The sequence below is a fragment of the Polaribacter sp. genome (assembly GCF_049276715.1).
GTDB lineage: Bacteria > Bacteroidota > Bacteroidia > Flavobacteriales > Flavobacteriaceae > Polaribacter.
This window is the reverse complement of sequence record NZ_JBASWY010000027.1, coordinates 1-92,456: the sequence shown is the minus strand read 5'-3', so window position 1 is coordinate 92,456 and position 92,456 is coordinate 1. Positions and strand designations below refer to the sequence as shown.

The 92,456-nt window shown below is 29.4% G+C and carries 78 protein-coding genes and 1 other RNA gene; 36 read left to right on the top strand and 43 right to left on the bottom strand.

All coding sequences use genetic code 11. The features are described 5' to 3' along the window. Positions 1-4,680 (top strand): carboxypeptidase-like regulatory domain-containing protein (locus WAO74_RS07985; protein WP_422161035.1); only part of this gene is annotated, 4,680 nt, incomplete at its 5' end. A gap of 102 nt (positions 4,681-4,782) precedes the next feature. Beyond that, positions 4,783-5,226, top strand: coding sequence for a hypothetical protein (locus WAO74_RS07980; RefSeq protein ID WP_422161033.1), 444 nt, complete (start codon positions 4,783-4,785; stop codon positions 5,224-5,226). A 91-nt stretch (positions 5,227-5,317) separates the two neighbouring features. Here WAO74_RS07980 and WAO74_RS07975 read toward each other — a convergent pair whose 3' ends face one another. The 3 genes from WAO74_RS07975 to WAO74_RS07965 are packed head-to-tail and all read right to left on the bottom strand — an operon-like array spanning position 5,318 to position 13,041. Next, entirely contained in the window at positions 5,318-6,952 is a 1,635-nt protein-coding gene (locus tag WAO74_RS07975; protein WP_422161032.1) for a hypothetical protein, read from the bottom strand. A 52-nt stretch (positions 6,953-7,004) separates the two neighbouring features. Further along, a complete protein-coding gene (locus WAO74_RS07970) occupies positions 7,005-7,169 on the bottom strand; it encodes a hypothetical protein (RefSeq protein WP_422161030.1) in 165 nt (54 codons plus the stop codon). Positions 7,170-7,197: 28 nt separating this feature from the next. After that, positions 7,198-13,041, bottom strand: coding sequence for a BspA family leucine-rich repeat surface protein (locus WAO74_RS07965; protein WP_422161028.1), 5,844 nt, complete (start codon positions 13,039-13,041; stop codon positions 7,198-7,200). A gap of 160 nt (positions 13,042-13,201) precedes the next feature. Between WAO74_RS07965 and WAO74_RS07960 the strand changes: the two genes are divergently transcribed. Continuing rightward, positions 13,202-15,034 (top strand): tetratricopeptide repeat-containing sensor histidine kinase, encoded by a 1,833-nt coding sequence (locus WAO74_RS07960; RefSeq protein WP_422161027.1) that lies wholly within the window; start codon positions 13,202-13,204, stop codon positions 15,032-15,034. Between the two features lie 2 nt (positions 15,035-15,036). Further along, positions 15,037-15,711 (top strand): response regulator, encoded by a 675-nt coding sequence (locus tag WAO74_RS07955; protein ID WP_422161026.1) that lies wholly within the window; start codon positions 15,037-15,039, stop codon positions 15,709-15,711. On the opposite strand, the gene WAO74_RS07950 is transcribed toward WAO74_RS07955, so the two are convergent. Together WAO74_RS07950 and WAO74_RS07945 are read right to left on the bottom strand one after the other, a co-directional pair. Next, positions 15,708-16,238, bottom strand: a complete 531-nt coding sequence (locus WAO74_RS07950; RefSeq protein ID WP_422161024.1) for a DUF4136 domain-containing protein — start codon at positions 16,236-16,238, stop codon at positions 15,708-15,710. The genes WAO74_RS07955 and WAO74_RS07950 overlap by 4 nt on opposite strands. A 5-nt stretch (positions 16,239-16,243) precedes the next feature. Then, the gene (locus tag WAO74_RS07945) at positions 16,244-17,254 is read right to left on the bottom strand and encodes a M28 family peptidase (protein ID WP_422161023.1); all 1,011 of its coding nucleotides are present in this window, start codon (positions 17,252-17,254) and stop codon (positions 16,244-16,246) included. A gap of 79 nt (positions 17,255-17,333) precedes the next feature. On the opposite strand from WAO74_RS07945, the gene kdsA reads away from it, so the two are divergent. Together kdsA and WAO74_RS07935 are read left to right on the top strand one after the other, a co-directional pair. Next, complete coding sequence (kdsA, locus tag WAO74_RS07940) at positions 17,334-18,155, top strand: 3-deoxy-8-phosphooctulonate synthase (RefSeq protein ID WP_422161021.1); 822 nt, start codon at positions 17,334-17,336, stop codon at positions 18,153-18,155. A gap of 234 nt (positions 18,156-18,389) precedes the next feature. Then, positions 18,390-19,352 (top strand): transglutaminase domain-containing protein, encoded by a 963-nt coding sequence (locus WAO74_RS07935; protein ID WP_422161020.1) that lies wholly within the window; start codon positions 18,390-18,392, stop codon positions 19,350-19,352. Between the two features lie 99 nt (positions 19,353-19,451). Here the strand turns inward: WAO74_RS07935 and WAO74_RS07930 are convergent, their stop codons facing one another. After that, entirely contained in the window at positions 19,452-19,823 is a 372-nt protein-coding gene (locus WAO74_RS07930; RefSeq protein WP_422161019.1) for a DUF1801 domain-containing protein, read from the bottom strand. A 32-nt stretch (positions 19,824-19,855) separates the two neighbouring features. Between WAO74_RS07930 and WAO74_RS07925 the strand changes: the two genes are divergently transcribed. The 7 genes from WAO74_RS07925 to WAO74_RS07895 all read left to right on the top strand — a co-directional run bounded on the left by WAO74_RS07925 (position 19,856) and on the right by WAO74_RS07895 (position 24,873). Then, positions 19,856-20,413: a hypothetical protein gene (locus WAO74_RS07925; protein ID WP_422161017.1), complete on the top strand. Its 558-nt coding sequence runs from the start codon at positions 19,856-19,858 to the stop codon at positions 20,411-20,413. Between the two features lie 79 nt (positions 20,414-20,492). Further along, the gene (locus WAO74_RS07920) at positions 20,493-21,107 is read left to right on the top strand and encodes a hypothetical protein (protein WP_422161016.1); all 615 of its coding nucleotides are present in this window, start codon (positions 20,493-20,495) and stop codon (positions 21,105-21,107) included. 23 nt (positions 21,108-21,130) lie between these two features. After that, the gene (locus WAO74_RS07915) at positions 21,131-21,427 is read left to right on the top strand and encodes a winged helix-turn-helix domain-containing protein (RefSeq protein ID WP_422161014.1); all 297 of its coding nucleotides are present in this window, start codon (positions 21,131-21,133) and stop codon (positions 21,425-21,427) included. A gap of 96 nt (positions 21,428-21,523) precedes the next feature. Then, positions 21,524-21,970 (top strand): Coq4 family protein, encoded by a 447-nt coding sequence (locus WAO74_RS07910; protein ID WP_422161012.1) that lies wholly within the window; start codon positions 21,524-21,526, stop codon positions 21,968-21,970. Positions 21,971-22,161: 191 nt separating this feature from the next. Further along, positions 22,162-23,397, top strand: a complete 1,236-nt coding sequence (locus WAO74_RS07905) for a DUF4153 domain-containing protein (RefSeq protein ID WP_422161010.1) — start codon at positions 22,162-22,164, stop codon at positions 23,395-23,397. Positions 23,398-23,874: 477 nt separating this feature from the next. Then, positions 23,875-24,258, top strand: a complete 384-nt coding sequence (locus WAO74_RS07900; RefSeq protein ID WP_422161009.1) for a DUF2809 domain-containing protein — start codon at positions 23,875-23,877, stop codon at positions 24,256-24,258. A 201-nt stretch (positions 24,259-24,459) separates the two neighbouring features. Next, on the top strand, positions 24,460-24,873 hold the full coding sequence (locus WAO74_RS07895) for a DUF1361 domain-containing protein (protein WP_422161007.1): 414 nt from the start codon (positions 24,460-24,462) through the stop codon (positions 24,871-24,873). Here WAO74_RS07895 and WAO74_RS07890 read toward each other — a convergent pair. Beyond that, positions 24,870-25,091 carry a DUF3820 family protein gene (locus WAO74_RS07890; protein WP_422161005.1) on the bottom strand — a complete coding sequence of 74 codons (222 nt, stop codon included), beginning with the start codon at positions 25,089-25,091 and terminating at the stop codon, positions 24,870-24,872. The two genes, WAO74_RS07895 and WAO74_RS07890, sit on opposite strands and share 4 nt — an antisense overlap. Then, complete coding sequence (locus tag WAO74_RS07885) at positions 25,091-26,296, bottom strand: NAD(P)-dependent oxidoreductase (RefSeq protein ID WP_422161003.1); 1,206 nt, start codon at positions 26,294-26,296, stop codon at positions 25,091-25,093. Before WAO74_RS07885 ends, WAO74_RS07890 begins: the two co-directional genes overlap by 1 nt. Positions 26,297-26,485: 189 nt before the next feature. Here WAO74_RS07885 and ssrA point away from each other — a divergent pair. Further along, positions 26,486-26,878, top strand: a transfer-messenger RNA (tmRNA) gene (ssrA, locus tag WAO74_RS07880). Positions 26,879-26,908: 30 nt separating this feature from the next. Here ssrA and WAO74_RS07875 read toward each other — a convergent pair. From WAO74_RS07875 to WAO74_RS07860, 4 genes are read right to left on the bottom strand one after another with little or no spacing between them, the layout of a single operon-like run. Continuing rightward, on the bottom strand, positions 26,909-27,724 hold the full coding sequence (locus WAO74_RS07875) for a 2OG-Fe(II) oxygenase (RefSeq protein WP_422161002.1): 816 nt from the start codon (positions 27,722-27,724) through the stop codon (positions 26,909-26,911). Next, complete coding sequence (locus tag WAO74_RS07870; protein ID WP_422161036.1) at positions 27,717-28,439, bottom strand: glycosyltransferase; 723 nt, start codon at positions 28,437-28,439, stop codon at positions 27,717-27,719. Before WAO74_RS07870 ends, WAO74_RS07875 begins: the two co-directional genes overlap by 8 nt. Before the next feature lie 32 nt (positions 28,440-28,471). After that, positions 28,472-29,569: a glycosyltransferase gene (locus WAO74_RS07865; RefSeq protein WP_422161000.1), complete on the bottom strand. Its 1,098-nt coding sequence runs from the start codon at positions 29,567-29,569 to the stop codon at positions 28,472-28,474. A 17-nt stretch (positions 29,570-29,586) separates the two neighbouring features. Then, positions 29,587-30,273 (bottom strand): cell division ATP-binding protein FtsE, encoded by a 687-nt coding sequence (locus WAO74_RS07860; RefSeq protein WP_422160998.1) that lies wholly within the window; start codon positions 30,271-30,273, stop codon positions 29,587-29,589. 161 nt (positions 30,274-30,434) lie between these two features. On the opposite strand from WAO74_RS07860, the gene WAO74_RS07855 reads away from it, so the two are divergent. The 7 genes from WAO74_RS07855 to WAO74_RS07825 all read left to right on the top strand — a co-directional run bounded on the left by WAO74_RS07855 (position 30,435) and on the right by WAO74_RS07825 (position 40,293). After that, positions 30,435-33,461, top strand: a complete 3,027-nt coding sequence (locus tag WAO74_RS07855) for a tetratricopeptide repeat protein (RefSeq protein WP_422160996.1) — start codon at positions 30,435-30,437, stop codon at positions 33,459-33,461. Beyond that, on the top strand, positions 33,461-35,242 hold the full coding sequence (locus WAO74_RS07850; protein ID WP_422160995.1) for a hypothetical protein: 1,782 nt from the start codon (positions 33,461-33,463) through the stop codon (positions 35,240-35,242). Before WAO74_RS07855 ends, WAO74_RS07850 begins: the two co-directional genes overlap by 1 nt. A gap of 36 nt (positions 35,243-35,278) precedes the next feature. After that, entirely contained in the window at positions 35,279-36,001 is a 723-nt protein-coding gene (locus WAO74_RS07845) for a CDC27 family protein (protein WP_422160993.1), read from the top strand. 125 nt (positions 36,002-36,126) lie between these two features. Continuing rightward, entirely contained in the window at positions 36,127-37,560 is a 1,434-nt protein-coding gene (locus WAO74_RS07840) for a M20/M25/M40 family metallo-hydrolase (protein ID WP_422160991.1), read from the top strand. A 129-nt stretch (positions 37,561-37,689) separates the two neighbouring features. Further along, positions 37,690-37,926 (top strand): hypothetical protein, encoded by a 237-nt coding sequence (locus WAO74_RS07835; protein ID WP_422160989.1) that lies wholly within the window; start codon positions 37,690-37,692, stop codon positions 37,924-37,926. Between the two features lie 3 nt (positions 37,927-37,929). Beyond that, on the top strand, positions 37,930-39,543 hold the full coding sequence (locus WAO74_RS07830) for an amidohydrolase (RefSeq protein WP_422160987.1): 1,614 nt from the start codon (positions 37,930-37,932) through the stop codon (positions 39,541-39,543). A 120-nt stretch (positions 39,544-39,663) separates the two neighbouring features. Further along, on the top strand, positions 39,664-40,293 hold the full coding sequence (locus WAO74_RS07825) for a TonB-dependent receptor (RefSeq protein WP_422160986.1): 630 nt from the start codon (positions 39,664-39,666) through the stop codon (positions 40,291-40,293). A 155-nt stretch (positions 40,294-40,448) separates the two neighbouring features. Here the strand turns inward: WAO74_RS07825 and trpA are convergent, their stop codons facing one another. From trpA to WAO74_RS07790, 7 genes are all read right to left on the bottom strand, one after another. Beyond that, positions 40,449-41,216 (bottom strand): tryptophan synthase subunit alpha, encoded by a 768-nt coding sequence (gene trpA / locus WAO74_RS07820; RefSeq protein ID WP_422160984.1) that lies wholly within the window; start codon positions 41,214-41,216, stop codon positions 40,449-40,451. A gap of 3 nt (positions 41,217-41,219) precedes the next feature. Beyond that, complete coding sequence (gene trpB / locus WAO74_RS07815; protein ID WP_422160982.1) at positions 41,220-42,404, bottom strand: tryptophan synthase subunit beta; 1,185 nt, start codon at positions 42,402-42,404, stop codon at positions 41,220-41,222. 74 nt (positions 42,405-42,478) lie between these two features. Further along, positions 42,479-43,165 (bottom strand): phosphoribosylanthranilate isomerase, encoded by a 687-nt coding sequence (locus WAO74_RS07810; RefSeq protein WP_422160981.1) that lies wholly within the window; start codon positions 43,163-43,165, stop codon positions 42,479-42,481. A 149-nt stretch (positions 43,166-43,314) separates the two neighbouring features. Then, positions 43,315-44,103 carry an indole-3-glycerol phosphate synthase TrpC gene (trpC, locus tag WAO74_RS07805; RefSeq protein WP_422160979.1) on the bottom strand — a complete coding sequence of 263 codons (789 nt, stop codon included), beginning with the start codon at positions 44,101-44,103 and terminating at the stop codon, positions 43,315-43,317. A 190-nt stretch (positions 44,104-44,293) separates the two neighbouring features. Continuing rightward, the gene (trpD, locus tag WAO74_RS07800) at positions 44,294-45,286 is read right to left on the bottom strand and encodes an anthranilate phosphoribosyltransferase (RefSeq protein ID WP_422160978.1); all 993 of its coding nucleotides are present in this window, start codon (positions 45,284-45,286) and stop codon (positions 44,294-44,296) included. A gap of 82 nt (positions 45,287-45,368) precedes the next feature. Further along, positions 45,369-45,965, bottom strand: a complete 597-nt coding sequence (locus WAO74_RS07795; RefSeq protein ID WP_422160976.1) for an anthranilate synthase component II — start codon at positions 45,963-45,965, stop codon at positions 45,369-45,371. A 73-nt stretch (positions 45,966-46,038) separates the two neighbouring features. Continuing rightward, positions 46,039-47,430 (bottom strand): anthranilate synthase component I family protein, encoded by a 1,392-nt coding sequence (locus WAO74_RS07790; RefSeq protein ID WP_422160974.1) that lies wholly within the window; start codon positions 47,428-47,430, stop codon positions 46,039-46,041. Between the two features lie 635 nt (positions 47,431-48,065). Here WAO74_RS07790 and WAO74_RS07785 point away from each other — a divergent pair. The 6 genes from WAO74_RS07785 (at position 48,066) to mdh (ending at position 57,513) form a co-directional block, all read left to right on the top strand. Then, positions 48,066-48,317 (top strand): hypothetical protein, encoded by a 252-nt coding sequence (locus WAO74_RS07785; RefSeq protein WP_422160973.1) that lies wholly within the window; start codon positions 48,066-48,068, stop codon positions 48,315-48,317. Between the two features lie 66 nt (positions 48,318-48,383). Then, entirely contained in the window at positions 48,384-49,781 is a 1,398-nt protein-coding gene (locus WAO74_RS07780; RefSeq protein WP_422160971.1) for an amidase family protein, read from the top strand. Continuing rightward, positions 49,781-53,116 carry a bifunctional amidotransferase subunit GatB/aspartate--tRNA ligase AspS gene (gene gatB/aspS / locus WAO74_RS07775; protein WP_422160970.1) on the top strand — a complete coding sequence of 1,112 codons (3,336 nt, stop codon included), beginning with the start codon at positions 49,781-49,783 and terminating at the stop codon, positions 53,114-53,116. Before WAO74_RS07780 ends, gatB/aspS begins: the two co-directional genes overlap by 1 nt. Positions 53,117-53,399: 283 nt before the next feature. Beyond that, positions 53,400-55,337, top strand: coding sequence for a DNA topoisomerase (ATP-hydrolyzing) subunit B (gene gyrB / locus WAO74_RS07770; protein WP_422160968.1), 1,938 nt, complete (start codon positions 53,400-53,402; stop codon positions 55,335-55,337). 112 nt (positions 55,338-55,449) lie between these two features. Further along, positions 55,450-56,457 carry a DUF6588 family protein gene (locus WAO74_RS07765; RefSeq protein ID WP_422160966.1) on the top strand — a complete coding sequence of 336 codons (1,008 nt, stop codon included), beginning with the start codon at positions 55,450-55,452 and terminating at the stop codon, positions 56,455-56,457. A 129-nt stretch (positions 56,458-56,586) separates the two neighbouring features. After that, positions 56,587-57,513, top strand: coding sequence for a malate dehydrogenase (gene mdh / locus WAO74_RS07760; protein WP_422160965.1), 927 nt, complete (start codon positions 56,587-56,589; stop codon positions 57,511-57,513). A gap of 92 nt (positions 57,514-57,605) precedes the next feature. Here the strand turns inward: mdh and WAO74_RS07755 are convergent, their stop codons facing one another. After that, positions 57,606-59,282 carry a formate--tetrahydrofolate ligase gene (locus WAO74_RS07755; protein WP_422160963.1) on the bottom strand — a complete coding sequence of 559 codons (1,677 nt, stop codon included), beginning with the start codon at positions 59,280-59,282 and terminating at the stop codon, positions 57,606-57,608. Positions 59,283-59,484: 202 nt separating this feature from the next. Here WAO74_RS07755 and secDF point away from each other — a divergent pair, with 202 nt between their 5' ends. The 3 genes from secDF to obgE all read left to right on the top strand — a co-directional run bounded on the left by secDF (position 59,485) and on the right by obgE (position 64,777). Further along, a complete protein-coding gene (gene secDF / locus WAO74_RS07750; protein ID WP_422160961.1) occupies positions 59,485-62,475 on the top strand; it encodes a protein translocase subunit SecDF in 2,991 nt (996 codons plus the stop codon). Between the two features lie 103 nt (positions 62,476-62,578). Next, the gene (locus WAO74_RS07745) at positions 62,579-63,697 is read left to right on the top strand and encodes an adenylate kinase (RefSeq protein WP_422160960.1); all 1,119 of its coding nucleotides are present in this window, start codon (positions 62,579-62,581) and stop codon (positions 63,695-63,697) included. A gap of 90 nt (positions 63,698-63,787) precedes the next feature. Next, on the top strand, positions 63,788-64,777 hold the full coding sequence (obgE, locus tag WAO74_RS07740; protein WP_422160958.1) for a GTPase ObgE: 990 nt from the start codon (positions 63,788-63,790) through the stop codon (positions 64,775-64,777). A 33-nt stretch (positions 64,778-64,810) separates the two neighbouring features. On the opposite strand, the gene WAO74_RS07735 is transcribed toward obgE, so the two are convergent. The 11 genes from WAO74_RS07735 to WAO74_RS07685 form a co-directional block, all read right to left on the bottom strand. Next, positions 64,811-65,284: a hypothetical protein gene (locus tag WAO74_RS07735; RefSeq protein ID WP_422160956.1), complete on the bottom strand. Its 474-nt coding sequence runs from the start codon at positions 65,282-65,284 to the stop codon at positions 64,811-64,813. A gap of 60 nt (positions 65,285-65,344) precedes the next feature. Next, on the bottom strand, positions 65,345-66,085 hold the full coding sequence (locus WAO74_RS07730) for a hypothetical protein (RefSeq protein ID WP_422160954.1): 741 nt from the start codon (positions 66,083-66,085) through the stop codon (positions 65,345-65,347). A gap of 32 nt (positions 66,086-66,117) precedes the next feature. Then, a complete protein-coding gene (locus tag WAO74_RS07725; RefSeq protein ID WP_422160952.1) occupies positions 66,118-67,461 on the bottom strand; it encodes a M56 family metallopeptidase in 1,344 nt (447 codons plus the stop codon). Positions 67,462-67,575: 114 nt separating this feature from the next. Then, positions 67,576-67,938: a BlaI/MecI/CopY family transcriptional regulator gene (locus WAO74_RS07720; protein WP_422160950.1), complete on the bottom strand. Its 363-nt coding sequence runs from the start codon at positions 67,936-67,938 to the stop codon at positions 67,576-67,578. 154 nt (positions 67,939-68,092) lie between these two features. Then, complete coding sequence (locus tag WAO74_RS07715; protein WP_422160948.1) at positions 68,093-68,683, bottom strand: PhnA domain-containing protein; 591 nt, start codon at positions 68,681-68,683, stop codon at positions 68,093-68,095. Positions 68,684-68,721: 38 nt separating this feature from the next. Continuing rightward, the gene (locus tag WAO74_RS07710; protein ID WP_422160947.1) at positions 68,722-69,423 is read right to left on the bottom strand and encodes a crotonase/enoyl-CoA hydratase family protein; all 702 of its coding nucleotides are present in this window, start codon (positions 69,421-69,423) and stop codon (positions 68,722-68,724) included. After that, entirely contained in the window at positions 69,423-69,674 is a 252-nt protein-coding gene (locus tag WAO74_RS07705) for a CBU_0592 family membrane protein (RefSeq protein WP_422160945.1), read from the bottom strand. Before WAO74_RS07705 ends, WAO74_RS07710 begins: the two co-directional genes overlap by 1 nt. Positions 69,675-69,683: 9 nt before the next feature. After that, a complete protein-coding gene (crcB, locus tag WAO74_RS07700) occupies positions 69,684-70,055 on the bottom strand; it encodes a fluoride efflux transporter CrcB (protein WP_422160943.1) in 372 nt (123 codons plus the stop codon). Beyond that, positions 70,055-71,020, bottom strand: a complete 966-nt coding sequence (locus WAO74_RS07695; RefSeq protein ID WP_422160941.1) for a DoxX family protein — start codon at positions 71,018-71,020, stop codon at positions 70,055-70,057. The genes crcB and WAO74_RS07695 overlap by 1 nt, the downstream gene beginning before the upstream one ends. 3 nt (positions 71,021-71,023) lie before the next feature. Then, positions 71,024-71,599 (bottom strand): hypothetical protein, encoded by a 576-nt coding sequence (locus WAO74_RS07690; RefSeq protein WP_422160939.1) that lies wholly within the window; start codon positions 71,597-71,599, stop codon positions 71,024-71,026. 50 nt (positions 71,600-71,649) lie between these two features. Continuing rightward, the gene (locus WAO74_RS07685) at positions 71,650-72,183 is read right to left on the bottom strand and encodes a DUF1599 domain-containing protein (RefSeq protein WP_422160937.1); all 534 of its coding nucleotides are present in this window, start codon (positions 72,181-72,183) and stop codon (positions 71,650-71,652) included. A gap of 83 nt (positions 72,184-72,266) precedes the next feature. Here WAO74_RS07685 and WAO74_RS07680 point away from each other — a divergent pair, with 83 nt between their 5' ends. The 4 genes from WAO74_RS07680 to cdaA all read left to right on the top strand — a co-directional run bounded on the left by WAO74_RS07680 (position 72,267) and on the right by cdaA (position 75,399). Beyond that, complete coding sequence (locus tag WAO74_RS07680; RefSeq protein WP_422160935.1) at positions 72,267-72,848, top strand: TIGR00730 family Rossman fold protein; 582 nt, start codon at positions 72,267-72,269, stop codon at positions 72,846-72,848. After that, positions 72,849-73,673, top strand: coding sequence for a dihydropteroate synthase (gene folP / locus WAO74_RS07675; protein WP_422160934.1), 825 nt, complete (start codon positions 72,849-72,851; stop codon positions 73,671-73,673). It abuts the gene before it with no gap. Positions 73,674-73,965: 292 nt separating this feature from the next. Continuing rightward, complete coding sequence (locus WAO74_RS07670) at positions 73,966-74,571, top strand: ExbD/TolR family protein (protein ID WP_422160932.1); 606 nt, start codon at positions 73,966-73,968, stop codon at positions 74,569-74,571. A gap of 51 nt (positions 74,572-74,622) precedes the next feature. Next, on the top strand, positions 74,623-75,399 hold the full coding sequence (cdaA, locus tag WAO74_RS07665) for a diadenylate cyclase CdaA (RefSeq protein WP_422160930.1): 777 nt from the start codon (positions 74,623-74,625) through the stop codon (positions 75,397-75,399). 4 nt (positions 75,400-75,403) lie between these two features. Here the strand turns inward: cdaA and WAO74_RS07660 are convergent, their stop codons facing one another. Continuing rightward, on the bottom strand, positions 75,404-77,170 hold the full coding sequence (locus WAO74_RS07660; protein WP_422160928.1) for an ABC transporter ATP-binding protein: 1,767 nt from the start codon (positions 77,168-77,170) through the stop codon (positions 75,404-75,406). 3 nt (positions 77,171-77,173) lie between these two features. Continuing rightward, positions 77,174-77,899 carry a tRNA pseudouridine(38-40) synthase TruA gene (gene truA, locus WAO74_RS07655; protein WP_422160927.1) on the bottom strand — a complete coding sequence of 242 codons (726 nt, stop codon included), beginning with the start codon at positions 77,897-77,899 and terminating at the stop codon, positions 77,174-77,176. 63 nt (positions 77,900-77,962) lie between these two features. Between truA and WAO74_RS07650 the strand changes: the two genes are divergently transcribed. Continuing rightward, positions 77,963-78,460 carry a metallophosphoesterase family protein gene (locus WAO74_RS07650; RefSeq protein WP_422160926.1) on the top strand — a complete coding sequence of 166 codons (498 nt, stop codon included), beginning with the start codon at positions 77,963-77,965 and terminating at the stop codon, positions 78,458-78,460. Here WAO74_RS07650 and WAO74_RS07645 read toward each other — a convergent pair. The 4 genes from WAO74_RS07645 to WAO74_RS07630 all read right to left on the bottom strand — a co-directional run bounded on the left by WAO74_RS07645 (position 78,435) and on the right by WAO74_RS07630 (position 82,664). After that, complete coding sequence (locus tag WAO74_RS07645; protein ID WP_422160924.1) at positions 78,435-80,102, bottom strand: tetratricopeptide repeat-containing sensor histidine kinase; 1,668 nt, start codon at positions 80,100-80,102, stop codon at positions 78,435-78,437. The genes WAO74_RS07650 and WAO74_RS07645 overlap by 26 nt on opposite strands. A gap of 157 nt (positions 80,103-80,259) precedes the next feature. After that, positions 80,260-80,937 carry a hypothetical protein gene (locus WAO74_RS07640; RefSeq protein ID WP_422160923.1) on the bottom strand — a complete coding sequence of 226 codons (678 nt, stop codon included), beginning with the start codon at positions 80,935-80,937 and terminating at the stop codon, positions 80,260-80,262. 353 nt (positions 80,938-81,290) lie between these two features. Next, the gene (locus WAO74_RS07635) at positions 81,291-81,956 is read right to left on the bottom strand and encodes a response regulator (protein WP_422160922.1); all 666 of its coding nucleotides are present in this window, start codon (positions 81,954-81,956) and stop codon (positions 81,291-81,293) included. A gap of 276 nt (positions 81,957-82,232) precedes the next feature. Further along, the gene (locus tag WAO74_RS07630; RefSeq protein WP_422160920.1) at positions 82,233-82,664 is read right to left on the bottom strand and encodes a DUF4293 domain-containing protein; all 432 of its coding nucleotides are present in this window, start codon (positions 82,662-82,664) and stop codon (positions 82,233-82,235) included. A 194-nt stretch (positions 82,665-82,858) separates the two neighbouring features. Here WAO74_RS07630 and rho point away from each other — a divergent pair, with 194 nt between their 5' ends. Beyond that, positions 82,859-84,502 carry a transcription termination factor Rho gene (gene rho / locus WAO74_RS07625; RefSeq protein WP_422160919.1) on the top strand — a complete coding sequence of 548 codons (1,644 nt, stop codon included), beginning with the start codon at positions 82,859-82,861 and terminating at the stop codon, positions 84,500-84,502. Positions 84,503-84,656: 154 nt separating this feature from the next. Here rho and WAO74_RS07620 read toward each other — a convergent pair whose 3' ends face one another. From WAO74_RS07620 to WAO74_RS07595, 6 genes are all read right to left on the bottom strand, one after another. Further along, positions 84,657-86,747, bottom strand: a complete 2,091-nt coding sequence (locus WAO74_RS07620; RefSeq protein WP_422160917.1) for a peptidylprolyl isomerase — start codon at positions 86,745-86,747, stop codon at positions 84,657-84,659. 121 nt (positions 86,748-86,868) lie between these two features. Beyond that, positions 86,869-88,134 (bottom strand): hemolysin family protein, encoded by a 1,266-nt coding sequence (locus WAO74_RS07615; protein WP_422160915.1) that lies wholly within the window; start codon positions 88,132-88,134, stop codon positions 86,869-86,871. Positions 88,135-88,353: 219 nt separating this feature from the next. Beyond that, positions 88,354-88,917 (bottom strand): LPS export ABC transporter periplasmic protein LptC, encoded by a 564-nt coding sequence (gene lptC, locus WAO74_RS07610; protein ID WP_422160914.1) that lies wholly within the window; start codon positions 88,915-88,917, stop codon positions 88,354-88,356. Between the two features lie 3 nt (positions 88,918-88,920). Next, positions 88,921-90,258 (bottom strand): tetratricopeptide repeat protein, encoded by a 1,338-nt coding sequence (locus tag WAO74_RS07605; protein WP_422160912.1) that lies wholly within the window; start codon positions 90,256-90,258, stop codon positions 88,921-88,923. A 15-nt stretch (positions 90,259-90,273) separates the two neighbouring features. Then, entirely contained in the window at positions 90,274-91,563 is a 1,290-nt protein-coding gene (locus tag WAO74_RS07600) for a hypothetical protein (RefSeq protein ID WP_422160910.1), read from the bottom strand. Continuing rightward, positions 91,560-92,288 carry a type III pantothenate kinase gene (locus tag WAO74_RS07595; protein ID WP_422160909.1) on the bottom strand — a complete coding sequence of 243 codons (729 nt, stop codon included), beginning with the start codon at positions 92,286-92,288 and terminating at the stop codon, positions 91,560-91,562. Before WAO74_RS07595 ends, WAO74_RS07600 begins: the two co-directional genes overlap by 4 nt. Positions 92,289-92,456: the final 168 nt, after the last annotated feature.

Here is a 92,456-nt window from a genome sequence, read left to right as displayed (position 1 = left end):
GGTTTAACAGGTGCGTTTTCTATTGAAATTGATGAAAGCGTTGAACATGATAGCAAATTTTATGAAAATAAAGATTATGAATTCGACTATAATTCTACAGAAATTTCAGTAGAAGAATACAAAAGACCCAAGTTTGAAACCGAATTTAAACCGATTACAGAAAGTTATAAAATTAACGATTCTGTTACCATAAAAGGTTTTGCAAAAGCTTTTTCTGGCGCAAATATTACAGATGCAAAAGTGGTTTATAGAGTTCATAGAAAAGTACAATACCCCAATTGGTATTATTGGCGCAGACTAAATTACAGTTCAGAATCGCAAGAAATTACAGATGGTGAAAACGTTACAAATGAGAAAGGCGAATTTGAAATTACGTTTAAAGCAATGCCAGATGAAAGCGTTTCTAAAGAAAGTTTGCCCATTTTTAATTACGAAATTACTGCAGATGTTACAGACATCAATGGCGAAACTAGAAGTGCTACAACAATTGTAAAAGTTGGCTATCATTCTTTAATTGCGACTATTTCTATGGATGAGAATATTGATAAAAACACCAAAGAAACCATCATTAAAATTGATACAAAAAACCTAAATGATGAGTTTGTTGCTGCAAAAGGAACTCTTACAATTTACAAGTTAAAAGCGCCAAAAAACCCTTTAAGAAAAAGACCTTGGCAAGCTCCAGATTATCAAGATATTTCAGAAAATACATTTCGAACTTTATTTCCAAACGACCCATATTCAAATGATGAAACTGATGCTAAAAATTGGGAAAAAGGCGAACTTGTTTTCACCAAAAAGTTTGATACAGAAACTTGGAAAGAACTCAAATTAGACAACACACAAAAATGGCTTTCAGGAAAATATATTGTTATTTTAGAAAGCGAAGATAAATTTGGGCAAGAAGTTAAAGACGAAAAAAGAATTACATTATTTTCATCAAAAGAGAATAAAGTTGCAGACAATCAGGTATTTACCATTAACACCAACAAAACATTTTACAACATAGGTGATAATGTTGAATTACAAATTGGTTCTGCTTCTAAAAATATAACTGTTGTTGTACAAATTGAAAAGAATTATAAAATAGTTGATACAAAACTCATTAAACTTAACAACCAAACAAAAACTATCAAAATACCGGTTACTAAAAATGATGTTGGTGGTTTTGCTATAAAATATCACTATGTAAATTACAACGATTTTGAAAGTGGAAACTTGCTGATTAACGTGCCACAACAACAAGAAAATAACATCGAAATTGTTACCAATATTTTTAGAGACAAATTACAACCTGGGCAAGATGAAACTTGGAGTTTTACAATTAAAAATGATAAAAACGATGCAATTGCTGCAGAAGTTTTGGCTTCTATGTACGATGCTTCTTTAGATGAATTTAAAGCACACTATTGGCAATTTAATCCTGTTTCACCAAAACAAAACTACTCTTCTTACAACGTTAGTAACGCTTATAAAAGTTTTAAAAATACCAGTTTTAATATTAGAAATAACCAGAGAAACTATTATGGTTTTCCTAGAATTACCAACGATTCTTACAACTGGTTTGGTTTTAGTTTGAATAGTAATAATTGGTTGAATCAACAATATTTAAGAGAAACTAAAAATAAAATTGAAAGCACAAGAACAGATTTTGAAGGAACAGTTACAGGAACAGTTTCTGATGAAAATGGAGAGCCTTTACCAGGAGTAAATGTTCAAATTAAAGGAACAACTTTTGGAACAAAAACCGACTTTGATGGAAATTATACTATCAAAATTAAAAAAGGAGATGTTTTAGTTTTCACATATTTAGGATTTAAAACAAAAGAAATTTTAGTTGATAAACAAACTATGATTGATATTAGTCTAGATGCTGATGAAAATGCTTTAGAGGAAATTGTAGTTATGGGCTATGGAACTTTAACTAAAGAAAAAAATATAGTTTCTGGTCTTTCTGGCAAAGTTGCAGGTATAGAAGTACAAGATGGTGAAATCCCACTAAGTTTAGTAAATTTAAAAGAAGTTAAAATAAGAGGTTATGGAAGTTATTCAGAAGATAATCAACCTTTGTATGTTATTGATGGAAAAATAATTTCTGCTGAAGAAATGAAAAGTTTAAATCCTGATGCTTTTTCTAATTTATCAGTTTTAAAAAATGCAGAAGCAACAGCAATTTATGGTTCGAAAGGTGCAAATGGAGTTGTAATTATAACAACAAAAGCAGGTCAAGAAAAAATAGATAAAGAATTATTAAAAGTAGAAGCTAGAGAAAATTTCAAAGAAACTGCATTCTTTTTTCCTCAATTAAAAACCGATGAAACTGGAAAAATAAGTTTTTCTTTTACAATGCCAGAAGCTCTTACAAGATGGAAATTGCAATTGTTAGCACATACCAAAACTTTAAAATCAGCAACAAAAACATTACAAACTGTTACTCAGAAAGAATTAATGGTCGTTCCAAACGCTCCAAGATTTTTAAGAGAAAAAGACACCATTTCATTCAGCGCAAAAATTACCAACTTAACTAACAATCAATTGAGTGGTTTTGCAAAATTGATTTTAACAGACGCTATTTCTGGAAAAGAAATTACACAAAAATTATTAAGCAAGAGTGGTTCTCTCCCTTTGGGAGAGATTTCAGGCACTGACAGAGTGGGCTTTTCTGTTGCAAAAAATGGAAACACCAACGTTTCTTGGAATTTGGCAATTCCACAAAACTTGCAAGCTGTGCAATATAAAATTGTGGTAAAAGCTGGTGATTTTTCTGATGGAGAGCAAAATGTATTGCCTGTTTTAACCAACAGAATGTTGGTGACAGAAACACTTTCGATGTTTGTGAAATCTAATGAAACTAAAACTTTTACGTTAGATAAATTAAAAAACACAACCTCATCAACATTAAAAAATCATCAATTAACGTTGGAAATGACGTCCAATCCTGTTTGGTATGCAGTGCAAGCTTTGCCATATTTAATGGAATATCCTTATGAATGTGCAGAACAAACTTTCTCTAGATATTATGCAAACACTTTGGCGAGTTTTGTGGCGAATTCTGATCCTAAAATTCAAGAAGTTTTTAATGCTTGGAAAAATTCTGATGCACTTTTATCGAACTTAGAAAAAAATCAAGAATTAAAATCATTGATAATTCAAGAAACGCCTTGGTTAAGAGATGCACAATCTGAAACCGAACAAAAAAAGAGAATTGCGTTGTTGTTCGATTTGAATAAAATGAAAAACGAGCAAGAGAAAACCATCAATAAACTGAAAGATATTCAGATGAGTTCTGGAGGATTTCCTTGGTTTAAAGGTGGTAGATATGAAAGTACTTTTATCACGCAACATATTGCAACAGGTTTTGGGCATTTGCAAAAATTAGGAGTTACCAATTTTGATGAAGAAACAAAAAGTATGATTAAAAAATCTGTATTGTTTTTAGACAAAGAATTTTTAAATCAATATGAAAAATTGCTCGAAAATGCTCGAAAAATTAAAGAAGAATCAAAATCTAAAAAAGAAGGCGAAAAGAAATATGAAGAATATTTATCTAAAAATAATTTAGGCTATTTTACCATTCAGTATTTGTACATGCGAAGTTTTTATGATGCTATTTCTTTGAATGATAAAACAAAATCTGCTGTTGATTATTATCAAAATCAAACTAAAAAATACTGGAACGAATATAATTTATATGCGAAAGGACAAATAGCTTTATCACTTTTTAGAAATGATGAAAAAGCGACTGCAAACAAGATTTTAAAATCATTAAAAGAAAATTCCATTACTTCAGATGAATTAGGCATGTATTGGAAAGAAAATACTGCTGGTTATTTTTATTATCAAGCTCCTGTAGAAACCCAAGCTTTGATGATTGAAGTTTTTTCTGAAATAGAAAATAATGTAAAAACGATAGATAATTTAAAAATATGGTTGTTAAAAAACAAGCAAACCAATAGTTGGAAAACGACTAAAGCAACTACAGAAGCTGTGTATGCTTTGTTATTAAATGGCAGTGATTGGATTTCAATTGATGAAACTGTTGCTGTAAAAGTTGGAAATCAAGAAATAAATCCATCAAAAATGCAAGATATAAAAGTGGAAGCTGGAACTGGTTATTTTAAAACGTCTTGGAATGAAAATGAAATAACTCCAGAAATGGCAACAGTTACCATCAACAAAAAAGAAAACGGAATTGCTTGGGGAGGTTTGTATTGGCAATATTTTGAGGATTTAGACAAAATTACATCTGCAGAAACTCCTTTAAAATTGAATAAAAAATTATTCTTAAAAGTAAATTCGGATACTGGGAAAGAGTTAAAAGAAATCAACAAAAACACCAACTTAAAAGTAGGTGATTTAATGACGGTTAGAATCGAATTACGTTCAGATAGAGATATGGAATTTATCCATTTAAAAGACATGAGAGCTTCTGGATTTGAGCCAATTAATGTTTTATCTACTTACAAATGGCAAGATAATTTAGGTTATTATGAAAGTACAAAAGACGCAGCAACCAACTTCTTTTTTGATAGAATTCCAAAAGGAGTGTACGTTTTTGAATATGATGTTCGTGTAAATAACGCTGGGAATTTTAGCAACGGAATTTCTACCATACAAAGCATGTATGCTCCAGAATTTAGTAGTCATTCAGAAGGTATTCGTTTAAAAATTGAAAAATAAAAATTTGTCATCTGTGCTAATAAACTATTTGAATGAGTTAATTTAAACTAAATAATAGCTATACATTTGTGTCAAATTAAATTAAAATTAAAATTAACAATCATGAAAAAAATACTTTTAACATTCGGTTTAGTATTAGCAGCATTTACTATAAATGCACAAGGAATTTCTAAAAATGCGATCGGTTTGCGTTTTGGAGGTGGAAATGGTTTAGGTGGAGAAATCTCTTATCAAAGAGCTTTAGGTAGCAACAACAGATTAGAAGTAGATTTAGGTTTGGCAAATGAATTTAATAATTTTAAGGCTACAGGTTTGTATCAATGGGTTTGGACTTTAGAACAACAATTTAATTGGTATGCTGGTTTTGGTGGTGGAATTCTTTCTGCTGGTGAAACAGGAATTTATGGAGCTGGAGTTGTAGGTATTGAATATAATTTTGATGCGCCTGTTTTAGTTTCTATAGACTATAGACCAGAAATAGGAATTTCAGGTGGATTGAAAGGTGTAAGTTCTAATGTTGCTTTGGCAGTTAGATATCAGTTTTAGAAAAGCCTGACAAAAAAAAACATTAAGACCTTTTATGTTTTTTTTGAAACCTAAAGGGTCTTGTTTTTTATTTTATTAAAAATAACTAGTTTTATAAATTAATATAATTATCAAATAACTCATCTATTTTCTCATCTGTTGATATATTGTAGAGTCTTTTTAGGTTGTCTCTCCAATCAATAAGAGTTTTTGAGCTTTTTAAAGCATTCTCTATTTGTTCTAAGTTAAAGCCAGTTACTCTATCCATAGGACGAACTCTTCTTGTTAACCAATTGACAGAATTTCTAGGAGAATCATAAACTACTCTTTGATTAATATTATCAATTAAATCTACTACTAAAGGTGTGTACTCACCTTCCAAATGGTTTTTTATCACCTGAAAATCTGCAAAGTAATTCCAATCATAAATATCAGAACCATATTCATAATTTGTAAATACGTAGGCAACACCTAAAGCCCAACTTTCTACAACAATATCATCTGCTAATAGATATGTTGTCCTATTCAAATCCCAATGAGAACAATGAGCCAACTCATGAATAGTAGTGTTATATATTTCTTTTGAATCTAAATTACCACTTGTAGTTGAGCCATCGTTATTAATTAAAAGTTGACTATTGTAGATTATTATTTCAGGAAAATTAACAAATCTGCGTTGTACTTTATGGAAAGCTCTTCCAGACTCATCTTTAACACCTATTTTTACTTTTCTTTTCCAACGCGAATTTTTAGGAGGTGTTTTAACACCATGATTATTATTATACCAATACATATAAGCTGCTCTATGAACATGAGCATAAGTCCAGTTTAATCCGCTTTTTTTTATATATAAGTTCCATTTTTTTTCATCGTAATTGGGTCCATTATAATATGCCTGACCCCAATTACCACTTCTTATATCAAAGTCTTCTCTTTCCCATTTTATACTATAATTTACAGAGCCTTTAAAATCGTGATTAATAAAAAAGTATCCGTTTTCGTCTGTTAAATCAGATTTTACAGTAAACCAACTTCTAGCTCTAGCTTTACAACCCACAACAGGAATCCAATCTAAAAAATCATCATAAACTTTTATAGTACCATTTGGTTTCCATGTTGTTTTGCTAGCATTACTATTTGATTTTAACACAGATTTTTCGTTGTTTTTATAGTTTCCTGTATGTTTTAATGCTTCAATTTCAAGTTCATCTAAAAAAGCCCAAACCTCGGTATTTTTTAAATTTGTTGACTCTTTAATTGATTCAGGTAAAAATAATTCTTCTAATATTTCATACTCTAAATTTGGGAAAATAAAATCTCTTTTTACTGCAGCATATTGCCATGTTATTTCTGTATTAGGCAATTTTGGATCATGATAATAAGTTCCTTCCCCTACAATTATATAATCTAAAGGAAAATCGAACAATTCTAAAGATGCATTGTCTAGTAAAACTTGAAATTCTTCTTGTGTTTTTGGTAAAAAACGAACATATAAATGTGTAGTTTTAATTGTTGATTCTATTATTTGAGATGATTTTATTTGAAATTTTTCCATTATATTTTGATAAGCTTTACGCATATTTTTAACGCTATAAGGATTCTCTAACTTTTCACCTAACCGAATCAAATTTCCTTGGAATTGATTTTCTTGAGTTACAGTAGCTAAATCTGTAATAAAATCTTCTTTTTGACAACTTGTACTTGCAATAATTAATATTGTTAATAATGTAATATTTAAGGTTTTCATATTAAAAAATTTATATTTTTTTAAAAAAATTCTTTATAACTATTTAAAAGTATTAAAAACCACTACCTGGAGCTTCAGGTGAAGCAGCTTGTGATTGTTGGGGGTTTAAAATTAAATAAGTTCCTAATGCTGATAAAGCTGCATATTTACCATAGTTTTTTATTTTTTTGATAGCTTGTTTACGAGTAATATTCTGTATTTTATTTTGATCTTTCATAATGTGTTATGTTTTTAAATTCTAGTTATTATTCTAAAATTATTTTTTTATTCAACTTGCCAACTTCGTTTTCTAACTGAACTATATAAACTCCAGTTGCTAATTTAGGTAGAGAAATATCGTGAACACCATTAGAAGTAAACGAAGTAGTTAATACTTGCTTGCCAAGCATATTAAATAGTTTTACAGTTGATTTCTCCTGAGATAAACCAACAATTCTTAAATTAGAGTTATTAGTTTTATAAATACTAATCCCATCCATATTTACATCGCCAACACTTAAAACACTCGATTTAGTATGCAAGTAAAAGCGATCAATTCCATTTAGACTTTCGGATAAAATAACCTTATAATTACTGTTTGACTCATCTAATCTTGTAAATGTATTTGTTTTTTTATCTTCTAAAAACACTTTAATATCTGATGGTAAGCTTGATGCTTCCACTGAAAAATTAATTTCTTTTCCAGAAGTAGCATTTACACCAATTGGAATAATCATATTCTCATAATTATCTTTTGGCAGTGATTGTAACATAAAATCTACACCTTCACTATTACTTACCAAATGTGAATACACACTAAAGTTTGTTGAAGTACCTGTAAAAGTACCAGCATCAAAACCTGGATCTAAACCTGTTGTAGAATTCTCTTCGTATCTAATTTCTGTAGATTGTATGTTAGTTCCATCAGTAACAGAAAGCGTAATTTTTGGTGTACTACTTTTATAAAAAGTAACGCCTGTTTGATGACTTTGTAAACTTTCTGCAATGGTAAAATTATCGGCATTAGAATTCGCTGCATTCACAAAAAAGCCTTGTCCTGGGTGTATATAATAAGATCCTGCAATTGGTTTATATCCTCCAACACCTGCATTTAAAGTAGTGTCCCAAACATATACAAATTCATGTGTGTCTGTTAAATTAGTTGTATTTGCTGCTATTAATTCACTTGCTCTAATATAAGATGGATAAGGGTTACCAACTAAATTCCATCTGTTTTCATCTGCTGTCTCAGGGTTTCCAACAGCAATAGTTAAATTAACATCCGCATTTGGAAATTCTCCACTAAAGCTTACTGTTCCACTTGTTGCTCTTTTTAAGCTATAACCTTGCCCCTGATTAAATTCAACTTCTGAGCTTCCAGTTTGAAAATAATTCCAGTTACTCGTTGCAATTATACTGTTATTATAAACACCTATTCCTCTATTATTACCTACCCCAGAATCTATAAAATTATTATTTAACCAAGTATCATTACTAAATTCTGATTTTACAGGAACAGAGATTAAATGCCATTTATTATCTAGACTAATCATATGATATGTAAAAAGACCATCTACATCTCCAATATTATCTGTTCCTTTTACAATTATTGAGCTTCCTGAAACTAGCACTATATCACCTGCATTTCCATTATCAATATTTCCTTCTACATCAAAAGATGAAAAGCCCCCTATATAAATTGTTGTATTATCTCCAAAAGTTAAATTGTTCACACTAGCTGCAGAATTAACAAGAATAAACCCTGCATCATCTGGAATTGTTGCATTTATAGTTGAATCTGGTACACAAAAATCCCAATTGGTAGCAATATTCCAATTGTCATTTGTTGCTCCAGTCCAAGTTACTTCAGTTATTTTTCCACCATCTGTAATAATCCAACTATTAGATGCAATCATATTTGCTTTTGCATCTACTGCAGCTTGAGAACAATATCTTGAGTCGCCTCCACTAAAAGTAACACTGCTTCTTAAATTTTGCGCATTCCAACCAACTAATAAGGCTTCATAATTTTCTACTGATAAAGTAACCCCATTAAACATTTCATTTGAATTTTGTAGATTTTGAACATTCCAATTCCCTAAGTTTTGATCAAAATTGGTTGCATTTTTAAACATATATACCATCTCTGTTACCAAAGACACATCCCAACTACTAATATTTTGATTAAATGCTGTTGCGCTTTCAAACATAGAAGTTGTATCTGTTACTAAAGACATACTCCAATTACTAATGTTCTGATTAAATGATGTTGCATTTTGAAACATATATCCTGTATTCGTAACTAATAATAAATTCCAATTACCAATATCTTGATTAAATGATAATGCTCCTGAAAACATATGTCCCATATTTGTAACAGAAGAGACATCCCAGTTATTAATATTTTGATTAAATGATGATGCCCCTGAAAACATACTGTTCATATTTGTTACATTAGATACATCCCAACTGCCAATATTTTGATTAAATGATGATGCCCCTGAGAACATACTATTCATATTTGTTACTGAAGAAACATCCCAAGTTCCAATATTTTGATTAAATGATGATGCATTATTAAACATACCTAGCATATTTGTTACTTTACTTACATTCCAATTGCTAATACTTTGATTAAATGCACTTGCAGCGTCAAAAGTGACTAGCATATTAATTACTGAAGAAACATCCCAACTTCCTATATTTTGATTAAAACTTGTTGCACCTTGAAACATCGATTCTATAGTTTCTACAGAAGAAACATTCCAGCTACCTATATTTTGATTAAAATTTTCTGCGTTTATAAACATAGCACCCATGTTTGTAACTTTTGCCACATCCCAATTATTAATGTTTTGATTGAATGTTGATGCTTCACTAAACATACCATACATTGATGTTACGCTGGATACATTCCAACTACCAATATTTTGATTGAATAAAGTAGCTCCATTAAACATACTATCCATATTAACTGCACTTGAAACATCCCAGCTTCCAATATCTTTATTAAAATTTTCTGCAAGATCAAACATATGACTCATACCTGTTACTTTAGAAACATTCCAATTTCCAATATCTTGATTGAAAGAAGATGCTCCACTAAACATTGCTATCATGTTTGTTACATTGGATACATCCCAACCACCAATATTTTGATTAAAATTAGAAGCTCCACTAAACATAGAATACATAGAAGTAACAGAGGAAACATCCCAATTATTAATGTTCACATTAAAATTGGAAGCACCTTCAAACAAGTATTCCATATCTGAAATGGTTGAAGTATTCCAAGAATTCCAATCTGTACCTGTTGCTAAACCAACATTATTACAGAATTGAAACATTTTGTGCATGCTTGTTGCTTTAGATAAATTTGGTACATCTGTTGCATTAACTGCTAAATTAGAACAACCAGTAAATGCGCTTTCCATAGAAGTCCAATAGTTAGAACCCCATTGTTCAATAGAAAGTATCTTATTTTTGTCTCCCTCGTTATTAAAATATATTCTTGGAAAAGCTCCTCTTATTGCAACTGTATAAGTACCTACAGCTCCATAATCGTGGGTAATGTTTCCTGTAACTCCTAAATCATCAAACGTACCATCGTTATTCCAATCTACATCATAATTATAACCATTACCTGTTGTAGGAATTGTAATTGATATATTAGAAGAAGTCCCTGTATTATCGGTTTTCCATGTAGTTATAAAATAATCTGTAGATGAACAACCTACTCCACCATCTGAAATCGTCCAATTATTAGATGCAATCATATTTGCTCTTGCATCTGTTGCTGCTTGAGAACAATAATTGGCATTCCCTCCATGAAAAGAAACATTATTTTGTAAACTGAGTGCATTCCAAGCAATTAATACAGCTTCATAATTTGCAGTCGATAAAGAAGTATCAACAAAAAGATTAAACATACTAGTTACTAAAGACACATCCCAATCACTTAAATTTTGATTAAAAGCAGAGGCATTTTCAAACATTGAGTACATATTAGTAACTTTAGTTACATCCCAATTACCTATTTTTTGATTAAAAGAAGAGGCTCCAAAAAACATCCCAGCCATATTCGTTACTTCAGAAGTAACCCAACCTGAAATATCTTGGTTAAAAGCAGATGCAGTATTAAACGTATTGTTCATATCTTCTACTTTTGAGACATTCCAATTACTAATATTTCCGTTAAAAGAGGTAGCATTTTCAAAAGTTCTAAATAATGATGTAACTTTAGATACATCCCAACTGTCTAAATTTTTATTAAATGAAGAAGCTCCAAAAAAAGTTTGTGCTAAACTTGTTATTGTACTAGTATCCCATGAGTTCCAGTTTGTAGCTGAACCATTTCCTAAATTGGTACAATCTTTAAACATACTTGTTAAATTGGTTACACCCGATAAATCTGGTATATCTGTTGCGTTGTTTACTAAATTAGAACATCCATCAAAAGCATTAGACATATTTGTCCAAGCTATTGAAGTTCCCCAATTTTCAATTGATAAAATTTTATCTTTATCTGCATTATTATTAAAGTAAATTCTTGGAAAATCGCCTTTTATACTTATGGTGTATGTCCCTACAGCTCCGAAATTGTGAGTTATATCTCCTGTCACTCCTAAATCGTCAAACGTACCATCATTATCCCAATCTACATCATAATTATAACCAGTGCCACTAGTAGGTATTGTTATAGTGGTATTTGAAGAAGAAGCATTTTCATTAGTTTTCCAAGTAGTTGTAAAATAATTAGAAGAACAATCTACACCTCCATCAATAAATGTCCAACCTTTTGTTGATATTATATTTGCTCTTGCATCTACAGCAGCTTGAGAACAATAGTTTGCAAGATTTGAATTAAAAGTTAAACCATTTTGTAAATTTAGGGCACTCCAATTTATTAATAAAGCGTCGTAATTTTCTTGAGATATTGGTGCATTTAAAAATAAATTTGTCATATCTGTAACAGCAGAAACATCCCAACTACTGATATCTTGATTAAATCTTAAAGAATCATTAAACATTGAGTTCATATTAGTTACAGCAGATACATCCCAATTACCAATTGGTTGATTAAAAAACTCACTAAAAGAAAACATTTCACTCATATTGGTTACTGTAGAAACATTCCAATTACTTAAAGGTTGATTAAAACTATTAGTCCATTTAAACATGGCATTCATATTTTCTACAGAAGATACATTCCAATTATTAATATCTTGGTTAAAAGTTAATGATCCACTAAACATAGAACTCATATCTACTACAGAAGAAACATCCCAATTTTCTAAAGGTTGATTAAAATCATCATTAATAAAAAACATTTCACTCATATTAGTTACAGAGGAGACGTCCCATTTTCCAATAGGTTGGTTAAATTTATAGGCATAAGAAAACATAGCACTCATATTTTCTACGGAAGAAACATCCCAATTACTTATGTTTTGATTGAAAAATGTAGCAGACTCAAACATAGAACTCATATTTGTTACAGAGGAAACATTCCAATTCCCAATAGTAAACTCAAATCCAGAATTTTCTCTAAACATAGAACTCATATCTATAATTGTTGAGGTATCCCAAGCACTAAATTGAGTATTTTGTGCTTCAAATGTTCCAAAATCTACTTGAGATTCATTACCAATATTATAACATTCACGAAACATATTTTTAGTACTTGTCACTCCATATAAATTAGGTGTATCAATTAAAGGTAAATCTCTTAAAGAAGTACAACCATAAAAAGCACCTTCCATAGAAGTCCAATTTATAGAAGATCCCCATTCTAAAATTGACTTTATTTTAGCTTTATCACCACTATTATTAAAATAAATTCTAGGAAATATTCCAGAAATGGTTACTGTGTAGTCCCCAGCTACTGTAAAAGTATGGGTTGCATTTCCAGTCTGTCCTGTATCAGAATTTCCATCACCCCAATCTACTGTATAATTGTATCCTGAGCCAATTGTTGGTATTGTTATAGATTCATTTGGTGAAGTTGTACGCCAAACAGATCTAAAGTTTTGTGCTATACAATTGGTTATTACAAATAAAGCAACTAACAATAATGTCTTCCTTACAATTTTGTGAATTTCTGTTTTCATCAGCTTTCTTTTTTAGTTTTTTATACATTCAAAAATAGAAGGTGTTTTTAAATTGAGACATAGCAACATTCGTATGTTTTTATTAATCAATAGATTGTAACTTTACAATTGATTCTATAACTAGAAAAAAAAGATTATTTTAGTTGAAAAATTCTACCAAATGAAAAAGACAATTACTTTCTTATTGTTTTACATTACAATAATTACAGTCTCTCAAACTAAAAACATTGATACAGATTCTTTAGAAATTGAAAACTTAATTAGCAAATCTGTTGCTTTAAGAGGCCAGTTTAAATTAGATTCTAGTCTCATTTATTCATCAAAAGCAATAACTATTGCTAGAGATAAAAAAAATACTGCTTTGTTAGGTAGAGCTTTAATGAGAGAAGGAATTACCTATTACAAAAAAACAGATTATACAGCTGCTTTTGGAAAATACAATGAAGCTATTGAGTGTTTTGAAAAAGTAAAAGACACCTCTAGCATTGCTTCTACTTATGCTAATTTGGGTTCTTTACACTCACAACAAAACAAACACAAAGAAGCTTTGACTTATTTTTTTAAGGCCATTGATTTGTATAAAGTTTTAGATGCTCCTAAAAGAGAAATTATTTCTTTATTTAATATTTCTTTAATTACTTTTCGTCAGAAATTATATGATAAAAGTGCAGAGTATTGTTTTAAAATTCAAGCTATTATCAAACAAAATAATTTAGGAGATTATTTAAACACAAACATAGAAAATCAGCTTGGAAATATTTATTATACCAAAGGCGATTTAGAAAAGGCTTCTTATCATTTTGATAGAACTTTAAAATTTTCAAAAGAAAAAAAGGATATTAGAAGACAAGTACTTTCTTTGGTGAATTTAGGTGCAATTTATTTGGATACAAATCAATTAAAAAAAGCAGAAAAATCTTACCAAGAAGCATTAATTATTATGAATTCTATTGATGCTGTTTTAGCAGAAAAAGCAGTAGTTTATATTGGCTTGGGTGATACGTATTACAAACAAAAACAATTTACCAAAGCTATTTTGTATGCTAATAAAGGTTTAGCACAAGCCACAGAGCAAAAACAAACAGAGTTTGAAAGAGATGCTCACAAAGTGTTATCAAAAATTTATGCTGCTTCTAATAATTATAAAAATGCATTTTCTCATCAATCAGATTTTAAAATTTTAGCTGATAGTTTATCAAATTTAACCTCATTAGAATTGGTAAAAGACATAGAAACTAAATATGAAACAGAACAGAAAGAAAATAAAATATTACTTTTAGAAAATGAAAGTCAGCAAAAAGAAATTGAACTCCAAAAATCAAGTTTTAATACCAAATTAAGTTTAATTGGTTTGCTATTAGTTGTACTTTTTGGAGCATTTTTTATGCACAGAAGAAAAAAGCAACAAGAGTTAAAATTATTGACCACAGAAATAAAAAGTACAGAAAACGAAAAAAGGAGAATTGGTAGAGAATTGCATGATGGCATTGCTAGCAACTTGATAAAATTGGCTCATAATACTGAAAGTAAAAACATGGAATTATCGCATCAATTGTTAGATTCTTATAATGAAATCAGAAATTTATCTCATCAACTAAACAACACTTCTACAGAAGGTGAAATGTTTATGAACAGGTTACTTGATATTTTTCCTGAAGAAACTGAAACTAAAAAATATAAGCAAACAATATCACCTATAAGTTTATCTTTAAAAGAACCATACAGCACACATGTTTTTAGAATAGTTCAAGAGTTAATTACCAACAATCTAAAGCATTCAAAAGCCACTGAAACTAGCTTAAATATTGAATTAGAAAACACTAATTTAGTGGTAAATTATTCTGATAATGGTATAGGATCTAATCACAAAACTACTGGAAATGGGCTTAAAAATATTGCTGATAGAATTCTTTTAATGAATGGAAATTTTGAGGTTGATACAGCAGAAAACAATGGCTATTCCATCAACATAAACATACCCTATACCTCTTAATTATGAATATTTTAATTATTGATGATCATACAATTATTGAAGAGGGTTTAAAACACCGAATTTTAAAAGTAGTACCAGATGCTACATTTTACTTTACAAATAATTTAAGAAATACACTATCCATTGTCAACAGTAAAAGCATGGATTTAATTTTTTGTGATTTAGAATTTAAAGATGAAACATTTGATGGTTTTGACATCTGTTTAGAAATACTAAAACTAAAACCTACTTCTAAACTTATTGCGCATACAAATTACAACTCATACAGAGTAATGAAAAAAGTGCAAGAAAGTGGTTTTATGAGTTTTTTGTATAAAGGTAGTAGCTATCAAGATTTTTTTGATACTATTTACAACGTTGTAAACCATGGTAAATATGAATCTGAATCCATGAAAAACTTATTAAAAAAAAGAAACTCTTATTTACGAAATATTTTTACAGATTCTTTATATGGTATATCAGATTTAAGTAAACGTGAGTTAGAGTTAACTATTTTATTAAAAGACACTACTGACAGAAATATATTGGCAAAAAAAATGGGAAATACACCATCTACTATAGATTCATATTTGCAACATGTTGTTACAAAATTGAATTTAAAAAACAGACAGGATGTGGCTCTTTTTAGTTTAGAATTTCAAGATGAGTTGCTAAAATATCAGCATGAAAACAGTTAATTGTTACTATTTATTTCTGGTGGATATTTTGCCAATATTTTAGGAATAATATTTTTAAAATGTAGTACTTTTTCCTCAGGACTTCTTTTTTCTTTAATAGTTGAATTTAAAATACCTTCCCAAATAATAGAATTTGTTTTTGCGTTTACAAACTCGATAATCAATTCTTCATTTAGTTTTTTCCCTCCAATTGGTATGCCTCCAGAAATTCCAAAACCACCATTATTTCCTCCACCACCAATACCAATTCCAATAGTATTATTGTTTTGAACTTCAGAGATATTAGAAATTACATTGATATAAAAATCAGGATTTTCTACTTCTTGCAATCCTTTTAAGTCTAATTCATATTTTATAGATTCTGTTACTCTTTTAACATCTAATTCATTCAAACCTTTTCCAGCATCTTCAAAAAAACTGTAGGTTTTAAAATCATCAAAATTAATTTGAGAGTCGTAATCTGTAATCACTTTAGATGATGAGCAACTCATCAATAAAAACAGAAAGAAATATTTAAAATTCTTCATTCAACTTAGTTTTTCTTCTCTTCTAAAACAACTCTTGTAGGTGTATCTCTTCCGTTAATAATACTTTCTGTCCCTTTTGCAACTGCTTGTATTGTTTGGGTAATAATGGTCATATTTAAAGTTTCTGCTTCATCAGAAACCTGATGATAATCTTTATCTACATCAATTGCTGTTGTGGAAAATGTGTGAGAAGGAACTCCCAAACGTGCCAAAGAAGCATTGTCTGACCTAAAAAATAAATTAAAACTTTTATAAGGATCAGGAAATAATTGATAACCAGAACCTACTAAGTTTTTTTGAACAATCTTCCCAAAATCCGAACGTTCAAAACCCGTTAACCAAGCTGTATTGGGTCCAAAACTTGGCACTTTTCCAATCAATTCTAAATTAATTCCTGCCACAAATTTGCTAGCATCAATATCTTTCCCAAAATGAGTTGAACCTATTAAGCCCATTTCTTCGGCTGTAAATGCTACAAAAACAATGGTTCTTTCATTACCCATTTTTTTAAAATATTCTGCTAATGCCAAAACACCTGTAACTCCAGAAGCATCATCATTGGCACCATTAAAAATTAGGTCTCCTTCTCCACTCTCTTTCATTCCTAAATGATCATAATGTGCAGAAATTATTACATATTCATCTGTCTTGCTTTTCCCTTCCAAAACTCCTATAATATTGGCGCTTGTAATTTCTTCTTGGCTTCTTCTATCTGTAAAATTGAATGTTTGTCTATAAGAGTCTAAACCCTCAAAATAAGTTAAACCTAATTTTTTAAACTCGTTTTCTATATACTGTGCAGCTTTTTCAATACCCTCTGTCCCTGGTTTTCTTCCTTGCATATCATCTGAAGCAAGTGTATATAAATGTTTTTTTACGGTTAAAGAATCAATAAAAAAAGAAGTTTTTACTGATTTCGTTACAGAAGGTTTGGTATCTGTATTCGTAACTTTTTTTGTGCTTTCGCAAGAAATTATAAATACAGATGCTATTAAAATTATAAATATTTTTTTCATTGATTTGATTTTTTATAAAGGCTAAATATAGCACTTTTACCCCTTTATTTTTTTGTATTTTTACCCAAAATTTTTTGAAATGATTTTATCTGAAATTCCGAATATAAAACACCTTAACTCAAACAACTTCTTTTTACTTTGTGGACCATGTGCTATTGAAGGAGAAGAAATGGCATTAAGAATTGCTGAAAAAGTAATTACAATTACTGACAAATTAGAAATTCCGTATATTTTTAAAGGCAGTTTTAAAAAAGCAAACAGAAGTAGAATCGATAGTTTTTCTGGAATTGGAGATGAAAAAGCATTAAAAATTTTACGCAAAGTTTCTGAAACTTTTCATGTGCCAACTGTTACAGACATTCATGAAAGTTCTGATGCTCAAAAAGCAGCAGAATATGTAGATGTTTTGCAAATTCCTGCTTTTTTGGTTCGCCAAACAGATTTGGTAGTTGCTGCTGCAGAAACTGGAAAAGTTGTGAATTTAAAAAAGGGACAATTTATGAGTCCAGCTTCTATGAAACACGCTGTTCAAAAGGTAAAAGATGCAGGGAATCATAAAGCTTGGGTTACAGATAGAGGAACCATGTTTGGGTATCAAGATATGATTGTAGATTTTAGAGGAATTCCAGAAATGCGTGCTTTTGCACCAACAATTTTAGATGTAACACATTCTTTGCAGCAACCAAATCAAGTGGCTGGAGTTACAGGTGGAAGACCAGATATGATTGAAACCATTGCAAGAGCAGGCATTGTAAATAATGTAGATGGCTTGTTTATAGAAACACATTTCGATCCTGCAAATGCAAAATCTGATGGCGCAAATATGTTGCATTTAAACAATTTAGAAAAGTTATTAAGTAATTTGGTTGCCATTCGTAAAACTGTGAATAATTTGCAATAATACTCTCTATTTTTTTAGAAGCTATTTCCTGCTTTCACTACTCGCTTTTTTCGTTCCTCAAAAGAGCTCAGACAAACCGTTCAATCAGGGCTAGCATATTTTGCCAGCTATTTACCATTGTTTAAAAAAGAAGGAATCCATAAAAACTTATTTTAGATTCCTGTTTGCACAGCAATGACAGAAATCGAAATTTTGGAACAATATTTGACTTCTAAAGTTGTTTAACAATCTACAATGAAACAACTTCTTTTTAATCTCTTATTACTTTTATCAATTAGCACTTTTTCACAGAACTTTAAAAATGTGGATGCCAAAGTTCTAGAATACCCAAGGTTTTCTAAAGTTGAAGATTTAGCAACTCAAATTGAAAAAGATTTTACGTCAGATCTTGATAAAGCCAGAGCTGCTTTCTTTTGGTTGACACAAAATATTCGTTATAATTTAAAAGAATTCTACAATCCAAGACAAAGAAGTTATGGATTTAGATATTCTTCTGAAGCCGAAAAAGAACAGAAACTACAAGCTATAAAAGATAAATTAGTTGCGGATACTTTTAGAAATAAAATGGGCGTTTGCGAAGAATATGCGCAATCTTTTAAAAAAGTATGCGATCTCTTAAACATAGAATCTGATGTAATTAAAGGAAATGTAAGAAATGATGCCAGTGAAATAGGCAACATTCCAAATGATTCAAACCACGCTTGGAATGCAGTTAAAATTGAAGATAAATGGATTGTTTTAGATGCAACTTGGGCTGCAGGTTATGAATACAATGGAAAATGGATTCGAGATTTTAATGAGTATTTTTTTAATATACCTTATCATAAAATTTATAAAACACATTTTCCTGAAGAATCGATTTGGGTTTTACGATTTAGGAGATTTACTCTAGAAGAATTCTACAATCAGCCAATTTACACCAATACTTTTTTAGGGCTGGAAGCAGATTTGATTTCTCCTAAAAGTGGAATTATCAATCTTACATTATCAGAAGATATTCATCTAAAATTTAAAAATCTAGATTCTAGTTCCTTAGTTTTCTGCACACTTAAAGGAAACAATTTAGCTCAAAAACCACTAATTACATTAGAAAAAAATATTACAACTTTAACCATAAAAAATCCAAAGAGAAATACAGATTTGGTTTTGTACATCAATAAAAATGATGCTTTGCATTTTAAAATAAAAATAAAATAAATATATATTTATATGTCAGTTCGAATGATTTTGAGGAACTAAAAATTGTATCGAGAACTAAATAAAAAACTATACTTCACTAAAAATGTTTAGAAGTATTTATTTCCTCTTATAAAAACCATTGTCTTTTAATTGATGCGCTTCGTCTAAAACGCTCAGTAAAACTTTAGAATCAATATCTTCTAAATTAAAATATCTTAAAGATTTTACTACTTTTCTGTTTTCTGAAATTAAGAGCTCATTATATTTTGTTAAATGAGCAGAAACCCAAAAAGCTACATCTACATAGCCCTTCTTTTTAGACGGATTTAAGTAACAAAAAGGTTTATCATTCAAATAATAAAAAGGAATTTTCCATTTGAATTGTAAATCGACTTCAGGAAATCTACTTTCAATCAGAATTTGTAAATGCAACAAAATGGACTTAAAAGGTTCTGGTTGTTTTAAAATGTAATCTTCTGCAGGTTTCATTTTTTGTATATTTCGCGAAAGTTATAAAATTAATGAACCAGCAAGATAATTTAAAAGGAAATTTTTCTTTAAAAGGATTTACCAGCATTCAAATTGGTATTTATATTTTAATTGCTGCTTATGCAATTAAATCTATTCTTGACGGTTTTTTGGATAAGCATTTTTCGGATTTTTCTGTCAAAGAAAATAGTGTAATTCTAATAACTGCATTGGTATCTCTTGCTTTTCTATTTTCGTCTTCAGCGCTTTTTTATAATGGAAAAAGAACTGCTAAAAAGCAACAAGTTCAACTTTGGAATGAGGCGTCAAAATCAAATTTGTATAAATACACCTCAAGCTTTCTCATCCTGTTTCTAACGCTCTATTTTTTATCTAAACAAGGACATACAGCTTACCTCACTCCTATATTTTTAGTTATTTATGCGACAATTTTGTTTCTATTCAAACAAAAAGAAGGCAGAGAACTTCTTATAATGTCTGGTGTTTGCATACTTTTTGCCATTATTTGTTTTTTAATTCCTAGCTACTGGTATTCGTCTCTTTTTATTTTAGGTGTTGCTCATATTACTTATGGAGTTGTTGTAAAATAATCACATAAACTTTTTTTAAATTTTTATTGCTGAAGTAAAAAATATTTATTTACTTTGCAATTCAAAGTTCTTTATAAAAATGAGTCAAGAAGATTATTTAAGAGACATATCAGAAATTAAAACATTAATGAATAAATCATCAAGATTTATTTCCTTAAGTGGATTGTCTGGTATTTTAGCAGGTATTTACGCCTTAATTGGTGCTGCCTATGCCTATTGGTTAGTAAACAATAGTGGAAGAGACTATTTAATTTTAGATGGAAAAATATTTCGTTTGATAATTTTAGATTTGGTAATAATCACTTCTTTAAGCATTGGAACTGCTATATTTTTAACCACGAAAAAAGCAAAAAAGAACGATGAGAAAATTTGGGATTCGTTAACCAAAAGATTGTTAACCAGTTTTATTGTGCCTTTATTGGCTGGAGGAATTTACATTATCATTATTTTAAACAACCAAAAATATGGACAAACTGGTGCATTAATGCTGCTTTTTTATGGTTTGGCTTTGTTAAATGCATCAAAATATACATTGGGAGACATTAAATATCTAGGTTACACTCAAATAGTTTTAGGTTTAATTTCAGCTTTGTATCCTGGTTATGGATTTTGGTTTTGGGTGCTAGGTTTTGGAATTATGCACATTATTTATGGTGCTTTAATGTACTTTAAGTATGATAGAAATTCGATGTAAATTCGTAATTTAAAAATAGGTTTTTGAAAAACATTATTCATAACATAAACAAAGCTTTCGATCATAGAATACGACTAGGAATAATGTCGGTTCTAATGGTAAATGAATATGCCGATTTTAATACTCTAAAAGAATTACTGGGAGCAACAGATGGTAATTTAGCAAGCCATACAAAAGCCTTGGAAAAAGTAGATTTTATAAAAGTAGAAAAACAATTTATTGGACGTAAACCAAACACAAAATATTATGTTACAAAACTAGGGAAAATAGAATTTAAAAAACATATTGAAGCGCTCGAAAAATTAATACAAAATAAATAATGCTATTTTTTTATCTATTTACTTTGTTTTTCAAAGTGCTTTAAAAACATCATGAGAAAGAATTTTATATACTGGTTATTTGAACATTCACAAAAAATGTACATCAAATTTAAAAACAAAAAACCTTGGGAAATTAGCTCTAAAGAACTATTCTCTTATTCTAAAGAAAGCTTTGGTTATCATTTGGGTTTACTTCTAAAGACAAATGGGTTTGAACTTTTACCAAAAGTAGAAAGGCACGATTGCTATCATTTATTAACAGGTTATGGTACAAAAGTAGAAGATGAAATTGCTCTGCAATACGTCTGTTTTGGCAATGGAAAAATGAGTATTTATTTATTAGCTGTTCTATTTATTGGAACTTTATTACTTCCTGATTATTACAAATACTATATAAAATCTTACAAATTGGGTAGAAACTGCAACCAGTTTCATCATTTTAAATATGAGAACCTATTGCATTTTTCTTTCCAAGAAATTAGAGAAGGCATATTTACAAAACAACAAATACAACAAATACAACAAATACAACAAATTTTATAACAATGGAAACAAACAATCAACAACTCGGAAAATTTGAAAAAAGAATAAATATCTTAATCATAATTGGAGCAATTTTATTCACTTTACTGTTTTATCAGAAAAATATAGGTATTAATTACTTGCTATTTTCAATAGTTACAACAACTATATTAGTTGTAAATAAACCAAAAATATTCTCTCAAAAAAACAATTTGACAAAAGCTGTTTTTTATGTAATCACTGGAATTACAATTTTCCTATATAGATCTAACTTAGCAATTATAGCAAATATTCTTTCTTTTTTCACTGTAGTTGGCAGTCTTTCAAATCAGAAATCATCTATATATATAAACTGGATTAACGGATTTTATACAACCATTGTAGCTTCTTTTGTATTGCACTTCGAAAAATTAAATACCGAAACTGAGAACATAAAAAAAAGAAATATTAACTATAAATATTGGTTTAAAATTATTGGAATTCCTTTAGTTATTGTAATTGTTTTTATCAATTTGTATAGAAATGGAAATCCGAAATTTGACGAACTAATTAAAAATATAGATTTCAGGTTTATTAATTTTCAATGGTTAATTTTTACAGCTTTTGGTTACTATTTGTTTCGAAATATTACAAATGCTGTAACTGTAGAACCTTTGACTTCCATTGATTTATCTACTAACAATGAGTTACAAAAAGAAAACTTTGAAGTTGATTATTCAAAAAAACTAAGTAATGAATTACAATTAGGAGTAATATTATTGATTTCTTTAAACATTCTTATTCTTGTTTTTTTAGCAACTGATATCTTGTATTTATCAGAAATACATCAAATGACAGCTCCTGAATTATCACAACAAGTGCATACAGGAGTCAATGCAATTATTATTTCAAGCATATTTGCTATTTTAATAATTCTATATTTTTTTAGAGGAAGCATCAACTTTATAAAAGAAAATAGAAATCTTAAAACCTTGACATTTGTTTGGATTTTTTTAAATTTAATAATGATTTTAATTACTGCTGTAAAAAATGTGGAGTACCTGATTTCATTTGGATTGACCTACAAAAGAATTGGAGTTTTGTTCTTTTTATTACTAACAGCTATTGGTTTAATAACTACATTTTTTAAAGTAACAAAAGTGAAAAATTTATGGTATTTGTTCCGAAAAAACTCACAAATTGCTTTTACCATTCTTATCATTTCATCAACCATAAATTGGGATAAATTAGTAACCTTTTACAACATTAATTACGCAGAACAAATAGATTTAGATTACTTGATAAACCTTTCTTACAACAATACCTTTTTACTGAAAGATTATATAGAGAAAAATAATATTAAGGGTGAAAAAGCCATAAAAATAAATTCCAAACACAGAGATTACATTAATTATTTGAACCACAATTCTTGGCAAGAAATGATATTGGATAATTTAAAAATCAAATAATGAATAGCTCAAATAAAACATTTTTCACATTATTGAAAGCTTCCACTTTAGCTTTTTGTCTTTTTTGGATACAAGTTGCATTTGTGGATATTGATACAATATTTGTTATAGGTCCTTATATAATTTTCTCATTTATACTGATTTTCATCATTTGTACTCTTATCATCTCTGTGAGTATTCTAATCATATATTATTCGGCTAGAGATATTTTAAGTGATGAAAAGATTTTTGAAAAATTCTTTCCTTACAGTGCGATTCTTATTTTTTGCTTTTGTGCTGGATTTGTAATAAGTTCTGGGTTTAAAAATTTTGTATGTATTTTTTTTATTACTGTTTTTTTTACCCTAATGCAAAGTTGGGTTTGGATTTGCAGTCCAAGTGATAATGATATTAAAACTTAGTTAGTAGTTAGTTGATTTGAGCAAAACCTCCACCAAATTTATTTTTGAGGTTTTGCTCTTTTGTAAAAAATAAATTATGATGCAATTCAATTTAAAATATTTTGTTCTTTTTCTGATTTTACTGGCAACAGAAATCCTGATAGCAAAATATGCAACAGGTTTTATAAGACATACTTTTGGCGATTATTTGTGTGTAATACTTTTGTATGCTTTTATTAAAAGTTTTGTCAAGTTATCAAACTTAAAAACAGCAATTTTTGTTTTAGGAATTGCTTATTTGGTTGAGTTTTTGCAATTAACAAAACTTCAGAATTTGTGTCCTGAAGACTATGCAAACTCACTAAAATTAATTTTAGGAACATCATTTAGTTTTGGAGATTTAGCTGCTTATACTCTAGGAATTATAACAACCTTAATCATTGAACATCAAATTAAAAAACGCTATGAAAAACCTATTTAAATCAACCAGAAATCATTTGTATTTGTTGATATTTTTTTGTCTGTTTCTATGGATCATAAGAATTATAATCACTAAATCTTTATTTTTTGGTTTTCTTGTTTGGAACTTATTCTTAGCTTTTATTCCTTATTTCATTTCATCAGCATTAAAAAAGAGAGTGCATAGTTTTACAAAAATAAAGTTGATTTTAGTCTTGCTTATTTGGTAACTTTTTTTGCCAAATGCACCTATATAATTACAGATTTCATCCACCTTAATCACACAAAAGTATCTATAATTTGGCTAGATATTTTTATCCTCTTTTCTTTTTCCTTTACAGGATTCTTACTAGCAATCCAATCATTATCTGATATTTACAAAATAATACAATTAAAATGGAATTTAAAATACGCCACCTACTTTTCTATATCAGCTACCTTTTTATGTGGTTTTGGTATTTATCTTGGAAGATTTTTAAGATTCAATTCTTGGGATTTTTTTACATCACCTCTCATCGTTTTAAAGAAAAGCTTTTTAAGTATAAATGACCCTAAAACTTGGTTTATAACCATTAGTTTTGGATCATTTATTTATATTGTTTTTCTACTTGTTAAGAATTTGAAAAACGTGAGTTAATAATTCTTTTGAATTTTTCTAATCATATCTTCCAAACCATTTAATTTCAATTCGTAAACCAACTCTAATTGTTGTCCTAATTTACCTTTTGGAAATCCTTTATTATGATACCAAACTATATAATATTCTGGAATATCAATTAAAAAAGTTCCTTTGTATTTACCAAATGGCATTTTGGTTTTGGCCAAATCTATGAGAATTTGTCTATCAGGTATCATTATTCTTTTCCATCAATATAATCTTGTAAATAAGAAAAACGCTCTATTAACTTTCCATTTTCGGTCATTTTTGCACGCTCTAAAACACCATCTTTATCATTATTAAAAAATGCAGGAATTACATTTTCCAAGAACATTTCTCCAAAACCTTCGCTAGCATCTTTTGGCAATTCACAAGGCAAATTATCTACAGCCATTACAACTATTGCATTTTTATCTTTGTAATCAACTTCAATTTCTTTTTCTGGGTGATAACCATAAATAGGTTCAGCAATCGTTGATGCTCTTATGGTTGATGCAACTGGTCCATCTACATCACAAGAAATATCTGCCACAAATTTGATGTTAAAATCTGGCTGTTTTGCATCTTCTCTTGTAAATAAATATGGAGCACCATTTCCATAGAAATGACCAGCTATAAAAAAGTCGGTTACTTTTGCGAAACGCATAAAATCAGATTCGTACAATTCTGGATGATTATAAAAATCAAAATTATCAAATACTTTACCATCTTTTCTTTTGTTATAATCTAAAACATCTACCAAACAATACACTGGTTCATTAAAATTTTGAGTTACATATTCTTCCACAGAAACTTGTTTTATAGACATAGCATCTAACATTTCTTTGGCTCCATAAGCTACTTTTCCATTTCCTGTTAAAAGAATTTTAATATTGTTTAAATTGATTTTTTGAAGCTCTGCAATTAATTCTTTCTGACTATCTAAAGTTTCTGCTTTTGGTAAATTAAAAGTTTCATTAGTTAAACCAATTGCTCTAAAACCATTGTAAGCACCAACAATTCCTGCATACCTACCAAAACCAATTAGGCGCATTCCATTTTCTTGAATGATGGTTTCATGATCAAATAACTCAATATTTTTCTCTAAAATTGCTTTTAGCAAATCTCTATTATAAGGTTGTTTTTTAATTGTATGACTAAAGAAAAAATATTTTTTATTAGGAATTAAAGCATCTATAGGCACTTCCTTTACACCAAACAAAACATCGTAATCTTGCATGTTCTGTTGTATTTTTAATCCTTTTGAAAGATATTCATTATCAGAAAAAACTCTAATATCAGAACTTTCTACAGCAATGTCTGCTTCTGGAAATTTTGCTTTAAATTCTTCTAATTTTTCTGGAGAAAAAACGACTCTTCTATCAGGTGGATTTTTACGTTCTTTTATAATTCCGAATTTCATAATTCTTGATTTAATTTAGGCTGAATTACCGAAATAAATTCCGCATAAAAAAGTTCAGTATAAGTGGTATAATATTTGTTCGAAGATATTAGAATTTAAAGAGATTAACAAGGGTATTTTTTATACTTTTGCAATCCATATTTTTATTGATAAAAGTATTTCTTTAAAATAATTTTATCATTTTTATTAGGGGACGACTGGTTTTGACAGCAAGGACAGTGAATTTGTAAGCATATCAAGGATTGAAATTACACTTGTAAAACTATTTCAACTTTTTAAACGGCGAAGATAACTACGCTTTAGCTGCATAATCTGAATTAACAGTAAGATTTGCCAAGGCACACAAGGTGTGCAAGCTTTATGTCCACGAAAAGCCTTGGTTTATGGCGTTTCACTTTTGGGCATCGTAAAAATAAACATAGAAAACTTGACGCTTTGGCGAGTTTTTGAAACTAAAAAAGATAAGTTTAAAGTGGGTTGTTCTTAATCAGCTTTAAAACGAAAACCAAGTAAGAACTAAGTATGTAGAAAGCTTTTTGGCTGCTTGTTTGGACCCGAGTTCGATTCTCGGCGTCTCCACATTTAACCCTGTAAAATATAAATTTACAGGGTTTATTTTTTATATTGATGAGGGTTTTCTCTGATTCCTTTTTTGAAAAACTTACGAACAGAACTCCTTAAATTATTATCTATCTTTAACAGAATATCTTTTATATTCTGTGAAGGTCTCCCTCTAAAAGTAGTTACATGAAAATTATCATTTTCTAATATTGGTTTATCTGAAAAATAATAATTAGAAACACATCTTCTCACATCATTTACCAAAACCTTATTTACAGAATGCCAAGATTTTTGATGAGTAGCCATCACAACCAGTCTATTAAATTTACTTTCAATTTCAATTGGCTTGTCTTTTAAACCATTATTCCAAAGTTCTAAATTACCTCCATTTTCCAATTTCCAATTGGGTGTTACGTAAAATAACAGGTTTAAAACCCTCCAAAGTTGCCTGTCTTTATCATGTGAATTATCTAAATGCGGATTTAAATAATTGTCTTTCTGCATTAAAGACAAACCACCTGCATAAAGATTTTTATCTGGTAAAATGTTTCTCAAATCGCAAATTTCTGAAATAATTTCAACTACGTTTTCTTCTTGAAAAGCATAAATAACTTCTTCCAAAAGAGGATGATATTTATTCATTTGATAAGCAACATATTTACTTTCTCTTAAGTTTTTTTTCAGCTTTGCTTCTGATAATTTTGGGAACTTTTGATAAATATCTTTTACTAGATTTTCGGGTAACAAATCATCAACATAGAAAAAACCTATTTCATTTTTGTTATCAAAAAAACTTCTTTTTAAAGAATGTTTTTCTATTGATAACCTATCAACAATTAAAGATGCTATTTCTTTTCTACTAAGCATTTACCATTTTTCTTGACATAAATTTAAAGAATGCAATAGTATAAAAAAAAGGTCTATAAATTACAGAACTTAAATTAGTCTTTAAGTTAATTTCTTCTCTATACATTTCCCAATTTCCAGATTTTGAAATACCATCTGAATTGCATTTTGCAATAATAAAATCTATCATTTTACATTTTTCTTTACTCTTAAATAAATATAAATTAAACCAATAATCTGCCAATGTTTTATAATTTAAATCGTACTTTTTATTTTCAAAAAGTTCATTTTTATAAAAAGTTCCTTGATGATGTAATCCATTTCTAACCCACATAAAACCAGACCAATATACATCTTTTACAACTTTATTTTTACTGTGTATAAATGGTTTTGTATCCCCTTCATAAATTATTTTTCCTGCAATAATGGTTTCATTTTTTAGTGATGAATTACTGAAAATTTGTTCTAAAATATCTTCATTAACAAATACATCTCCAGCTCCTAAAAAATACAACCAATCTCCTTTGGATAAAGAAATTCCAGCATTCATGGCATCGTAAATTCCATTATCTTTTTTAGATTGATAAAAAAAAGGAGCTTCTAATTCTTTAAGAAATTCTTGGGTTTTTAAATCTGATTCACCATCCATAACCCAAACTTCAAAATTTTTGTATGTTTGTTTTTTAATACTTTCAATGGTTTTTTCCAACCCTAAAAGATTGTTTAAAACCGGTATAATTATGGATGTTTTTGGATTGATAATCTGGCTTATTTAAAATAATTATCTAACTTTTTACTTTCTATTTCCCAACACAAAATTTCTTTTGCTTTTTGTTGATTTTCTTTTATCTCTAATAATAACGTTTTGTCATTTAAAAGCGTATGAATACTTTTTGCAATGGTTTCTGGTGAATAGTCATCAACCAAAACACCTACTTTGTACTCATTTACAATTCTTGCTATTTCTATTAAATTACCAGCAATAATAGGTATTTCTGCATGAATATAATCGAATAATTTATTAGGTAAAGAATATTGGAAACTCAAACCTAAAGGTTGTTCCAAAACCATTCCTAAAGTTGCTTTTTTTGTATAATTAAAAAGCTTTTCTCTTGGCACTCTTCCTAAAAAATGAACTCTGTTATCCATATTTTGCTCGGCAACAAAAGTCTTTAAATCCTCCTCTACCTTTCCATAACCGATAATAATTAAATCTAAATTATCAATAAACTTTAAAGCTTGTATCATTGGCTTTAAACCTCTTCCTGGGTTTAAAACTCCTTGATATAAAATGGTTCTGCTCTTGGTAGGAAAAGTAACCTCTTCAATTTCTACATGGTCTTGTTTTAGAGGAATATTTCTAAGTAAGCCCATTTTATTTTGATATTTATCATTATAAAAATCGACAATAGATTGACTAACAGTGTAGGATTTTTTAATTTTTGGCAGAAAAAAGTCTTCTAGTTTTCTCCAAAAACCTTGTACAAATTTTCGCCCTTGTAATTCAGGACCTTCAGAAAAAAGTTCGTGACTATCGTAAACTAAATCTGTACTTTTAATTTTGCTCACAAAAAAGCAAGCTGGTAAAGTATCTAAGTCGTTAGATAAAATATATTGATATTTTCTAAAAATTAGATAGAAAAACAAGCGGATATTAAACTCTGCATAAAAAAGAAAATTGTTATTAAAGAAGTGCTTTTTTCTAACAATTTTATACGCTCTTTCTACAGCAATTGTGTTTGGTAAAACTCTGCCATAAACTGTAATATCGAAGTTTTTACTGATTAAATAATTGCATATTTTATGCACTCTGTAATCTGTAGAAATATCATTTGTAACTGCTACAAAAATTTTCTTTTTTTTCAAGAATGCTTTTATTTATTTTAAACAGTAGCTTGTTGTGTAACTTCAAACAACTCGCCTGCTTCCACTTTTAAAGTATTGTGTTTAAACTTTACAATTAATTGATAATCGTGAGTAGCCATTAAAATAGTTTTACCGGTTTTATGAATTTCATTTAAAAGCTGCATTACCTCTAAAGATGTTTTCGGGTCTAAATTTCCAGTTGGCTCGTCTGCTAAAATTAATTCTGGATCGTTTAACAAAGCTCTTGCAATGGCAACTCTTTGTTGCTCACCTCCAGAAAGTTCGAAAGTTTTTTTATAATATTGAGATTGCATCCCAACTTTATCTAAAACCTCATTAATTTTATTTTTAATTTCGTCTTTATTTTTCCAGCCAGTAGCTTTTAAAACAAATTCTAAATTTCCAAAAACAGTTCTATCATTTAATAATTTAAAATCTTGGAAAACAATCCCTATTTTTCTTCTTAAAAATGGAATTTCTTTCTCTTTCAAGTTTTTTAAATCGAAATCTACAATAGTTCCAGAACCACTTTGTAGTTTTAAATCGCCATAAAGCGTTTTCATTAAACTACTTTTTCCACTACCAGTTTTACCTATTAAATAATAAAAATCGCCTTTATTTATGGTTAAATTCACTTTAGATAAAACTAAATTATCTCTTTGATAAATATCTGCATTTTCTAAATGTAAGACTGATTTCTCCATATTAACAATAGTTTGTACAAACTTAAAAGTTTCCTTTGATTTTATAACAAGAAAACGCTACAATTATTACTTTTGATGTAAAATCTTTAAAAGATTATTTTCTATTGTATCCAACAAATTTAAAAAAAGTTCGTTTAATTAATTATAACAAAAACAATTGTATGAGTCTGGGTTTTTATAAGAAACATTTTTTGTGTATAATTTTTCTATCTGCAACTTTTACACTTTTTTCTCAACAATCTATTGTTGATGCTCCTGTAATTTCAGATTATAACAATGCTTTAAAACTTTACAATAATAAAGCATATGCAGCTGCCCAAAAAATCTTTGAAAAAGTTCAGCTAATTGCTGCAAGAAATTCAAGCTTAAAAGCAGATGCATCTTATTATGATGCTATGTGCGCTGTTAAATTAAATCAAACAGATGCCGATAAAAAAGTACTGACTTTTGTTGAAGAAAACCCAACAAGCAATAAAAAAAACAAAGCCTTTTTTAATGTTGCCAATTATTATTTTGCCAATAAAAAAGCCTCTTATGCTTTAAAATGGTATCAAAAAGTAAATATGGATTTACTTTCTAAAGACAACCAAAAAGAATTAAATTTTAAAATGGGTTATGGCTTACTAGTTACCAATAATTTAGAACTTTCTAAAAACAGGTTTTTACCACTTATAAACGATGCTAAATATGGCAATGATGCTCGCTATTATTATGGCTTTATAGCTTATAAATTAGAAGATTATGGCATTGCAGAATCTACTTTAAAAGAAATAGCAGATAACGAATCTTATAAAGCAGAAATATCTTATTACTTGTTAGACATTAGTTTTAAAGCAGGTAAATTTGAAAGATGCATAGAGGTTGGAACAGAACTTTTAAAAACTGCAAGAAAAAAAGAAGCCTCAGAAATTTCTAAAATTGTTGGAGAAAGTTATTTTAATCTCAACAAATACCAAGAATCTATACCTTATTTAAAAGACTATCAAGGTAAAATGGGCAAATGGAATAATACTGATTATTACCAATTGGGCTATGCTTACTACAAACAAAACGATTTTGAAACGGCCATTAATTATTTTAATAAAATTATTGATGAAAAAAATGCAGTATCGCAAAATGCGTATTATCATTTGGCAGAATGTTATCTAAATTTAGATAAAAAAACAGAAGCTTTAAATGCGTTTAAAGCTGCTAGTGAAATGAATTTTAACTTAACCATTAAAGAAGATGCTGCTTTAAATTATGCCAAATTAAGTTACGAATCTGGAAATCCTTTTGAAGATGTTGCCACTGTTTTACAAGATTATCTAAAAGAATACCCTAATTCTAAAGCTTATAAAGAAATTAATGATTTAATAGTATCTTCTTTCATTCACGACAAGAACTTTGAAGGAGCTTTAGCCTATTTAGGCAAAAACAAAAACTCAGAAAATAATTCGATTTTTTTAGAGATTTCTTTATACAGAGGGATGCAATTATTTAATGAAAAAAAATTACCAGAAGCCTTGCCTTATTTCGAAAAAAGTGGGGAATCTGGTTTTAGAGAAATAAGTAGTAAGGGAAAATATTGGGAAGCTGAAACCTATTACAGACTGGAAAAATACCAAGAGGCGCTTTCTAGATACAATCAACTTAATAATTTAGTAAAAGACAATTCATTTGTATTAATCGATTATAACATTGGTTATTCTTATTTTAAACTAGAGCAATATGATAGAGCTGCTTCTGCTTTTAAAAAATTTGTAAGCGTAAAAGATTTAGATACTGAAATAAAATATGATGCTTTCGTTCGTTTAGGAGATAGTTATTATGCCAATAGAGAATACAAAAGTGCCATGAAAGCGTATGAAAACATCATAGAAAATAATGCATCATCCGCAGATTATGCACAATATCAAATTGGAATGTGTTATGGTTTTCTAGAACAAAACGAATCAAAAATTGATGCACTTACTAAGGTTGTGAATGAATATCAAAAATCTACTTTAAAAGATGATGCCCTATATCAACTTGCAACAACCTACACTAAAATTAAAGACAACCCAAAAGCACACCAATCTTATGATAGATTGCTAGAAAAACATCCTCAAAGTATTTTTTTACCAAGAGCTTTAGTACGTCAAGGATTGTTATATTACAATGAGAATCAAAATGCAAAGGCTTTAGAAAAATTTAAAGTTACAGCAAGTAAATTTCCAAATTCACCTGATGCTCTAGAAGCGGTTAGAAATGCAAAAAATATTTATTTGGATGAAGATAAATTAGACGACTATATTGCTTGGACTAAAACTTTAAAATTCGTTGAAGTTTCTGATTCTGAAGTAGAAAACTCATCATTTACAATTGCTGAAAGAAAATATTTTGAAGGTAAAAATAACGGCTCTATTTTAAGTTTAAAAAAATATTTAAGAGAATTTCCAAATGGAAAAAATGCTTTAAAAGCAAATTATTATTTAGCTGATATTCTCTTTGTCGAAAAATTATTTGAGGAAGCTATCAAAAAATACAAAGTGGTTTTAGAGGCTGGAACTAGCGATTTTAGCGAAGATTCTTTAGCAAAACTATCTCAAATTTATTTAGAAAAACAAGATTTTAAGGAAGCGATTCCTTTATTGGAAAAGTTAGAAAAAGAAGCGTACGTTACAGAAAACATTTTATTTGCGCAAAGCAATTTAATGGATGTTTATTACAAAACAGAAGCATACAACTTGGCCTTAGATTATGCAAAAAAAGTTTTGTTAAAAAATAAGTTAAACAAAGACTTAGAATTAGATGCAAAAAAGATTATTGCAAGAACTTCTGTAATAAATAAAGATTTTAAAACGGCTAAAGAGTATTATGAGAATATCGAAAAAACTGCCATTGGTGAGTTAAAAGCAGAGACTTTGTATTATGATGCCTATTTTAAAAATCAAGAAAAGGCTTATGAAGCATCAAATAAAGTAATTCAAAAACTAATTGCAGAATATGCGAACTTTAAATATTGGGGAGTAAAAAGTTATGTTATAATGGGTAAAAATTATTATCAATTAAACGATGCTTATCAAGCAACCTTTATATTAGAAAACGTAATTAAAAACTTTTCTCAGTTCGAAGATATAGTAGAAGAAGCAAAAATTGAGTTAAATACAATAAAAATTAACGAGGCAAAAACTAATAACTCTGTAACTCCACAAAATAAAAATTAATGAAAAAAGGCTTTCTCATTGCAATAATTTTCTTTGGTTTTTGGAACATAAATGCACAGGTTAAACCAACTAAAAAAGCAGAACCAATTAAAGTAGACACTGTAAAAACAGAGGTTATAGAAGTAATTACTGCCTATAACCCTAAAATTGCAGATGCTACAAAAATCACTAAAAATCCGGTAATAGAATTATCAAAAGATATCGAAAAGAAAAAATTAAAATACACCATTTTTTCAGCACCAGTTGCCTCTACTTTTATCCCTAAAAGTGGCGTTGTAAAAGGAATAGATGTAGGTGTTCGAGAACGAATTTACAATAATTACATTGCAGCCGGTTTTGGCAATTTTACATCACCTTATTTAGAGGCTTACATACATAGTAATACACGTTTTAAAAGTGAATTTGGTTTGCATACCAAATATGCTGCTTCTTTAGAAAACATAGACAACACTTCGTTAGATAGTAAATTTTCCAACTTATCAGCAACACTTTTTTACAAACAGGAAGAGCGTTATTTCGACTGGAAAGCAAGTTTAGAAACCCAAAGAAATGAATACAATTGGTATGGTTTATCAAACCTAAATTTCACCCCAAATACCATCAATTTTATCAATGAGAATCAAGCATATAATTATTTAAGAATTTTAGGTGAGATAGACTTTTTAGATGCCTATATAGACGAAAGCAGCTTATCTATTTCTTATTTTAATGATGCGTTTAGCAGCAGCGAATTTTTAATGAATTTAAACACCAACCTAGATTTGCCTCTCAATTTTATAAATAGTAATCTTAACAATTTATACATAAGAACAAGTTTAGAATTTTTGAATGGTGAATTTAGCTCAAATTATATGAGCCAAAACCCTTTGGAATATTCAATTTTTACAGCGAAAATAAATCCAGAATATAAGACTATTTTAGGAACATTTTCTCTACAAGTAGGTGCTAAATTTTTTGCGGCTTTTGATACCGAGAATAGCGTGAATCACTTTTTAGTGTATCCAGATCTCTTAATTCAAAAACCTCTGGTTAAAGAAAGTTTAAATATGTATGCAGGTGTTTTTGGCGATTTAAAAACGAATACGTACAAAGATTTTTCTGAGGAGAATCCTTTTGTTTCTCCAACTTTATTCATCACACAAACAGCAGAAAGGTACAATGCTTTTTTAGGTTTGAATGGGGTTATAAATAATGATGTTAGTTTTAATATTTCTGCTACCATTAAAGACGAACAAGACAAACCACTTTTTATAAAAAACAATTCTAAATCAGATGGAACCAATACTATTTTTAATGGAGATGATTTAAAAGGATATGAATTTGGAAACTCTTTTCATGTTATTTATGATGATATTAAAACCACGTCTATTTTTGCAGAACTAGAATACGATTTTACCAAGAGGATAACTTTCGCAACCAATTTTCAGTTCGATAGTTTTACAACTACAAATGAATCTGAAGCCTGGAATTTACCAACGGTTCAAGCATCGTTTATTACAGCGTATAAAAACAACAAATGGTATGCAACCTCAAATATTTTTTATGTAGGCGAAAGAAAAGAGTTGTCTTTTGGTTCATCATTTCCAGCAAATTCAAATGGAATTAGAACTTTAGAATCTTTTGTTGATATCAATTTAAATGGTGGTTATCATTTTAATGATAAATTTTCTGCTTTCTTAAAATTGAATAATATTTTAAATAATAGCTACCAACGTTTTGCCGACTTTAATGTCCAAGGTTTTCAAGTTTTAGGTGGTTTAACTTACAAGTTCGATTTTTAATTCATTTCAATAAACTTCGTTTAGTATATTTACAACATGTTTCTATATTATTTAACAATTGCTTTTCAGGTATTTTGCATTTATCATGCATATAAGAACAAAAGCAATTATTATTGGTACTTTATTATCTTTTTCATCCCTTTATTAGGTAGTATTGTCTATTTATTTATAAACGTTTTTAATAAAAGAGATATAGAAACGATTTCTGATGAGATTACCACGATTATCAATCCTACTAAAAAAATTAAAGATTTAGAAAAGCTGCTCGAGTTTTCAGATACTTTTCAAAACAAGGTTAATTTGGGTGATGCTTACTTAGAAAATAAAGATTTTAAAAGCGCAATCGATATCTATGAAAAAGCTTTGTTAAATAACAATTTTAAAAACGATCCTCACACAATTAATAAGCTCGTGTATTGCTATTTTAATATGGATAATTTTGAGAAAGTTATCGAAAATTCTAACAAAATTGATTTAAAAGCAGAATTTCTAAACACTTCTTTTTACCATGGTTTAGCCCTAGAAAAAACTGGAAAAATAGATGAAGCTGAATCTTTTTTAAAAAAAATTGATAAACGTTATACGAACTACGAAGAAAGACCAGAGCTTTCTAGATTTCTAATTAGAAGAAATAAAAAAAGCGAGGCCAAAGAACTTATAGAGGAAATAATTTCTGAAATAAAATCGATGCAAAAACCAAACTTCGTAAAACATCGTTTTTTTCTAACCAAAGCGCATAAAATTTTAGATGAACTTTAAAGGTTTTATTAATATACTATTTCATGGTTGCAAAGCTGTAAGACATGATGATCATATTCATTTTCAAATACTTTAATTTTTAATTTGATTTTCGTAGTTTTAAAGCTTATTAAAACCTATTTAAAATGAGAAAAATTATCTTCCTATTTTCAATCTCTTTCGTCATGCTGTCTTGTGATAAAAAAGAAGAAAAAGTTTTAGATTCTAATCAATTATCTTCAGAAGAAAAAATCGATTCCACAACTATTAAAACACTTTTTAATTCAGCTTTAACAGATGGAAAATCTTATGAGTGGCTAAGAGATTTAACTCAAAATGTTGGTGGAAGGTTATCTGGTTCTCCAGAAGCTCAAATGGCTGTGGAATGGGGAGAGAAATTGATGAAAGAAGTAGATTTAGACTCAGTTTGGTTGCAACCAGTTATGGTACCACATTGGGTTAGAGGCGAAAAAGAAATTGCAACTTACACATCTAATGGCGTTCAAAAAAATGTACCAATTTGTGCTCTAGGCTTTTCGATTGCAACTCCAGAATCTGGGGTTTTAGCAGAAGTTATAGAAGTAAAAAGCCTAGAAGAAGCAGAGGCTTTAGGAGATAAAATGGAAGGTAAAATTGTATTTTTTAATAGACCTTTTGATGATACTTTAATCAATACTTTTAGCGCTTATGGAGGTTGTGTAGATCAAAGAGTAAATGGGGCTGCAGTTTGTGGTAAATTTGGAGCAAAAGCAGTTATTGTGCGTTCTATGACAAATTCTATTGATGATTATCCTCACACAGGAACCATGAGCTATGGAGATTTACCAATAGAAAAATACATTCCAACAGCTGCTATTAGCAGTAGAGCTGCAGAAATATTAAGTACAGATTTAAAAGAAAATCCAAGTTTAAAATTCTACTTTAAACAAAATTGCGAAACTTTACCAGATGCACCTTCTTTTAATGTAGTTGGCGAAATTAGAGGTTCTAAAACTCCAGAGAACATTTTTGTGGTTGGTGGTCATTTAGATTCTTGGGATTTAGGCGAAGGGGCGCATGATGATGGAACTGGAGTTGTACATTCTTTAGAGGTTGCTTATTTATTCAAAAAAAATAACATCAAACCAAAAAACACTTTAAGAATTGTCTTTTTTATGAACGAAGAAAATGGCACAAGAGGTGCAAAAAAATATGCTGAATTGGCTATCTTAAATAAAGAAAATCATATTGGTGGTTTAGAATCTGATGCAGGTGGCCATACACCAAGAGGTTTTTCTATAGATGCAAATTCAATGAATACAGCGCTTTTACAAAGCTGGAAAAAATTACTTTCTCCTTATGGTTTGCACGATTTAGATAAAGGCGGTTCTGGTGCAGATATTAGTCCGTTAAAAGGAGAAAATGTGACTTTGGTCGGTTATAGACCAGACTCTCAAAGATATTTTGATTATCATCATACAAGTAGAGATACCTTTGATAAAGTGAATAAACGAGAATTGGAGCTAGGAAGTGCATCTATGGCTAGTATAATTTATTTAATGGATAAATATTTGTATTCAGACGCTCCAATAAAACCTTAAATTGTGGACATTTTAATTCTGATTTTAAAAATAGTTTACGGAGCATTTTTCTGCTTTGCAGGTATTATGCATTTCATAAGACCTAATTTCTTTAAACATTTTATTCCTGAATTTTTTTCAAAAAAATTAGTGAACTATATTGTTGGTTTTATTGAATTTTCTTTGGGTTTTGGAATTTTCTTTTCTGAAACTGTAAAAAATGCTTCTTTAGGTATTTTTATTTTACTAATATTACTTTTGCCAATCCATATTTGGGATCTTACTAAAACACGCCCAGCAATTGGATCAAAAAAACTTGCAATTATTAGAATTCCATTTCAATTTTTGTTGATGTATGGAGCATATTTAATATATAGTAATTCTTAAAGCATGAGAAAAATATTATTATTTTTTTTATTTTCTTTATTATTAGTTTCTTGTGGAAAAGAAACTGTAGACTTAATTGTTATCAATTCTAAAACTTATACTGTTAATGAGGATTTTTCTAAAGCTGATGCTTTTGCCATTAAAGATGGGAAATTTGTTGCAGTTGGCACAAATCAAGAAATTCAAGACAATTACCAATCTTTAGATACATTAGATGCGAAAGAGCAAATTATAATCCCTGGTATCATTGATGCACATTGCCATTTTTACAGATTAGGCCTACAGCAACAAAAAGTAGATTTAGAAGGCACCAAAAGTTATGATGAAGTTTTAGATACATTAGTTGCTTTCCAAAAGAGAAAAAATACTAATTTTATTACAGGTCGTGGATGGGATCAAAATGATTGGGAGGTTAAAGAATTTCCAACAAAGGAAAAATTAGATCAATTATTTCCAACAATACCTGTGGCAATTACTAGAGTAGATGGGCATGCTTTATTGGTAAATCAAGCAGCTCTAAATTTATCTAGCATAAATGAAAGCACACAGGTTTCAGGAGGTGAAATCATCAAAAAAAATGGTAGAATTACAGGGGTTCTAATTGATGCTGCTATGGACTTTATAAAAATTCCAGAACCTTCTACAGAAGAATCTATTCAGGCATTGTTAAATGCTCAAAAAATATGTTTCTCTTATGGTTTAACTACTATTGATGATGCTGGCTTAGACAAAACCACCATAGATTTAATAGATAATTTACAGAAAAATAATCGATTAAAAATGAGAATATACGCAATGGTTTCTGCAGATAAACAAGCTCAAATAGATTATTATATTAAAAAAGGTATTTATAAAACAGACAGGTTAAATGTACGTTCCTTTAAAGTTTATGGTGATGGAGCTTTGGGCTCTAGAGGTGCTGCAATGCGTCAACCATATTCGGATAGAGAAAATCATTATGGAGCATTAATTTTCCCACCAGAAAGATATCGTGAAATTGCTAAACAAATTGCTGCATCTGAATTTCAAATGAATACACATGCAATTGGCGATTCTGCAAATACTTGGTTATTAAAAATTTATAAGGAAGTTTTAAAGGACAAAGAAAATAAACGTTGGCGAATTGAACATGCCCAAATTATATCTAAATTAGATTTTCAAAATTTTAACAATATTTTACCCTCTGTCCAGCCTACACATGCAACATCAGATATGTATTGGGCAGAAGAAAGAATTGGAAAAGATCGAATGGCTGGAGCTTATGCATATCGAAATTTATTAAATAGATATGGTAAAATAGCCTTGGGCACAGATTTCCCTGTCGAAAAAGTTAATCCGTTTTTAACACTTTATGCAGCTACAAACAGGGTTGATTTAGAAGGTTTTCCTGAAGGAGGATTTCAAATGGAAAATGCTTTAAGAAGAGAGGAAGCGCTGAAAGGAATGACTATTTGGGCTGCCTATTCAAATTTTGAAGAAGAAGAAAAAGGCTCTATTGAAATCGGAAAATTTGCGGATTTTGTAATTTTAAATCAAGATATTATGAAGGTTGAAGGAAAAGAGCTACCTAAAACTAAAGCAATAGCCACCTATGTAAATGGAGAGAAAGTATATTAAATATTAACAAAATATTAATTCTTGTTTTAAGTAAAATTATCTTAAAATTCATAACTTAGTTCTATATATATATACTAATATAGTATCAATTTTATCTCAGAGTTTAACAAAGTTTAAAATATGAAAATCATTAAACCTTTATTTTTTTTATTTGCAATTGTTTTTTCTATTAATATTCTTGCACAAGAAAATAACAAAAAAGAAGAAATTAAACTTACTATTTTAGTGAAAGATGGCGAAGGTAATCCAGTACCAGGAGCAATTATACTTTTAGATGATGTAAACCAAAAAAGACTTACGAATGCAGCTGGTTACTTTAAAATAAAATTAGATAAAGCTCCAAAAATAATTGCAGCATTTTCGCAAGCTTTGGGAATTAAAAAAGTAGCTTACAAGAACAACGATAATATAATTATTAACATCATTCCGAATTTGGATACCTCAGAAATTGTAGTTAAAGATTTAAATTACAAAGATGATAATACCATTCAATTCAGAAACATTTACGATTATTTAAGAGGAAAAGTGTCTGGTGTATATATTACAGCAAACAATGGAATAACAATTAGAGGCTACAAACCAGGGAATAATAGGCCAATGTTTATTTTAAATGATAATCAAGTAGATGAAGCTACTTTTGCAAACATAGTTCCAACTACCATAAAATCCATTCAAGTTTATAAAGGCACAGAGACGTCAATATTTGGTGCTAGAGGTGTGAATGGTGTTATAAAAGTAACTACACTTTAGTATAATTAGTAAAATATTTAAAAAAGGTAATTTTTTTAAAAATTACCTTTTTTTTTATCTATTTTTTGACTGAATATAGAATTGTATTTACATGCTTTTATATAGAGCATTGATGTAAGTTTGAACAAAACTAAAGTTAAATAGTAATATTAAGTTTAAGCAATAATTGGTTTTATAAAAGAATCAATATTTCCAACTCCATTTTTACTTAAATCTTTTATAAAAGCAGAACCAATAATTGCTCCATTTGAATATTTACAAGCAGTCGTAAAAGTTGATTTATCAGAAATACCAAAACCAATAATTAACTTACTTTGTAAATTCATCGCTTTAATTCTTTCAAAATAAGCTATCTGTTGATTAGAAATTTCGCCTTTCGCTCCAGTAATTGAAGAAGAAGCAACCACGTATATAAAAGCTTTTGTGTATGAATCAATTCTATGAATCCTTTCTATTGATGTATTTGGTGTGATTAAAAAAACATTTGTCAATCCATATTTATCAAATAATTTTTGATAATGGTTTTCATACTCAATCATTGGTAAATCCGGAATTATTAATGTATCAATTCCGCATTCAATAACTTTCTTGCAAAACTTATCTTCACCATACTTTAACATTTGGTTTAAATATCCCATTAAAACCAAAGGAGTTTTATTGATGTTTTTAACAGTCATCAGCTGTTCAAAAATAACATCTAAATTAATTCCATTTTGTAAAGCTCTATGACTACTTTCTTGAATCGTTGGCCCATCAGCCAAAGGATCTGAATATGGTAAACCAACTTCAATAAAATCAACATTACTTTTTTCTAATGCTGATATAACTTTTGTGGTATCGTCTAAATTTGGATAACCACAAGTAAAATATATTGATAAAAGATTTTTATCTTTTTGTTGAAATAATTTTTGAAGTGAATTCATGGCTTAATCTTCTAAATGTTTAATGTAAGTTTCTAAATCCTTATCTCCTCTTCCAGATAAATTGATGACTACTACTTGATCTTTTCTTAGTTTCATTTTTGGTAAAACAGCCAATGCATGTGCAGTCTCTAAAGCAGGAATTATACCTTCTATTTTAGTTAGCTCAAAAGCGGCAGCTAAAGCTTCTTTATCTGTTGCATTCATAAAAACAGCTCTTTTACTTTCGTATAAAAAAGCGTGCAAAGGACCAACTCCAGGATAATCTAAGCCAGCAGAAATAGAATATGGCTCCACAATTTGTCCATATTTATCTTGCATTAAAATGGTTTTAGAACCATGTATAATTCCTACTTCTCCTAATTGAGAAGTTGCAGCACTTTCGCCTGAATTTACTCCCAATCCTGCAGCTTCTACTGCAATTAATTCTACATCTTCGTCATCCATGTAATGATAGAAAGCACCAGCAGCATTAGAGCCTCCACCAACACAAGCAATTATGGTATCAGGATTCTCTTTGCCTGTTTTTTCTTTTAATTGCCATTTCATTTCCTCAGAAATTATTGCTTGCAATCTAGCAACCATATCTGGATGAGGATGTGGCCCAACAACAGAACCAATTAAATAAAATGTATCAGGATTCTGAATCCAATATCTAATGGCTTCATTTGTAGCGTCTTTTAAAGTTTTAGAACCAGAAATTGCAGGTACCACTTTTGCTCCTAACATTTTCATTCTGGCAACATTTGGTGCTTGACGTACAATATCTTTTTCGCCCATAAAAACAGTACAATCTAAACCCATTAATGCACAAACGGTTGCTGTAGCAACTCCATGTTGCCCTGCACCTGTTTCTGCAATAATTTTAGTTTTACCCAATTTTTTTGCGATTAAAATTTGCCCAACAGTATTGTTAATTTTATGCGCTCCTGTATGATTTAGATCCTCTCGCTTTAAATAAATATGTGCACCATATTTTTCTGACAAACGTTTTGCAAAATATAAAGGTGTTGGACGACCAACGTATTCCTTTAATAACGATTTATATTCCGTTTGAAATTCTTCAGATTCGATAATTTGAATGTAATTATCCTCTAACTCTTTCACATTTGGATATAACAATTCTGGAATAAATGCGCCTCCAAATTGTCCAAAATATCCATTTTTGTCTGGGTGAAATTTTGATTTCATCTTTTTATGTTTATTTGTCATTGCGAGTCACGAAGCAATCTGTTCATTATAAATCGAAATTATTAATTAACAGATTACTTCACTTTGTTCGTAATGACGTCTTGTTTAAATTTATATAAATCTTCTATTTTCTTAACTCCTGGTTTGGTTTCAAATTTACTATTAACATCCAAACCATAAATTGGTAAATTTTGGTTTATCACTATTTGTAATTGTTCTACATCATCTAAGCCAATACCTCCACTTAAAAAGAACAGTTTTTTAAAAGGATAATTTTCTAAAACTCTCCAATCGAATTTTGTTCCATTCCCCCCTCTTTCTTTTCCTTTGGTATCGAATAAAAAATAGTCTACAACCTCTAAATAAGGTTCTAAAGCATCAAAATTAAAATCATCTTTTATTCCAAAAACCTTAATTATTTCTACAGATAAGTCAGAAATTTTATGTTTATTTTTTTCTTTTTTTATTTGCCTATTCTCTTCAATAAACAAAGCTCTTCTCTCTGCTAAAAGAGATTTTAATTGCGTAATATATTCAACAGTTTCATCTCCATGTAACTGAATTGCATCTAGCTGATATTCCTCAACCAAAGAAATTACAATCTCTAAATATTCATTTACAAAAACCCCTGTTTTCTTAATAGATTTTGAAAATTCTGGAATAATGCCTTCAAAGTTTCTTTTAGATTTTTCATAGAAAATAAAGCCCAAATAGTCAGGTTGCAATGCTGCAACTTCTTGGATATTTTCTGTGAATTTCATTCCGCAAACTTTTAGTTTCAGAGCCCCTGTTTCCCCAAAGGCGAATACACGTGAGTTAGTTTGTGTTTTATGTTGTTCTTTTTTATTCATTTTTAATTTTCTCAACAGTGAGAGTTCTCCTCTTTTGGAGGAGTTAGAGGAGGCTTCTTTTATCTAATTTGACTGATAAATTCTTTACAAGCTTCTCCTGGGTTCTCTTCTTTCATAAAACTTTCACCAATTAAAAAACCGTGAAATCCAAACTCTTTTAATCCTGTAATAATTTTAGGATCAGAAATACCACTTTCTGAAATTTTTACACAAGTATCTGGAATTTGATTTGCTAACTTTATAGAATGCTCTAAATCAACTTCGAAAGTCTTTAAATTTCGGTTATTAATTCCGATAATCTTGTTATCTAAATCATTAATTTTATCTAAATCTTCTTTTGTATGCACTTCATACAAAACTTCTAAACCTAAATCTTTTGCTAGGTTTCCATAGTTTTTTAATTCTAATGATGTTAAGCAAGATGCAATTAATAAAATTACGTCTGCACCAATTGCTTTGGCCTCCACAATTTGAAAACCATCCACTACAAAATCTTTTCTTAAAATAGGCTTGTATTGATTGATAACTCTTGCCTGCATTAAATCTGCCATGGTTCCACCAAAAAAAGAAGTATCTGTTAAGATAGATTGTGCAGCTACATTTGCATCTAAATATCCATTGGTTACCTCTGCAATAGTTACTTTGTCATTGATGATTCCTTTCGAAGGCGATTGACGTTTAAACTCGGCAATTATTCCTGTTGATCTAACTTCTAACAAAGATTTTTTTAAAGAAAATGGTGTTCTTTTAAATGCAGGGCTTTCTACCAATTTTTTAACAGGAACTTCTGCTTTTAATTTAGCAACTTCCTTTTTTTTAAATGCGATTATTTTATCTAAAATTGTCATTTTAAGTATTACAAAATTTTAATTATGATATTTTTTATTTCTATATTTCAAAAAAAAGTAAACAATAACGCCAACTATTAAACCAGTAACAGAATCCCTAAAAAGATTCTTTGTCTGAACGCCAATTGCAGTTCCCATCAATAAAAATGCTGGGATTATTAGAATTAAATTATTCTTCTTTTTTGTCATTTTATAAACTTGTTAACTTGTATAAAGTTTGTTTGGCTTTTAATCCAAAAAGCGAATCTTTTGCTTGTTCAAAAGCAGTTTCGAAACTTTTTGAATCATCAATAATTGTTAAGGCAAACGCAGCATTTGTTAGCACTACATTATTTTGAGCCTCTGTTCCTTTTCCGTCAATAATCGTTTTAAAAATTTTTGCTGCATCAGAAACAGAATTTCCTCCTAAAATTTCTGATTGATGAATTCTTTTTTGTCCTAAATCTTCTGGATTTATAATTTGCTCACCATTTTTAGTGAAGAATTTAAATCCACTTGTTAACGAAATTTCATCATAACCATCTATGGCATGGATAATTCCGTAATTGATATTTTCTTCATCTTGTAAAATATAATTGTACAAACGTGCAACTTCTAAATTAAAGGTTCCTAGCATGTGGTTTTTGGGCGAACTTGGGTTTACCAAAGGCCCTAAAATGTTAAAAAAAGTTTTTAGAGCCAACGCTTTTCTTGTTGGTCCAACAGCTTTCATTGCTGGATGAAATTTTGGGGCGTGTAAAAAACAGATATTAGCTTTCTCTAAATGCTCTTTTAAAATGTTTTCATCATTGGTAAATTGATACCCAAAACTTTCTAACATATCAGACGAACCAGATTGTGAAGAGACAGAGTAATTGCCATGTTTTGCTACTTTCTGACCTGTTCCTGCAACAATAAAGGATGTTAAGGTTGAGATGTTAAAAGTATCTTTTCCATCACCACCAGTTCCAACAATATCAATGGTATTGTAATCAGAAAAATCTACTTTTATTGCTAATTCTTTTAAAGCATTTCTAAAACCAGAAAGTTCATCTGCTGTAATTGGACGCATCATAAAAACAGTCATAAATGATGCTAAATGGGCATCATTGTGTTTTTCAGCAGCAATATCAATTAAGATTTGTTTTGCTTCTGATTTAGACAATCTTTCGTGATTATATAATCTGTTTAAAATATCTTTCATTATCCCCTATTAATTTCCCCAAAGGGGAAAACACTCTTGTGTTAATATCTATATTTATTCTCTTTCTTTTTTCATAAACTTGCTACTTCTTCCCTTTGGGAAGATTGAGATGGGAATTAATAAAATTGGCAACTAATTGCTCACCAACATCCGTTAAAATAGATTCTGGATGAAATTGAACCGCAGAAATTGGAAATACTTTATGTTCAATTGCTTGAATTAATCCATCTTCGTCTCTTGCAGTTACTTGGATTTCTTCTGGGAAACCTTTATCTGTTGCTGCCCAAGAGTGATAACGAGCTGCTAAAAATACTTCTGGAACATCTTTAAAGATTGTTGCATTTTTATCTGTTACTCTCATTTCTGTGGCAACTCCATGAAAAACTTCATCAAGATTAATAATTGTTCCTCCAAAAACTTCAGTAATTGCTTGTAAACCCAAACAAACTCCAAATATTGGTTTAATACCTGCATAGGTTTTTATGACATCTTTTAAAATTCCTGCTTCGTCTGGAATCCCAGGTCCTGGAGATAACATGATCATATCATAATTTCCAACATCCTCAATACTAATTTCGTCATTTCTAAAAACCGCAGGAAAATTTCCTGTGATTTTCTCAACCATATGAACTAGGTTGTAAGTAAACGAATCGTAATTATCTAATATTAATATTTTCATCTTTTATTGAAAAATTGAATGATTAAATAATTTAAAAATTCTTGAATCTTTAAATCTTAAATCTTTTAATAATTTATATATTCTCCGCTAAAATCAAAGCTTTTTTTAACGCTGCTAATTTATTATTTACTTCTTGTAATTCTTTTTCTTCATCTGAATGAATCACAATCCCTGCTCCTGCTTGATAATACAATATGTTATTTTTACTTACAAAAGAGCGAATTGCAATTGCCAAGTTTACAGAACCATCTAGACCAATAATTCCTACTGCTCCTCCATAAAACCCACGAGATTGATTTTCATACGTATCAATTAATTGCATAGCCTTGTATTTTGGTGCACCACTTAAAGTTCCTGCAGGGAAAGTATCGCCCACAATTTCTATAGGGTTTCCTTTTAGCTGACCAGAAACTGTAGATACTAAATGAATTACATGACTAAAATATTGCACCTCTTTAAAAACATCCACAGTAACATTATTTGCGTGTTTACTTAGATCGTTTCGAGCCAAATCTACCAACATTACATGTTCTGCGGTTTCCTTTTTATCTGCAGATAGTTTTTTACCTAACTGAATATCCTTGGCCATATCTCCAGTTCTTCGAAAAGTACCAGCAATTGGATTGATAGTTGCTTTTCCTCCAGAAATCTTAATCTGTGCTTCAGGTGATGAACCCATCAATTTAAAAGAACCATAATCAAAATAAAACAAATAAGGTGATGGATTTATAGATCGTAAAGCCCTGTATACATTAAATTCATCTCCTTTAAATTTTTGCTGAAATTGGCGTGATAAAACCAATTGAAAAACATCTCCACGTTTACAATGTAATTTTGCTTTTCTTACATACTCTATAAATTCGTCTCCTTTTACATTAGATGTTTCATCGCCAACAATCTCAAACTTTTGTGTATTAAAAGCCTGTGCATCAATAATTTTCTGAATTTCTTTTATTCGAGATTCTGTGCCTTCCTCAATATTTTCTATCAATGTCATTTCATCATTAAAATGATTAATGGCAATAATAAATCTGTAAAAACTGTATTGCAATAAGGGAATTGCAGATGGAGCTTCTTTAACTTTTAACTCAATATTTTCGAAATACTGAACTGAATCATAAGTTGTATAACCATAAAATCCGTTAAAAGATTTTAATTCTGCTGGGCAATCCAACTCAATTTTTTTACTATAATTTTCGAAAATTGAATTAAAATTTCTTGCTATTTTTTTATTTTCTAATGCAACTCCTTTATGCGAAAAACTTAAATAATGGTTTTCTGCTTTAATCGAAACCACAGGCTCAATAGCAATAAATGTAAAACTTTCGTCTTTACTATGATAATCTGAACTTTCTAATAAAAGTGTATTTGCATAAGTATCTCTAAAACGCAAATACAAACCTACAGGAGTTATGGTATCTGCAATTTTGGTTTTAAAGATTGCTTTAAATTTTATATTTTTCATTTTTTTGAATTGAAAAAGGCTTATCGTGAGATAAGCCTTTTTTTATATTTATAACATATATAGGTTTTTTTCTCACTTTATTGATTAAGAGAGTTCCACCACCAAGAAATGTTTTGAGTTCTTTTCATTGAGCTACAAATGTAGAAAGGGTTTTTTATTTGAGCAAGTTTTATTTTACCTTTTTTAAAAGGTAAATAATTCACAAAAAAAAATAAATCAATCGATTTCGTGCTTTCAGTAAAGTATTAAATATTAAATATAGGTTACAGATTAAAACATATTAACAATAATCTATTTAAAATAAGAATTAAAAATGGTTTTTTTGTGCTTCCAAACGTATGTTTGATTTGAGATTACTGAATTAATGAAAGCACCAATGATTTAGAAATTAAATTATTGGTGCTTTGTTTGAAAAGAAAATAAAAACCTTGCAGACAAAACAATTCTATATATATTTGTAACTAGTATTAAAAGAAACTGAATTCAGTTCAGAATAATTATGAAACATAACATGAACAATAATAACATCAATAATCCTAATTTATTAGGATAGGAAGGTTATTATTTAAAATATACATAAAGCCTTCCGAAATCGGAAGGCTTTTTTTAATTAAAAATATAACATGAATAAAATAATGACAGTAGACATATTGTCTAGTATTAAAGGAGCAAAGCCATCTGAAGCTGTAAATAATTTATTTGAAGTAATTAAAAATGCGAACACAGTAAATGATCATTCATTTAACAATAAAAATACTGTAACCTTGGATAATTTAAGAGAAGATATTGTCATTGATAGTTCACAAATGGAAAAACAAATCATCATCGAAAACTTTCCACAAGAAAAAAACGGCTATTTAGTTGTGGCAAAAGTGATAGAAGAATAAAAAATAGTTTTTAGTTGTTGGTTTTTAGTTGTTAGTTAATAACAACAAGGCTAAAAAATAAAATATATGAGTAAAATTAGAGAAATCCACAATCAACTTAAAAACAAGGAAATTTCTTGTTTAGAATTGGTAAGAGAACGTTTGGATTTATTAAAAAAGAACACACACAATACAGTCAATTCACTTTTAGAAGAAACTGCACTAAACTTGGCAAAAAAAGTAGATACTAAAATTGCAAATGGCGAAGAAATTGGTTTATTAGAAGGAATTCCTTTTGGTATAAAAGACGTTTATATGTTGCAAGGCACTTTAGCTACAGCAAGTTCAGATTTACTAAAAAACTACAAATCGCCTTATACAGCAACTGCCATTCAGAAATTATTAGATGCTGGAGCAATTCCCTTAGTTAAAGAAAACTGCGATAGTTTTGGTCATGGTTCATCATCGGAAAATACCATTTTTGGCGCAGTAAAAAACGCTATAAATACTGATTTAGTTGGTGGAGGTTCTTCTGGTGGTTCTGCTGTAAATGTTGCCAAAGATTATACCATTTTTTCCATTGGTGGAGATACAGGAGGTTCAATTCGTCAACCTGCAGGTTATAATCATGTCTTTGGAATGAAACCTACTTATGGAAGAATTTCAAGATTTGGTTTAATGGCTTATGCATCTTCTACAGATTGTGTTGGACCCATTGCAAAATCGATAGAAGATATCAGAATTGTTTTAAATGCCATGAGTGGCAAAGATGCGAAAGATCAAACTACTTATCAATCTAAAACAATTTCTGAAGAAAGTATTTTAAATTCTGATAAAATAAAAACGGTTGGATACTTTAAAAATTTCATTAATTCTAATGCTATCAATCCTAAAGTTAAAGCAGATTTTTTAGCATCCATAGAAAAAATTAAAGCGAAAGGAATTGAAGTGAAAGAATTAGATTTCTTTGAATCGGACACGTTGGTTTCTACTTATTATACTTTGGCAATGGCTGAAACTGCATCAAATTTATCAAGATTAGATGGCACCAATTATGGCAATAGAATGGAAGGTGATAATTTAAAAGACACCTATTCTATTACACGTTCAGAAAATTTTTCTGAAGAAACAAAAAGAAGAATTGTGGGTGGAAATCAAGTTTTATCTCAAGGTTTTTCTGATGAAATTTATTTAAAAGGATTGAATTTAAGGGATCAAATTTCTGGTAATTTTGAAAAAGATTTTAAAGAAGTTGATGTTATTTTATCACCTGTAACACCTTCTACTCCGCCTAAAATTGGCGATAGCTTAAAAGATCCTTTAGCAATGTATTTATCTGATGCTTATACTGTTGGATTTAGTTTAGGGCAATTACCAACGCTTACAATTCCTAAAGGCACTGAAACTGGTTTACAAATAACAGCCGCTAAAAATAATGACGAACTTGTTTTGCAATTCGCTAATTTCTTAAATGATTTGATATAATGGAACTAGAGAAATTAAATGACTTACTAAAAAAACACGATTTAGAACTGGTAATCGGTTTAGAAACTCATGTTCGTTTAAACACAAAATCGAAATTATTTTGTTCATGTGCAAACGAAGAAACAGAACAACCAAACACCAATATATGTTCGGTTTGTACTGGGCAAATGGGTGTTTTACCATCTATAAATAAAGAAGCAATTACCAAGGCTATTTATTTTGGAAAAGCTGTAAAATCTACTTTTCAAAATGAAGTAATTTCTTGGGATCGTAAACACTACGAATATCCTGATAACCCAAAAAATATTCAAATAACACAGTTTCATAACCCTGTTATTCCTGATGGACAAGTTTCTTGTTTTAGAAATGATGGAAGTCAGTTTACTGTGAATTTAACGCAAGTTCATATAGAGGAAGATGCAGCAAAATTGATGCACGAAAAGAAAATTTCTTTAGTCGATTTTAACAAAGCAGGAGTTCCTTTAATTGAAATTGTTACAGAACCTTGTATCAGAAATATTGAAGATGCATCAACCTATGCACAATATATTCAGAGAATTGTTCAGAATTTAAAAATATCCGAAGCAAACCTTGAAAAAGGAGAATTTAAAAGTGATGTTTCTGTGTCACTTAGAAAAAAACATACATACAATTTAAACCCAAGAACAGAAATTAAAAACTTGAATTCGTTTAAGTTTATGGTGGAGGCTTTAAAGGAAGAAATTGAAAAACAAATTACCTATTATTTAGATAACAAAGAGTTTAGACCAGACCAAACAACGGTTTTATGGGATGCAGATTTAAAGCAAACCAAAACTATGCGTAAAAAGGAATTTGAAGCGGATTACAGATTTATTTCTGAACCAGATTTGCCTTTCGTAAACATAAAAAATGTAGTTGAGAGTATTGATGTTGATATCAGTTCTTTGCCTTTTGCAGTAGAATCTATTTTGATAAAAGGTGGAGTTTTACCACAAGATGCAAAGTTTTTTACGGCTGATTCTTTGCGTTCTGAAACTTTCATTTCTATTAATAATGTAATTAAAGATCCGTCTTTTGTTGCCAAAACTTTGGTGAATAATATAAATGCAGACGAATATAAAGATATTCATGATGTCGATCATTTAACAGAAATTTTTCAACTTTTTAAAGCAGAAAAAATAACAGCTGTTTTGGTTCAGAATGCAATTATAAATTACTTAAAAGATAGAAAATTCGATTATAACAAGTATTTTGAAGATAATACAATTTCTGAAGAAAAAATTAAGTTAGCTGTTTTACAAGTAATTGCAGAAAATGAAGCCATTGCCAATGACATTAAAGCAGGGAACCAAGGAAAAGCAGGAATTCTTGTTGGTAAGGTAATTGCCATTATTGGTAAAGGTGCTTCTGGAAAAGTGATTCGACAAGGAATTTTGGACGCTATTAGCGAAAATTCGGCCTATAATAATTCTCCTTTAAAAATTAATGAAAAGCCAAAGGCAAATAGCCAAAAGCAAACAGCTAAAAACGAGGAGGAATTAAAAAAAACTCCAATCATCATAAAAGAAACCTACAGAACACATAAAGTTTCACAATTATCAGAAACTTCCATTAAAGAAAAAGTAACTTTAGCTGGCTGGGTTTCTAGTGTAAGAGATCATGGAGAATTAATTTTTATTGATTTGCGCGATTCTAGCACAGAAATTTTACAAGTACGTTTAAGCAGAGAAACCTTCCCTAATTTAGACGAATTGGTAAAATTAAAACCAGAAACTGTAATTATGGTGACTGGTTTTGTGGTTCAGCGTAAAGAAGATGATTACAATGCAGGTTTAAGAACAGGTAAAATTGAATTAGAAACATCAACTTTAGAAATTTTAAACTTATCTAAAACATTGCCTTTTGAAATAAAAAGAGCAATGAAAACCAATGAAACAACTCGTTTTCAGTATAAATTTTTAGACCACAGAAATGAGGATGTTCGCAAAGCAATTGTAAACAGACACAAAGTAATTAAATTATTGCGTGATATTTTAGATAAAGAAGAATTTTTAGAAATAGAAACTCCGATTTTAACTGCTGGTACAGATGAAGGTGCAAGAGAATTTATTGTACCCACCAGAAAACAGGCAGGTTCTTTTTATACTTTACCTCAAGCTCCTCAGCAATTCAAGCAAATGTTAATGGTAGGTGGTTTTGAGAAATATTTCCAGATTGCACGTTGTTTTAGAGATGAAGATTCTAGAGGAGACAGACAACCAGAATTTACACAATTAGATATTGAAATGGCGTATGCAAGTATGCAGGAAATCATTAATTTAAACACAAAAATGTTTAATGAAGTGGTTACTAAAATCTATGGTAAAAAATGGATTTTACATCCTTTTGAAGTAATTACCTATAAAAACGCGATGGACAAATATGGTTGTGATAGACCAGATTTACGTTTTGGTTTGCAAATGCAAGACATCACAAATATTGTAAAAGAAACTACTTTTCAAGTTTTTAGCAAACCTATTGAAGAAGGTGGAATTGTAAAATGCATAAAAGTTTCTGCCAAAGAACAAGGTAAAAGCAGAATGTCTAAAGGACAAATAGAAAATTTAACTGCCATTGCTCAACAAAATGGTTTGGGTGGTTTGGCATATATTATCGTTAATGAAAACGATTTACAATCGCCAATAATTAAGTTTTTAGGGGAAGAAATAGCAGCAAACATTATTAAAGCAGCTGATGCCAAAGTTGGTGATATCGTATTTTTCTCAGCAGCAGATTATGCAACTGCTAACAAAGCTTTGGATGCTGTTCGTCAAGAAATGGGAAAAATCTTAAAGTTGATAAACCCTAAAGAACTAAGACCAGCTTGGGTTGTAGATTTCCCAATGTTCGAAAGAACAGAAGAAGGCAGATGGACTTTTACACATAATCCGTTTTCCATGCCAGCAATTTACGATTTAGAAAAGCACATGAATAATAATGATACCCAAATTGGAACTATTATTGCGCAGCAATATGATTTAATTTTGAACGGTTATGAAATTGGTGGAGGTTCAGTTCGTGCTCACAAAGCAGAAATTTTAGAAGCAACCTATAAAAATATGGGTTACAATAAAGAAGAAATGCTAAAAAGTGTTGGAACTATGTACAAAGCGTTTCAATATGGAGCACCACCTCATGGAGGAATTGCATGGGGAATAGACAGGTTAATGATGATTTTAGAGAAAAAAGTTTCGATTAGAGAAGTTATGGCTTTCCCAAAAACAGGAACCTCTGAAGATTTATTATTTAATGCACCTTCTATTTTATCTGATAAAAAAGTGGAAGAAATGAATGTAAAAATTATAAGGAAATAGAATAATAAACATCTTTTTTAAGAAAACATAATTTAAAAAATCTCACTTCTGTGAGATTTTTTTGTTTTATTAAAATTATACAATATTAAAAATTTTAAAAATCAGAAATAAAACCCTTTTTAAGCGATTTAAGACACTTTTACGTTTTTAACAAATGTTGATAATTTTGACATTAAATTGGTAAAAACACTTTAAAATCAACTCGAAAATTGTAAATTTGGATTTACAAAACTTGTATTCTATTCAAGTTTTATCAACCTTAAATAAATAATTTACATTTATAATGAGCGAAGAAATTAAAAAAGAATATGATGCCTCCAGTATTCAGGCATTAGAAGGAATGGAGCATGTTAGAATGCGTCCTTCAATGTACATTGGAGATGTTGGTATACGTGGTTTGCATCATTTAGTTTATGAAGTTGTAGATAACTCTATTGATGAAGCAATGGGTGGTTATTGTGACACTATTAATGTTACCATTAACGAAGATAATTCTGTTACCACCAAAGATAATGGACGTGGAATTCCTGTGGGAATTCACAAAAAAGAAGGAGTTTCTGCATTGCAAGTTGTAATGACAAAAATAGGTGCAGGAGGTAAATTTGATAAAGATTCTTATAAAGTTTCTGGAGGTTTGCATGGTGTGGGTGTTAGTTGTGTAAATGCATTATCTGAACATTTAACAGCAACCGTTCATAAAGAAGGGAAAGTTTGGCAGCAAGAATATTCTAAAGGAAAAGCTTTGTATCCTGTAAAAACGGTTGGTGAAACTGATTTTACTGGTACTATTGTTACTTTTTTGCCAGATAAATCAATTTTTCAGCAAACAACTGTCTATAATTACGAAACACTCGCAACTCGTATGCGAGAATTAGCATATTTAAATAAAGGAATTACCATTACTTTAACCGATAAAAGAACTACAGATGATGAAGGTAATTTTCCTACAGAAATTTTTCATAGTGATGAAGGTTTACCAGAATTCATTAAATATTTAGATTCTACAAGAGAGCAATTAATTGCCAATGTAATTTCTATGGAAGGTGAAAAAAATGGCATTCCTGTAGAAGTCGCTATGGTGTATAATACATCTTACGCAGAGAATTTACATTCTTATGTAAACAACATCAACACACATGAAGGAGGTACACATTTAGCTGGTTTTAGACGTGGTTTAACAAGCACATTAAAAAAATACGCAGATGATTCTGGCTTACTAAAAAATGTAAAATTTGAAATAGCTGGTGATGATTTTAGAGAAGGTTTAACTGCAATTATTTCTGTAAAAGTACAAGAACCTCAATTTGAAGGACAAACAAAAACCAAATTAGGTAACAGAGAAGTTACATCTGCAGTTTCTCAGGCAGTTTCAGAAATGTTAACAGATTATTTAGAGGAAAATCCTAATGATGCTAAAATCATTGTTCAGAAAGTAATTTTAGCAGCAACAGCCAGACATGCAGCACGTAAAGCCAGAGAAATGGTACAACGTAAAACGGTTATGTCTATTGGTGGTCTGCCTGGAAAATTATCTGACTGTTCAGAAACAGACCCTGCACAATGTGAAATTTTCTTAGTTGAGGGAGATTCTGCAGGTGGAACTGCAAAACAAGGTAGAGACAGAAACTTTCAAGCAATTTTGCCTTTAAGAGGTAAAATTTTGAACGTTGAAAAAGCGATGCAACATAAGGTTTTTGAGAATGAAGAAATCAAAAACATGTATACAGCATTAGGTGTTTCTATTGGTACAGAAGAAGATCCAAGAGCCTTAAATTTAACGAAAGTACGTTATCATAAAGTAGTTATTATGTGTGATGCAGATGTAGATGGCTCTCACATTGCAACATTAATTCTTACTTTTTTCTTTAGATATATGAGAGAAATGGTTGAGCAAGGTTATATTTATATTGCAACTCCTCCTTTGTATTTAGTTAAAAAAGGACAAAAAAGAGAATATGCTTGGGATGACAATCAACGTGATTTAATCGCTCATCAAATGGGAGGTTCTGTTACTATTCAACGTTATAAAGGTCTTGGAGAAATGAACGCAGAACAGCTTTGGGATACAACTATGAATCCTGAATTTAGAACTTTGCGTAAAGTTGTTATCGATAGTGCAACTGAGGCAGACAGAGTTTTTTCTATGTTAATGGGAGATGACGTACCACCAAGAAGAGATTTTATTGAAAGAAATGCTAAATATGCGAATATAGACGTATAACAAAAATTAAGAATATAATAATATACACACTACTTTTACAAGAAGTGTGTATTTTTTTTTATATTCGCTTTGTAAATATTATTGAAAACAAATTCTAACCAAAACAAAAAAAATGAAAAAGTATATTTTAATTTTTATAGGAATTGTAGCAATCTCTATAAACACAAAAGCACAAGATGGCTTTGAAGGCTATTTATTAGCTGGTGACGCTGATAGATCTAAATTAACTGAAGCATACATTAATCCTGCAATGAAAGGTTTAATCTATGGAATGAATAGTGGATGGTATCACACAGCCAAAGTTCATAAAACATTTGGTTTTGACATATCTATTGGCGTAAATGCATCTTTTATCCCATCAACTGATGAGATATTTACGCTATCAGGTTTGACATCTATAAATCAACCAACAGGTTCAATTACAGCTGCAACAGTTGGAGGCTCAGAAAACACATCCCCTCTTACAACAGTAAACTTTGTAGAAAATGGAGTAACTTATAGTACTACTTTTAACGCTCCTGGAGGTATTAAAGAAAGCTTACCTTTAAATGCTGTTCCTGCACCTGCTGTGCAAGTAAGTTTAGGATTACCAGCGAAATTTGAAGTGAGTGTTCGTTATTTGCCTAAAGTTGGTCAAGAAGATGTAAAAGCAGGTCTTTTTGGTATTGGTTTGAAAAAAGAAATTACAGATTGGTTTGGTCCTTTAGGAAAAACACCACTTCATGTATCCTTATTAGCATCATACACAAATATGAATGTTGACTATGACATTCAAAGTAGTGGAAGCATTACTACTAACAATGGTTTAGCTGCTTTTAAATTAAATGCTTATACGTTTCAAGCAATCGCTTCTTTGAACTTCCCAATAATAAATATTTATGGAGGACTTGGATATGGTTCTGGAAACTCCTCATTATCAATGACTGGAGATTATACCCTAAACTATAATAACTTACAGTCAAGAACAATTTCAAATCCTTTAGACTCAAACTTTAATGCTGGAAGTTTTAGAACTACTGCAGGTGTAAGACTTAGCCTAGCTTTTTTCAAAATTTTTGCAGATTACACATTGCAAGAATATAACACATTAAATGCTGGAATTGCATTTAGTATTAGATAAATAAGAAAAAAATATATGAAAGACATCCTTCTTTGGATGTCTTTTTTTTTGTTTTTAATCCTACTTTATTTTGAATAATTTACCTTATTTTTGTACTTCTTATTTTAACTTTTAAAAAATATATTTATTATGAAAATTACGGTTGTTGGTGCAGGTGCAGTAGGTGCAAGTTGTGCAGAATACATAGCAATAAAAGATTTTGCTTCTGAAGTTGTTTTATTAGACATTAAGGAAGGATTTGCAGAAGGCAAAGCTATGGATTTAATGCAAACAGCTTCTTTAAATGGTTTTGACACAAAAATTACTGGCGTAACAAATGATTACAGTAAAACAGCAGGTTCTGGTGTTTGTGTAATTACATCAGGTATTCCTAGAAAACCAGGCATGACACGTGAAGAATTAATTGGGATAAATGCAGGAATTGTAAAAACAGTATCATCAAACTTAATTGAGCATTCTCCAAATACAATTATTATCGTAGTTTCTAATCCTATGGATACTATGACTTATTTAGTTCATAAAACTACAGGGTTACCAAAAAATAGAATTATAGGAATGGGTGGAGCTTTAGATTCTGCTCGTTTTAAATACAGATTAGCAGAAGCTTTAGGCGCTCCTATTTCTGATGTTGATGGAATGGTTATTGGTGGTCATTCAGACACAGGAATGGTTCCTTTAACAAGATTGGCAACAAGAAATTCTGTTCCTGTTTCTGAATTTATTTCTGAAGAGAGATTGACACAAGTTCTAGAAGACACTAAAGTTGGTGGTGCAACTTTAACAAAATTATTAGGCACTTCTGCTTGGTATGCTCCAGGAGCTGCAGTTTCTGGTTTAGTTCAGGCAATTGCTTGCGATCAAAAGAAAATTTTTCCTTGTTCTGTTTTGGTAGAAGGTGAATATGGTTTAAATGATTTATGTATTGGAGTTCCTGTTGTTTTAGGTAAAAACGGAATTGAAAGCATTGTTAAAATCAATTTAAGTGATGCCGAAAAAGCACAAATGAAAGCTTCTGCAGAAGGTGTTTCTGCAACAAACGCTTTGTTAGAATTATAATTAATTTCAAGTTTTAGAATTTAATAACAATAGAAAAATCCAGCTTAAAAGCTGGATTTTTTAGTTTCTTTACTTTTACTACCTCTTAAAATTTAAGACAATCCAGAAATAACACCATTATTATCAATCGTCATATTTTCGGATGCAGGATTTGTTGGTAATCCTGGCATTCTCATCATTTTCCCTAAAATTGGAATTATAAATTGTGCACCAGCTGCAATTTCAATTTCTCGAACAGTAACAGTAAAACCTTCTGGTCTGCCAATTAAAAACTCATTATCTGAAAAAGATTTTTGCGTTTTTGCCATACAAATTGCAAAATTATTAAAGCCCAATCTATCAATTCTTCTTAAATTTAATTGAGCTTGTTTGCTATATTCCACATTTTTTGCTCCATAAATTTCTTTTGCAATTTTCTCAATTTTTTCTGTTACTGGTTGATTCCAATTGTATAAAGGTTTGTATTGTGTTGCTTTATTATCAACCACATTTACAACAGCTTTAGCTAAGTTTTTGGTTCCTTCTCCGCCTTTTGCCCAACCTTCAGAAACAACAGCTTCTACTCCTAAACTGGCACATTTAGCAATTACAAAATTAACTTCTTCTTCAGAATCTGACACAAACGAATTAATTGCAACTACAGGTTCGATATTAAATTTTCTAATGTTTTCTATATGTTTTTCAAGATTCTTAAAACCTTCTTGAACTCTTTCTAAATTTGGAGTGTTATATTCTTCTTGTTTAGAACCTCCATGATGACGTAAAGCTCTAATTGTAGCAACCAAAACCACACATTTAGGATTTAAGTTTGCAAACTGAGATTTAATATTTAAGAATTTTTCAGCTCCTAAATCTGCCCCAAAACCAGCTTCTGTAACTACATAATTAGAAAGTGATAATCCTATTTTTGTAGCAATAATTGTATTGGTTCCTTGTGCAATATTTGCAAAAGGACCTCCATGAATAATTGCAGGATTCTCTTCTAAAGTTTGCACTAAATTGGGCTTAATCGCATCTTTTAACAAAATAGCCATCGCATTTTCTGCTTCTAAATCTTTGGCAAAAACTGGTTTATTGTCAAAAGTGAAACCAATAAAAATGTTTCCTAAACGTTCTTTTAAATTTTCTAAATTGGATGCCATGCATAAAATTGCCATCACTTCAGAAGCAGCAGTAATATTAAATCCATCTTGTCTTGGAATTCCGTTTGCAGTTCCACCTAGACCAATTGTAATCTCTCTTAAAGATCGATCATTCATATCAATAACTCTTTTCCAAAGAATGGTTCTTGGATCGATATTTAAGTTATTGGCTTTACTTTGAATGTTATTATCAATTAAAGCCGATAACAAATTATTTGCTTTTTCTACAGCGCTGAAATCGCCTGTAAAATGCAAATTGATATCTTCCATAGGCACTACTTGAGAGTATCCACCACCTGCTGCACCTCCTTTTATTCCAAAAACGGGCCCTAAAGAAGGTTCTCTTAAAACAACTGTTGCCTGTTTTCCGATTTTATTTAAGCCTTCAGTTAAACCAATTGAAACTGTTGTTTTTCCTTCACCTGCTGGAGTTGGAGTTAATGCAGTTACTAATACCAAATTATTCTTCTCAATTTTTTTATCATCAATTAAAGACAGAGGTAATTTTGCTTTGTATTTACCATACATTTCTAAATCATCTTCTAGAACATCTAACTTTTTTGCAATGTCTTTAATATGAAGTAATTGTTTTGCTTGTGCAATTTGAATATCCGATAAGTGTACCATATTTATAATTTATGTATTGTTATTTTATCAATTTAATCGATTAAATATAGTCAATTTTAAGAGTTCTCAATTTTTGAGATTTTTGTATTCTAAAAAATCGTTTAAAGTACTTATACAAATATGATAAAATAATTGTTTACCCTACTTTGAAATACTATATTTGCACGTTTTAAAAAAAAGAAGTCGACATAAAATAACGAAGATGCAAAACAAAGGACTTATTAAATTATTCGCAATCCTTTTTGGATTAGTGAGTTTATATCAATTATCATTTACTTTTTTAGGGAATAAAGTAGAAGACGAAGCTACTGTTTACGCTGCAAGCAAGGTAACTGATAACAATGCAAGAGAAAAAGCTCGTTTAGAGAGAAGGTATTTAGATAGTGTTGCCAATAAAGACATTATAAATTTAGGTATTACATCATTTACTTATAATGATGTAAAAGACAAAGAGATGAATCTTGGTCTAGATTTAAAAGGTGGTTTTAGTGGAGTTTTACAGGTATCTGTAAAGGAAGTTTTAAAAAGTTTATCTAACGATTCTAAAAATGAGGCGTTTAATAAAGCTTTAGAAACAGCAGATGTTAGGCTTAGAGAAAGTAATGATACCTACTTGAATTTATTTTTTGAAGAGTTTGAAAAGATTGCAGGAACTACAAAATTAAGCGATCCTTCTATTTTTGGAACCAAAGCTTTAAGCGAAAAAATTGCTTTTAATGAAGCAAATGCTACTGTTAAAGAAACTTTGCAAGAAGAAATTAATAGTTCTATTGGAACTGCTTTCGAAGTTTTAAGAAGTAGAATAGATAAATTTGGAGTTACATCGCCAAACATTCAAAGAATTGGAAATTCTGGGAGAATTCAAATTGAATTACCAGGTGCTAAAGATACTGAGCGTGTTGCAAAGCTAATTACTAGTAAAGCTGAATTGCAGTTTTGGGAAGTACATACCAACGCAGACGTGCAGAACTTTTTCTTTGCTGCAAATGAAAAAGTAGCAGAATTATTAAAAGATGATTCAGTTCTAGAAACTGAAAAAGACACTCTTAAAAAAGATAATATTGATGATATATTAGGTGAAACTGTAGATTCTACAAAGGTTCAGAAAAACCTTTTCACGTATTTACTACCTAATATTGCTCAAAACCAACAACAATTAAGTTCTTTAGTTGCACAAGTTAAAGTAACAGATACAGCTACTGTAAACAATTTATTAAAGAAAAAAGAAGTTCAGGCTTTATTATCTGCAGATTTAAAATACACTAAATTTCTTTGGGACTATAAGCCTTTTGACAACAAAAATATTGATGCAGATAATGCAGGCCAATACATAGGTTTATATGCTATAAAAGGCAACAGAACAGGAAAACCAACTATAGAAGGTGATGTAATTTTAGATGCTTCTCAAGTATTTGACCAATTAAACAAACCAGAAGTTAGTATGACCATGAATAGCTCTGGAACTAAACAATGGGCAAAAATGACTGGTGATAACATTGGTAATTTTGTAGCTGTAGTTTTAGATGACTATGTTTATACTGCTCCTTCTGTAAACCAAGCAATTACTGGTGGTAGAACTTCTATTTCTGGAGGAAGCATGACTGTTGCAGAAGCAGAAGATATAGCAACTGTATTAAAAGCGGGTAAACTACCTGCTGCTGCAAGAATTATTGAAGCAGAAGTTGTAGGTCCGTCTTTAGGCCAAGAAGCAATAGATGCAAGTTTCATTTCTTTTGGTTTGGCTATTTTATTAGTGTTAGCTTGGATGATATTATACTATGGAAAGGCTGGTATATATGCAAATGTAGCTTTAGTTGTAAATATCTTGTTTATTTTTGGTGTCTTATCTTCTTTTAATGCTGTGTTAACTTTACCTGGTATTGCAGGTATTATCTTAACTATTGGTATGTCTGTAGATGCCAACGTAATTATTTTCGAAAGAATTAAAGAAGGTTTGTCCTTTAAAAAGGGATTAAAACAATCTGTAGAAGAAGGTTTCTCTATTAAAGGAGCTTTATCTGCAATTATAGATGCAAATATTACAACATTATTAACAGGTATTATTTTATATGTTTTTGGTACAGGACCAATAAAAGGTTTTGCTTTAACTTTAATGATTGGTATAGCAACCTCATTATTCACAGCTGTATTTATAACTAGATTGTTAATTGATAGTGCTGTTAATAAAGGTGCTAACTTAACATTTAACACCTCTATTTCTAAAGGATGGTTCTCTAATATAAATATTGCATTTATTAGAAAACGTAAAATTGCCTATATCATCTCTGGAACAATTATAACCATTGGAATAATTTCTATTTTTTCATTAGGATTAAAACAGGGTGTTGATTTTAAAGGTGGACGATCTTATACAGTTCGTTTTGATAAAGCCATGAATGCAACAGAAGTAGCATCAAACTTAAAAGAAGTATTCGGTTCAGCTCCTGAAGTTAAAACGTATGGTACAGATAATCAATTAAAAATAACAACTGTTTATAGAATTGATGAGGAAGGGCAAGAAGTAGATGAAGAAGTACAAAACGCGCTGTTTACAGGATTAAAACCTTACATAGGTAACACAACTTATGCAAACTTTAAACCAGGCTTTGAAAAAGCAGAAAATTCCAACGGAATTATGAGCTATAGAAAAGTAGACCCAACAATTGCAGATGATATTAAAACATCTGCTTTATACGCAGTCTTTGGCTCATTAATAGTTGTTTTCTTATACATCTTGCTACGTTTTAGAAAAGTATCTTTCTCTATTGGAGCAGTAGTTGCTGTTTTTCATGATGTATTAATTGTATTAGGTGTATTCTCTATAGCTTATAGTTTTATGCCTTTCGATATGGAAATAGATCAATCTTTTATAGCCGCCATTTTAACTGTGGTCGGGTATTCTCTGAATGATACCGTAATTATTTTTGATAGAATTCGTGAATTTACAAACGAAAGGACAGGAAAACATAATGAATTGATTAATGATGCAATCAATAAAACGTTAGGAAGAACTATAAACACTTCTTTAACCACATTATTAGTAATGTTGGCCATCTTCTTTTTCGGTGGTGATTCTATTAAAGGATTTATGTTTGCATTAATTATTGGAGTAATTGTTGGTACATATTCTTCGATATTCGTAGCAACACCAATTATGTACGACACAACTAAAAAAGAAGATAGAAACAAATAATTTTTAATTTTATAAAATAGAAAACCGTTTTGTTTGCTAAATTTATTTTGGTAACTCAAAACGGTTTTTTCATTAAACTTATAGCATTTATATTTGCATTTTTATGAGTATTCTAAAACTTCACGATTTATACTTTAAACCTTTCATTAACAAAAAGGAAATAAGTTATATTGTAAAACATTTAGCACAACAAGTAAAAGCAGATTTACCAAAAGATGAAATACCAATATTTGTTGGAATTTTAAATGGTTGCTTTTTATTTGCTGCAGATTTTATTAGAGAATACAAAGGTAACTGCGAAGTTTCATTTGTAAAACTAGCTTCTTATCAAGGAACCTCTTCATCAGAAAATGTAAAGCATTTGGTAGGTATTAATGAAGATTTAACTGGTAGAACTGTTATTATTTTAGAAGATATTATAGACACAGGTGCTACTTTACAAGAAATTTATAATATATTTAGAACCCAAAATGTAAAAAAATTAAAAGTAGTTTCTCTATTTTTTAAACCAGATGTATTTAGAAAAGAACTTCCAATAAATTATATTGGCAAAAGTATAGAAGACAAATTTATTGTTGGCTATGGTTTAGACTACAATGGTTTAGGAAGAAATTACCCAGAAATATATCAATTATCAACAACACCAAGAATGAAAAACATCGTATTATTTGGCCCTCCAGGAGCAGGAAAAGGAACACAAGCTAACTTCTTAAAAGAAATGTATAATTTAATGCATATTTCTACAGGAGATGTATTTCGTTTTAATATTAAAAACCAAACAGAACTTGGGTTGTTGGCTAAAAAATATATGGATGAAGGAGATTTAGTGCCAGATGAAGTAACCATTAATATGCTAAAAGCTGAAGTAGAAAGAAATGCGGATGCCAATGGTTTTATTTTTGATGGCTTTCCAAGAACTCAATCTCAAGCAGAAGCTTTAGACGAATTTTTAGGCCAAAAAGGTGAACAAATAAATGCAATGATTGCTTTAGAAGTTCCAGAAGATGTTTTAGTAACTCGTTTGTTAGAAAGAGGAAAAACAAGTGGTAGAACAGATGATACAGATGAAGTTAAAATAAGAAATCGTTTTAACGAATACAATACAAAAACTGCTATTCTTAAAGATTATTTCGAGGCTCAAGATAAATACTATGGTATTAATGGTGTTGGGTCTATAGAAGATATTACAAAAAGAATTTCTGGGGTATTTGACACCCTTTAAAATAGTTTAATTGTTTAAATGTTGAAGCGTTTAACAGATTAAGATGCAAAACAATTATACAAATAAACAATTATACAATTAAACATAAAAATGACAGAAGGTAACTTTGTTGACTACATAAAAATATATGCTTCTTCTGGAAAAGGGGGGCAAGGTTCTGCGCATTTACACAGAGAAAAGTTTATTTTAAAAGGTGGTCCAGATGGTGGTGATGGAGGACGTGGAGGACATATTATTTTACGTGGAGATAAAAATATGTGGACACTTTTTCATCTAAAATTTAAAAGACATTTTAGAGCAGAAGGTGGTGGTGCAGGAAGCAAAAGTAGAAGTTCTGGTGCAGATGCAGAAGATATTTATATTCCTGTTCCTTTAGGAACTATTGTTAGAGATGCGGATACCAATGAAGTTTTGCATGAAATTACAGAAAATAATCAAGAAATAATTTTATTAGAAGGTGGAAAAGGTGGTCTTGGAAACTGGAACTTTAGAACCTCTACAAACCAGACACCAAGATATGCACAACCAGGAATAGATGGACAAGATGGTTGGTATAGAGTCGAATTAAAATTATTAGCAGATGTTGGTTTGGTAGGTTTCCCAAATGCAGGAAAATCGACATTATTATCTGTTTTAACGGCTGCAAAACCTAAAATTGCAGATTATGCTTTTACAACTTTAAAACCTAATTTAGGTATTGTAGAATATAGAAACCAAAGCACTTTTGTTATTGCAGATATTCCTGGAATTATAGAAGGAGCTGCAGAAGGTAAAGGTTTAGGGCATCGTTTTTTACGTCATATAGAAAGAAACTCAGTTTTACTATTTTTAATTGCTGCAGATTCTGATGATATTAATAAAGAATATGAAATTCTACTAAACGAACTAAAAAAACACAATCCTGAGTTGTTAGACAAAGACCGATTATTAGCAATTTCTAAAACGGACATGTTAGATGACGAGTTAATAGCCGAAATAAAAACAGACTTGCCAAAAGGTATAGAGACTATGTTTATTTCCTCTGTTGCAGAAATAGGTTTGCAAGAACTAAAGGATAAATTGTGGAAAATACTGAACTAAATTAGTTACAAGTATTTAATAACAAAAGCTCTATTACAGTTCTTTTAAAACAATTTTAATTGGTAATTGATATTCTGTAGCAACAGGAATTCCTCTCTTAATGGCAGGATAAATTTTAGGCAAATTATTTACAGAAATATGAATGATGCTATCCAATTCTGGAAGTTCCTTTTTAATAATTTCTGATGATTGTAGTTCTTTAAATATAATTTCTCCCTTATCATTTATAATTAGATCCACATAAACAGTTTCGTTAATAGAATCTTTTACAGACAAAGAATGCAGCAGTAACTCCTCTCCTATTTTTTGATGAATTGTATTTCTAAAACAATCAGATTTTTCTATTTTATCAATAATAGAATCGCAGATTTTAAAAGATGGAGAAAGATCTACAGAGGTAAAATCTACAATCGTATCTAATTGCTGTAAGTTTTTGTTTTTAGAAAATGGCAATTTATCACAAGATGTGATAAAAATTAGCATCAATAAAAAAGAAAAAACACGCATTTTACAGTTTCTATTTACTGCGTGAAATTACTAAATTTTATTGAGTTAGATTCCCTGAAATTAATCTACTAAAATTGTAATCGGAATTTGATATTTTACTGAGACTTTTTTACCATTCAATTCAGCTGGTCTCATTTTTGGTAACAAATTTATTACTCTAACTAGTTCTAGTACTAAAGGTCTTTTAGGGGCTTCAGCAGCACCATAAACAATATAGCCTCTATTATTAACCGTAAAACCTAAAGTAACTTTTAAATTTCCCTTTGGTAAGTCTAATTTATGCAGTGACTTTTCATTAAAATATTTAAAAAAGTGTTTTGTTACACTGTCAATAAAACATTGTTTACTATTCAATTCACAACCAGGAAAAGTAGGTAGAACATCAAATTCATTTAAAAAGTAAATACTTTTATCACTTCCATCATTAAATCCTATTATTTTGTACTTATACGAAAGTAGTTTTCGCTTACCACTTGGTTTTATAATTTTAATTTCCTTTCGATATAAAGTCCCTGAATATTCATCGTTTAAAGTAGTTTTATAAAACTCCTCTTTTTCAGGTTCACTTAAATCGTCAAAATCTATTTCTTCACCTTTTGGATATTCATCTCCGTAATAAATATCCATATAGGTTTTTGTGGTATCTCTATATTCTTCAGGAACATTATTAAATTTTTCTTTGGGATAATAAGTTATTTGTTGTTTTTCTGATAATTTTTCTTCTCCTTTTTTATTACAAGATAAAAAAGAAAATGAACCAATAATTGCAAGTATTAGAAAGAATTTTGTTGACTGTTTCATTTTTCACTTTTTAAAATTTACTGTCTTCTATATTATTTACTTAAGTTTTTATGATTTAAATTGTTTTGAAAATGTTCTTGTAATTTTTCTGAAAAACAATCTATATCTCCATCTTCACATTCAGGAAAAGTTGGTGCTTCATCTACTGTATAGATTGTTAATTCTTTAGTTTCTGTTTGGTTACTATTCTTTCCAATAAAATTCAACCCCTTTTCTATTGTTCCATAGGCATTTCTACCATTTGGCATTTTGAAAAATTTATATTTCAATGACTTTAAAATTGTAGGTTTATCCTTAAAATGTTCTTTGGTTCTCTTTAAATAGTCGTTAAATTCCTCTTTTTCATAAGAAGCTAAATCTTCAAAGGAAATTTCTACTACTTCTTTTGGTGGTACATCTCCCAAATAATCATCCAAATAGGTCATCTCATAACCTTCAAAACTAACCAATTTCCCATTACTATTTCTATATTTTGTTTGCAGTTGCTTTCTTGGAGTAATTTCATTCTCTGAAAAATTTTCAGAACAAGAACTATAAAAAAGCATACTCACTAATGCAGGAATCAACAGCAAATATTTAAGTTGATTGATTTTTTTGGATTGTTTTTTCGTCATCATAATAATTCTTTTTTTAATTAAACTTTTTTTATAAAATTGATTTACAAATGCAATATTCTCCACCTGAAAAAAGCTAGACAATAAATTATTTATGTAACTTTCTTTGGTTTCAGATTTTGCTACAACAGCATCAGAAATGTATTCGTGTACTAACGTGATTCTCTTTTGATAGAAATAAATTATTGGGTTAAACCACATTGCAATTTTTAGGATTTCGAAAAACAATAAATCTAAAGAGTGTTTTTGTTGGCTGTGCACTAATTCATGCTGAATGATTTTTTCTCTCTTACTTTCATCAATCTCTTTTCCCAAAAAAATATAGTTAAAAAATGAAAATGCTTTGGTTTCTTTGGGCAATAAAATCAACGTAAAATTAGCCTCTTTTACAACTTTATATTTTCTGATGATATTGATAATCTTCACTAATTTTATCAAAAATAAAACTGAAAAAAGCGCAACTCCAATCCAAAATAAAATGTTGATATAGTTTACAGATTCATAAAAACCAGTTTCTGTTATTTTTTGTTGAATTACTTTTTCTGGCGATAAAACAATCTCTGGTAAATACACAATAAACTCTTTTGGAACAGCTTTTTGAAAGGTTGGTATTTTTATCAACGGAATTAAAAAAGATACTATTGGTGTGCTTAACAAATACCATCTGTTTTTTGTAAAGAAGGTTTCTTTGCTTAAAAAGAAATCGTAAATCGCCAAGAATAAAACTTGGAATAAAATAACTTGGAGTATATAATTTATCATAGTTTTTTATTTTAAATGTTCTCGATACAATTTTGACGAAAAGTCAAAATCACTCGAACTGACAGACTTTATTTTTCACAACTGGCAACTGAAATACTGCCAACTAAAAACTGTCTACTTATTTTTATTCACTTCTTTTAAAATTGATTCTAATTCTGTAACATCCATATCATTTTCTTTTACAAAAAAGGATACCATACTTTTAAAAGAACCGTTAAAATAGCCATCCATTAATTTATGTAAACTCTCATTGCTATAGGTCTCTTTTTCTACTATAGGAAAATAAATAAAACCTCTACCTTCTGGTTTATGATTTACAAATTCTTTGGTTTCTAAAATTCTAATGATGGTTGAAACTGTATTGTAAGCAGGTTTTGGTTCTGGCAATTTATCAATCACCTCTTTTACGGAAGCTTCTTGTAAATCCCATAAAACTTGCATTATCTGCTCTTCTGCCTTTGTTAATTGTTTGCTCATATTTATAACTAATCTTTTAGTTCGAAAAAACAAATATAACTAAAAATTTAGTTTAAACTAATTTTTTAGTTGTAAATTTATACAAAATTAAAAAGCTAGAAACCTTACAGTAAGATTTCTAGCTTTATTTATTGTAAAGTAATAAGAAAATAAATTATTCCTTTTCAGACATTTTCTTTACAAAATCTGTGATGATGACAATTTGAGTTGCGCCAACTTTACCTTCAATATATTTAGCATTTGAATGGTCTAAAGAAATCCTTCTTACAGCAGTTCCTTGTTTTGCAACCATGCTAGAACCTTTTACTTTTAAATCTTTAATTAAAACCACAGAATCTCCAGACTGTAAAATTGCCCCATTTGCATCTCTATGAATAATCTTTTCGCTTTCTGCTAAATGGTCTCCAGTTTCTTTTGCATAGTTCAATTCTGCGTCTTCTAAATACATCATTCCTAATAAATCAGTTGGCCAACCTTCACCTTTTAAACGATGTAACATTCTCCAAGCCACAACTTTTACAGGCGTATATTGGCTCCACATAGAATCATTTAAACATCTCCAATGATTTGGATCTACTTCTTCTGGATTTTCAATTTGAGAAATACAAGTTTCACAAGCTAAAATAGAACCATCAAAACCAGCTGTAGAAACCGGTTTCACCTCGTAAATAGACAAATTATTGGTTGCTGTACATAACTCGCATTTGTTTCCACTTCTATTTTCTAAATCTTGTTGTAAACTCATTATTATTTATTACTTAAATGATGATTTTCAATAAAAAATTAAATATCCAAAGAAATAGTTCCTGCTAAATCTAATGCAATTGCCTCTTCTAAAGCTTCTAAATTCAATTTTCTAACTTTTAATTTTGTTGCTGCGTGTGCCTTTTTATTCAACTTAGAAAACATTTCTGCTGCTTTTTTAGCACTATTTAAAAGTAAATCTTCAGGAACAATCATATCTAAAAAACCAGCTTTTATTGCATCTTTTGGATTGTATATTTCTGCATTCACCACACTTCTATTCAAGTAAACTTCAGACAAACGTGCTTTTGCAATTGCAATTCCAGCATTGTGCATTGTCATTCCAATCATTACTTCGTTTAAACCTATTTTAAAATCGCCATCTGTACCTATTCTGTAATCTGCAGACAATAATAAAAAAGCCCCTTTTGCAATTGCATGTCCATTACAAGCAACTATTATTGGTTTGGGAAAAGACAACATTCTTAAAGATAACCGAGAGCCTTTTGTAACCAATTCTAAAGCAGATATTGGAGATTCTTTCATCACTTTTAAATCAAATCCACCAGATAAAATTCCTGGAGTTCCTGTTAAAATTACCACTTTATCTTCCTCAATTGCTTTGTCTAAACTTTTATTTAAACCCTCTATTACTTCATGAGAAATAGCATTTGCTTTGCCATTATTAATTGTAATTATTGCGTAATTTTCTTCTGATTGATAGGTTACAAATTCGTTCATTATTGTATTGTTTTAGTTTCTTTTTGATAAGTAATTAGAGAAAAAAATGAGACCAAAGCCCAAGCTCCTTCTAAAATTACAAAGGGAATATATTTTATTAATATGGATGCAATACAAGCCATTATTGCTCCACTTAAATTAAGTAGGATAAAAGCTAAACTGTCTGTTTTTATTTTTTTTATTACTGATAAAAGGTATGCTAGTAGAATTTGAAAAACGCCAAAAAAACCAATCCAATCTACAATATTCATTTTTATGATTTATATAAACTTAACAACATACATTCCTGCAAAAACAGCTAGAAAACCAATTACAAAACTTGCAATTGTGTAGAAAGCAAAAGAGGTAAAATCTCCCGATTTTAAAAACACGTGATTTTCATAAGCAAAGGTAGAAAAAGTTGTAAAACCTCCACAAAAACCTGTGGCTAAAAATAAAGTGTGATTTTGTGAAATGGCATCATTTTTTGCTGCATAGCCTAAAATTAAACCTATTAGTAAACTTCCTAAAATATTAGCTAGAAAAGTTCCATAAGGAATTCCGTTTTCTGAATTGTTTAACCATTTACCAATTAAAAAACGTAAAACACTTCCAAAACCTCCACCAATAAAAACGAGAATTATACTTTTCATTATAAATCTAAATCATCAATATCTACCCAATTTTTCTTATCTACAACTGTTCCCTTGTTTAAAATCATAATTCCAGGATTGGCTCTAATCATTGTTTTTAAAGTAGTTTCATCACAGAATAGAACTTCGAAAGAAAGTTCATAATTACTTTTTGTTAATTCTATTATATCTGCAAAAGAAGCAGAAACTCCGTAAACTTTATATCCCTTACTTTTAGCTTCTTTTTCTAATTTTTTAATTTCAACAAAAGCTTCTTGATCAGATTTTTCTAAATTAGACATGATAATTAAAACTACTTTGTCCATTTTTAGAATTTCTGGAGCTAAATCATTTTGAGAATCCTCCAACATAAAATCGTGAACTGGAGGTATTTTTCCATCATTTTGATACTCCATTCCTTTAGGGATATTTTTACCAATGGCATAGGCTCTAAAATCGATAATTGGTAAATGATTTAACACATAATAAGTTACGATGCTAGAAATTAAAAGCGATACAATTACAATTAAACCAGGATTTGCTTTTGGTAAAATTGGCTTTATAAATTTTGTTCTTTTACCACCTATAAAGAATATTAAAATGGTTAAAATAACATCTTTACCAAAGGTTTGCCAAGGAGTTAATTTTATAGCATCTCCAAAACAGCCACAGTCTGTGACCTTGTTATAATAGGCTGAATACCAAGTTAAAAACAAGAATAAAAGAATCATTATTTTTAAACAATTAATCGTAAATTTTGCTTTCCAACCTACTAATAAGGCAACCCCTAAAACTATTTCAGAAATAATTAAAAAGATGGCAAAAGGCAGTGCATAAGGAATTAAAAACTCCAAGTTTAAAACTCCCTCAGAAAAGTATTCTTCGAACTTGTATTGAGAACCAATTGGGTCTACCAATTTTACAAAGCCAGAAAATATAAATAAGGCTCCTACTATGATTCTTGTAATTTGGACTAGTAATTTCATGAATTATTTTTTTAGCTTTTTAAAGTAAAATTCGTTTTGATAGATATAATGTAAAGAATATATTAATCTAACTTTTATATCTTTAAAGTTATAATTTTTATAATGAACGATAAGATTCGAACTTGCATTTGGTGATAAAAAATCATTTACAATTACAGTAGAAAAATGATAATCTTCAAAAAAAACATTTTGTTTGGATAGTTTTTCTAAAAACTGACCATATTTATCGTAACTTTTAATATTAAAAAAATCATATTGTTTATCCTTTTTATAAGTATCTTGTATAAATCCAATATCCCAAAAGCTATCAAAAAAAATAGTATCTAAATTTGAGTATAATTTTTCTTGCTTTTTATAATCAAAAGTATATACCCGATGTTTATCAAGTAGTCTAATAGAATCACTTCTCAAAAAACTTTTATAACGTTTTTCAGTATTTACTTCTTTTGTTTCTTCTAACATTTGACTTTCAAAAAATAGAATTATCTTTCCTAACTCTACTATTTCTTTATCGTTAAAAAATTCAGAAACAACACTATCTGCCTTTAACTCTCTGTTAATAATATGTTTTTCAGTCATGCAAGTTGTAAGACTGAATAGAACTATTAAGCAAGTTAAAATTTTCATATCTATCCCAAATGTATCATCGCAAAAACTGCATAATTAATCATGTCTTGATAATTGGCATCAATTCCTTCAGAAACCAATGTTTTTCCTTTATTATCCTCAATTTGTTTTACGCGTAATAATTTTTGTAATATTAAATCTGTTAAACTAGAAACACGCATTTCTCTCCAGGCTTCACCATAATCATGATTTTTATTTAGCATTAAATCTTTAGTTATTTTGCTATGTTTATCATATAAAATAGTTGCTTCTTCCGAGCTTAAATCTGGGTTGTCTACAACGCCTTTTTCTAACTGAATTAAGGCCATAATCGAATAATTAATAATGCCAATAAATTCAGATTTTTCCCCTTCATCAACTTTTCTTACTGCATTTTCTTGTAACTGACGTATTCTTTGCGCTTTTATAAATATCTGATCTGTTAAAGATGGTAAACGTAAAATTCGCCATGCAGAACCATAATCAGACATTTTTTTTATAAATAAACTTCTGCAATCATTAATTACAGCATCATATTGTTTTGAAGTATCTTGCATTTTCAATCAAAAGTATTTGCGTAAAAATAGTAAATCTTAAACGCAATTCTTTTATTTTTACCATGAATTTATAAATCTACTTAATGAATAGAATTGTTGTTTTTTGTGGCTCGAGTTTAGGTTTTAATCCCGTTTATAAAGAAGCAGCCAAAGAACTTGGCAATTACTTTGCTAAAAATAATATTGGTTTGGTTTATGGTGGAGGAAAAATTGGAATGATGGGTATTTTGTCGGATACAATTCTTGAGCAAAATGGCGAAGTAATTGGTGTAATTCCTAAATTATTAGTCAAAGAAGAAGTGGTTCATTCTGGAGTAGAAGAAATGATTGTTTGTAAAAAAATGAGCGAACGAAAAGTAATAATGAGCAAACTCGTAGATGGTTATATTACATTACCAGGAGGTTTTGGAACTTTAGATGAACTTTTCGAAGCATTAACTTTAGGGCAATTGCATATTGAGCAAAAACCAATTGGACTTTTAAATGTGAATGGTTTTTTCGATGCTATTTTATTACAAATCGATAAAATGGTGGAAGAAGGTTATGTAAAAGCCGAAAATAAAAAATTATTGATTGTAGAAAATTCCGTTGATAAATTATTAGAAAAAATGGACAAGTACAAAGCTCCAAAAATTACTCACGTAATTCATAAAGTAGTTAGATAAATGACCATAAATTGCAAAGGAACCTTAGTAGATTTATCATCACCCAAAGTAATGGGTATCTTAAATATTACTCCAGATTCTTTTTTTGATGGTGGCAAATATAAAAACGAAAAAGACATTCTTTCTCAAACAGAAAAAATGCTTTTAGAAGGTGCCACTTTTATAGATGTTGGTGCTTATTCCTCTAGACCTGGAGCTAAAAATATTTCTGAAAAAGAAGAACTGCAAAGAATTCTTCCTGTAATCAATTTACTAATAAAACATTTTCCTGAAATCATTATTTCTGTGGATACTTTTAGAAGCAATGTTGCCAAAGAAACTATAAATGTTGGTGCTGCAATTATCAACGATATTTCTGGTGGAATTATGGATGCTAAAATGTTCGAAACTGTTGCCAATTTGCAAGTTCCATATATTTTAATGCACATGTTAGGAACTCCACAAAACATGCAGAAAAATCCTGTTTATGATGATGTTACTAAAGAAATTATCACCTTTTTTGCAGAACAGATTTTTAAATTGCATCAACTAAAACTAAATGACATTATTATTGATGTTGGTTTTGGTTTTGGAAAAACCATCGAACACAATTTCGAATTGCTTAAAAATTTATCACTTTTTAAAAGTTTGGACGCTCCAATTTTAGCGGGTATTTCTAGAAAATCGATGCTGTATAAAACCTTAGATATTTCTGCACAAGAAGCTTTAAATGCAACAACTTCTGCAAACACAATTGCGCTTATAAATGGTGCCAATATTTTACGTGTGCACGATGTAAAAGAAGCTGTAGAAGCTGTAAAAATTGTAAATCAACTTTCTTTTTAGAAGCTATTTCCTGCTTGGAATTTATCTTGAGTGAAATCGAAAGGCTATATCTTTTTACTTCTGTTCTCTATACAAATTTGTTCATTCTTCACAAATTCCCTCGAACTGACAGCAAAAAGGATGTCGTTTCAATCAGGGCTAAACTTGTTTGCCAACTAATTTTATCAAAAAAACTTGGCATTCTTTTTGTTAAAGAAATGTTAATAAACTAAATCAACCTACTCAAACTTTACGAAACTTCTTGCTTTTTTCGAGAAGGAAAAATTTTTATAAACTTTAAAAACTAGTAATCATGAGTAGAAAAGAATCTCCAGAAATTAATGCTGGCTCCATGGCTGACATTGCATTTTTATTATTAATCTTCTTTTTAGTAACCACAACTATGGATGTAGAATCAGGCATCTATAGAAAAATCGCTGAAAAACCAGAAGATAATTCAATAATAGATATCAAAGAAAAAAACATTTTAGAAGTAAATATCAACTTTAAAAATGAACTTTTTGTTGATGGAAAAACGTTATCCATAAAAGACCTTAAACAAATTGGCATCGATTTTATAGACAATGGTGGTGGTTTGGGCATCAATAATAAACCCTGCAGTTGGTGTGAAGGAAGTAGAAACCCAAGTTCTTCAGATCATCCTTCAAAAGCATTTATATCTATCAAAACAGATAGAAATACAAACTATGAAACCTACATTACTGTTTTAGATAATTTGAATAGTTCTTACACTTTTTTAAGAAATAAATTGGCTGTAAAATTATACAATCGAAATTATGTAAGTCTTTTAGAGGATTATAAAAAAACGAATTACAAAGACAAATCTTTGGAAGAAAAAATTAATTCAATTCGAGATAAATATCCCCTTTTATTGTCTGATGCAGAAATTAAAAACTGATTCTCATTTCCGAAATTTATTAGTACTTTTACGTAAAATCAATCCAATTTAATGTTAGATTTTGTTGAGTTTTCTTTTTTAGATGTGCTAGATATTTTGCTAGTGGCAATATTGCTCTACTATATTTACAAATTATTAAAAGGTACTGTTGCTATCAATATTTTTATAGGAATTGCGTTTATTTTCATCATTTGGAAAATTACGCAAGCCTTAAAAATGGAGATGTTAAGTGGAATTTTAGGCTATTTACTTTCTGGTGGAGTTATTGCTTTAATTATTGTTTTTCAGCAAGAGATCAGAAAATTTCTTTTAATGATTGGTACTACCAATTTTTCTAGCAAAAGAAATTTTTTAAATCAGCTTAAATTTTTACGAACAGAAATTAGTTCTGAAATAGACACAGATAAGATTTTAAAAGCTTGCGCTAACATGTCTAAAACGAAGACTGGTGCTTTAATTGTTATTGAAAGAACCAATAGTTTAGATTTTTTAATTAGTAATGGAGATGCAATGAATGCGCAAGTAAATGAGATTATTCTAGAAAGTATCTTCTTTAAAAATAGTCCATTGCATGATGGAGCAACTATTATTAGAGATAATTATGTGGTTGCAACCAGGGTTATTTTACCAATTTCTGATAGCACAAAAATACCAGCAAGATTTGGTTTAAGACACAGAGCTGCTATTGGTGTTAGCGAAAAAACGGATGCAGTTTGTCTTTTAGTATCAGAAGAAACTGGCGAAATTTCTTACATTAAAGATGGAGAATTCTCTCTATTCAATACTTTAGAGGAGTTAAATGATAAAATAAAAAATGATTTAATGTAGTTTCTTAAGAAGCTACCTCTAAACTAAACTGCTTATCATAAAGGTTTTTGTAATAGCCATCTTCTTTTTCAAGTAATTCTAAATGAGTCCCTTTTTCTACAATTAAACCTTTGTCCATTACAATAATTTTATCAGCTTGTTTAATGGTGGCCAATCTGTGTGCAATAACAATTGAGGTTCTATCTTTTGTAATTGTTTCAGTGGCATATTGTATCATTTGCTCTGCATGTGCATCTACAGAAGATGTTGCTTCGTCTAGAATTAAAATACTTGGCTTACTTACATAAGCTCTTAAAAAAGCAATTAATTGTCTTTGTCCAGAAGATAACATGGCTCCTCTTTCTTTTACATTATAATGATACCCATCTGGAAGTGTCATAATAAATTCGTGAATACCAATTTGTTTTGCTGCTTTTTCTACATCTTCTAAAGTAATGTTCTCATTTTTTAAAGTGATGTTATTTAAGATAGAATCTGAAAATAAAAATACATCTTGTAATACAATAGCTACTTGATTTCGTAGACTTTCTAAAGTATAATTATCCACTGAAATACCATCAATAGAAATGCTACCAGAATCTATTTCATAAAAACGATTGATTAGATTGATAATCGTAGATTTTCCTGCACCAGTTGCACCAACTATGGCAATGGTTTCTCCAGATTTTACTTCTAAAGAAATTCCTTTTAAAACTTCTTCGTCTTTTACATAACTAAATCTTACATCTTTAAAGCTGATGTTTCCTTGAAGATTATCTGCTTTTATGGTACCATTTTTTGCAATACTGCTATCTGTATCAATCACTTTAAACACACGTTCTCCAGCAACAATTCCCATTTGTAATTGATTAAATTTATCTGCAATTTGCCTTAAAGGCCTAAACAACATTTGTGCAAATTGAATAAAACCCATAATCATACCTACAGAAATTCCTGAATTCTGAATCGCTTGTCCCCCACCAAACCAAACAATTAAACCAATTCCTATAGATGATAAAATTTCTGCAATCGGAAAAAAGATAGAAAAATACCAAATTGTTTTTATGTTCGCTTTTTTGTGCTTATCATTAATTTCTTTAAAATTTTGATATTCGATATTCTCTCTATTAAAAAGTTGCACAATTTTCATTCCTGTAACTCGCTCTTGCACAAAACTATTTAAATTTGCTACTTGGTTTCTTACCTCTTGAAAAGTAGCTTTTATGGCCACTTGAAAAACTTTCGTTGCGTAAATTAAAATGGGTAAAATAGATAAAGTGATTAATGCCAGCTTCCAATTTAAGAAAAGCATAATTGCAGTTACAGCTATCATTTTAAGTAAATCACTTAAAATGGTAAAAACGCCATTACTAAAAAAAGCTGCAATGGTTTCTATATCAGAAACGACTCTTGTTACTAATTTTCCAACTGAATTTCTATCAAAATAAGACATTTTAAATTGTAAAATGTGCCTAAAAATTTTAGCTCTTATATCTCTAATAATATGCTGTCCAACCCAATTTGCATAATAAATAAATATAAATTGAAGTAAGACTTCTATTAGCAAAATAACCAGCATCAACATGGTATAATTTAATAAACCAACTTTGTCTTTAGACAACATGTAATCGTCTACAGTATTTATTAAAATGTAGGGTGATAAAACTGAAAATAAGGCAAGTAAAATGGTTGATGATGCTGCTATGAAAAAATACAAACGATAACGTTTTGCAAAACCCATAAGTCTTGAAAATATTTCCATATCGAATGCATTTCCTGTTTTTTCTGCCAAAATTTAATATTTAATATTCGTTAAAAATAATCCTTTCGCAGGGACCGACAATCCTGCATTGCTTCTATTCTTGCTTTCTATAATTTGTCTAAAATCTGCTACCGAAATTTTACCATTTCCAACTTCCAACAAAGTTCCAACAATGGCTCTCACCATATTTCTTAGAAATCTATTTGCAGAAATATAAAAAGTTAATTCGTTTTCTTTTTGTTCCCAGAAAGCATCTGTAATATCACAATTAAAAGTATACACTTCTGTTTTTACCTTAGAAAATGTTTGAAAATCTTTATATTCTAATAGTAATTTTGCTGCTTCATTCATTAAATTAATATCTGGTTTTTGTGAATGGATTTGCCAAGAAAAATCTAACAAAAACGGATTTCTACCCAACCAAATTTTATATTCGTAACTTCTAGACAACGCACTGAATCTTGCATGTTTTTCATCATCTACCAAAAAAACTTGCTGCACAGAAATATCGTTTGGTAAAATAGAATTTAACTTAAAAACCAAATCTCCTTCAGGTTTTTGCTCAATATCAAAATGTGCATACATTTGCGTTGCATGAACTCCTGTATCTGTTCTTCCTGCTCCAACAACTTGAATGTTTTCTTGAAAAACTGTGCTTATGGCATCATTTAATTTTTCTTGTACAGAAATTACTTTTGGCTGAATTTGCCAACCATGATAGTTTTTTCCATTGTAAGAAAGTTCGATAAAATATCTCAAGAAAACTTATTTTTGAAGTCATCAAAATTACGAAATTTATTTTGTAATCCTTATTTTTGAAGTGTGAAGAAAATCTTATTATTATCAGATACCCACAGTTTTATTGATGACCAAATTTTAAAGTTTGTAAAACAAGCTGATGAAGTTTGGCATGCAGGAGATATTGGCGATTTATTGGTTACAGATACCCTGAAAAATCTAAAACCTTTGCGTGCAGTTTTCGGAAATATTGATGACAAAGATGCTAGATTAGAATTTCCTTTAGATAATAAATTTTCTGTGGAGGATATTTCTGTTTGGATGACTCATATTGGTGGTTATCCTAATAAATACAACCAAAGAATTCGAGAGGAAATAGCAACAAATACTCCAAAAATATTTATTTCTGGTCATTCGCATATTTTAAAAGTTCAGTATGATAAAAAACTGGACTTACTGCACTTAAATCCTGGTGCTGCTGGTAAACATGGTTTTCATAAAATTAGAACTATGCTTCGTTTTCAGTTGGAAAAGGGAGAAATTAAAAATATGGAAATTATAGAATTGGAGAAACGTAGCTAGTTTCTTCTAATTTTACAACAGGAATCTGTATCTGAATTTTAGTGCCAATATTTTCAGATGAATCAATTAAAAAAGTACCTGCCAACATTTGAATTCTGGCATTAATTTGGTTGATTCCTAAACCATCTTTATTTTGAATATTAGCTTTATCAAAACCAACACCATTATCCGTAATTTTTAATATAATTTTTTCATTCTCTTCCTGCATATAAATGATAGCCTCAGAAGCCTTACTATGTTTTATAATGTTATTGATCAACTCTTGAAGTATGTTATACATTTTAATTTCGAAACTCTGATCATATCTTCCTATGTTTTCTATTTGAGCAATAATTTTTAAATCGGAATTCGAGTACTTTTCTGCAACGTCTTTAACCGCAAATGTTAACCCAAATTTTAACAATACAGAGGACACTAAATTGTGCGATAAATCTCTAATTTTATCAGAGGCCTCATTTATAATTTGCTGAGTTTTGTCTATTTCAGGTGGTATATTTCCGTTAAATTGTTTTCTTGTGGCCTGTAAATGAAGGTTAGCAGATGACAGTAAAGCACTAACATTATCGTGTAAACTTTCTGCAATTTGCTTTCTTTCTGACTCTTTTCCATTAATGGTTGCATCTAAAATTCTAGCTTGAGAATCTGATTTTAATTTTTCTAAATTTTTACTCTGAGTTAACTCAGTTTCTTTGAGTTTTAATTCTAGATTTTTTCTACGAATATCAAAATATCCAATAACCACTAAAAGTGAAATAAAAATTAATAAACCAAAAAAAGTTAAGTTTTTAGCTTTATCTTTTTCCTTTAAAAGTTCAACTTCTTGTTCTTTTTCTAAAAGTTCTTTTTTGGAATCAAAATTATATTTCATATCCAATTCCTCAATAATTCCTCTAATTTCTTTATCTCTTAAAGTATCTTTAATATCATAAGATAGTTCTTGATAAGTATATGCTTCATAGTCTTTTAGTATATATAAATTATATGCCAAGTTGAAATATAGTTTTTCTCTAATTCTTAATGCTCTATCATTATTTTCATATTTAATTAAATTGAGAGCTTCTTTATATGTTGTTTTGGCTTTATCGTAATCTTTTTTTTCTAAATATATACTAGCTAAATTTCCTCTAGCTGCTGCCTCAGAAATTTTATTATTCAATTTATTATGAATACTTATTGCTTCTAAGGCATACGTTTCTGCCTTATTATAAATAGAATCTTGCATATAAATTCCTGAAAGTGTAGATAAAGCCATTGCTTTATATGTCAAAATTTCTTTATTTAAACTGTTAAATTCTAATAGTTTGGTATAATAAATTTTTGAAGAATCTCTATTTTCTATTTTAAGATATTCATTACCTAAGTTGATATAAATTTTACTTAAATCAACATTTTCAAAATCTAGCTTTTTATCTTTTTCCAGAGATTCATTACCATATATAATTGATTTTAACGCCTTTTTATAATAATTAATTGATTTTTCATGATTATTGTTATTTCCAAATATCTTTGCGATTAGAATAGATGTTTTATACCGAGTTTTATCATCAATATTTTGTTTTAAAAGATGTAAAGATTTTTCTAGAGATTCCGTATATTTTTTTTCTAGAAATAATTTCTCGATATCTAGAAAATTTTTATTCACTACAGTATCTTTTTTTTGATAAACAAAAAGAGAAGCCTTTATAATAAAGGCTTCTCTTTTTGTTCTTGAATATGCTGTTGTACAAAATATAACAACAAATAATAATATAAAGACTTTTTTTGATTTCAAAAAATTCATTTAATATTCAACAAATTTATTAATCAGAATCTATAATAATAACTGGTTTTCTTATAGCACCAGCTTCACTTCCTTTCCCACTTACATTGGCTATGTGATTCACAAAATCAATTTTTAAAACTTCACCCTCTTCTTTTTCAAGCGTTCTAGTATAATTTGCTGCAGCATTTGCGCCAGATTCTAAATGAACTTCATAGGTTTTTATTTCTTCATTGTATACAAAAGATACGTTCGAATTACTTTTTACACTAAAATCTAAACCAAAAGTACCATCTTCATTACTTGTTATGCTGTAAGAGTCTAAAAGAGCTATATCTGTAGACTTTTTATTAAAAGAAGTAATATCATCTGTAATAGAAATATACTGTTTTTTATTTACGTTGTTATCTACAAAACCTATTCTTAATTGACTGTTATTAATAGATAGATTTTCGTCGTAATTCCTTTCTGTTTGATTATTTGTCGAATATAAAGAAAATTCTTTTAAATTAGTTTTTGTATCTACTACTTTATCAACTATGGCATTTTCAGATAAATTAAAATCAACAGAATACGCTCCTGTTGCGTCTCTTTTTACCTTGTAGGTTTTTAAAATTTTAGAATTTTGTTCTTGTGGTAACATTGTTTCTTCTGAAGAACAAGAAGAAAAAATTAATGACATTGCTGTTGCAAATACTGCTAGACTCGTTTTTTTCATGGTTAAAAAGTTAAGGTTATAATTAATGTTTAATGTTTACTGTTTAAAAAGTATGTCTAGCAATGTGTATAACAATTATTCTTGTGAGAATGTTAATCGACATCTTTGGGGGAAATAACCATGAAATAGCTAAAGATTCGAAATATTGCTGCTTCTAAAAATAGTTGGGGGAAAATTTTTGTTTTTTTAGAAACTATTGCTAGACCTACTTTATTTGTTAATATTTATTTTAATTTTTAATACTGATAATTCTTTTTGATTGTTTTTTAAAAAGTAGGCTCACAAGATATGCAACGATTCGTTTTGGGGGGATTACTTATCGAAATTTTATTCATATACAATAGTTGGGGGAATTATACTATTTTATATTTTATAGCATACAATGCTAAGCCTACTGAATTTTTTACTTTTATTTTTCTTAATAAACTTTTTCTATGTGTTTCTACTGTGCTTGGTGTTATATTTATTATTTCTGCTATTTCTGGTGTACTTAATTGTTTTGTTATTAATTTTAAAATTTCAACTTCTCTCTCTGTTAAAGCTTCTATCAAAAATTTATCTGGAATATCTCCATCTGGCATATCTTGACCTGAAGCAGATTTAATTAATAAATTTCGAATATCGTCACTAAAATATTGCTCTCCTTTTGCAACCGCTTTTATAGCATTGATTATATGAGCTCCAGCATTGTTTTTAGTAATATAACCTCTACAACCCAATCGAATCATTTCTTGAACAATTTTGATATCATTATAACTAGATACTATAATAGTTTTTGGTCTAATCTTATTTTCTTTTAAAAATTTGACAACTTCAAGACCGTCTAAAACTGGCATTGTAATATCTAAGATTAAAACATCTGCTTTGTTTTTTTTAATACTAAACCAATCTATAACTTCCTTTCCTGTTAAAGAAAAACCTTTAACTTCTATATCATTATCGGTATTTATAACAGCGATAATACCATCTATTACTATTTTATGGTCGTCTGCTACGTGAACGTAAATTCTTTTTCTCATTGTTATGTTACAAATTTAGGGTGGTTAATAAGTTCTCACAATACCTGTTTATGGTGAAATTTTCGTCTACCTGTTTCCAGGTAGACATCTACCTGGAAACAGGTAGACGTTTTTTTTTATATTATTGATTATCAATATTTTAAAAAAATTTCAAATCTACTTTTTTTGCTTCATAAATGTACTAAAAAAAAAATCGAAGAAAATAAATATTCTAGAAATGCAAAAAACCGAGAAAATTCTCGGTTCTTTTCGCACTAAATATACTATTTGTTAGAATTATCTCAATCTGTCTACAGATTTCACGAGATCTTCATCCTTTTTAATAGCTTTATTTGCCAAAACAATAAGCAAAATAACTAAAATCGGTAAGAACATCCCAATACCTTTCTCAGAAACTAACGCTTCTCCAGATAATGTTAGAGATAGATAAATCAATAACCCTAATAAAAAAAGGTTAATCAAAATTATAATTCGGCCAAGCACAAATTGTAATTTTCTGTTTTTAAACAGAAATATAGTTACAAATGTTAATATGGCTGATGCAAAGAACATTAAAGGAATTACTTTTAAAGTAATTTCTTCTTTCGAAAACAAATTTACAACAAAAATTTTTTCTTTAATAGAATTCCATAAATTAAACACAAAAATTAAAGCCCCAGAAGTTATTGCAGCTAAAAATAAGTATATGGTTTGTATTCTTTGAATCATAGTTTTAAAACTAGTTGCAAAAATAGAATTTCTTTTTTAATAAGAAAACTTCCATATTAAAAAAAAAGTATATATTTGTCTCAATAATAACCTCATCGTTTATATTGTATAGTACTATATGCAATAATTAAAAACCAAGAAAAGTAATTTTATTCATCTTAAAAAATTTAAGATATAACTTAATCATAAATTAAATGTTCGAGATTTCTGAACTGAAAGCAAAAACTCTTGCTGACTTGCAAGTTATTGCAAAATCTATTGGGCTTTCTAAAACTAGCCAAGTAAAAAAATTAGACCTTGTATATCAAATACTAGATACACAAGCTGCAAACCCTTCTTCTACGGATCAAGTAGAAAAAACTTCAGCCGCCAATAAACCTAAGGTAGAAAAGCCTAAAAGAAAAAGAGTTGTTAAGAAAACTGAGAATGAAAGTTCTAAAGTCGAAGTTGAAATACCGGTTATTGAAAAAGAGGTTGAAGTTAAAAAACCTATCAAAAAAAATATTCCTACTCCAAAGGTAGTTATTAAAAAACCTGTTGAATCTAACCCTGAAACTTTAAAAAAGCCTGTTAATCCTCAACAGAATAAAAATCATCCAAAAAATAATACTCATCAAAATAGTAAAACGAAGAGTAAAGACCCAAACCAAAGCAATACTAAAAGTAGTACGAATTTAAATAGACATAAATCTGGAAATAGATACAGAGATCCAGATTTTGAATTTGATGGAATTATAGAAAGTGAAGGTGTTTTGGAGATGATGCCTGATGGTTATGGATTTTTACGCTCTTCTGATTATAATTACTTATCATCTCCAGATGATATTTACGTATCACAATCTCAAATTAAATTATTTGGTCTGAAAACTGGAGATACTGTAAAAGGTAATGTTAGACCACCAAAAGAAGGTGAAAAATATTTTCCATTAATTAGAGTTTCTAAAATTAATGGTTTAAATCCTAACGTTGTAAGGGATCGTGTTTCTTTTGAGCATTTAACGCCACTTTTTCCGCAGAAAAAATTCAATTTAGCAGAAAAGGGTAGTTCTTTATCTACAAGAATCATCGATTTGTTTTCACCTATTGGAAAAGGACAAAGAGGTATGATTGTTGCACAACCGAAAACAGGTAAAACCATGTTACTAAAGGATATTGCAAACGCAATTGCAGCGAATCATCCTGAAGTATATCAAATTGTTTTATTAATTGATGAAAGACCTGAAGAGGTTACAGACATGCAAAGAAGTGTTCGAGGAGAAGTTGTTGCTTCTACTTTTGATGAACCTGCAGATAAACATGTACGTGTTGCAAATATTGTTTTAGAAAAAGCAAAACGTTTGGTAGAATGTGGACATGATGTGGTTATTCTTTTAGATTCTATAACTCGTTTGGCAAGAGCTTATAATACAGTTGCACCTGCATCTGGAAAAATACTTTCTGGTGGTATAGATGCAAACGCATTGCATAAGCCAAAGCGTTTCTTTGGAGCTGCAAGAAATATAGAAGGGGGTGGTTCTTTAACAATTATTGCAACTGCGCTTACTGAAACTGGTTCTAAAATGGACGAAGTTATTTTCGAAGAATTTAAAGGAACTGGGAACATGGAACTACAATTAGATAGAAATATTTCTAACAGAAGAATTTATCCTGCTATCGATTTAATTAAATCGTCTACTAGACGTGATGATTTACTATTAGATGATAAAACCCTTCAAAGAATGTGGGTTTTAAGAAAGTATTTAGCTGATATGAATCCTATAGAAGCGATGGAATTTATTAACGATAAAGTTAAGTTTTCTAAAAATAACGATGAGTTTTTAATTTCTATGAATGGATAATTAAATCTTACCTTAATTAAATAAAAAAGACCTTTTTTGAGAAATCGAAAAAGGTCTTTTTATTTATTCAATTTTAAAAGAATAGACAATGTAGCAAACAAAAAAAATCGTTCAAAACTTGAACGATTTTTTTAAAATTTATTGAAAGCTAAAATTAGTTAGCACCATACATTATTGCTCTATTATCTTCTATTTCTGAAGCTTTCTTAATTGCTTCATAGATTTTAAATGTTGAGCTTTTTCTAGTTTGTGCTATTCTTTTTCTGTTAGCATCGTAATTAGGTAATGCTGTTGGCATTTCTTTATTCGTAACTTTAAATGCATAAACACCTCTAGAACCCTCTATTGCTGTATAAATTTTGTTTAGTTCTGCGTTATACATTGCTCCTACCACTTTAGGTTCTATACCAACTCCTGAAAGTGCAGGGTTTTTTAAAGTTACATTATTAGTGGTACTAACTGCTGTTTTATTAGCGGCAGCAATACTTTCTAAACTATCACCTTTTAATTTATCTTTAATTAAGTCTGCTTTCTTTTCTTGTATTAAAATTGGTCTAACAGTTGCTGTTGCTTTATCAACAGACATTAATCCTTTTTCTTCTGAACTGGTAACAAAAGTAACCACATGTTTACCTTCCAAATCAAAACGTTTAAAATCTCCTATTTTAGTTTCTTTATCAAAAGCCCAACTAACAATTTGTCTTTCATTTCCAAGACCAGGAACATTTTCATCTAAGGTTTTTAAACCAACAGCTGGTTTTGTAACATAATTATTTTTAGCAGCAACATCATCAAATTTACCTTCTTTAGAAATTGCTAATGCAAATTCTTCTGCTTTTCTAAACGTTTCGTTTTCTGTTGTTTCAGAAGGCACAATCTGTCTGCTAAAAGTTGCTAATTTTACTACTTTCTGATTATTTTTTTGATCATCAATTTTAATGATATGAAATCCAAAAGGACTTTTTACAACATCTATATCTCCTTTTTTATTTTCAAAACTGTAATCTCTAAAGGCTGGTGTCATTCTATCATAAGTAAACCAATCTAAATCACCTCCTTTTTCTCCTGAACCTGTATCTGAAGAAAATTCTTTTGCCAAATCTGCAAACTTATTTTTATCTCCTTTAACAACAGATAAAAGACTATCTGCCATTTTCTTAGCTTCGTCTTCAGTTCTTGTAACCTCTGGAGCAACTCTTTGAGAACCAACAAAAGGTATTAAAATATGGCTAGCTCTTACAGAATCTGGCATTTCTGTAACTGCAGTAATTTTAGATACTTTAAAGAAATCTTTGTCTTTGTATGGCCCAACTATATCTCCTTCATTACCTGCATAAATTTTATCTGCAACTTCTTGGTTTAGTGCACTTTTAAATTGATAGTTGGAGTTTAAACCAGTATCTGAATTATTTTCTGATAAGAAAACAGCGTTATCTGAAGTTTTCTTAAAATCTTCAATTATAGAAGCTACATCATTCTTAATTATTTGTTCGTCTTGTGGAGTAGCAATTATATTAAACTCAACATAAGAAATATCTCTAGAAGCCTCTATTTTAAACTGTTCTTTATGGTTATCTATATAACTTTGAACTTCAGACTTTTTAATAGTAACTAGGCTATCTGCAATACTTGTATATGATACATAAACAAACTGTGCGTTTAATTTTGTGTTTTCTATAAAATACTCAGTTTCTCCTTCTTTTAAAGAAGCTCCTAAACCTGCAGTTATTAAATTATTAAAAGTATCTCTCTCTGCATTGTCTCTAATTTGATTCATGTATGAAGACCATTGAGACCACAATTGAGATTTATTTTCTTTCTCGGTTGCTAAAAATTGTTTGAATTTTGCTTCATCAAATAAACCTACTTCATTTTGATATTCAGGATTGCTTTGCACAAAAGGAGCATTTACAATCTCATTCCAAATATCTGCTTCACCAATAGAAATACCTGCTTCTTCTAACTGATTAGAATAGATTTTTTTTCTAACAATGTTGTCCCAAACTGTTTTAGCAGCTTGCATTTCAGAAACTCTACCTCCAGTTTGTTGTTTATAACTCTCTAATTCATTTGCAAATTCTTGTGTAGAAATAGATTCTCCATTTACTTCTCCAACTTCATTTACTTTGCTCGAATTAAAAAAATCACCAAGTGTAGATGGATCTAAAACGAAAGCAAAAAGTGCTAATCCTATAATGATGATTAAGAACATTGAACGTTCTCTAATTTTTGATAAAACTGCCATACTTATTTATTTATTTTCAGTGGGCGAATATACGATTTTTGGATTTAATATTCCAACCCATTTTTTACTTATTCAGATGATGTTCTATCTTTAGTTGAAGAAGTTATTTTTATAATGAAATTTAGTCTTCTTGATCAGAAATTCTAAGAGAAACTTCATCAATTTTTGCTCCACTCATTTTTATAATTTTTATTTCAAAATTTTCGACTTCAATCAATTCTTTTTCTGATGGAATATTCTCTGTATGTTCTATGATATAACCCCCTAAAGTTTCGTACGCTTCAGATTTTGGAATATTTAAATCGTATTCTTCATTTAAATAATCGATTTCCAATCTTGCCGAAAAATTAAATTTATTTTCGCTAATTTTTTCTTCTAAAAACTCTTGAGAATCATGTTCATCTTCAATTTCACCAAATAATTCTTCAACAATATCTTCTACAGTTATCATACCAGAAGTTCCACCATATTCATCTACAACTATAGCAACACTTTTTCTTTTTTTTATTAGTGTATTCAAAATATCATTTATCATCATAGATTCTGGAACGAGTTCTAATGGTAATAAAATAGACTTTATAGTTTTAGGTTTCTTAAACAATTCGAACGCATTTACATAACCAACAACATCGTCTAATGAAGTTTTATATACCAGAATTTTAGAAAGCCCAGTTTTTATAAAGGTGTTTTTTAAATTGGTAACCGTTTCATGTATTTCTACGGAAACTATTTCAGTTCTTGGAACCATTACTTCTCTTGCCTTTAAGTTCTGAAAGTCTAAAGCATTCTGAAAAATCTGAATTTCAGAATCCATTTGATCATCATCATTACCTGTTTCTAGCTGTTCGTTAATATAGTTACCTAATTCTTCTTTGCTGAATTCAGTTTGCTGCTCATCTGCATTTGTTTTAAAAAAAACACGCAAGAAGAAATCTGAAATTTTTGTAATAAATTCAGAAAAATAATGAAATAAATTAAAGAAAATATATGCAGGTAATGCAAATAATTTTAAAACCTCATTTGCATATATTCTAAATATGGCCTTTGGTAAAAACTCTGCTGTAACTAATATTATGATTGTGGAAATAATAGTTTGAATAAATAAAATTGAAAATTCGTTAAAACCCTCTATTGGAAGAATTCTTATTAGAAATTTCCCCATGTAATAACTATAGATTACTAGCGAAATATTATTACCCACCAACATTGTGGTAATAAATTTTGATGACTTCTGAGTAATTTTTGTAAGAATTCTAGGTATAAAACCTTCTCTTTTTTTCTCTAACTCTATGTGCATTTTGTTCGCAGAAAAAAACGCTATTTCCATGCCAGAAAAAAAAGCCGACAGCAGAATTGATACTACTATAATAATGAGTTCAATTTCCATTAAGAGTATAAAATTCTATTTATTTTGATTGTTTCTTTGTGTAACTTTTTTTCTAAAATGTCTTTTAAAGAAAAATACTAAAGTAATAAAAATAGCAAAGCCAAGAAAAAAATATGCTCTTTCTCTATCAATATTCCATCGAATAAATACTTCTATTAAACAGATAAAAGCAATCATTAAATATCCATACTGAAAAAATTTCCAAATTTTATTCATAATTTAATCTTCTAATGTTTCTAATTTTCCTACTGTTTTTTTTGCTAGGTGTTTTGTTAAATCGTCTTTAGATTCGAAACCAATACCATAAATGGTGTCGCTATCTTTGGTTAGCTTAAATGCTTTTTCAGATATAAAGTACTTGGTTTTTTCATCCCAAAATAACTGTTCTGTTTCCAACCTAGATTTATCCTTATGATTAATAACCACTACGTTTCCTATAATTTCAGAGATAGATGTTCTGGAATAATTTAGAGCAAAATCTCCAGTTATAGTTACAGAATCTATTTTATTGGTAAAATTAATAATTTTTATTCCATCAGGGAACTTACTGTAAGGATGTGCGTTTCTATTACTAAAATCTAACATTAATGGTGTGATTAATTTCGAGGTAATCCTTCCAGAATCTTTATAAACATGATAAACATCTTTCGCTGTGCCAACTGGAAGGTTTTTATCAACTAAAAAATCGCGCACTTTTTTGCTATCATTAGAACAAGAAAAAAGCACTACTATTCCCAACAGAACAGCAATGCTTTTTGTTATTTTTTTAAAAATTTTAATCATTTTCTAATCACTTGATGCCACTCTTACAGTTTCACCAATCCAACATTTTATAGTGTAAGATTCTCCAACTTTTGCGCCTTTTGTAAATATAACCTTTTTACTTGGTAAATTAGCTCTATAACTTGCAGCATATTTATCTGCTAAATTAGAAATACTTGGGTCTACATTACCAGCAATTTGAGCTTGTCTTAAAGCTGCAGCATACACCATTCTTTTCTCGAACTCATCTGTACCACAATCGTTTACACTAGATTGATATGCACTTGCAATTAATAAATAAGCCTTTCCATAATTAGGATTATATGTTAATGCCTCTCTTGCTAAACTTTTTGCTCTAGAATATTGTCCTCTAGATTTTGCTTGTTGAGCAAATTTTAACTTATACTTTGCTTTCTTTAAAGGATCTGTTTCCAATTCAAAGGCTTTGTCTTTCATTTCTGCAGCTCCTTTAGCATCTCCATTTTTCTCCAAAATACCTGCATAAAAAGAATAAGAATCTGCAGATGGTGCTGCTTCTGCATAAGCTTTCGCTAATTTCTCAAATAAAGGATCTTCTTGGCAATCTTTATTAAACAATCTAGAAACTGCTCTTCTTAACCAAACTGAATTGCTCTTATTTTCTTCAAATTCTTTATCGTAAAGAGGCACTAATCTTTCGCAAGTAGCAATTTCAGATATCATATTATCCAAACCACCTTCGATTTGTCCTAAAGCCCTAGAATTAATTTGATACGCATTTAAATTTCTTTTTTCTCTACTATCTAAAACCCTAGTAGAATCTTTCGTTAATTCATTAATTTTATTTGTATAATCATCTAATTTTTCTCCAACTGACTCTATTACGTCATCATAGGTGTCAAAAACTTTTTGAGGATTTACATCTTTATATTTATCTGTAATTCCTTGAAAATACTTATAAATATTTTTCACGCCCATATCTTGAGGAGAAATCGCATACGCTTTTTCTAAAAGAGCAAAAATTTCTGCATCTGAAGCTAAATTATTATCAGCTAAATAAGTTGCATAGTCACTATGTAATTTTGCTGGGTCTTTATCTGGAAAATATTGTAGTCTTTGCTCATAAACCCTTTTTGCCAATGCAGGCTCTTTTCTAATATCTTCTGCAAGTTTAGAACCATATTGATAAATACTTACAGACAAGTCTTTACAATTATCCATTAGATAAATCCAATTTTCATAAGCGTCATCATACTTTTTTGACTGATAATCACCTTTAAAAAGATTGTATTTTATAATACATTCTTGGTTTGCATCTTGAGCATTAGTTTTTGCAGTTGCTAAAAGCATTATTACTGCTAATAAAAACGTTATTTTCTTCATTTTTGTAGTTTTTTATTAATCGATTTTTCTTTTTACGAACCAGTTAACATCTGTCAAAGATAAACTTAATCTAAAATTAAAATAATTTTCTTCTATTAAATTGTTTTCTGTGGTTCCTCTTTTACCAAACTCAAATCCCATGTTCACTGTAGATAATCGTTTCAGTGGTAGACCTAAACCAAAAGATATGCCAAAGTCTTTAATTTCTGTAAAATTTGTATTATTTCCAGAACCATCCACTAGCAGACCTGAGTTTTCAAATCGCATACCAGCCCTGTATGTAACTCTATCCCAATAACTTGAGATGCTATTTACTTTCGGCAAAAAGAATCCACCAATAGAAAATCTACTAGATGCTCCATATCTAAATGCACCATTTGTATTTGCTAATAAACCTGTAGTTGAGATAGCATCTTGATTTTCGTACTCTAAACCTGCATACCATTTATCAAATTTACCTAAACCAATTCCTAAAGTTGATTTTAATGGAAAATTAAATTTACCATCTATTTTGGTAGTTGAAATTGTATCTCTAGGGTTTTCAAAACCTGAACCTGAAAAAGCTATTGAGTACAAATAGTCATCACCAGTTACATTAATTTCATTACCTAACTTAAAAGTAGCCCCAGCATTCAGCATTATTTTATTTTTCAATTCTTTTTGGTATTGAGCACCAAGCTTTACAGAACCTCCTCTAACCACACTAATTTCGTCATATTTAGTCGCTAAAGAAACATTTGCTCTTTGGTTAATGATGCTATTACTAACATTACCAAAACTAAAGTCTGCTTCAATACCCAAGGATAATCCTTTAAAAGTTTTTATACCAAAACTAGAGTAAATTCTATTAACCCCTCCATTACCAGAAAAAATTGATAATTCAGTAATATCTCCATTTGCATCTGACAGTGTATTGGTTAAAGAGTAACCTATTGAAGATACAGGTTGCATACCTACAGATAAACCAGCGTTTTCTCCTAAAGATAATGCTAACGCTATATAAGACAAACTGGTAGAAGTACTTTTTTGTTCTGAAATACCACTTTTAACTGTTAAATCGTTATTTAAAATCCCAAAACTATAGGTAGTATATCTTAAATCTGCATATGCTGCAGGATTTGTGAAATTTAAATATTTATAATGGCTAAAAGCAACACCTATGCCTCCCATTGAACTTTGCTCTACTGTAGTTGGGTTAAATTCTTCTCCAAGACCAAAATAAGAGTAAGGAGATGAATTTGTTCTTTGTGCTAAAAGAGTAATTGAACTACATAGTAAAAAAGTTACTAAGATCTTTCTAATCATTTGTTTTGGTTAAAAATCAATATTTCATTTAATCCTTCAAGGAGAAAATTTTGATTGGCAAATATGCTACTTTTTAATTGCTTTGACAAGAAATTTGTATCTCCCCCTGTTAAAACAATTGTTAAATCTAAATATTTTTTTTGATATTGACCTACAACACCATCTATTTCCTGAACCACTCCATTTATAACACCTGAATGAATGCTTTGTTCTGTTGAATTACCAATAAAACTTTTAGGTTCATCGATGTTTAATAAAGGTAATTTAGATGTAAATTTTTGTAATGCTTTATATCTCATTTCTAAACCTGGAGAAATAGCACCTCCAAGATATTCTGAACTGCTGTTTATAAAATCAAAAGTAATACAAGTCCCTGCATCAATTACTAAAACATTGCTTTTTGGGAATTTTTTTACTGCTGCAGAAACTAAAGCAATTCTATCCACGCCCAAAGTATTGGGTGTTGCATACAAATTCTTAAAAGGGATTTTAAGAGTAGCGTCAACCACTAAAATTGAAGTATATTCTTTGAGTTTATCAATCTGTTTTAAAGAAATATTGGATACACTAGATATAATGGAAGATGAAATTGGCTGATGTTTTAAAATTTTTTTTACTTCAGATACAATTTTATTTTTTTCAAAAATAAATAATTCTACAATGTTATGTTGTTCAAAAACAGCAGCTTTAACTCTTGAATTACCAACATCTATAACTAGATTCATATTTTATTTTTTACAAAATTCAAAAATACAATAGATTTTTTTAAATTTTCTGTAGTAGATGTAAAAAAACATTTTATATTTGCATCCGCTAAGGCAATGGTACCTTAGCTCAGTTGGTAGAGCAAAGGACTGAAAATCCTTGTGTCCCTGGTTCGATTCCTGGAGGTA

Coding starts and splice junctions, on each gene's coding strand:
- WAO74_RS07965 (WP_422161028.1), bottom strand. CDS start 13,041: ATGAAAACAGAAATTCACAAAATTGTAAGGAAGACATTATTGTTAGTT.
- WAO74_RS07860 (WP_422160998.1), bottom strand. CDS start 30,273: ATGGAGAAATCAGTCTTACATTTAGAAAATGCAGATATTTATCAAAGA.
- WAO74_RS07980 (WP_422161033.1), top strand. CDS start 4,783: ATGAAAAAAATACTTTTAACATTCGGTTTAGTATTAGCAGCATTTACT.
- WAO74_RS07670 (WP_422160932.1), top strand. CDS start 73,966: ATGAGTAGAAAAGAATCTCCAGAAATTAATGCTGGCTCCATGGCTGAC.
- WAO74_RS07785 (WP_422160973.1), top strand. CDS start 48,066: ATGACAGTAGACATATTGTCTAGTATTAAAGGAGCAAAGCCATCTGAA.
- WAO74_RS07605 (WP_422160912.1), bottom strand. CDS start 90,258: ATGAAGAAAATAACGTTTTTATTAGCAGTAATAATGCTTTTAGCAACT.
- WAO74_RS07725 (WP_422160952.1), bottom strand. CDS start 67,461: ATGATAAATTATATACTCCAAGTTATTTTATTCCAAGTTTTATTCTTG.
- WAO74_RS07845 (WP_422160993.1), top strand. CDS start 35,279: ATGTTTCTATATTATTTAACAATTGCTTTTCAGGTATTTTGCATTTAT.
- lptC (WP_422160914.1), bottom strand. CDS start 88,917: ATGATTAAAATTTTTAAAAAAATAACAAAAAGCATTGCTGTTCTGTTG.
- WAO74_RS07910 (WP_422161012.1), top strand. CDS start 21,524: ATGTACATCAAATTTAAAAACAAAAAACCTTGGGAAATTAGCTCTAAA.
- WAO74_RS07890 (WP_422161005.1), bottom strand. CDS start 25,091: ATGATACCTGATAGACAAATTCTCATAGATTTGGCCAAAACCAAAATG.
- secDF (WP_422160961.1), top strand. CDS start 59,485: ATGCAAAACAAAGGACTTATTAAATTATTCGCAATCCTTTTTGGATTA.
- trpD (WP_422160978.1), bottom strand. CDS start 45,286: ATGAAAGATATTTTAAACAGATTATATAATCACGAAAGATTGTCTAAA.
- WAO74_RS07595 (WP_422160909.1), bottom strand. CDS start 92,288: ATGAATCTAGTTATAGATGTTGGTAATTCAAGAGTTAAAGCTGCTGTT.
- crcB (WP_422160943.1), bottom strand. CDS start 70,055: ATGAAAAGTATAATTCTCGTTTTTATTGGTGGAGGTTTTGGAAGTGTT.
- WAO74_RS07875 (WP_422161002.1), bottom strand. CDS start 27,724: ATGCTTAGTAGAAAAGAAATAGCATCTTTAATTGTTGATAGGTTATCA.
- WAO74_RS07825 (WP_422160986.1), top strand. CDS start 39,664: ATGAAAATCATTAAACCTTTATTTTTTTTATTTGCAATTGTTTTTTCT.
- WAO74_RS07680 (WP_422160935.1), top strand. CDS start 72,267: ATGAATAGAATTGTTGTTTTTTGTGGCTCGAGTTTAGGTTTTAATCCC.
- WAO74_RS07975 (WP_422161032.1), bottom strand. CDS start 6,952: ATGAAAACCTTAAATATTACATTATTAACAATATTAATTATTGCAAGT.
- WAO74_RS07840 (WP_422160991.1), top strand. CDS start 36,127: ATGAGAAAAATTATCTTCCTATTTTCAATCTCTTTCGTCATGCTGTCT.
- WAO74_RS07960 (WP_422161027.1), top strand. CDS start 13,202: ATGAAAAAGACAATTACTTTCTTATTGTTTTACATTACAATAATTACA.
- WAO74_RS07730 (WP_422160954.1), bottom strand. CDS start 66,085: ATGAAACAGTCAACAAAATTCTTTCTAATACTTGCAATTATTGGTTCA.
- WAO74_RS07795 (WP_422160976.1), bottom strand. CDS start 45,965: ATGAAAATATTAATATTAGATAATTACGATTCGTTTACTTACAACCTA.
- WAO74_RS07885 (WP_422161003.1), bottom strand. CDS start 26,296: ATGAAATTCGGAATTATAAAAGAACGTAAAAATCCACCTGATAGAAGA.
- WAO74_RS07950 (WP_422161024.1), bottom strand. CDS start 16,238: ATGAAGAATTTTAAATATTTCTTTCTGTTTTTATTGATGAGTTGCTCA.
- obgE (WP_422160958.1), top strand. CDS start 63,788: ATGACAGAAGGTAACTTTGTTGACTACATAAAAATATATGCTTCTTCT.
- trpA (WP_422160984.1), bottom strand. CDS start 41,216: ATGAATTCACTTCAAAAATTATTTCAACAAAAAGATAAAAATCTTTTA.
- WAO74_RS07690 (WP_422160939.1), bottom strand. CDS start 71,599: ATGACTGAAAAACATATTATTAACAGAGAGTTAAAGGCAGATAGTGTT.
- WAO74_RS07630 (WP_422160920.1), bottom strand. CDS start 82,664: ATGATTCAAAGAATACAAACCATATACTTATTTTTAGCTGCAATAACT.
- WAO74_RS07810 (WP_422160981.1), bottom strand. CDS start 43,165: ATGAAATTCACAGAAAATATCCAAGAAGTTGCAGCATTGCAACCTGAC.
- WAO74_RS07720 (WP_422160950.1), bottom strand. CDS start 67,938: ATGAGCAAACAATTAACAAAGGCAGAAGAGCAGATAATGCAAGTTTTA.
- WAO74_RS07945 (WP_422161023.1), bottom strand. CDS start 17,254: ATGAAAAAAATATTTATAATTTTAATAGCATCTGTATTTATAATTTCT.
- WAO74_RS07685 (WP_422160937.1), bottom strand. CDS start 72,183: ATGCAAGATACTTCAAAACAATATGATGCTGTAATTAATGATTGCAGA.
- rho (WP_422160919.1), top strand. CDS start 82,859: ATGTTCGAGATTTCTGAACTGAAAGCAAAAACTCTTGCTGACTTGCAA.
- WAO74_RS07640 (WP_422160923.1), bottom strand. CDS start 80,937: ATGAAAAAAACGAGTCTAGCAGTATTTGCAACAGCAATGTCATTAATT.
- WAO74_RS07850 (WP_422160995.1), top strand. CDS start 33,461: ATGAAAAAAGGCTTTCTCATTGCAATAATTTTCTTTGGTTTTTGGAAC.
- WAO74_RS07955 (WP_422161026.1), top strand. CDS start 15,037: ATGAATATTTTAATTATTGATGATCATACAATTATTGAAGAGGGTTTA.
- WAO74_RS07615 (WP_422160915.1), bottom strand. CDS start 88,134: ATGGAAATTGAACTCATTATTATAGTAGTATCAATTCTGCTGTCGGCT.
- WAO74_RS07635 (WP_422160922.1), bottom strand. CDS start 81,956: ATGAGAAAAAGAATTTACGTTCACGTAGCAGACGACCATAAAATAGTA.
- WAO74_RS07695 (WP_422160941.1), bottom strand. CDS start 71,020: ATGAAATTACTAGTCCAAATTACAAGAATCATAGTAGGAGCCTTATTT.
- WAO74_RS07745 (WP_422160960.1), top strand. CDS start 62,579: ATGAGTATTCTAAAACTTCACGATTTATACTTTAAACCTTTCATTAAC.
- WAO74_RS07755 (WP_422160963.1), bottom strand. CDS start 59,282: ATGGTACACTTATCGGATATTCAAATTGCACAAGCAAAACAATTACTT.
- WAO74_RS07620 (WP_422160917.1), bottom strand. CDS start 86,747: ATGGCAGTTTTATCAAAAATTAGAGAACGTTCAATGTTCTTAATCATC.
- WAO74_RS07920 (WP_422161016.1), top strand. CDS start 20,493: ATGAGTCAAGAAGATTATTTAAGAGACATATCAGAAATTAAAACATTA.
- gyrB (WP_422160968.1), top strand. CDS start 53,400: ATGAGCGAAGAAATTAAAAAAGAATATGATGCCTCCAGTATTCAGGCA.
- gatB/aspS (WP_422160970.1), top strand. CDS start 49,781: ATGGAACTAGAGAAATTAAATGACTTACTAAAAAAACACGATTTAGAA.
- WAO74_RS07855 (WP_422160996.1), top strand. CDS start 30,435: ATGAGTCTGGGTTTTTATAAGAAACATTTTTTGTGTATAATTTTTCTA.
- WAO74_RS07925 (WP_422161017.1), top strand. CDS start 19,856: ATGAACCAGCAAGATAATTTAAAAGGAAATTTTTCTTTAAAAGGATTT.
- WAO74_RS07765 (WP_422160966.1), top strand. CDS start 55,450: ATGAAAAAGTATATTTTAATTTTTATAGGAATTGTAGCAATCTCTATA.
- cdaA (WP_422160930.1), top strand. CDS start 74,623: ATGTTAGATTTTGTTGAGTTTTCTTTTTTAGATGTGCTAGATATTTTG.
- folP (WP_422160934.1), top strand. CDS start 72,849: ATGACCATAAATTGCAAAGGAACCTTAGTAGATTTATCATCACCCAAA.
- WAO74_RS07930 (WP_422161019.1), bottom strand. CDS start 19,823: ATGAAACCTGCAGAAGATTACATTTTAAAACAACCAGAACCTTTTAAG.
- WAO74_RS07935 (WP_422161020.1), top strand. CDS start 18,390: ATGAAACAACTTCTTTTTAATCTCTTATTACTTTTATCAATTAGCACT.
- WAO74_RS07600 (WP_422160910.1), bottom strand. CDS start 91,563: ATGATTAGAAAGATCTTAGTAACTTTTTTACTATGTAGTTCAATTACT.
- WAO74_RS07735 (WP_422160956.1), bottom strand. CDS start 65,284: ATGCGTGTTTTTTCTTTTTTATTGATGCTAATTTTTATCACATCTTGT.
- WAO74_RS07710 (WP_422160947.1), bottom strand. CDS start 69,423: ATGAACGAATTTGTAACCTATCAATCAGAAGAAAATTACGCAATAATT.
- trpB (WP_422160982.1), bottom strand. CDS start 42,404: ATGAAATCAAAATTTCACCCAGACAAAAATGGATATTTTGGACAATTT.
- WAO74_RS07900 (WP_422161009.1), top strand. CDS start 23,875: ATGATGCAATTCAATTTAAAATATTTTGTTCTTTTTCTGATTTTACTG.
- WAO74_RS07705 (WP_422160945.1), bottom strand. CDS start 69,674: ATGAATATTGTAGATTGGATTGGTTTTTTTGGCGTTTTTCAAATTCTA.
- kdsA (WP_422161021.1), top strand. CDS start 17,334: ATGATTTTATCTGAAATTCCGAATATAAAACACCTTAACTCAAACAAC.
- trpC (WP_422160979.1), bottom strand. CDS start 44,103: ATGACAATTTTAGATAAAATAATCGCATTTAAAAAAAAGGAAGTTGCT.
- WAO74_RS07790 (WP_422160974.1), bottom strand. CDS start 47,430: ATGAAAAATATAAAATTTAAAGCAATCTTTAAAACCAAAATTGCAGAT.
- mdh (WP_422160965.1), top strand. CDS start 56,587: ATGAAAATTACGGTTGTTGGTGCAGGTGCAGTAGGTGCAAGTTGTGCA.
- WAO74_RS07715 (WP_422160948.1), bottom strand. CDS start 68,683: ATGAGTTTACAACAAGATTTAGAAAATAGAAGTGGAAACAAATGCGAG.
- WAO74_RS07780 (WP_422160971.1), top strand. CDS start 48,384: ATGAGTAAAATTAGAGAAATCCACAATCAACTTAAAAACAAGGAAATT.
- WAO74_RS07970 (WP_422161030.1), bottom strand. CDS start 7,169: ATGAAAGATCAAAATAAAATACAGAATATTACTCGTAAACAAGCTATC.
- WAO74_RS07830 (WP_422160987.1), top strand. CDS start 37,930: ATGAGAAAAATATTATTATTTTTTTTATTTTCTTTATTATTAGTTTCT.